Origin of the sequence: Bradyrhizobium sp. SZCCT0148 (assembly GCF_018129985.1) — a bacterium.
Taxonomy (GTDB): Bacteria; Pseudomonadota; Alphaproteobacteria; order Rhizobiales; family Xanthobacteraceae; genus Bradyrhizobium; species Bradyrhizobium japonicum_H.
In genome coordinates this window covers 1,010,232-1,125,574 of the sequence record NZ_JAFCKT010000001.1, presented here as the reverse complement: position 1 = coordinate 1,125,574, position 115,343 = coordinate 1,010,232, and the positions used below count along the sequence as shown (strand labels likewise).

Genomic DNA, 115,343 nt, shown 5'->3' with positions numbered 1-115,343 from the left:
GCCTCGGCTCGGCGGTTTTCGTGCGGGGGGATGATCACCGGCAGCGATCGAGGCGGCCTGAATGGACGCGTCTTGAAGCCGAAACCCGCAACGCGGTGCGACTGCTCGGCGGCGCGGCGTTGCCGGCGCACTTCCCACCCTTTGTCGGCAGCGCGACCTACTGGGCCCTCACGAAGCGGCGTGTCGCGGCGATCTTGCGCAACGGTCGAAGCACGGCGCGCTATTTTGCTGCAAGGCTCCCGGCGCTGTCGTCCGAACTCCATTTCGCCCATGGTCTCTACGTCACCTTGCGGGGCCGTCGCCCTCTCGACGAGGCGAGCGCGCGGCAGGCCGCCGAGGACATGAGTAACCAACTCCGCGCCGAGGGCTTCCCGATTCGCCATGCCGGCAGCTTCGGTTTCGACTTTGCCGCGACCGAATGGTTTCACGACGCGACAACGGACCAGTACAGCGTGCGGGTGGCGGTCTCCGACCTGCCGACGCAGGTGTGGGACGGTCTCACCGCGGCCATCGTGCGGTGGTGGCAGGTTCGTCAGGCGAGAGGTGGCGAAGGTTGATTATCGTGGCTTGCGCGGAAGAGACGCCTCGATCAGTCGATCGCCAGGCAATGCTCCAAGACCGGCTTTTCGTTGTTGTCACGGGTGGGACGCGCCCACTCCTGAACGGCGAAGGACAGTTGATGCTGGCCCATGGCGGCGCCGATGATCGATGCTTGAGCCACCTTGATGGGCCTCGTGATCACGCTGGGGTTCACAACGCCAGCGTCAATGGCCAGATATGACATCGCGACGATTGCCACCGCGAATGCAATGGCCATTCTCGTCCATTCGGCTGGAAGCATCGGAGTCCTTAACCGGGCGCAATTTGCCCGGCGCTTACATAGGACTGATCGGCGCCGTTCAAAGGCCGGCGTATGGTTACCCACGCGTTCGTGAAGGGCGGTGGATTCAGAATGAGGCTGGCGATCCCGGCAGGAATCGAACCTGCAACCCTCAGAGTAGAAATCTGATGCTCTATCCAGTTGAGCTACGGGACCGTCTTGAGCCGCCCCGGAGACGAGGCGGCTGTTCATCTACCATGCCAAATATGAAAAATATCGTCTTTCGCCAAGTCTGAACCGAACCGTTTTGCTCAGAGCCGCGACAAAGCGAGACGGTGGCATGTCAGGGTGCCGGGTTGAGCGGCAGCGGACTGGACGATGGATCACATCGCCGGAAACGCTGGTCAGCTTCCGGGATGTGGCCGCCGGTCGACGGGTCGGGTATTGCTGCGCCATCAGGACGGCGTGAGCGGCGGTATCTTGATCGGTCTCCTCTGGGCTTGCCTTTCCATGGCGAATGCGACGATTTGCACCTTTGGTTCCATCGCCTTGAGTCCGTCACCTTTCCGCGCATTTCATGCTGCCCACGGGCGGCTGGCCGCGATTTCCGGGAGTCCATCATGATCGGTCTTGTTCGCGCCGTCACAATCTGCGCCACGCTGGCACTCGGCCTCGGCGTAGCGCATGCCGCCGACAAGGCGTTCAAGCGCGACGACCTCGCCGATTCCGCGATCAAGCTCGAGGCCCAGATCAAAAGCGAGGCGGGGCCCGTCGCCAAGACCAACGCGACGCTGAAGACGGACGCCGACGCCGCCTTCCGGCGCAACGATTATCGCAGCGGCCTGTCGGTCCTCGGTCAGATCGCGGCGACCACGCCCGAGGACGCCGGCAATTGGCTGCGGCTCGCCAAGGTCATCTTCCAGATCTCGCCGAAGAGCTCGAGCGAGCAGACCTTCCTGCTGGAGCGCGCCTCGACCGCAGCCTATATCGCCTACCAGCGCGCCGGCAATCCGGGCGAGGAGGCCGACGCGCTCGCGGTGCTCGGCAAGTCGCTGTCGGAGCGCAAGCTGTGGAGGCCGGCGCTGGATTCGCTGCGGCTGTCCCTCGACATGCGCGAGGTAGCCGACGTCCGCGGCCAATACGAGAAGATGCGCGACGAGCACGGCTTCCGGCTGCTCGACTATACCGTGGACTCGGATTCGGCGAGCCCGCGGGCTTGCTTCCAGTTTTCCGAGGAGTTGGCCAAGCGCACCGACTTCGCGCCTTACCTGGCACTGGCGGGCCAGGACAAGCCGGCGCTCTCGGCCGAAGGCAAGCAGCTCTGCGTCGACGGCCTGAAGCATGGCGAGCGCTACAACATCAATCTGCGCGCCGGCCTGCCGTCCACGGTGAAGGAGGGTTTGCCGAAATCGGCCGAATTCAACGTCTATGTGCGCGACCGCAAGCCGTTTGTGCGCTTCACCAGCCGGGCCTATGTGCTGCCTCGAACCGGCCAGCGCGGCATTCCCGTGGTCAGCGTCAACACGCCAGCGGTCAACATCAGCGTCTTCCGGATCGGCGACCGCAACCTGATCAACACGGTGGTCGACAGCGATTTCCAGAAAACGCTGTCGAAATACCAGCTCAGCGATCTCGGCGACGAGCGCGGCGTCAAGGTCTGGACCGGCGAGCTCGCGACCGCGATGACCCTGAACCAGGATGTCACCACGGCATTCCCGGTCGACCAGGCGCTCGGCGAGCTCCAGCCCGGCGTCTACGTGATGACGGCCGCCGCCAAGGGCCCGGGCTCGGACGACGATTATCAGCTCGCCACGCAATGGTTCATCGTCTCCGATCTCGGCGTCGCCGCCTATTCCGGCAATGACGGCATCCACGTGTTCGTCAACTCGCTGGCCTCGACCGATCCGGTCGGCAAGGCCGAGGTGCGGCTGGTTGCCCGCAACAACGAGATCCTGGCGACCCGCAAGACCGATGACAGCGGCCATGTGTTGTTCGAGGCGGGCCTTGCGCGCGGCGAGGGCGGCCTGTCGCCGGCGATGCTGACGGTCACCGGCGAGAAGGCGGACTATGCCTTTCTCAGCTTGAAGTCTTCCGCCTTCGATCTGTCCGATCGCGGCGTCTCCGGCCGGGCAGTGCCGGCAGGCGCCGATGCTTTCGTCTATGCCGAGCGCGGCGTCTACCGCTCCAGCGAGACCGTCTATCTGACCGCACTCTTGCGCGACGGGCAGGGCAACGCCGTCAGCGGCGGGCCGCTGACCATGGTGATCGAGCGCCCCGACGGCGTGGAATACCGACGCGCCGTGCTTCCCGACCAGGGCGCGGGTGGCCGTACGCTGTCAGTGCCGCTCAACTCGGCCGTGCCGACCGGGACATGGCGGGCGCGCGCCTTCACCGATCCAAAGGGCTCCTCGGTCGGCGAGACCACTTTCATGGTCGAGGACTACGTTCCCGATCGGATCGAATTCGACTTGTCCGCCAAAGACAAGCTGATCAAAGCTAACGCTCCAGTGGAGCTTAAGGCGGACGGCCATTTCCTCTATGGCGCGCCGGCCTCGGGCCTGCAGCTCGAAGGCGACATGCTGGTGGCGCCCGCGGCCGAGCGTCCGGGCTTTGCCGGCTACCAGTTCGGCGTTGCCGACGAGGAAACCACCTCGAACGAGCGTACGCCGCTCGAGAACCTGCCTGAGGCCGACGCCAACGGCGTTGCGACCTTTCCGGTGACGCTGGACAAGCAGCCGGCCTCGACCCGTCCGCAGGAGGCGCAGATTTTCGTGCGCATGGTCGAGACCGGCGGCCGCGCCGTCGAGCGCAAGATCGTGCTGCCAGTGGCGCCCAGCACGGCGCAGATCGGCGTCAAGCCGCTGTTCGGCACCAAGAACGTCGCCGAGGGCGACAAGGCCGAGTTCGACGTTCTGTTCGTCTCACCCGAGGGCGAGAAGCTGCGCCGCGACGGCCTGCGCTACGAACTCCTGAAGATGGAGTCGCGCTACCAATGGTATCGCCAGAACAATTACTGGGAGTATGAGCCGGTCAAGTCGACCTCGCGCGTCGCCGACGGTGACGTGACCATTACGGCCGATAAGCCGGCGCGCATTTCGCTCAACCCGCAACCGGGCCGCTACCGGCTTGACGTGAAGTCGAACGATGCCGACGGCCCGGTGACCTCGGTGCAGTTCGACGTCGGCTGGTACTCCGACGGCAGCGCCGACACTCCGGACCTGCTGGAAACCTCGATCGACAAGCCGCAATATTCCTCCGGCGACACCATGACCGTGTCGGTCAACGTCCGCAGCGCCGGCAAGCTCACCATCAACGTGCTTGGCGACCGCCTGCTGACGACCCAGACCATCGACGTCAAGGAAGGCACTGCCCAGGTGAAGCTCCCGGTCGGCAAGGACTGGGGCACCGGCGCTTACGTGGTCGCGACGCTGCGCCGTCCACTCGACGCGGCGGCCCAGCGCATGCCGGGCAGGGCGATCGGCCTGAAATGGTTCGGCATCGACAAGCAGACCCGCACCTTGCAGGTGAAGCTGTCGCCGCCGGCGCTGATCCGGCCGAATGCGGCGTTGAAGATCCCGGTCAAGTTCGACGGACTCAATCCGGGCGAGGACGCCAAGATCGTCATCGCTGCCGTCGATGTCGGCATCCTCAACCTCACCAACTACAAGCCGCCGGCGCCGGACGATTATTATCTCGGCCAGCGCCGTTTGAGCGCCGAGATTCGCGACCTCTATGGGCAGCTGATCGACGGCATGTCCGGCACGCGCGGCCAGATCAAGTCGGGCGGTGACGCCGGAGCAGCCGAGCTGCAGGGCTCGCCGCCCACACAAAAGCCGCTCGCGCTCTACTCGGGCATCGTGACGGTCAGCGCTGACGGCAGCGCGGAAGTCAGCTTCGACATTCCGGAGTTTGCCGGTACCGCGCGGGTGATGGCGGTGGCGTGGACCGCGACGAAGCTTGGCCGCGCCAACACCGATGTCGTGATCCGCGACCCCGTGGTGCTGACCACGACCTTGCCGCGCTTCCTGCTCAACGGCGACCATGGCACGGTCAATCTCGAGATCGACAATGTCGAGGGCCAGGCTGGCGACTACGTCATCAACGTGAAGACGGGGGGGCCGGTAAAGACGACCGGCAACCCGGCGACCACGGTCAAGCTCGCCGCCAAGCAGCGCAATTCGTTCGCGCTCGCGATCGATGCGACCGCGGCGGGGCAGGCGACGCTCGACGTCGACATCAAGGGGCCGAACGGCCTGACGCTGGCGCGCCACTACGCGTTCGACGTCAAGGCGGCGACGCAGGTGTTGGCTCGGCGGTCGATCCGCACGCTGGCAAAGGGCGAGAGCCTGACGCTCACCTCGGACATGTTCTCCGACCTGGTGCCGGGCACCGGCAGCGTCTCGGTCTCGGCAAGCCTTTCGACCGCGCTCGACGCCGCGACGATCCTCAAAGCGCTCGATCGCTATCCCTATGGCTGCTCGGAGCAGATCACGAGCCGCGCCATGCCGCTGCTTTACGTCAACGACCTCGCGGCCGGTGCCCACCTCGCGATGGACACCGAAGTCGATCAGCGCATCCGCGATGCGATCGAGCGGCTGTTGGCCCGTCAGGGTTCGAACGGCTCGTTCGGCCTGTGGTCCGCCGGTGGCGACGATGCCTGGCTCGATGCCTACGTAACGGACTTCCTGACCCGCGCCCGCGAAAAGGGATTTGCGGTGCCGGACGTGCTGTTCAAGAACGCGCTCGACCGCGTTCGTAACTCCGTCGTCAACGGCAACGAGCCGGAGAAGGACGGCGGGCGCGATCTCGCTTACGGCCTCTACGTGCTCGCCCGTAACGGCGCGGCGCCGATCGGCGATCTCCGCTATCTCGCCGACACCAAGCTGAACAACCTCGCGACCCCGATCGCGAAGTCGCAGCTCGCGGCAGCGCTCGCTCTCGTCGGCGACCGCAATCGCGCCGAACGGGTCTATGGTGCCGCGCTCGACAGCCTCGCGCCGAAGCCCGTCCTGGAGTTCGGCCGTACCGATTACGGCTCGCAGCTTCGCGATGCCGCAGCTCTGGTGTCGCTGGCCAGCGAAGGCAACGCGCCGAAGGCGACGCTGACGCAGGCGGTCTCGCGCGTCGAGACCGCGCGCGGGCTTACGCCTTACACCTCGACGCAGGAAAATGCGTGGCTTGTGCTGGCGGCGCGCGCACTGGCCAAGGAGAACCTGTCCATGGAAGTGGACGGCCAGCCGGTCAAGACCGCGCTCTATCGCAGCTACAAGGCCGCGACGCTGGAGGGCAAGCCGTTGAAGATCACCAACACTGGCGACGCGCCCGTGCAGGCGGTGATCTCGGTGTCGGGCTCGCCGGTGACGCCGGAGCCGGCAGCGTCCAACGGTTTCAAGATCGAGCGCAACTTCTTCACGCTTGACGGCAAGCCGGCCGACATCAGCAAGGTCAAGCAGAACCAGCGCTTTGCGGTGGTGTTGAAGATCACCGAGGCCAAGCCGGAGTACGGCCACATCATGGTGTCCGACTATCTTCCGGCGGGTCTCGAGATCGACAACCCCAGGCTGGTGTCGTCGGGCGACAGCGGCACGCTGGACTGGATCGAGGACGGCGAGGAGCCTGAGGACACCGAGTTCCGTGACGACCGCTTCACCGCCGCGGTCGATCGCGCCTCGGATTCCAAGTCGGTCTTCACCGTCGCCTATATCGTGCGCGTGGTCTCTCCCGGCAAATACGTGCTGCCGCAGGCCTATGTTGAGGACATGTACAATCCCTCGCGCTACGGTCGGACGGGCACGGGGACGGTCGAGGTGCGACCGGCGAAGTGAGTGAGATGAGCGAGGTCGCGCCACATACTCCGCCGTCATGCCCGGGCAAAAGCGCGAAGCGCGTCTTCGCGCGGATGTCCCGGGCATCCACGGACTGCGGTGCCGCGGCGAAGAACGTGGATGGCCGGGACACGCCCGGCCATGACGAAGCAGGAGGCTGGGGGTTTCGCGCGCTCTCTGCTCTCGCGCTGACCCTCGTCCTCGCCATCGTCGGCTTCGTTGGCTGGGTCTATTCCCTCGGACCGCTCCCGCTCGACGAACCCCGGCACGTCTCCACCACCATCGTCGACCGCAACGGCAAGCTGCTGCGTGCCTATGCGATGCCGGACGGACGGTGGCGGTTGCCTGTCGATGCCAAATCCAACGTCGATCCGACCTATCTGAAACTGCTGTTCGCCTATGAGGACCAGCGCTTTTACGCGCATAACGGTCTCGACCCCCTGGCGCTCGGGCGTGCCGCGCTGCAGCTCGCGACCCGCGGCCACATCGTGTCGGGCGGCTCGACCATCAGCATGCAGCTGGCGCGGCTGATCGAGCCGCGGCGGCAACGCTCGCTCTACGCCAAGCTGCGGCAGATGGTTCGTGCGATCGAGATCGAGCGCACCATGAGCAAGGAGCAGATTCTCGATCTCTATCTTGCGCTGGCGCCCTACGGCGGCAATCTCGAAGGCATCCGCTCCGCGTCGATCGGCTATCTCGGCAAGGAGCCGAAGCGGCTGTCGCTGGCCGAAGCCGCACTGCTGGTCGCGCTGCCGCAATCGCCGGAGACGCGCCGCCTAGACCGCCATCCCGAGGCGGCGCGCAAGGCGCGCGACCGCGTGCTCGACCGCATGGTCGCGGAGCATGTGGTCAGCGCGGACGACGCCAGGCAAGCGAAGGCCGTGCCTGTTCCAAAACTGCGCAAGCCGATGCCGATCCTGGCGCCGCATGCCTCCGACACCGCGCTGTCGACGGCCAAGGACACGCCGGTCGTCAGGCTGACGCTGGATGCGAACCTGCAGAAGGTGCTGGAGCCGCTCGCACGCGATCGCGCGATTGCGCTGGGGCCCAACATCTCGGTCGGCATCATCGTGGTCGACAATGAGAGCGGCGACGTGCTGGCGCGCGTGGGGTCGGCCGATTATTTCGACGACAGCCGGGCAGGGCAGGTCGACATGACCCGCGCGATCCGCTCGCCGGGCTCGACGCTCAAACCTTTCATCTACGGGCTCGCCTTCGAGGACGGCTTCGTTCATCCTGAGAGCCTGATCGACGACCGGCCGGTTCGCTTCGGCTCCTACGCGCCGGAGAATTTCGACATGACCTTCCAGGGTACGGTGCCGGTGCGGAAGGCGCTGCAACTCTCGCTGAACGTGCCGGCGATCGTGCTGCTCGATCGCGTCGGCTCCAGCCGGCTGGCCTCGCGGCTGCGGCAGGCCGGCGGCAATCTGGTTCTTCCCAAGGACGAAGCGCCGGGGCTCGCCATGGGGCTCGGCGGCGTCGGTGTGACGCTGCAGGATCTTGCCCAGCTCTACACAGGCTTCGCCCGGCTCGGCACCACCAAGGCGCTGCGCGAGGTGATGGCTGACAAGGACGACCGGGAGCCACTTCGGCTGCTGGACCCCGTTGCCGCCTGGCAGGTCGGCAACGTTCTGCTGGGAACGCCGCCACCGGATAATGCCGCTCACAATCGCATCGCCTTCAAGACCGGCACCTCCTACGGCTATCGTGACGCCTGGTCGGTCGGATTCGACGGCCGGATGACCATCGGCGTCTGGGTCGGCCGTCCCGACGGCGCGCCGGTTCCGGGCCTGATCGGCCGCGTCGCCGCCGCACCGATCCTGTTCGATGCCTTTGCCCGCACCGGCAGGACGTTGGCCGCTTTGCCGAAGCCGCCAAGGGGAACCCTGGTTGCCAGCAATGCCAAGCTGCCGTTGCCGCTGAAGCGGTTCCGGCCGGTAGGAGAGCTGGTGCGAACGGGCCGCGATCAGCCGCTGCACATCCAATTTCCGCTCAACGGCTCGCGGATCGACGTGGATCGATCCGGGGGGCAGGAGAGCGCTGCGATGCCGGTCAAGGTTGCCGGCGGCGTGCTGCCCATGACCGTGATGGTTAACGGTACGGCGCTCGGCGAGATCGACGGCCGCCGCCAGCGCCTGATCGATCCACCCGGTCCCGGCTTTGCGCGGCTCACCGTGATCGATGCCGCGGGCGCCGCGGACACAGTCGTCATTCGAATTCAATGACCCCGCCTCAAGCGGTTGTGGCGATGGCGGTTTCAGCGTAAGCGGAACCAATGGTCGAGACCTATCCTAGCCCCCGTTTTGGAGCGCCCCGCGAGCCGAAATCGCCCGCGAATCCGGGCAGCCGGCTCGTGCGCCTGCTGGATGTCGTCACGGCCAGCCATGCCCGCGCCGTCGCCTTCCTGCTGCTGTGCGGACTTCTATTGTTCCTGCCAGGCTTCTTCACGATCCCGCCGATCGACCGCGATGAGGCGCGGTTCGCCCAGGCCACCAAGCAGATGGTCGAGAGCGGTGAATATGTCGATATCCGCTTCCAGGAGGACGTCCGCTACAAGAAGCCGGTCGGCATCTACTGGCTGCAATCGGCGGCAGTCGAGATCGCCTCGGCGTTGAAGCTGCCGAAGGCCGAATTGCGAATCTGGGTCTACCGGATTCCGTCGCTGATCGGCGCGGTCGGCGCGGTGCTCATGACCTATTGGACCGCGCTCGGATTCGTCACGCGGCGCGCCGCGGTGCTGGCGGCGCTGATGATGTGTGCATCCGTGCTGCTCGGCGTCGAGGCGCGTCTCGCCAAGACCGACGCGATGCTGCTGCTCTGCGTGGTCGCCGCGATGGGCGCGATGGCGCGGGCCTATCTGTCGTGGCAGCGCGCGGAGGAAGAGACACGTCCGCCCTGGAGCTGGCCCGCGATTTTCTGGACCGCGCTTGCGGTGGGCATCCTGATCAAGGGCCCGCTGATCCTGATGTTCGCAGGCCTGACCATCGTCGTGCTCGCGATCCAGGATCGCGATTCCTCCTGGCTGTGGCGGTTGCGCCCGGTCTGGGGCCTGATGTGGATGCTGGTGCTGGTGCTGCCCTGGTTCGTCGCGATCTTCTGGCGCGCGGGCGATGCCTTCTTTGCGGACTCCGTCGGCGGCGACATGTTGAGCAAGATCGGGGCCCAGGAATCCCACGGCGCGCCGCCCGGATTGTATCTCGCGCTGTTCTGGATCACGTTCTGGCCGGGCGCGCCGCTGGCGGCGCTGGCGGCGCCCGCGGTGTGGCGGGCCAGGCGCGAGCCCGGCGCGCAGTTTCTGCTGGCCTGGCTGATCCCGTCCTGGATCGTGTTCGAGGTGGTCCTGACCAAGCTGCCGCATTACGTGCTGCCGCTGTATCCGGCGATCGCCATCCTCACCGCCGGCGCGGTGGAGCGGCGCGTGCTGTCGCGCTCCTGGCTGATGCGCGGTTCGGCCTGGTGGTTCGCAATCCCCGCAGTCGCCTCGATCACCGCGGTGGTGGGTGCGGTGATGCTGACGCGGCAGCCCGCTTTCGTGGCCTGGCCATTCATTGCGGCGGCGCTCATCTTCGGCCTGTTCGCCTGGTGGCTCTACGACAACAACCGCGCCGAGCGCTCGCTGCTCAATGCGCTGGTCGCGGCCCTGATGCTGGCGGTGGTGGTCTACGGCATCGTGCTGCCGTCGCTGACGCCGCTGTTTCCGAGCATCGAAATCGCTCGCGCGCTCCGCAACGTCACCTGCGTCGGGCCGAAGGCGGCGGCGGCCGGCTATCACGAGCCGAGCCTTGTGTTCCTGACCGGCACGCAGACGCTGCTCACCGACGGCTCGGGCGCGGCGGATTTCCTCCGGCAGGGCAGCTGCCGCTTCGCGCTGGTCGAGCAGCGCTCGGAGCGCAGCTTCGTGCAACGCGCCGAGGCGATCGGGCTGCGCTACAAGGTCGGCACCCGCATCGACGGCTACAATTTCTCACAGGGACGTGCGATCTCGATCTCGATCTTCCGCTCGGAAGGCACCGAATAGGATGCCTGTCACGACGAGCCCCGCGCCGCGCGCTTCCTATCCTGCGCAGTTGCTGACCGTGTCGGGCCGCGCGCTGAAGCAGCTCGTTCGCACGCCCTCGCATTCGCGCCGGGCAGAGGCCGCGCGAAAGCTGGCGCGGCATTCGTTGTGGCTCAGCGCGGCGGGGGCAGCCCTCGTCATTGCGCTGATGGTCGCGTTCGACCAGACCGAGATCGAACTCATGCCGACGCGCGGCACGCCGAGCCTGTGGCCGATCCGCATCCTCACCGACTTCGGCAAGGACGAGTATCTGCTCTCGGTGCTCGGGGCTGCGCTGGTGGTGCTGGCGCTCGTTGCAGCAGCGCTTCACGGGACACGCCGCACACTGCTCCTTGGCCTCGGCACACGGTTGCAGTTCATGTTTCTGTCGATCGCCGTCTCGGCCTTCGTTGCCGAGATCCTGAAATATGTCATCGGCCGCGGACGTCCGTTCGTCGGCGGCAAGGCCAATCCGTTCAACTTCGTGCCGTTCGAGGGGACGGGGGCTTATGCCAGCCTGCCGTCGGGCCATGCCGTGGCGGCGTTCGCCCTGGCGTTCGCGGTCTCGGCGTTGTGGCCGCGGCTGCGCGTGTTCATGTTCACTTACGCAATAGTGATCCTGCTGACGCGGCTGGTGCTGGTTGCGCATCACCCGAGCGACGTCGTGGCCGGCGCCCTGATCGGCACGATCGGCGCCATGTCGGTCCGCTACTGGTTCGCGGCCAGGCGGCTCAGCTTTGCCATCCGCGCCGACGGCAGCATTGTGCCCCTTGCAGGGCCCGTCCCGGGCCGTCTCAAAAGGGTTGCCCGCGGGGCATCCGCCCCATAAAAGCGGCTGCCTGTCGGGGCCGCCGGTTCCCCGGCAAGGCCCATTCCAACCACGAGCCTCGATTTGTCGTCGTCCCAGCCTTCGGTGTCCCAGCCCTCGGTTTCCATCGTCGTTCCCGTGCGCAACGAAGCCGATAACATCGCGCCACTGATCGCGGAGATCGGCGCGGCGCTCGATGGCCGCTGGGCCTATGAGATCATCTACGTCAACGACGGCTCGACCGATGCGACCGGCGAACGCCTCGCAGCAATCATGGCGCAGCGGGACAATCTGCGTCAGCTTCGCCATGCCAGATCAGGCGGCCAATCCGCGGCGGTGCGCAGCGGCGTGCGCGCGGCGCGCGGCGCGATCGTGGCGACGCTCGATGGCGACGGCCAGAACAATCCGGCGTTCCTGCCCGACCTGATCTCGGCGGTCGAGAAGGGAGCAGGGCGCGTCGGCCTCGCCGCGGGACAGCGCGTCGGACGCAAGGATACCGGCTTCAAGAAATTCCAGTCGCGCGTGGCCAACGGCGTCCGCAACGCCATCCTGAAGGACGGCACGCGAGATACCGGCTGCGGGCTGAAGGCGTTTCGCCGCGAGGTCTTCCTGATGATGCCCTATTTCGACGGGCTGCATCGCTTCCTGCCCGCGCTGGTCCGCCGCGAAGGCTACGACATCGCCTATGTCGACGTGATCGACCGGCCGCGCCATTCCGGCGTATCGAACTACGGCTTCTTCGACCGGCTGTGGATCGGAATCATGGATCTCGCCGGGGTGTGGTGGCTGATCCGACGCAAGAAGCCGACTCCAGAAGTGACTGAGGTGACCGCATGATCATCCAATACGGTCAGGCGCTGAGCAACTATCTCTACGACGTCTTCGTCGCCAAGTTCGATTTCTGGCTGGCGTTCGGCCTTGTTGCGCAGCTGTTCTTCACCGCGCGCTTCCTGGTGCAGTGGATCGCGAGCGAGCGCGCAGGCAACAGCGTGGTGCCGATGGCGTTCTGGTTCTGCTCGATGGGCGGAGGGCTGATGACGCTGGTCTACGGCGTCGTGAAGCGCGAGCCGGTCATCATCCTCGGACAATCCCTCGCGACGGTGATCTATATCCGCAACATCATGCTGATCATCAAGAACCGCAGCAAGGCGTCGAAGACGCTGGAGCGCTAGCTTAAGCAGTCAGCGCGGCACTGCCGACGCCGTACCCGAGGCGGGCAGGGCGGCCGTCTCGACCTCGGTCCGGCGATAAGGCTCGCCGGCCGCATCCAGCACGGGATAGGCGACCGAGCAGATGTGCGAGTGGATACGCCTGAGGTCGCGCAGCACGTCGAGATGCAGCGAGGTCGTTTCGATGGTTTCGGGGCGGCCTTCGCGCAGGCGGTCGAGATGCCGCTCGACCGCGGCAAGCTCGGTGTTGCGCAGCGCGGTTTTCTCCACCAGCAGCTTGCGCGCCTCGTTGGCGTCGCCCGACATGAAGACGCCGAAGGCGATCCGCAGCGAGTCCATCGTGCGCTTGTGGAAGGCGGCGAGCTCGTCGGCCCCCTCCGCCGAGAACTGGAAGCGCCGCTTGATCTTCTTGGTGGCGAGCTCGCTCAGGCTCTTGTCGATGATGTCGCCGATATGTTCGAGGTTGATGGCGAAGGAGATGATCTCCATCGCGCGCCGTCCCTCGCTTTCGTCGAGGCTGCCCCGCATCAGCTTGGTCACGTAGAGCTTGATGGCCTCGTCGAGGCCATCGACGAGATTGTCCATCTTGGAGACCTGGTCGACCAGCGCGCGGTCGCCCGTCATCATCGCCGCCATCACCTTGCGCAGCATGACCTCGACGAAGTCGCCCATCCGCAGCGCCTCGCGAGAGGCGTCGGCGAGCGCCAGTGACGGCGTCTCCAGCGCGGTCTCGTCGAGATAGCGCGGGCGGGCCGGATCAGCCTCCTGCACGCGATCGGGCAAGAGGCGAATGAGCAGGCGCGACATGGAGTCGAGCAGGCCGATGAAGATCACGGCAGTACCGGCATTGAAGGCGATGTGGAACGCCGCCGTCATCCTGGCGAGATCGGGCTGCCAGGCGTGCATGTGTTCGGCGATCGTGCCGAGGAATGGCAGGACGAGGGCGATGCCGACCACGCGGTTGACGAGATTGCCGACCGGCAGACGATAGCTCGCGGGATCGTCCCGCCTGGCGCCCTCGAACACGGGATTGATGGCGCTGCCGAGATTGGCCCCGAGCACCAGTGCCAGCGCCGCCTCAGGCGTGATGAACTGCGAATAGGCCAGCGACATGATCAGCAACACGCTGGCGACGCTCGAATGCACGGCCCAGGTGACGAGGGCGGCAATGACGATGCACAGGATGGGATCGCCCGTGATGGCCGACATCACGATCCGGACGCCCGGTGCGTTCTCCGCCGGCGCCAGCGTGTCGAGCAGGATATGCAGCGAGAGCAACATCAGGCCGAGGCCGATGCAAACACGACCGATGTCCTTGATCCGGGATCGCGGGCCGGAGCGGAAGGCGACGAGGCCGAGCACGAACAGCACCGGCGCAACGGCTGCGATGTTGAACGACAGCACCTGCACGATCAGCGTCGTGCCGAGATTGGCCCCGAGCATGATGGCGAGCGCCGCGGCAAGGCTGACGAGGCCTTCGGCCGCAAACGAGCTCGTGATCAAGGCCGTCGCGGTGCTGCTCTGGAGCAGTGCGGTGAGGCCCAGGCCGGCAGCGAACGCACTGAGGCGGTTGCTCAGCGCCTTGCCGAGCAGACGCCTGAGGTCAGGACCGAAGGCGCGCAGGATCCCGCTGTGGACCATGTGAAGGCCCCACAGCAACAGCGCAACGCCGCCCATCAGATCGAGCAAAACCAACGTTCCCATGCTCCGTGTCCGGATTGGAGTCGATTGGTGAGGCTAGCGCCAAATGCCTGAGGTTCAAACCTTTTGTTGGCGCAACGACGTTAACGTTTGCGCCAGCTGCACGTTCCCGCGGCGCGCGTTGGCGCGTCCGCAGGCGTTGTGCCTTGTGAGCGAGCTCACATTGCTGCCTTGAAGGCAGCGAAGCCGCGATCGAGATCGGCCTTGAGATCATCGACGCTCTCGAGCCCGATGTGCAGACGCAGAGTCGGACCGCCGGGCGACCACTTGGTCGCGGTGCGATAGGCGTCGCAATCGAAGGGAATCGCAAGGCTCTCGAATCCGCCCCATGAAAAACCCATGCCGAATAGCTTGAGCGTGTTGAGCATGGCGTCGACGGCCTTCTGCGGCGCAGGCTTCAGCACGATGCTGAACAGGCCCGAAGCGCCAGTGAAGTCGCGCTTCCAGATCGCGTGACCGGGATCGGTCTCGAGCCCCGGGTGCAGCACGTGCGCGACCTCGGGTCTGGCAGCGAGCCATCGCGCCATGTCGAGGCCGGAGCGGTGATGCTGCGCCAGCCGCACCGACAGTGTGCGCAGGCCGCGCAGCGCGAGGAAGACATCGTCGGGACCGGCGCAGACGCCGAGCAGACGGATGCCTTCCGCAATCTGCGGCCAGGCCTTGGCGTTGGCCGAGATCGTGCCGAACATGATGTCGGAATGGCCGCCGATATATTTGGTCGCGGCCTGCATGCTGATGTCGACGCCCTGTTCCAGCGAGCGGTGATAGAGCGGCGTCGCCCAGGTGTTGTCGTCAATGACGAGCGCGCCGCGCCCATGCGCAACCTCGGCGATGGCGCGAATGTCCGGCATCTCGAACGACTGCGAGCCCGGCGCTTCGACCAGCACCGCGCGGGTGTTCGGCTTGAACAGCTTGTCGATGCCGGCGCCGATCATCGGATCGAAATAGGTGGTCTCGACGCCATACCGGCTCAGCATGCCGTTGCAGAAATTGCGCGAGGGCCGATAGACGTTGTCGCAGACCAGCAGATGGTCGCCGGCCTTGAGCACCGAGAGCAGGGTGGTGGAAATCGCCGATAGCCCCGACGGGACGATGCCGACGCCGGCACATTGCGGTCCCTCCAGCGCCATCAGCGTCTCCTGGAACGCCTTGGTGGTGGGGGAACCGTGGCGGCCATAGGTGAACTCGCCGCGATGGGCGTGCAGATCCTCGGCGGTCGGGTAGAGCACGGTCGAGCCGTGAAAGACCGGCGGATTGACGAACCCCTTCTGCGCCTTGGTGTCGCGGCCGGAGGTGACCAGCCGGGTCTCGGCCTGCTGCTGGGAGGGGTGCGAGGAATCCATGCGTCTGCCTTCAAAAGCGCGTTTCCGCCGGACGCGACGGGCGCCCTGCAGGCCGGCCGGTGGCCGCTGTCGTTAATAACAGAACACAGAAGACTCCCGTCAACCCCTTGACCCGGCACGCCAGCCGCCCTCCAATGCGCGGGTGCTATTCAGTCGCCGCATGTTGAGGGGCCTGCCGCGACCTTCGTCCATCGTCTGACCGGACCTTGCGCCACGGCCACATCGGCGGGCGCTACGGCGGGGATTAAGGTTTGGCCTCCCGGGATCGGCGGGTGTTCGGCAAGGTTTTCCAGCATGACTCTTGCAAGGCTGGCCTTGATACGACTGGCCCTGGCAGGGATGATCCTGAGACAACGATCCTTGAGACGACTTTGAAAGGCCCTAAGCCCATGAAACGCGTAACCCTGACTCTCACACTTGCTCTCGCCGCCGGCCTCTCCGCCAAAGCCGCCGATGCGCAAACGCTCAAGACCGTCAAGGACCGGGGCATGCTGTCCTGCGGCGTCAGTCAGGGCTTGCCGGGCTTTTCCTCGCCCGACGACAAGGGCAACTGGACCGGCCTCGACGTCGACGTTTGCCGCGCGATAGCCGGAGCGGTCTTCAACGACCCGACCAAGGTCAAATATGTGCCGCTGTCCGCGAAGGACCGCTTCACCGCGCTGCAATCCGGCGAAATCGACGTGCTCTCTCGGAACACCACCTGGACCATCTCGCGCGATACCTCGCTCGGTGCCAACTTTACCGGCGTGACCTATTATGACGGGCAGGGCTTCATGGTGAAGAAGTCGCTCAAGGTGAATTCGGCGCTTGAGCTCAACAGCGCCTCGGTCTGCGTGCAGACCGGCACCACCACCGAGCAGAATCTCGCCGACTACTTCAAGGCCAACAACATGAAGTATGAGGTGATCGCGTTCGGCACTAACGACGAAACGGTCAAGGCCTATGAAGCCGGGCGATGCGACGTCTTCACCACCGACCAGTCGGGCCTGTACGCCAACCGTCTCAAGCTTGCCAATCCCAATGACCACATGGTGCTTCCCGAGATCATTTCGAAGGAGCCGCTCGGCCCCATGGTGCGTCATGGCGACGACCAATGGTTCGACATCGTGAAGTGGACGCTGTTTGCGATGGTCACCGCCGAAGAGCTCGGCGTGACTTCGAAGAACATCGATGAGAAGGCGAAGCTGGAAAATCCCGAGTTGAAGCGCGTCCTCGGCACCGACGGCAATTTCGGCGAACAGCTCGGCCTGACCAAGGACTGGGTGGTGCGGATCGTGAAGGCGGTCGGCAATTACGGCGAAGTGTTCGATCGCAATGTCGGCGCGGGCTCGCCGCTCGCCATCAATCGAGGTCTCAACAATCTCTGGAACAAGGGCGGTCTTCAGTACGCGCCGCCGATCCGCTGATCGCCTCTGACCCGCCGGCAGCGGCATGAGCACCGAGGCCCGAAATCCGCCGCCGCAGATCGCCCTGAAGATCAGGCGCCTTCTGGGCGGCAAGGCAGGCTGGAACGGCGTTGCCATCCAGTTTGCTTTCGCGGCGATCCTGGGCTGGATCGGCTATGAGATCGTTTCCAATGCCCGCGCCAACCTGGAGAACCAGCATATTGCCGCCGGCTTCGGTTTCCTCAGGAACAATGCCGGCTTCGACGTCAACCAGACCCTGATCTCCTATACCGGCTCGGACACTTTCCTGCGCGTGTTCATGGTCGGGCTCCTGAACACGCTCGTGGTCTCCGTGGTGGGCATCATCTTCGCCACGCTGATCGGCTTCATCGTCGCGCTGTGCCGGCTATCGCCCAATTGGCTGTTGTCGCGCGTCGGTGAGATCTATATCGAGATCATCCGCAACCTGCCGGTGCTGTTCCAGATCCTGTTCTGGTATCTCGCGGTTCTCGCGGCCTTGCCCAATCCGCGCCAGAGCATCTCGCTGCTCGGCATCGCTTTCATCAGCAATCGTGGCCTCGTCATTCCGAGCCCGATCGGCGGGAGCGGCCTGCAGCCGTTCCTGGCGATGCTGGCGCTCGGCGTCGTCGCGTCACTCGCCCTTCGCTTCTATGCGCGGCGCGCGCTGTTTCAGGAAGGGCGAATGATCCGGATCTGGCCCACTGTGCTGGGCATGCTGGTCGGACTGCCGCTCGCCACCATGCTGGTGTTCGGCTTGCCGTTCACCTTCGAGCTGCCGCAGCTCAAGGGTTTCAACTTCGCCGGCGGTTCGCGTATCATCCCGGAATTCGTGGCGCTGACGCTGGCGCTGTCGACCTACACCGCTGCCTTCATCGCGGAGATCGTGCGTGCCGGAATCCTGTCCGTCCACAAAGGGCAGATGGAGGCGGGGGCCTCGCTCGGTCTCAGCCGCGGCGCCACGCTCCGGCTGGTCGTCGTGCCGCAGGCCATGCGCGTCATCGTGCCGCCGCTGACCAACCAGTACCTCAATCTCACCAAGAACTCGTCGCTGGCGGTCGCGATCGGCTATCCCGACCTCGTCTCGGTGTTCGCCGGGACGTCGCTGAGCCAGACCGGGCAGGCGATCGAGATCATCGCCATGACCATGGGCATCTATCTCCTGATCTCGCTGCTCACCAGCGCGATCATGAGCGTGTATGGGTGGCGCGTCAGCCGGAGTCTGGGCGCATGAGCGATATCGCCTCGAGCAGCTTCGTCCGGAAGGACCTGCTCACCGAACGTCCGGCGCCGGTGAAGACCACGGGCTTCGTCGGGCTGATGCGTACGCGGCTGTTCAACTCGCCGACCAACATCCTGCTCACGATCGTGGGTGTCTTGCTGTTGTGGTTCACCATCATCCCCTCGGTCCGGTTCCTGATGGTCGATGCGGTGTGGAGCGGCAAGGACCGCGCGGCATGCCTCACGGAGAATGCCGGGTTTGCGGTCGGCGCCTGCTGGCCCTACATCCAGGCGAAGCTGCCGCAACTGATCTACGGTTTTTATCCCGAGGCCGAGCGCTGGCGGGTCGACCTCACCTTCATCCTGGCGGTGGCTTTGCTGGTGCCGCTGCTCGTGCCGCGTCTGCCGGCGAAGGGCATCAACGCCAGCCTGTTCTTCTTCGCCTTTCCGGTTGTCGCGTTCTTTTTGTTGCACGGTGGCGGCATCAAGGGGTTCGGCCTGAGCTGGACTGCCGGCGTGCTGGAATTGTTCGACGACAGCATTATCGGCGCCGGGCAGGCCGTGCTCGGTGTCGGCAAGACGTCCGCCGTGGCGCCGTTGTTGTGGGTGGTCGGGAACCTTATCTTGCTGGTCGGCGTGGCGATCTCCTGGGTAATCCTTCCGCTGACCTGGCTGCGCGATCAGATCCAGGGGACGGGCCAGCCGGTCTGGGGGGATTTCGCCGTGACGACCGTCATCGTCTCGTTGATCGCCTTCAGCCTCGGCGGCGGGTTGCGCACCGGCTGGCGCGCTCTCGCCTCGAGCATCGCTGCCTTCATCGCCATCGCCATCGTGATCAAGCTGATGGGGCTCGATCGCGGTGGACTGCCGGTCGTAACCACGAATTTGTGGGGCGGCCTTCTGGTGACTCTGGTGGTCTCCGTCACCGGCATCGTCACGTCGCTGCCGATCGGCATCGCGCTGGCGCTCGGCCGCCGCTCCACCATTCCGCTGATCCGGATCTTCTCGATCGCCTTCATCGAATTCTGGCGCGGCGTGCCGCTGATCACCGTGCTGTTCTTCGCCACCTACATGCTGCCGCTGTTCTTCCCCGGAAATTTCACCGTCGATGGTCTCGTCCGTGCGCTGATCGGCATCGCGCTGTTCACCGGAGCCTACCAGGCCGAGAACGTCCGCGGCGGGCTCGCTGCGATCCCACGCGGGCAGGGCGAGGCGGCCGCAGCCTTGGGCCTCTCCTGGTGGAAGACGACCTCGCTGATCGTGCTGCCGCAGGCGCTGCGGCACGTCATTCCAAACCTCGTCAACAGCTTCATCTCGCTGTTCAAGGACACGTCGCTGGTCTCGATCGTAGCGCTGTTCGACCTGCTCGGTTCGCTCAGGGCCTCGTTCTCGGACCCGAAATGGTCGACGCCGTCGACCGCGTTCACCGGCTTCGCTTTCGCCGGAATCATCTATTTCATCTTCTGCTTTGGGATGTCGCGCTACTCGCTGTTCGTCGAGCATCGCCTCAACGCCCATCGTCGCAACTGATCGAGGTCACCATGTCCGACCCCATCGTCAAGATTTCCGGCCTCAACAAATGGTACGGCGATTTTCACGTGCTGCGTGACATCGACCTCGCGGTCGAGAAGGGCGAGCGCATCGTGATCTGCGGTCCCTCCGGCTCCGGCAAGTCGACCCTGATCCGCTGCATCAACGCGCTGGAGGAGTTCCAGGAGGGCGAAATCGTCGTCGATGGCATCGAGCTCGGTCCGAACCTCAAGCATGTCGATGCGGTGCGCCGCGAGGTCGGCATGGTGTTCCAGAGCTTCAACCTGTTCCCGCATCTCACCGTGCTCGACAATTGCACGCTGGCGCCGATCTGGGTCCGTAACATCCCGAAGAAGGACGCCGAGGCCGCGGCGATGAAGTTCCTGGAGCGCGTCAAGATCCCGCACCAGGCCAACAAGTTTCCGGGGCAGATGTCCGGCGGCCAGCAGCAGCGCGTCGCGATCGCGCGGGCACTGACCATGAACCCGAAGGTCATGCTGTTCGACGAGCCGACCTCGGCGCTCGATCCCGAGATGGTCAAGGAGGTGCTGGACACCATGGTGGACCTTGCCGAGGAGGGCATGACCATGCTGGTCGTCACCCATGAAATGGGCTTTGCCCGCGAGGTCGCCAACCGCGTGATTTTCATGGATGCCGGCCAGATCATCGAGGCCAACACGCCGAAGGAGTTCTTTGCGGCGCCCCAGCACGCCCGCACGAAACTGTTCCTGAGCCAGATCCTGCGCTGACCTGCCATCCACGCCGGCCCGACCGACCGTCAGCCTGGCACCAGCGAATCAGCTTTGCCTCTTTTCGGACTAACCTTCGGAGAGAGACCTTGCAGAGCAGTGTCGGCGCGCGCGCATACCAGAACGCGCGATTGCAGAAGAAGTTGAGGAAGCAGGCGGACGCCGTCATGTTCCTCGCGGTCGAGGCTCTCCGGCAGGGCCGATTTGCCGAGGCCGAGACGCTGTGCCGAGGGATCCTGGAGGAGGTTCCGGATCATTTCCACGCCACGCATTTGCTCGGCCTGCGCGCCTACGACGGTGGCCGGCTCGAGGAAGCGCAACAGCTGTTCGAGCGCGCGATTGCCCTTGATCCGCGCTCGCCCGATGCGCATGGCAATCTTGGCGCCGTGTATTTCGACCTCCAGAAGTTCCGGCATGCCCGCGCATGCCAGGAGAAGGCCCTTGCGCTGAAGCCGAATTGTCCGATCACCCTGACCAATCTCGGCAATACACTCCTGAATATTGGGCTAGGCGAACAGGCGATTGGACTCCACGAACGCGCGATCAGCCTGCGGCCCGACTATGCCGATGCGTTCTGCAACCGAGGCATGGCGGAGCTGATGATCGGCCGGTCCGACCGCGCCAAGGAGAGTTTCGATCGCGCCCTCTCGTTTCAACCGCGCCATGCGGAAGCGATCGCCGGCAAAGGCATGGTGTGCATTGCGCTCCGGCATTACGAGGAGGCGGAAGCCGCCCTCGCATCAGGGCTCGCAATCAAGCCGGGTTCACCGCGCATTCTGGCGCAGCGCGGACGGCTCAATTTCGATCTGCACCGGCTGGAACAGGCGGCGGCGGACTTCGATGCTGCGCTGGCGCAATCGCCGCGGCTCGAGCTCGCGCTGCGTGGCAAGGCTCAGGTCAACCTTCTGCTGGGGAATACGACGCAGGCGATCGCGGCCGTCAAGACCCTGCTCGAAGACAATCCACGGTCCGATTACGCCATCGTTCTGCTCGGCGCCTGCCATGCGAACCAGGGAGATGTCGCGACGGCGCTCGAGCACCTCGACGCGGCACTCGAGATCACGCCCGACTATGCGGATGCCATCGCACGCAAGATCTTCATCCTGGATTATTGGCCTGAGGCCGACTTCGCGGTCCAGCAGGCGGCGCGAAAATCCTGGTGGGATGCGATCGGCGCCAGACTGCCGCGCCGGACGCTGTCGCCCCGGCAGCTTGATCCTGACAGGCGCATCGTCGTGGGATATGTCGCCTCGGAATTCAGGAACCACTCGGCAGCGTTCGCGCTGTTGCCGGTGCTGCGCCATCACGATCATACCAGGTTCGAGATCGTCTGCTATTCCTGCTGGCCGCTGCAGGACGAGATCACCGAGAGATTCGAGCTTCTCGCGGATGTCTGGGTCGACGCGGCTCAGCTTTCGGACGATGAATTGGCCGATCGCATCCAGGCGGACAAGATCGACATCCTGATCGACGTGTCCGGGCATACGGCCGGCAACAGGCTCCCCGTATTTGCCCGCAAGCCGGCGCCGATCCAGGTCACGGGTTTCGGACACGCAACCGGCACGGGGCTTCAGACCATGGACTACGTGCTCGCCGATCCTGTCTTCATTCCGCAATCGGCGCGGCATTTGCTGGCCGAAAAGGTCCACGATCTACCGTGCCTGATCACGATCGATCCCATCCTGGACGTGCCGCCCTCGGAGCTTCCCATGCTCCGCAATGGCCACATCACCTTCGGCGTTTTCAACCGCATCTACAAAATATCGGATGACGCGATCCGGGTGTGGTCGCGCATCATGCGGGAGGTGCCGGGAGCGAGGATCATCATCAAGCACGGGCTGCTCGACGATCCCTTGCTGCGCGATGGCCTGATTGCAAGGATCGTGGCTCAGGGCATTGCCGAGGACAATATCACCTGCCTTGGCTCGACCACGCGCCACGAGCATCTGCTGGCCTTTGCGCAAGTCGACATCTCGCTCGACACATTCCCGCAAAACGGCGGTATCAGCACCTGGGAATCTCTCTATGCGGGCGTTCCGGTCGTCGCCAAGCTCGGCAACGGCTCCTCGGCGCGCGCCGGCGGTTCGATCGTGACGGCCGTCGGCCTCGGCGACTGGGTCGCCGAGGATGACGACGGCTACGCCGCGATCGCGCGCAAATATGCGACGCAGCCTGCGCATCTGGCCAAATTGCGAGCGGATCTGCCGGCTCGGATCGCAGCCTCGCCCGCCGGCAACGTCGAACTTTACGCGCGTGAGGTCGAGGCGGCCTATCGCCGCTTCTGGCATGACCACTGTGCCGGCGCCTCGGAATCTGGCGAGGAGGCGTAGCTCGACCTCACGCCACCCCCCGGGAAATCCCGGAGTCGCTGCAGGTCGGGTGACCGGCCGGCGGGCGCTGCGAATCAGTTAGACTCATTTAAGGGCATCCTCCGGAGAGACACCTTGCAGAACAGCGGCGGCGGCGCGCGCGCATTCCAGAATGCGCGATTGCAGAAGAAGTTGATGAAGCAGGCCGACGCCGTCATCGCCGCCGCGGCGAACGCCTATGGCCGGGGCCGTTATGCCGAGACCGAGGCGCTGTGCCGCGAGATCCTGAAAGCCCTTCCGGATCATGTCGACGCCCTGCACCTGCTCGGCATGTGCGCCCATGACGGCCGGCGCCTGGAGGAGGCACAACAGCTGCTGGAGCGCGTGATCGCGCTCGATCCGCGCCTGCACGATGCGCATAACAACCTCGCCACAGTGCATTTCGACCTCGGCAATTACGAGGAGGCGCGGCGGTGCCAGGAGAGGGCGATCGCGCTGAAGCCGAATTTCGCGGTGGCGTTGACCAATCTCGGCAACACGCTGATGCATCTTGGGTTTTACGAGCAGGCGCTCGAGATGCACGAGCGCGCCATCAAGTTCAAACCGGATTATGCGGATGCCCTCTGCAATCGCGGCATGGTCGAGATCGTGCTCGGGCAGATCATGCGCGCCAAGGAGAGTTTCGACCGCGCCCTGTTGTTTCAGCCGCGTCACGCGGAGGCCATCGTCGGCAGCGGCATGGTCAGCATGGAGTTGCGGCACCACGAGGAGGCGGCAGCCAAGTTTGCCACCGCGCTCGCGATCAAGCCCGGCGCGCCGAGGATCCTGGCGCAGCGCGGGCGTCTCAGTTACGAGCTGCAGCGCCTGGAGCCCGCGCTTGCGGATTTCGATGCGGCGCTCGCGATTTCACCCAAGCTCGAACTGGCCCTTCGGGGCAAGGCCCAGGTTTGCCTCGTCATGGGAAGGACCGCGCAGGCGATGGCGGCCGCGACGACCCTGATCGAGCGAAATCCGCGCTCCGAGATGGGGTTGGCGCTGATGGGCTTCGCTTATTCGAACCAGGGAGACATGGACTCCGCAATCCAATATCTCGATCGCGCGCTTGCGCTCCGACCGGACTACGGAGATGCGATCCGGGGCAAGATCTTCTTGCTGGACTACCTCGCGGACGCCGATTTTGCGGTCCAGCAGGCTGTGCGAAAGTCCTGGTGGGATGCGATCGGGTCGAAGATTCCGCAAAGAACGTTGCCCAAGCGGCCGCTCGATCCGGACAAGCGGATCGTGGTCGGCTATGTCGCCGCGGAATTCCGGCAGCACTCTGCGGGACTCACCCTGCTGCCCGTGCTGCGCAACCATGATCACACCAAGTTTGAGATCATCTGCTATTACTCCTGGCCGGGAGAGGACGAGTACACCGCCAAGTTCAAGGAGATGGCGGACGTCTGGGTGGACGCCTGGCAGATGTCGGATGACGAGCTCGCCGATCGCATCCAGGCGGACAATGTCGATATCCTGATCGACGTGTCCGGCCACACGACGGGCAACCGGCTGCAGTGTTTCGCGCGGAAGCCGGCGCCGATCCAGGCCACGGGCTTCGGACACGCGACTGGCACGGGCATGCAGACCATGGACTATGTGCTTGCCGATCCCATTTTCATTCCGCCATCGGCTCGGCATTTGTTTCCGGAAAAGATCCACGATCTGCCGTGCCTGATCACGATGGAACCCGTGACCAATCAGCAGCCTTCCGAGCTGCCGATGCTTCGCAACGGTTACGTCACCTTCGGTGTATTCAACCGCATCTACAAAATCTCGGATGATGCGATCCGCGTGTGGTCCCGCATCATGCGGGAGGTGCCAGGATCGAAGATCGTCCTTAAGCATAGTTTGCTCGATGATCCCTTGCTGCGCGACAGCCTGGTCGCCCGCTTCATCGCGCAGGGCATCGCCGAGGATAACATCACCTGCCTCGGCACCACCTCGCGCGACGATCATCTGAAGGCCTTCGATCAGATCGATATTTCGCTGGACACGTTCCCACAGAACGGCGGCATCAGCACCTGGGAATCCCTCTACAAGGGCGTTCCGGTCGTCGCCAAGCTCGGCATTGGAGCGTCCTCGCGTGCCGGTGGCTCGATCGTTGCCGCTGTCGGTCTCGGCGACTGGGTCGCCGAGGATGACGACGGCTATGTCGAGATCGCCCGCAGGTTTGCTTCGCAGCCCGCCGATCTGGCGAAGTTGCGCGCGGGCCTGCCGGCTCAGATCGCGGCCTCGCCCGCCGGCAATGTCGAAGTCTACACGCGCGAACTCGAAGCGGGGTACCGCAAGTTCTGGCGCGACTATTGTGCCGCGGCTGCGGATGGCGGCGATGCTGCGGCCGACAAGGCTGACGTACCCAGCGGTTCCTGAGCCGCTATCCTGCGGGAAGCCCCGTTACATTCCGGAAGGCATGTTCAGGCCAGCCGGCCAGACGAGCGAATCAGTTAGACTCGTCACCAGCCATCTTCCGGAGAAATACCTTGCAGAGCAGCGCCGGCGCCCGCGCATTCCAGAATGCGCGGTTGCAGAAGAAGTTGAAGAAGCAGGCCGAGGCGATCATCTCCGCTGCGGCGAGCGCCTATGGTCAGGGGAGATATGCCGAGACCGATGCGCTCTGCCGCCAGATACTGCAAGCGGTTCCGGATCATTTCGACGCCACGCATCTGCTCGGCGTGTGCGCGCAACAGGGCGGTCGCCTTGAAGAGGCGCGACAGCTGCTCGAACGTGCGATCGCGATCGATCCGCGTTCGCACGAGGCCCAGAGCAATCTCGCGACGGTCTATTTGGCGCTCCAGCAATTGGAGGCGGCGCGCGCCTGTCATGAGAAGGCGGTCGCGCTGAAGCCGAATTTTACGCCGGCCCTGGCCGGCCTCGGCAACACCTTGCTTCAGATGAACCTGCCCGAGCAGGCCATCGAGATATACGATCGCGCCATCAAGCTGAAGCCCGACTATGCCGACGCGCTTTGTAACCGTGGCGTGGCGGAACTGGCGCTGTGTCGGTTTGACCGCGCCAGGGAGAGCTTTGATCGCGCGCTGCTGTTTCAGCCGCGCCACGTCGAGTCGCTCATCGGCAAAGGTGTGGTCGGTATCGAGCTCAGGCGCTACGACGAGGCGGAGGCCGCGCTCGCAGCGGCGTTCGCGATCAAACCCGATTCCGCAAAGATTCTGGCCCAACGTGGCCGCCTCAACGCGGCACTGTCGCGGCTGGAGCAGGCGGCAGCGGACTTCGATGCGGCACTCGCAATCACACCCCGGTTCGAGGTGGCCTTGCGGGGAAAGGCAGAGGTCGCACTCAACATAGGAAACACCGCACAGGCAATCCTGGCCTGCACGACCTTGCTCGAGCAAAACCCACGCTCCACGATCGCATTGGCATTGCTGAGCTCCTGCTTTGCAAATCAGGGAGATATCGCCTCGGCAATCGAACATCTCGACGCGGCGCTGGCGATCGCGCCGGATCCGGACTTGATGGCGCGGAAGATCTACTTCCTGGACTTCCTTCCTGATGCCGATTTTGCGGTCCAGCAGGCCGCGCGAAAGTCCTGGGGCGAAGCTATCGGCGCTCGCGTTGCGCAGAGGAAGCTCGCGCCCCGTGAGCTTGATCCCGACAGGCGGATCGTGGTCGGGTATGTCGCGGCGGAGTTCTGGTACCACTCGGCGGCGTTCGGCCTGTTACCGGTGCTGCGCCACCATGACCACGCCAAGTTCGAAATCGTCTGCTATTCGTGCTCGCCGGTCCGAGATGAGATGACTGCCAGGTTCAAGTCGTCGGCGGACGTCTGGGTCGACGCCTGGCAGTTTTCGGACGATCAGCTGGCCGATCGTATCGAGGCCGACAAGGTCGATGTCCTGATCGACGTGTCAGGGCATTCGGCGGGCAACAGGCTCCAGGTCTTCGCCCGCAAGCCAGCCCCCATCCAGGTCACGGGCTTCGGACACGCGACGGGAACGGGCCTTCGGACCATGGACTACGTGCTCGCGGACCCCGTCTTCATTCCGCAGTCGGCGCGGCCTCTGCTGGTCGAAAAGGTCTTTGACCTGCCGTGCCTGATCACGACCGATCCGATCCCAGATGTGGCGCCTTCGGAGCTTCCCATGCTCCGCAACGGCCATGTGACGTTCGGCGTGTTCAACCGAATCAACAAGATCTCGGACGAGGCCATCCGCGTATGGTCGAAGGTGATGCGCGAGGTGACGGGATCGAAGATCATCATCAAGCATACGCTGCTCGACGATCCCCTGGTGCGCGACGGCCTCCTCGCACGGTTCGTGGCGCACGGGATTGCTGAGGAGAAGATCACCTGCCTCGGCTCGTCCGATCGCGCCGAGCATCTGCGGGCCTTCGCGCAGGTCGACATTTCGCTGGATCCATTCCCGCAAAACGGCGGCGTCAGCACCTGGGAATCCTTCTATGCGGGCGTTCCCGTCGTCGCCAAGCTCGGTATTGGTGCCTCATCGCGTGCCGGCGCCTCCATCGTGACCGCAGTCGGTCTCGGCGACTGGGTCGCCGAGGATGACGATGGCTATGTCGAGATCGCTCGCAAATTTGCCTCGCAGCCCGAGCATCTGGCGAAGTTGCGCACGGAATTGCCGGCCCTGATCGCAGCTTCGCCGGCCGGCAATGTCGAGATCTACACGCGCAGGGTCGAGGAGGGCTATCGCCAGTTCTGGCGCGACTATTGTGCGGCCGCCGCGAAACCCGGCGAGATCGCTTGAATCAACCGAACCGCGCAAGGCTTGTGGACGTGCGCCCCCGACCCGAGGAGCGCGTGATGATCACACGAATGGCAGCTTGATGTTGCTGCGCTTCTCCAGCCATTCCGGCACGGGCAGGTTCTTGGCGCGCATGAAATCCGCATTGAAGAGCTTCGACTGATAGCGGCTGCCGGAATCGCACAGCACGGTGACGATCGTCTTGCCGGGTCCGAGCTGCCTGGCGAGGCGCATCGCGCCCGCGACGTTGACACCGGTCGAGCCGCCGAGGCACAGGCCCTCGTGCTGCAGCAGTTCATAGATCACGCCGACGGCTTCGGCATCGGGAATGAGATAGGCATCATCGACCTTCGCAGTCTCGACGATCGCGGTGGCACGGTTGAGGCCGATGCCCTCGGTGATCGAGCCGCCCGGTGTGGCCTTGGCTTCGCCGGTCCTGAAGTATTCGAACATGCCGGCGCCGTGCGGGTCGGCACAGGCGATACGGATGTTCTTGTTCTTCTCCTTGAGGTAGCGGCTGGTGCCGGCGAGCGTGCCGCCGCTGCCGACCGAGCAGACGAAACCGTCGACCTTGCCGTCGGTCTGCTGCCAGATTTCGGGCCCCGTCGACTCGTAGTGCGCCTTGGCATTATCGAGATTGTTCCACTGGTCCGCGAACAGCACGCCATTGGGTTCGGTCTTGCGCAGCTCGTCGGCAAGGCGGCGGCCGACATGCTGGTAGTTGTTGGGATTTGAGTAGGGCAGGGCTGGCGATTCCAGCAGCTCGGCGCCGCACAGCTTCAGAAAGTCTTTCTTCTCCTGGCTCTGCGTCTCCGGGATCACGATCAGCGTGCGATAGCCGCGCGCGCTCGCGACGACCGCAAGCCCGATGCCGGTATTGCCGGCGGTCGATTCCACCACGAGACCGCCGGGCTTGAGCTCGCCGCGCTTCTCGGCCTCGAGGATCATCCATTTGCCGGCGCGATCCTTCACCGACTGGCCGGGATTCATGAACTCGGCCTTGCCGAGAATGGTGCAGCCGGTCAATTCCGAGGCGCGCTTCAGCTTGATGAGCGGGGTGTTGCCGATGGCTTCGACAACGTCGTTTCGAATGATCATGTGGGGGAAATCGCTACCAAGGGGGTTGATCGGGTTGGCCAGAACGTAGTGCTTGGGAGACCAAAGGGGAAGGCCTTTGCGCTGCGGCAAACCCAGCGAAACCTCTGCTCAAACAACGATATTTCTGAAAGACGCGTCCGACGACGATGCGCTCGGCCGCAAGCTGAGACATCGGTAGGAGGAAATGCCCGCGCTCCGTCCGGCCAGGGAAGATGACAGTCGTCATCGGCACCCTCGCGACCAATTTTTGCCAAGGGCAAGACTTTCCGCCATGGATGGCTGTAGATGGCGCCCGGACGGCCGAAATCAAATCTGTCCGAACAACGGCCCCCGCTCGGCGATTGGGGGGCGTGGGATGACCAGGCCGGGGGAGCGTGCTGGAGGCGGCGCGTGGCGTTCGGACCGAGAGGCCAACTATGGATGTGGCAGCAATATCACATGAAATGTTGGTAAGCTTGGTTATGCATCTCAATGTTTCAGAATGAGAGAAATCCCTGCAAGACAATCACCTTTTGAATTTGAGGCGGTTCGTTCCTCATCATCCGCGTGGGCCTTTCGCAACTGCGGGACTGTCCCGCAGTTCGGTGCCCGGCTAGTATGATTGAGGTTCCGCAGAAAGCATCGCCGCTGTGAATGAGTTGTCCAAAGGCCCCCGACTGTCCGGTCGCGAATCGGTTAATCCGGCTGCGCGGCGGTTCGATCTGCCCGGCGGGGGATGGATGTGACACAGGATGTTCCTGGGATCGCCGTGCAGCGGTCCGAAGGTTCTGCATCCCGGACGACGCTGCGCGCGGCGCGCTGGTTCGCGGTGGTGTGTCTTGCCGTCAGTTCCGGTGCTTGCGTGCTGACCCAGGATCTTCCCGATCCCGCGCTCGATATTCCCGCGCAGTACAAATATGCCGGGAAGGCGGATGCGCCGCCGTCGCTGGATTGGTGGCGCAGCTTCCGCTCGGCGGAGCTGACGCAGCTGATGGAGGAGGCGCAGACCGTCAATCTCGACATCGCCGCCGCAGTGGCGCGCATCGTCCAGGCTGACGCCCAGGCCCGGCAGGCGGGCGCGGCGCTGCTGCCGAGCTTGTCCGGAGCCGGACAGGAGGCCTACTCGCGCACCTCCGGCTCCTCGGCTTCAGGCCTCACCATCGGCGGCCGCGAGGTCGTCAACTACCAGGCATCGCTGAGCGCGAGCTACCAGCTCGACTTCTGGGGTCAGAACCGGGATGCGCTGCAGACGGCCGAGGAGACGGCGAACGCGAACCGCTTCGACCGCGACACCGTCGCGCTGACGACGCTCGCAGCCGTCGCCAACGCCTATTTCCAGGTGCTGGCCTCGCAGGACCGCATCCGCACTTCACAGCGCAACATCGCGAGTGCACAGCGGATCCTCGATGCCGTGAGGGAGCGGCGCAAGGCCGGCACCGGCACCGATCTCGACGTCGCCCAGCAGGAGAGCGTGCTTGCCAACCAGAAGGCTCTGGTGCCGCCGCTGCGCCAGACGCTGGACCAGAACGCCAACGCGCTCGCCGTGCTGGTTTCGCGCCCGCCCGAAAGCGTGCGCCTGCTCGGCGGCTCGCTGGACCGGATCGCGATCCCGCGCGTGACGCCCGGCCTGCCCTCGGAGCTCCTGACGCAGCGGCCCGACATTCGCCGCCAGGAAGCGCAGCTCGCCTCGGCGACGGCAAATGTCGGCAACGCCCGCGCGCAGTTCTTTCCGACCATTCAGCTCACCGGCAACGGCGGCTATCAGAGCTCGGCCCTGGTCTCGCTGTTCCAGCCGCATGCCGCCTTCTTCCAGCTTGTCGGCAGCGCTACGCAGCCGATCTTCGACGGCGGCAGAATCCTCGGCAATTTCGAGTTTGCCAAGGCGCGGCAGGACGAATTGCTCCAGACCTACCGCAAGACCATCATCCAGTCGTTTACCGACGTCGACACTGCGCTGTTCTCGATCAAGCAGACCACGATCAAGCTGCAATTGCAGCGGGACGTCGTTGCCGCCTCGCGCCGCGCCTTCGATCTGGCCGAGCAGCAATTGCGCGCCGGCACCTCCGACATCGTGACCGTGCTGAACACTCAACTGACCCTGTTCCAGGCGGAAGACGCGCTGTCACAGGCGCAACTGGCCCGCTTGCTCGCCATCGTCAGCCTGTATCAGGCGCTCGGTGGTGGCTGGGAGCCGCGAATGGAGAAACCGGTCAATGCTCTTTAAGCCGGACAGCAAGCAGGGCGTAGAGCAGGGGACGTCGAAGAAATCGCGCGGCCGCGGCGTCATCATGACCCTGATCACGCTCGCGATCCTCGGCGGACTCGGCTATTATGGCTGGACCGTCTGGCACCAGCAGCCGCAGCAGGCCAGCGGCCGCAACCAGCGGCCCGATCTGCCGGTCCCGGTGCTGGCGGCGACGCCGCGCATCCAGGACGTTCCGGTCTATCTCGACGGCGTCGGCGCGATCCGCGCGCTCAACACCGTGACCGTGCGCTCGCAGGTCGACGGCAAGCTCATCGCTGTGAATTTCACGGAAGGCCAGGACGTCAAGAAGGGCGACGTGCTCGGCGAGATCGATCCCGCGCTCTACCAGGCCACCTACGACCAGGCGGTCGCCAAGAAGGCGCAGGACCAGGCCCAGCTCGCCAACCAGCGGATCGACCTGGCACGCTATGAGCAGCTCGCAGCCTCCAATGCCGGCTCCAAGCAGCAGGCGGACACCCAGCGCGCGCTGGTGGCGCAGACCGAGGCGCTGGTGAAGGCGGACCAGGCCGCGATCGACAACGCGGCGGCCACGCTGAGCTATACCAAGATCGTAGCGCCGATCTCCGGGCGCGCCGGCCTGCGCCAGGTCGACCAGGGCAATATCGTCCACGCCTCCGACACCACGGGGCTCGTGGTGATCACGCAATTGCAGCCGATCGCGGTGTGGTTCAGCCTGCCTCAGCAACAGATCATGCGCGTCAACGCCGCTGCCGCCAAGGGTTCGCTCGCAGTCGATGTGTTCGGCAATGACGGCATCACCGTGATCGATACCGGCAAGCTCACCGGCATCGACAACCAGGTCGACCAGACCACCGGCACGCTCAGGCTCAAGGCGGAATTTCCCAACGCCGACTACCAGCTCTGGCCGGGCCAGTTCGTCAATGTCCGCCTCAAGGTCGAGACGCTGATGCAGGCGCTGGTGGTGCCGACCTCGGCCGTGCAGCGCGGCCCGATCGGGACATTCAGCTATGTCATCGGCGAGGACAATATCGTCTCGGCCAAGCCCGTGACGGTGACCCAGCAGAACGAGCACGACGCTGTGATTGCCAACGGCCTGTCGGCGACCGACAGGGTCGTGACCACGGGTTTCGCCAATCTATCCGACGGGTCCAAGGTGACCATCGGACGCGACGACCAGACCCCCTCGGCCGATCTCGCCCCGCGCAAGCGCTCGCGTGGGCCGGACGGCCAGAAGAAGGACGGCGCCAAGGAGGGTCAGAAGGACGGACAGGGCAACGACAGCGAGTTCCGCGCCAAGCGCAAGAGCAGCGAGGGCGACCAGAAGTGACAGACCGGGCCGGCACCAGGGCCTGGTGCATCGGGAAGTGGAGCCAAACAGCCATGATCCCGACAACAGCCGCTTGACGCGGCAGGCAGATCCCATGGGTGTTTCCGAACCCTTCATCCGCCGTCCCATCGCGACCTCGCTGCTCGGCATCGCGCTCCTGATCGGCGGGCTGCTGGGCTATTTCGCGCTGCCCGTCTCGGCGTTGCCGCAGGTTGATTTCCCGACCGTGCAGGTGACGACGCAGCTTCCGGGCGCGAGCCCCGACGTGATCGCTTCGCTGATCACGGCGCCGCTGGAGCGGCAGCTCGGCCAGATCCCGTCGCTGTCGGCGATGAATTCGATCAGCTCCTTCGGCGTCAGCCAGATCTCGCTGCAGTTCGACCTCAACCGCGACATCGACGGCGCGACACAGGACGTGCAGGCGGCGATCAATGCCGCGGCGGGCGTGCTGCCCAAGACGCTGCCGTATCCGCCGACCTACGCCAAGGTGAACCCGGCGGACGCTCCGGTGATGACGCTGGCGCTGCGCTCCGACACCATCTCGCTGCGGGCGATGAGCGACATCGCGGATACGCTGCTGGCGCAGCGGCTGAGCCAGATTTCCGGCGTCGGGCGCGTCTCGGTGCTGGGCGGGCTGAAGCCGGCCGTGCGCATCCAGGCGGACCTCGCGCGGCTCGCAGCCTACGGCATTGCCATGGAAGATCTGCGCAGCGCAATTGCCAGTGCCAATGTGTCCGGGCCGAAAGGCTCGCTCGACGGCGCGCAGCAATCCTACATCATCGCCGCCAACGACCAGATCGCAGCCGCCGACGCCTACAAGCCCGTCATCATCGCCTACCGCAACGGCTCGCCGGTCACCATCGCCGACGTCGCGCAGATCGTCGACGGCCTGGAGAACGACCGCACCGGCGGCTGGTACCAGGGCACGCCGGCCGTCATCATCGACATCCAGCGCCAGCCCGGCGCCAATGTCATCGATGTCGTCAGCCAGATCCGCGCCGAAATCCCCAAGGTGCAGCGCGCGATCCCGGCCGGCGTGAACCTCACCATCGTCTCCGACCGCACCGTGACCATCCGCGCTTCGGTCCACGACGTGCAGTTCACGCTTGTCCTCAGCGTCGTGCTGGTGACGCTGGTGGTGCTTCTGTTCCTGCGCTCGCTGCGGGCGACCCTGATCGCCGGCGTGGCGTTGCCGCTGTCGCTGATCACCAGTTTTGGCATCATGTATTTCGCCGGCTTCAGTCTCGACAATCTGTCGCTGATGGCGCTGACGATCGGGACCGGCTTCGTCGTCGACGACGCCATCGTGATGATCGAGAATATCGTCCGCCACATGGAGAACGGTGACGGGCCGATGGAGGCCTCCCTGAAGGGCGCCAGCGAGATCGGCTTCACTGTGATCTCGCTGACGGTGTCGCTGATCGCGGTGTTCATCCCGCTGCTGTTCATGTCGGGTCTCGTCGGGCGCATGTTCCGCGAATTCGCGTTGACCTTAACGATCGCGGTCGTGACCTCGGCCGTGGTCTCGCTGACGCTGACGCCGATGATGTGCTCGCGCCTGCTCAAGCACGCGCATGAGGAGCTGGCGGTGCCGGGCCTGGCCGCCGTCAGCCGCTTCATCGACCGCACCGTCGAGGCCTACCACCGTACGCTGCTGGTGGTGTTGCAGCACCAGCGAACGACGCTGGTTGTGACCTTCGCCACGCTGGTCGCAACCCTCGTCCTCTACGTCGTCGCGCCGAAAGGCTTCCTGCCGCTGCAGGATACCGCCTCGATCACGGCGGTGACGGAGGCCGGGCCCGATGTCTCGTTCGCGGAGATGCAGAAGCGGCAGGCCGAGGCGGCCTCCGCCATCAAGGCCGACCCCGATGTGGTCGGCGTCGTCTCGGTGATCGGTGCCGGTTCGGTCAATCCGACCACCAATGTCGGCCGTCTCGTCATGACCTTGAAGCCGCGCGGCGAACGGCGCGACGATGTCAGCGCGGTCATCGTCCGGCTGAAGGAGCGGGTCTCGGGCATTCCCGGCATGACCGTCTATTTCCAGCCCGTGCAGGACGTGCAGATCTCGACCCAGTCGAGCCGTTCGCAATATCAGTACACGCTGACCGGCACCGATGCGACGCTGGTGTCGGAATGGGCGCGCAAGCTGGTCGCGGAGATGCGGCGCGATCCGTTGTTCCGCGACGTCTCCTCGGAGGCGCAAGAGGGTGGATTGCGGGCGCAGCTCGACGTCGACCGCACCCGCGCCGGCCAGCTCGGCGTCAGCCTGCAAGGCATCACCGATACGCTGAACGACGCCTTTGCGCAGCGGCAGATTTCGACCATCTACGGCCAGGCCAACCAGTACCGCGTCGTGCTGGAGGCGCTGCCGATGTACCAGCGCGATCCCTCGATCCTGTCGAAGCTCTATCTGCCGGGGGCCGCAAGCGCCACCGCGGGCGCGCCCAACGCGCAGGTGCCGCTGTCGGCCGTGGCGACGCTGAAGCGCACCACCGCGCCGCTCGCGATCTCGCACCAAGCGCAATTCCCCTCGGTGTCGCTCAGTTTCAACCTCGCGCCCGGCGCCGCGCTCGGCGATGCCGTCAAGGCGGTCAAGACGATCGAGACACGGATCGGCATGCCCAACAATATTGCCGGCGTCTACGCCGGCGATGCCGCCGAATTCGCCAAGGCATTGGCAGGACAGCCATGGCTACTGCTCGCCGCCGTGATCACGATCTACATCGTGCTGGGCGTGCTCTACGAGAGCTACATCCATCCGATCACGATTCTGTCGACGCTGCCCTCAGCCGGCGTCGGCGCCATCCTGGCGCTGCTGCTGTGCGGTCAGGATCTCTCGGTGATCGGCCTGATCGGCATCATCCTGTTGATGGGTATCGTCAAGAAGAACGCGATCATGATGATCGACTTTGCGCTCGAGGCCGAGCGCGGGCAGGGCATGTCGCCGAACGAAGCCATCGTCCAGGCTTGCCTGTTGCGCTTCCGCCCGATCATGATGACCACGCTGGCGGCGTTGTTTGGCGCACTGCCGCTGGCGATCGAGAGCGGCACCGGCGCCGAGCTGCGCTTCCCGCTCGGCATATCGATCATCGGCGGCCTGCTGCTCAGCCAGCTCCTGACGCTCTACACGACGCCCGTCATCTATCTCGCGCTCGACCGCATCAACCGCCGCCTTGAGCAAGCGCTGCCGCCGGCCGAATCCGGCGGTCCGCCGGTCGCGGGCGCGACCGAGGGGGTGCAGTGATGGCATCGATCTCGGAGCCCTTCATCCGCCGCCCGGTCGCCACCACGCTGCTGTCGATCGGATTGTTCCTGCTGGGTGTGGTCGCCTACGAGTTCCTTCCCGTCGCCTCGGTCCCGAACGTCGATTTCCCCGCCATCTTCGTCTCGGCCAGCCGGCCCGGCGCCGACCCGTCCGTGATGGCGGCAACGGTGGCCTCGCCACTGGAGCGGCGGCTCGGCGAAATCTCAGGCATCAACCAGATCACATCGACCTCGACGCTCGGCACGACCAGCATCCAGCTCCAGTTCGACATCGGCCGCAACATCGACAAAGCCGCGCGCGACGTGCAGGCGGCCATCAACGCCGCGATGGTCGATCTGCCGAGCGACCTGCCGACGCTGCCGCGCTTTCGCAAGGCCAATACCGCCGGCGCGCCCGTCTTCGTGCTGGCGCTGACCTCGAAGACACTGTCCGCCAGTGCGATCTACGACGTCGCCGACACCGTGCTGGCGCAGCGTATCTCGCAGGTGCCTGGAGTTGGCGACGTTACGGTGTCAGGCGCCGACCAGCCGGCCGTGCGGGTCCAGCTCAATCCCGTCGCGCTGTCGAATGCCGGCATCTCCACCGACGACGTCAGGACCGCGATCGTCAACGCCAACCCGCTCGGTCCCGTCGGCATCTTCGAGGGCGAGCGCCAAAGCGAGACGCTGGGGCTCAATCGGCAGATGCGCACCGCGAAAGAGTTCCGGGACGTCATCGTCAAGAGCTCGAACGGCAATTTCGTGCGGCTGTCCGACGTCGCCGACATCGAGGATTCCGTCCGCAACGCCCGCTCGATCGCCTGGTTCAACAAGCAACCGGCGGTGCTGATTCAGATCACCAAGCAGGGCGACGCCAACGTCATCGACACAGTCGATCGGGTGAAAGATCTGATCCCCCAGTTGAAGCAGTGGATCCCCGCCGGCGTCGAGATTTCCATCCTGGTCGACCGCACCGGCACGATCCGTGCCAGCGTGCTCGACATGCAATGGACCCTGCTGGCGACCGCGATCCTGGTGATGGTCGTAGTGTTCGTGTTCCTGCGCAGGCTGACGCCGACCATCGCTGCCGGCATCTCGGTGCCGCTGGCGCTGGCCGGCACCTGCGCCGGCATGTGGGTGGCGGGCTTCTCGATCGATAATCTGTCACTGATGGCGCTCGCGATCTCGGTCGGCTTCGTGGTCGACGACGCCATCGTCATGATCGAGAACATGTACCGCAATCTCGAGCAGGGCATGCGTCCGTTCCGGGCAGCGCAGGAAGGTGCAAGGCAGATCGGCTTCACCGTGGTCTCGATCAGCCTGTCGCTGGTCGCGGCATTCACGCCGCTGATCTTCATGGATGGCATCGTCGGCCGCCTGCTGCGCGAATTCTCCCTGACGCTGACGTTCGCGATTTTGGTCTCGACGCTGGTGTCGCTCACGGTGACGCCGATGATCTGCGCCCACTACATCCGGCAGCCCACGTCGGGCACGGCGACGCTGTTCGATCGGATCATCGAGGGCTCGCTGTCGCGCATCGTCGCCTTCTACGCCCGGACCTTGCGCGCAGTGTTGGATTATCCATTGGCGACGCTGCTGGTGTTCTTCGCCACCATCGGCCTCACTGTGACGCTCTACATCAAGGTTCCCAAGGGCTATTTCCCGACCGACGATTCCGGCTTCGTGATCGGCGCGACGCGCGCCTCGGCCGACATCTCGTTCCAGTCGATGCTCGGCCTGCAGCAGCGTCTGGCGGACATCGTCATGAAGGATCCCGCCGTGGCCGGCATCGGCTCGACCGTCGGTGCCGGAGGAGGGCCGGGAGGAGCGACCTCGAACCGCGGCACCATGTTCATCAGCCTGAAACCGCCCAAGGAGCGCGATCATGTGTCGACGGAGGTCGTGATCGACCGTCTCAGGCGCGCGCTCTATCCCGTCCCGGGCATCCGTCTCTTCATGTTCGCCGCCCAGGACGTTCGCGCCGGCGGCCGGCAGAGCGATTCCAGCTATCAGTATACATTAAGCAGCACCGACCTCAGTCTGCTGCAGAAATGGGCGCCGATCGTCGCCAAGCGGATGGAAAGCGTCGAGGGCATCACCGACGTCTCCAGCGATCGCGATCCCGGCGGTCTGCAACTCACCCTGAGCATCGATCGCCAAAAGGCATCCGCGCTCGGCGTCAGGGTTCAGGACATCGACAATGCGCTGAACAACGCGTTCTCGCAGCGGCAAATCTCGATCATCTACACACAGCGCAACCAGTACATGACCGTGCTGGAGATCGATCCGAAATTCCAGGTCGATCCCTCCAACCTCGAGCGCATCTACGTTGCCGGCGCCGGCGATGCGCAGGTGCCGCTGTCGGCGGTGGTGCACGCGACGCGCGGGCTGGCTGCGCTTGCGGTCTATCACTCGCAGTCGTTCCCTTCGACCACGGTGTCGTTCAACCTGCTGCCGGACGTGCAGCTGCAGGCGGCGACGCAGAACATCCAGCGCGCGGTGGAAGAGCTGCACATGCCCGAAGGCATCCGCGGCAGCTTCGACGGCAATGCCGCCGACTTCGCCAGGACCAGCGGCCGCCAGCCGCTGCTGATCCTCGGCGCGCTGGTGGCGATGTATATCGTGCTCGGGGTGCTCTATGAGAGCCTCGCCCATCCGCTCACGATCATCTCGACCCTGCCGTCGGCCGGGTTGGGTGCGCTGCTCGCGCTGCAACTCACCAATACGCCGCTGACGGTGATCGCCTTCGTCGGCATCATCCTCTTGATCGGCATCGTCAAGAAGAACGGCATCATGATGGTGGATTTCGCGCTCGACGCCGAACGCCAGCGCGGCCTGTCCTCGGCGGAAGCGATCTTCGAGGCCTGCCAGGCGCGCTTCCGCCCGATCCTGATGACGACCATGGCGGCGCTCTTCGCCGGCATTCCGCTCGTGGTGGCGACCGGCCCCGGCACGGAGTTGCGCCGTCCGCTCGGCATCACCATCATCGGCGGCCTGTTCGTCTCGCAGATCCTGACGCTCTACACCACGCCCGTGATCTACCTGCTGATCGACCGCCTGCGGCGGCGGTCGGAGCTGCGTCCGGTGCCTGCGCCGGCGGAATAGGTTGTTGAAGCGCCGCATCAAGCGTATAGCGGCGCCCATGTCGAACCCAGCAGATACAGCCGCCGCCGAGCCGATCCCCGAGTGCCCGCACTGCCAGAAGCCGATGCCGCTGTGCATCGGCGACAGCGTCACGCCGATTGAAAATCGGCTCTCGCTCCTGATCCTCCAGCACCCCCAGGAACAGGACAGGGCGCTCGGCACCGCGCGCCTGCTGGCCAGGCATTTCGCCAAGGCGACGGTGCGGGTCGGCCTGTCCTGGCCGAGCCTGTCCAAGGCGCTGGGCCATCATGTCGAGAACGCCTCCCACTGGGCCGTGCTTTATCTCGGATCGGCCCGAGCCGCCGATCTCGAAGCGGAAGCCGAGATCGTTGCGCTCAATCGCAAGGGCGAGGTCGCTGACAACCAGCGCGCCATCCTCGGCAAGCTCGAAGGCATTGTGCTGCTCGACGGCACCTGGAGCCAGGCCAAGGCACTATGGTGGCGCAATCCCTGGATGCTCAAATGCCAGCGCGTGATCCTCAACCCGGCGCACCCCTCGCGCTATGGCCGTCTGCGCAAGGAGCCGCGCAAGGATGGGCTGTCCACCATCGAGGCCGCGGCGACGATTCTCGCCGGCCTCGAGCGGCGTCCCGATATCGCCGAGACGCTGAACGCCAGTTTTGAACGGCTGTTAACACGCTACCGCGAGGTCCAGGCCGAGATGCCGGAACTGGCGCCCAAACCTGCCCCAAAGGCCCGGCGCGACTTCAGGCGGCGCAAACGGGCCTGACTTCGGCCCAACTCATCTGTACGGTCGATTGCACCGCGAGGCGCGGGCGTCTAGAGACCGTCGGCCGGACTGGTCGCGATCTGCGGTCCTGTTGCGGCGCCAGAGAGCGGCAACCGAAGGGGCAGTCGAATTCAGCTCGCGGTGAAGGAAATCCTGGTACAGGCGGCGCGGCCCGATCGATGGGGCACGCTCGCGCTGATGGACATTTCGCTGCGCTACCGGCGGACCGTGATCGGCCCGCTCTGGATCACGCTGACGCTGGCCGCGACGATTGCAAGCGTCGGAATGGTCTATGCGGCCCTGTTCAAGCAGGACATCGCCGGCTTCCTGCCGTCCTTCGCGGTCGGGCTGATCGTTTGGACCCTGATGGCCACGACGCTGCAGGAGGGCTCCAACGTCTTCGTGGCGTCGGGCCATCTGATCAAGGCGGTGCCGGCGCCGCTGATCGTTCATGTCCTCCAGATGATCGCGCGCAACGTGATCATCTTCGCGCATCATCTGGTGATCGTCGCGCTACTCTACGTCGTGATGCCCTGGCCGCTGCACTGGCGCATGCTGCTCGCGCTGCCCGGCTTTGCGATCCTGTTCCTCGCGCTGCTCGGCGGCTCGGTCGCACTCGGCATGCTTTGCGCGCGTTTTCGCGACATTGGTTCGGCGATCGTCAGCGGCCTGCAGTTCGTCTTTTTTCTCACGCCGATCATCTGGACCGAGGAAAGCGCGCGCGGCACCGCGTTTCACTGGCTGACATGGGCCAATCCGTTCGCGACGCTGCTCGATCTAGTGCGCCGGCCGCTGTTGTCGCAGCCGACCGATGCGGAGCAATGGCTGTTGGGGGCCGTCTATGCGAGCGTCGTGGCCGTCATCGGCCTCGGCTGCTACGCAAAATACCGCCATCGCTTAGCGTATTGGCTGTGATGGGCGCATGACCACCACGGCACACATCGCGCTTCGGGACGTCTCGGTCGCGTTTCCCGTGCTGTCGTTTCGCGACCGTTCGCTGCGCAGCCGGTTCGTCAGCGCCGTGACGCTGCGGCGGAAGGCTGCGGTTTCGCATATCATCACGGCGTTGAGCGGGGTCAGCCTCGACATCCGCGCCGGCGACCGGCTCGCCATCATTGGCGCCAATGGCGCCGGCAAGACCACGCTGCTGCGGGTTCTCGCCGGCATCTATCATCCGACGGCGGGCACCATCGACATATCCGGCCGCTGCCTGTCGCTGTTCGATTTGCAGGCAGGCTTCGACGAGGAGGCGACCGGCTACGAGAACATCATGCGGCGCGGCCTCGTGATCGGCGCGCGGCGCGCCGAGATCGATGCGCGGCGGGCGGAGATTGCCGAGTTCACCGAGCTCGGCGACCGCCTCGACCTGCCGCTGCGCACCTACTCCAGCGGCATGATGCTGCGCCTGATCTTCGCGGTTGCAACCGCGGTCGAGGGCGAGATTGTGCTGCTCGACGAATGGATCGGCGTCGGTGACCAGCAATTCCGCAAAAAGGCGCGGCAGCGGCTCGATGAGATCGTCGCCCGCGCGGGCATCCTGGTGCTCGCCTCGCACGACATCGAGCTGATCCAGAGCACCTGCAACCGGGCGATCCTGCTGGAGCAGGGGCGGATCATCGGGGCCGGCGCAACCGATGCGATTCTCGCGCAATATCTGGCGGGGTCGGGCGCGAAGAAGGCGTAGCGGTTCGAAGGTCCCCGCCAAGGCATGATCCGGAAAAGTGTGAACCGGGTTTGCGAGAGATCATGAGCAACAGCAAGACAAACCGATGCGGTGCTCTTTAGGGGCGGCGGCCGGCCGAAATCGGCGAAGGCGGTTGCCTAACCCGTTGATCCCCTATATTGGTCCGACCTTACGGGGCCACGTGGCGGAGTGGTTACGCGCCGGTCTGCAAAACCGTTTACTCGGGTTCGAGTCCCGACGTGGCCTCCATCATAAGCATTTGATTTCGCAACGGAATTAGTTCTGAGGCGTAGCCCGGAGAGCGCGCGCGGCGCGATGCGTCATGCGATGTTCCCCGGGTTTGCCCGGGGCTCGCTGGAAACCCTGGATTCACGCCCGTTGGCACACACTTCGCATCTGCGAAGTAATGCGACTGACATCAACGAGCGCTGGAGCACCCGTGGGCGACATCGTCCGATTTGTCCCGAAATCCGAGCTGGAGCGGGCTCGTCTCATCCGTGAGGCCCGCGCGATCTATGACAGCATCTTTCCACCGACCGCACCCGACCGGGTGACGCACGATGGCGAGGAACGCGTCAAGACCTGATCGTCCCGGCGCCGGCTTCACGCGGCGCCCACGGCAAGATGCCGGCGAGGCGAGCGCCATTGCTCGCGGCGACACCCGCCTCAGCAGGCCGCGTACCAGCCGTCGGGGAACGGCAGAAGGGGCCAGGCACCCTCGTTGTCGTTGGCGGCCGTCGGAGTTGTCCTGGACATCGCGTCAAAACTCCACGAGCGGGGCACGAACTCCTCCTCCGGCGCGTGAGCAAAATCTTCAGTGACCATGGCGTCCCGGACGGCATCCAGCAGCAGATTGAATTCGGCTTCGCTTCTCATCGCACCCTCGCAGAACGCGGACTGCGCAGTGTCGCAAAGCCGGTTTGTTACCCGGTTGAACCGATCGTTCGCATTTTAGCGATCCGCCGATCGGGCCCCGATTGGTTAGCGATTTGTGAAGAAGTCCCGTCGGGAACCTACGTTCCGGGCGAGCATCCCCAGTGTGAAAGAGATCACATCCTGGGCGGTTTATTTCTCCTACCCCTTCCCACACCGGCCCAATGCAGGCCGGAGCGGGCAGGGCGGAACGGGAGACTGATCATGAAGGCGAGGTTCTTGCGGTCTGCGGGTGTGAAGAGCCGGGCGCGTCGCGCCTCCACGGTCGGGCTGTTCCTGACGCTGTTTGCTTCCGCCGCACACGGGCAGGGGACGGCCGACCAGCGCCGGGCCTGCACGCCCGATGTTTACCGGCTCTGCGCCGGCGAGATCCCCAATGTGCGCGCCATCACGGCTTGCCTGCGCCGCAACCGCTCAAGCTTGAGCGAGGCTTGCCGGAGCGTGTTCGAGCAAGCCGGCGGCTGACACGGCAGGCTCGGTGGATTTGTGCGCAGCAAGTGGCTGGCGAGATGTAGCGAATTCGGCATGGTCGGCCTGTGGATATGCTGCGGACAGGCTGTGGATAGCGCCGCGCCGGCGGGAAGATGCGGCCGCCGCACGTCATGTCTCGGTCAAGCGGCCTCACGAGTGAGGCTTCGATCGTGCAGATCCTCTGTCAAATCGAAACCAATTGATTTCCTCCGATCCAACAAAGTGCTCAACGCGCAATTCGCGACCCGAGCAGTTTTTGGGCAGCCGCCTGCCCAAATCGCAGGCCCGCTCCATCCAATTTTTTGTACGCCCGCGGACAAGCTTTCCCGTTGGCTCTCCTCCTAGGCTCGCTTCCGAGATCTGGAACATGGCCTTTGCCATGACAATTCGAAGGAGCGGGACATGGAGAGACGGGAATTGCCCCAGGCGCAACGGGGAACGGCGCGCGCAACGCTTTTGCGCAAGCTCGCGCTCGGCGCCAGCGTCGCCCTTGGCCTGGTCGCCGCAGCACCGCTGGGTGCACAGGCCGCGGCGCCCGCCGCCTGTGCGGCGCTGCAGGAGAAATATCCGGACTGGAAAGGCAAGACGCTCGTCAACGCCATCAATCCGCACACGCCGGGCTATGAGACGATCGATCCGAAGGATCCCAGCAAATATATCGGCTTCGACATCGACCTCGGCGAAGCCATCGGCGAATGCCTCGGCTTCAAGCTGACCTACAAGCCGGTGACGTTCGCGGCACTGCTGACCACTCTGGCCGCGGGCCAGGCCGACATCGTCATCTCCGACATCTACGCCACCAAGGAGCGAGCGAAGGCGGCCGACTTCATCACCTACTCGAAGGTGTTCGACGGTGTGCTGGTCGCCAAGGGCAACCCCAAGGGGATCAACGGCATCAACATGTCGATGTGCGGCACGGCGGCCGCCGAAAACACCGGCTATGTCGAGGTGCCCCTGATCCAGGCCCTGATTCCCGAGTGCAAGAAGGCCGGCAAGGCCGAGCCGACCATCCAGCTCTACGACAACAACGCCAACTGCATCCAGGCGATCCTCGCCGGCCGTGCCGACACCTATATCAATGACGTCAACACCGTCGACAGCGCGGTGAAGGCCTATCCGGAAAAGCTGGAGAAAGCGATCGCGGTGACGATCCCGTATTCGGTCGGCATCGCGGTCCCCAAGGACAAGCCGAAATTCCGCGACGCCGTGATGGCTGCCCTGATCGAGGTGCAGAAGGCCGGCACGCACATGGCGCTCCTGAAGAAGCATGGGCTCGATGTGAACAACTTCAAGGAGCCTGACATCCTGACGGCGGACTAGGGGGCTTACCTCTCCCCGACGGGGAGACGTCGGCGCGAAGCGCCGGGTGAGGGGGCGCAACAAACTCGTTGCAGCGTAACCCCTCACCCGGATGGCATCTGAGGATGCGGTCCGACCTATCCCTATGGGAGAGGTCGACCGAGCCCGCCTCACTCGCCTTCTGCCAACCTCATTTTGCTTTGAGCACTGTCGACTGATGTCGCTGTTTCTCCACTATCTGAGCATGCCGTATCTGCTCGAGGGCATCGAGCTCACTCTCGAGGTGACAGCCCTCGGTCTCGGCGGCGGATTGATCCTCGGATTGATCCTCGCAGGCATGCAGCTCTCGCGCTTCTGGCTCCTGGCGGCAATCGCCAGGGCCTATACCGTGATCTTCCGCGGCACGCCGCTGATCCTGCAGATGGTGTTCGCCTACGACGCGCTGCCCCATATCGGCATCAAGCTGCCCGCGGTGCTGGCAGCCGGACTGGCACTCGCCTGCAACGAGGCGCCATTCATCGCGGAGATGCTGCGCGCCGGCGTGCTCGGTGTCGATCGCGGGCAGGTGACGGCCGGGCAGGCGCTCGGCATGACACCGCGGATCCTGATGTGGCGCGTGATCGCGCCGCAGGCGATCCGCACCATGATCCCAGCCTTCGGCAACGAAGCCGTCAGCGCGCTGAAAAACTCATCGCTCGCGTCCGTCGTCGCGGTCCAGGAATTGACGCTGCGCTCGACCCAGCTGGCGTCCTCGACCTTCGATTTCTTCTCGATCTTCTTTGCGTCGGGCCTGCTCTATCTGGTGCTGACCTTTGCCATCAGCATCATCCAGCTCTTTATCGAATGGCTGCTCGATCTCGACCGGGCCAAGGGCCGACAGCGCCAATTGGCCGATTACCTGCCATGGCGTCGTGTCGACCTTACGACCAAGCTCGAGCTCGCCGCGGCCACAGCACGTGATCCCGAGCCTGTACAGGCCGAGCCGGCCGATACGCCGCCGCTGGCGCTGACCCGTGAGGAACGCATCCGCCGCGCCGCGACGATCACGCGCAACAACATCGCCGTCGAAACCAAGGACCTCACCAAGAGCTACGGCGCACAAAAAGTGCTCGACGGCCTCGACCTCACCGTGCGCGTTGGCGAGGTCGTTGCGCTACTTGGGCCCAGCGGCTCCGGCAAGAGCACGCTGCTTCGCTGCATCAACCATCTCGAAAACTGGGACGCCGGCACCGTGCGCGTCGGCGGCCGCCGCCTTGGCTTCGACGAAAACGGCAAGCGGCTGTCGCCGCGCGCCATCGCCAATGAGCGCGCCAGCGTTGGCGTCGGCATGGTGTTTCAGCAGTTCAATCTGTTCGCGCATCTGTCGGCGAAGGAGAACATCGCCGGCCCCCTGCGCTGGGTGCATGGAATGACCCGCATTGATGCCGACCGCCGCGCCACCGAGCTGCTCGACCGCGTCGGTCTCTCGCATCGGGCCGATGCGCTGCCGCGGCATCTCTCCGGCGGCCAGCAGCAGCGCGTCGCCATCGCCCGCGCGCTGGCACCGAATCCGAGTGTGCTGCTGCTCGACGAGCCGACCTCCGCGCTCGATCCCGAGCTCGTCAACGAAGTGCTGGAGGTGATCCGCCGCCTTGCGATCGACGACGGCCTCACCATGATCATTTCGACGCACCAGATCCGCTTCGCCGACGAGGTCGCCGACCGCGTCGCGTTCCTCAGCGGGGGCACGATCATCGAGGAGGGGCCGGCGCACGAGGTGCTCTCCAATCCCCGCAATCCGCTGACGGCGCGCTTCCTCAATGTGATGGAAGCCGACAAGACGCCGGAGACGGTGCGATGAGCGCCGCCGCGGCAAAATTCACGACACCCGAAGAGGCCAGGTCAGAAGAGTTGAAGTCATGAAGCATGTCACGCTGCCGGTTTCGCCGAAGACCGTTCACTGGGGCTATTTTTCCAAGGCGGTCGCCCCGGCCCTGACGCTGCGTTCCGGAGATCGCGCCACGATCGAGACGCTTACGCATCATGCGAATGACGATTACGAGCGCATGATCCAGGGCGATCCCGGCGCCGAGAGCGTGTTCCAGTGGACCCGGGAGCACAAGGCGGTGGCGCGCCGCGGCTCCGGTCCCGTCGAGGGTCCGTTCATCCGCGGCGCAGGCGAGGGGATCGGCGTGCATCTCCTCACCGGTCCGGTCGCGATCGAAGGCGCCGAGCCCGGCGATATTCTGGAGGTGCGCATTCTCGATGTCCGGCCGCGGCCGAGCTGCAGTGCCTGCCACGCCGGCCGTTGCTTCGGCTCCAACGTCGCCGCGAACTGGGGCTTTCACTACCACGACCTCATCGAGGAGCCGAAGCCGCGCGAGGTCATCACCATTTTCGAGCTCGACACCTCCGGCGAGCCCTACGCAAAGGCGGTCTACAACTACGTCTGGACGCCGCAGACCGACCCCGACGGAATCGTGCATCCGACCATCGACTATCCCGGCGTGCGCGTGGACCACGCCACCATCAGGAAGCGCGAGAACATCCTTTCCAGTGTAAAGGTGCCGGCGCGGCTGCACTTCGGCACGATGGGCCTTGCGCCCTCGGAGGCCGATTTCGTCAGCTCGATTCCGCCGAGCTATACCGGCGGGAACATCGACGACTGGCGCATCGGCAAGGGCGCGCGGATGTTCTATCCCGTCGCCGTTCCAGGCGCCTATTTCTCGGTCGGCGATCCCCATGCCGCGCAAGGCGACAGCGAGCTCGGCGGCACCGCGATCGAGACCTCGCTGACCGGCGATTTTGAGTTCATTCTGCACAAGAAGGCGGATCTGGCCGGCACCAGCCTCGAGGGCCTCGACCATCCCATGCTCGAGACCGATCAGGCCTGGTCGTTCTACGGCTTTACCTATCCGAACTATCTCGCCGCGCTGGGCGCCGATGCGCAAACCGAGATTGCCAATCACTCGAGTCTCGACCGTGCGATGCGCGATGCGTTCAGAAAACTCCGCCGGTTTCTGATGACGGTGCACGGTCTCAGCGAGGACGAGGCGATATCGCTTCTGTCGGTCGGCGCAGATTTCGGCGTCACCCAGGTCGTCGACGCCAATTGGGGCGTCCATGGCACGATCCGAAAGAACATTTTCCGATGCGACTAATGCATTGATGTGTATTCGATATTGGGAATAAGGCGTGAAGGAGAACCCGCATCTGCGGCCCGTCGCTGCGACCGATGACAGCGCACGTCTGGCACAGAGGTTGCTTCGATCCACTGCAATCTGGGTCGATCCGATGAGCTTCCGCCCGTTCACGAGCGAGTCCTACGCGCAAGACGACCGCCCCGAGGCCTGGCGGGACGTTCTGGCTGCGGTCGGCCTGCAACCGGCGGGCGGTCACGCGCTATTAGACGGACACGCAACCGCCTCGCACCGGCACGCCGCAGGCGTCGCATTGACGCGTATGGCTGCGGGCGCGCAGAGCGTCGGTCCGCTCTCGCGAGCGAACGAAGACCTGCCCATCGCGCTGATGCCGGTCGAGGACGGCGTGGTGCTGAAAAGCGCCGGCAGTCACCGGATCATTCCCGTCGGCCACCTCGTGCTGCTGCCGCGCAGCGGCGATTGGAGCATCGTGTTCCAGCGCGACATGCGCGCCATCGTGCTATCCGTGACGTCGGAGGCACTGCACGGGCGCCTGTCGGGCAAGCCGCGGCTCGGCGAGCCCAGGGTCGTGCCGACCACCGGCTTTGCCGACGTATTCTCGCGCCTGCTGGACGCGACCGCGCGCACGCTCGACACGCTGAGTGATGCCGAATGGAATTCGCTCGCGCAGTCGCTCGTCGATCTTCTCCTGACGCTCGCGCATCAGTTGGCCGCATCGACCACCGATGCTGGATCCAGCGCGGCGCAGTCTGCGCTGCTGCACCGGATCTGCCAGGTCATCGAGCGTCGCCTCGACGATCCCGATCTCGTGCCGGTCCGCGTCGCGCAAGCCGAGGGCATTTCCGAACGCTATTTGCAGAAGCTGTTCGAGACGGTCGGCGACAATTTCACCCACTACGTTCGCGAGCGAAGGCTTCAGCGTGCCTGGGCCGACCTGTCCAATCCGACCGAGGCGCATCGTTCGATCTCGGAGATCGCCTACGCTTATGGATTCGGTGACTCCGCGCATTTCAGCCGCGCCTTCCGCCATCGCTTCGGCCTGCCGCCGCGCGAGTTTCGCCAGCAGGAGGCGGAACGCGCGACGGCACAGCAGGGAAACATCGGTCAGCGCGGCTGGCCGCAGGACGCGCTGGCACAACTCCGCGCACATCAGACCGGTACGGAGACGCGCAGCAATGTCTGCCTCGCCGAGTTCGAGGAGCCGGGAATTTCGGGTCGCAAGCACCATCATCTCCCGATCGAAGCCGACCGTGTTCACTGGGGCTACTTCAGCCGTTCGTTGTGGCCGCAACTCGAGATCGCCTCGGGCGATACCATCACCATCGAGACGCTGACCCAGCATGCCTCCGACGACCCAGAACTGATGATCGCGGGCGATCCCGCCGCTGAAAGCGTGTTCGGCTGGACCAAGGCCAGGAAGAACGTGGATCGCCGCGGCGCAGGTCCCATGGATGCCAGCGTGTTCGGACGCGGCGCCGGAGAAGGCTTTGGCGTACACATCTGCACGGGTCCCGTGGCGGTGAAGGACGCCCAGCCCGGCGACGTGCTGGAGGTGCGGATCCTCGACATCGTGCCGCGCGCGAGCCGCCATCCCGAACATTCAGGACGCGTGTTCGGCTCCTCCGTCGCAGCCTGGTGGGGCTATCACTACAACGAGTTTCTCGCAGGTCCGAAGCCGCGCGAGGTCGTGACGATCTACGAGATCTTCGACGACACTGACGCGCCGCACGCCCGCGCGCTCTATTCCTACCGCTGGGAACCGCAGACCGATCCGTCCGGAGTCGTACATGCGGCCTATGACTATCCCGGGGTTCCCGTGGCGGCTGGCACGGTCAAGCGCCGGCATGCCGTGCTCGACGGCATCAAGATTCCCTTGCGGCCGCATTTCGGCGTGATCGCGGTGGCGCCGCGCGAGGTCGATTTCATCGACTCGGTGCCACCGTCCTATTTCGGCGGCAATCTGGACAATTGGCGGCTGGGGAAGGGGGCGACGGTCTATCTTCCCGTTTCGGTCCCCGGCGCGCTGTTGTCGGTCGGCGACCCCCATGCCGCCCAGGGCGATGGCGAACTCAGCGGCACCGCGATCGAATGCTCGATGACCGGCACCTTCGAGGTGATCCTGCACAAGAAAGCCGATCTCGCCGGACAGCCGTTCGCCGATCTCTCCTATCCCCTGATCGAGACTGCAACCGATTGGGTGCTGACCGGCTTCAGCCATCCGAACTACCTCGCGGAGTTCGGCGCCCAGGGGCAAAGCGAGGTCTACGCAAAGTCGTCGCTCGATCTCGCCATGAAAGACGCGTTTCGCAAGATGCGGCGCTTCCTGATGAACGTCAAAGGCCTCAGCGAGGACGAAGCGATCGCGCTGATGTCAGCCGCCGTTGATTTCGGCGTCACCCAAGTCGTCGACGGCAATTGGGGCGTCCACGCCATTCTCAGCAAGCGTCTGTTTCAGGACGCGCCCTAACAAGGACAGCTCAAGTGAAATTCCACATGATCAGCGGCGGCCCGAAGCCGGTCGCGCCGTTCAGCCACGCCGTCGAGACCGACGGCTTCGTCTTCGTCACCGGCCAAATGCCGGACACGCCGCAGACGCCGGGCGTGCTGCCCGACGGCATCGTTGCACAGACGCACGCGGTGATGGAGAACCTGAAAGTGGTCTTGGCCGGTCTCGATCTCGGCCTCGAGCACGTCGTGATGACGCGGATCTATCTGACGCGTTTCAAGGAAGACTACACGGCAATGAACGAGACTTACCGTACGTACTTTCCGCCGGACCGCCTGCCAGCCCGCACCTGCGTCGGTGTCACCGGCTTGGCGTATGACGCATTGATCGAGATCGATCTGGTCTGCCGGCGACCATGAGAGCAGCGTAGGGCGGATTAGCGAAGCTCATCCGCCGCTATTCGTCCCGGAGGTGAGATCGGCGGCTTAGGCCCTCGACCAATCGGCTTCACGTTTCTACGACTCCTGTTGGCCATCTTCGCCAAGCTCTCCAAAAAATTGCAACCAAAGCGTGCAATAAGTCTTGATCCGCGGTGATGGAGAGGTGATCGGACCCTTTGAACGCGGCCTCAGGCGACAGCGACTAATCCCTGCAGTGAATAAGGATCAGCGGAACGTGATGGCCCCATCCCTTCCTAAAGCACCAAGATGGTGCTTTAGTGCTTTCGATGAAAGAGCAGCCCCGAAACGCGCCCTCCGCGCTCCGTTACAGGCTTGCCCCTGACCCGGCCGCCAAGGCCGCGCTGGAGGCGACGTTCAGGGCGTATGACCGCATGATGGAAATCCTCGATGACGTCGCGCGAAGCCACAATGTCGGCTCCAATGTCGTGCTGCTCCATGCCCACGCCTATGACCCGATCCGAAAAGCGACTGCGCTGCCCTCGCGGCTGGTGACACTGGGCTTGCGGGACCGCACAGAGTATCGCGCGGCGCAGGGCCGCCGTCTGCCGCTCGACGACAAGCTCGCCAAGATTAAGGGCCCGGCCACCATTTCGATCGCGACCGTGCAAGGGCGCTTCACAGTGCCCTTCGATTATGCCGGCTATGCCGAGGGCTGGGGGCAGAGCGTGCCCGCGCGCCTCATCCGCACCGACGACGACGCTTTCGAAGTTCACTACGGCGTCACGCCGAACAATCCGCCAGAGGAGGAGAACGCCATGGAGACCATCGCTGCCGCTCCCGAAAACTTCCTGTCCCGGGTCGGGCGCCTGATCGCCGGGATCGCCTATGACGCGATCGAGCAGGCGGAAGGCAAGAACAAGCTGAAGGTGGTGGGGCAGGCTATCCGCGAGATCGAGCGCGCCGAGACCGAAGCGCGCGATGCGCTCGCCGCTGCGCGTGCCGAGGAATACCGCCTCAATGCACGCCGCAGCGAGATCGAGCGCGCGATGACCGATCTTGCCGCCAAGATCGAGGGGGCGATTGCGGACGGGCGCGACGATCTCGCGCGCGCCGGCATCGCGCGCCAGATGGATCTGGAGGCGCAGTTCGACGTGCTCTCCCGCGCCATCGACGAGAACAACGAGAAGATCGAGCAATGCATCACCTCGCTGCGTGCGGTGTTATCCGCGCTCCAGGATGCCGAGCAGCGCCGCTCCGATCTCGAAAAGAGCGAGGCTGCCAGCCATCAGGCCTCGACGCCGTCCCGGAAGCAGGGCGCCGGCTCTGCGGCCGCCAAGGCGCTGCGCGCGGGCAAGGCGGTGGCACGGGCCACCGGCGTGCCGCCGGGCATCCCTTATTCGAGCGACATCGACGAGCTCAGCACGTTGCATCGCGACAGGGAAATTGCAGCGCGGCTGGCCCGGTTGAAGTCGGGCTCCTGAGTGCCGTGTCATGAGCGCTTTGCTCGAACACGTCATGTCACCGGAGGTCAGGCCGTTCGCAGTCGCGGCGGCCATGATCGTCATCGTCGGCTCGATCGAAGTGGTCTCGATGCTGGTCGGGGCTTCCTTGAGCGAGATGCTCGGCACCAACATCGATTTTGGCCACCCCAGCGACAATGGCGTGATCAACGCCATTTCCTGGATCAATGTCGGCGGCGTGCCGCTGCTGATCTTTCTGCTGCTCTTGCTCGGGGCCTTCTCGATCGCCGGATTCCTGATCCAGGACGTCGCGCGAATGGTGGCAGGTCCCTTGCCGGCGACGCTCGCCTCGGTCGGGGCGGTCGCCGTCTCGATTCCGCTGGTCCGCGCTGCAAGCCGGGCTATCGCGCGCGTCATTCCGAAGGATGAAAGCTACGCCATCGGCCTCGGGGAGCTCGTCGGCCGCATCGGCGAGGTCGTCATCGGCCCGCTCGACCAGGGGCCGCCCGGCCGCGTCAGCGTCGCGGACGTCCACGGCAACCGCCATTTTGTCTCGGCAGTTGCAGCGCCCGATTCATCGCCGTTACCGCAGGGAACCATGGTCCTGCTGGTCGATCGCGACGGCACCCGCTTCGTCGCGGTCAAGGCTGACGATGAACTCAAACCGTCCAAGCCCACTCTAATCAGCTAGCAAGCCATTATCGGAGAAAGTCATGTTCGACATCGCTGTCCCGGCCATGATCGGCGTCGCGCTGATCGTCGTCCTGGGGGTCGTCTTCACGATCCTCTACAAGCGCGCCACCCGCGACGAGGCCTTCGTCCGCACCGGTCTCGGCGGCAAGAAGGTCGTGCTCGATGGCGGCGCCATGATCCTGCCGATCTTTCACTCCTATGCCAGCGTCAACCTGAAGACGCTGCGGCTCACCGTGGAGCGCAAGGAGCGGGAATCCCTCATCACCAAGGATCGCCTTCGCGTCGACATCGTCGCCGAGTTCTACGTGCGCGTCCGTCCGGACGACGAGAGTATCGCGCTTGCGAGCCAGACGCTGGGTGCGCTGACCAATGACGCCGAAGCGCTGCGTAACCAGGTCGAGGCGAAATTCGTCGACGGCCTGCGCTCAGTGGCGGCGACCATGAGCATCCTCGAGCTCCAGGAAAAGCGCTCGGACTTCGTCAAGCATGTGCAGGCGACGGTCGAGTCCGACGTGAAATCCAACGGCCTCGAGCTTGAATCCGTGTCGCTGACCAAACTCGATCAAACGGACGTCAAGTTCTTCAACCCGGAAAACTTCTTCGACGCCGAAGGTCTGACTCAGCTTAAGACCGTCACCGAGACGCGCCGGCGTGACCGCAACTCGATCGTGCGCGACAATGAGGTGGCGATCGCGCAGAAGGACCTCGAGGCGCGGCAGCAGACCCTGACCATCGAGCGGACCAAGAAGGAAGCCGAGCTGTCGCAGGAGCGCGACATCGCCAACAAGACCGCGAGCACCCGCGCCGAGGTGGCAACCGCGACGCAGACCGCGCGCCTGACCGAGGAAAACGCTCGCATCGATACGGACAGGGCCGTTGCCGAGAAGGAGGCCGGCGCCAAGCAGGTCAAGGAAACTGCGGTCATCGAGTCGGATCTGGCGATCAACAAGCGCAAGACTGACGCCCAGCGCGAGATCCAGATCGCGACGCAGGAGAACGAGATCCAGATCGCAGCCAAGAGCAAGCAGACCTCGGAAGCCGTCGCCGAGGCCAAGGCCGCCGAAGCGCTCGCCGTCTCCGCCGAGGAAAAGGTCGTGACCGCACGCGCAGTCGAGGTCGCCGATCGTGCGCGTCTCACCCAGGTGCTGGAAGCGCGGACCGAGGCCGAACGGAAGTCAACCGAACTGATCGTCGCGGCCGAAGCCGAGAAGAAGGCCTCGCTCGATCGCGCCGAGGCCGTCAAGACGCTGGCCACGGCCGAAGCCGAGTCCAACAAGATCAAGGCCGTCGGCGTGCGCAACATCGGTGAGGCGGAAGCCGCCGTCATCACCATGAAGAACGAGGCGCAGAACAAGCTCGGCAGCAACGTCATCGACTTCGAGATCGCCAAGAAGCGGATCGAGATCATGCCGTCGGCGCTGGCGGAGATGGTCAAGCCGATCGGAAACCTCAAGGACGTCCGCATCCTGCACACCGGCGGCGCGTTCGGCGGCAATGGTGCCGGCGGAGGCAATGTCGGTTTCGGCGAGGGGCTTGCCGGCGAGCTGCTCAAGGTGCACGCGCTGCGTCCGATGATCGACGAGATCCTGCGCCAGAGCGGCTTTGCGCCCGGCGACGATCCCGTGAAGGCGCTGGTCGGCGCCGTCACGGGGAAGAGCAACGGCGCTGCTGTTCCGGCGCCGGCGCCGGCGAAAACGAACACTGCCGATCTATGAACGCCGGTTCATTGCTGCGGAGAATTCGAAGCGATAAAACAGGCTGAGCGCGTCTCGCGTCGCGCTACGTCCCGGAGTGCCGATTGATCGTCTTGAACCGTTCGATCGCACTCCGGATGACTCTCGTGAGGCAACACCATTGGTTGCCGCGGCGCCTGCGCCGATCGACGCCAGGCGCTGAAGCCTGTTTCGATCGGAGAAATTTCATATGAAATATTTTCTGTCTGGACTGATCGCGATCGGCCTTTCCATCGCCGCCATGCCCTCGTTCGCCGCCGACGCCCGCAATGTCACTGTCGTCAACGAGACCGGCTATGCCATCAAATTCCTCGGCTTCAACGCGCCGGACGATGGCCTGGACGAATGGGACAACGAACTTGACAAGGTGTTGCAGAACCAGGCGAGCACCTATGTCGAGTTCGATGAGGACGATGAAGGATGCGTCTGGAACATCCGCGTCGACTGGAAGAGCTACGACGAAGCCGTGCTCTGGAAAAACGTCAACCTCTGCAAGATGACCGCGCTTCGGCTGCGCTACGATCCCGGCACCAAGACGACCTCGTTCCTCGCGGAGTAGTCCTCGGCGGACATGGTCCGGAGGAAGAGGCGTCCTAACCTCCTTCCGGCCTGTTGCGGATGATGACGAATTCGTCCTTTGCAAGCGCAAGCGGCTTTGTTATACGCAGCCGCGCGCGAACGACTGGTTCGCCTTTTCCTCGGTAGCTCAGCGGTAGAGCATCCGACTGTTAATCGGATGGTCGCTGGTTCGAATCCAGCCCGGGGAGCCAAATCCTACCGCAAAATCAGTGGTTTACGGTCGCGATCTCAAGCGACGCGCGATCTCGTTGTCACGCGTTCTGAACCACGTTTTGCGTGTTCCCGGCCGGGAATCGCATTCAAGCAGGCGTGTGTGGAGTGGCCCCGTCACGCCACGCGGACGGCGCCAAATCGACTTAATTGAAATCGACCTTCGCGACAGCCGGATCTTAGCGGAGCTGATTCCCATGCCAAACATCCAGGTCGACGACCATCTGGCCCCCTCGATTCTGCCGGCCGAGATTCCAGAGCTGAGCGACGACGAATGCCTCGCCTGCCTGGCGCGGGCGGTCGAGACGCCCGATTCGGCACGGCTGGACGAGGTTGCCGCCCTGATCGGTCGCCTGGCGATAGCGATCGAATAATCCCGCCCGGACCCTGATGCGGTAAGATGCGGAAGCGGCAGCCCCGCCGGCTAACAGCCGTGTTGCGTTTTGGACGTGCATGCTCCAAAGATGCCGCGAATTTCGTCCGCGGCATCGTCCGCCTTGCAGGGTCTGCAAATGTCCGGTTTCTCGACCGCGCGCCTCAAAATGGTCGATGGCCAGGTGCGCACCAATGACGTCACCGACCGTCGTGTTCTCGATGCCATGCTCACCGTCCCGCGCGAGGCCTTCGTGCCGGCCGACCGCCAGGCGCTGGCCTATCTCGATCTCGACCTCGATGTGAGCGAAGGCGGCGCCAAGCGCTTCCTGATCAAGCCGCAGCTGACCGGCAAGCTGCTCCAGGCCGGCGAAATCGGCGAGGGCGACAACGTGCTGGTGGTCGGCTGCGCCACCGGCTACCTCGCCGCACTGACCGCCAAGCTCGCGCGGCAGGTGACGGCGACCGAATGCGATTCGGCTTTGGCTGCAAAGGCCAAGGCCGCGCTGGGCGCGCTGAACCTTGCCAACGTTACCTGCAAGGCCGCGGCCTGCGCCGAAGGTGATCCAGCCGCCGCTCCCTACGACGTGATCGTCCTCAATGGCGCGACTGATGTGACGCCGGAAGCGATCCTCGGGCAGCTGAAGGAGGGCGGGCGTCTGGTAGGGGTATCGGCCGAATCCAGGCCGCCGCGGGCGATGATCGTGACCCGTACCCACGGTGAATACGGCCATCGGTCACTGTTCGACGCCGCCGCCCCGGTGCTTCCGGGGCTGGCACGGGCGCCCGCCTTCGTCTTCTGACGGCCAAAAGCCCGTTAAAATCCCGTTCTGAATCAGAAGTGTGGCTGGGATGCTGCACGTGAAGAGTTTCCACTGGGAACTGCGCTGAGGTAGTTCCGTCGCGCCGATCCGCAGCCTATGTTGCGGCGGGGCAACGACTCCACTCGGTTGATGGTAACCCAGCTCGCGGGCACGAGCCGGGCGCTAGAATGAACGGAAATTTTGGGATGCATGGGGTGAAGCTCTTCACCGGAGCTGCGGTTTCGGTCCTCTTGCTCGCGCTTGCCGGGCCGGCGCCTGCCTTGGCGGATACGATCGAGTCCGCGCTGGTGCGCGCCTATCAGAACAATCCTCAGCTCAACGCACAGCGCGCACAGGTGCGCTCGACGGACGAGAACGTGCCTCAGGCCCTGTCCGGCTATCGGCCCAAGGTCAATCTGACGGCGAGCGCCGGCTATCAATACCAGGACACGCTGAGCGCACCCGGCACCGTTCCGATTAACGGGACCACGGTTCCCCGCAGTGTTGGCCTGAACGTGTCGCAGACGCTCTATAACGGCAACCAGACGGCTAACAGGACCCGCGCCGCGGAGAGCCAGGTGTCCGGATCCCGCGAAGCGTTGCGCAGCCTTGATCAAAGCGTACTGCTCCAGGCCGCCACAACCTACATGGATTATTTGCGCGACTCGGCCACGCTCGAAGTCCAGCGCAGCAACGTGCGGGTGCTTGAGCAGACCCTCAAGCAGACTCGCGACCGCTTCAATGTCGGCGAAGTAACGCGCACCGACGTCGCGCAATCGGAAGCACAGCTGGCAGCCGGCAGGACGCAGGCGCTGACTGCTGAAGCGAATCTCAACACGACCCGTGCCACTTTCCGCCGCATCATCGGCAATGAGCCGACAAACCTTGCGCCAGGTTCGCCGGTCGATCGTTACCTGCCCCCGACGCTGTCCGCCGCGGTGGAGCTCGGCCTGATTGAGCATCCCAACGTCACGGCCGCGATGTTCGGCATCGATGTCAACTTTCTACAGGTCAAGGTCGCCGAGGGCGCTCTGTTGCCGACGGTGACGCTACAGGCCAACGCTACCCAAGCCAACGAACAGTCGCTTATCCAGTACCGGGCGTTCAATGCCGCTGCGACCGCTCAGCTCTCGGTGCCGATCTATCAGGGCGGCACAGAATATGCGCTGATCCGCCAGTCCAAGGAAAACCTGGCGCAGCAGCGTCTCAATCTCGAAAATACGCGCGACCAGACCCGTGCGACCGTGGTGCAGTGGTGGGGATCGTTGCAGGCCGGCAAGGCGCAGGTGCAGTCGGCGCAGGCGCAGGTGACGGCGTCCGAAATCGCGCTCAATGGCGTTCGTGAAGAGGCCAAGGCCGGTCAACGCACCACGCTCGACGTCCTCAACGCGCAGCAGGCGTTGGTCAATGCGCGCGTTGCGCTGGTGACCGCGCAGCATGACCGCGTCGTCGCATCCTATCAGGTGCTGGCTGCCGTAGGCCGTCTGTCGCCGCAGGTCCTGGGCCTTGCGACGACGATTTACGATCCGAGCGTTCACTACCATCAGGTCCGCGACAGCTGGGCCGGCGTGCGTACGCCTGACGGACGCTAACTCCGTAGTTGTCCGGTCGGCCTCGTGATTGAACGAGGCCGACCAGCGCTTTGCTTGCAATCGTCAAATTCCCTGACATAGCCTTGCCGAGATGATGCGTGTCGATTCGGCATCGCATCGATGCTGCGTGCGTAAAGCTTGAGTACCGGGGGCAGGGGCGCACCGCTGCACGTTGAGCCGTGATCTGGGGACAAGTCGGGCTGCCGCGACGAAAATGTCGGGCCACCCATCCGGAACCGGCCAATCCTGTTCGTGCTTGGTGTAAAACAACGCATGCGAGGGCGTTGATGATGTGGAGTCGGAGATGACGCAGCCTGCAAAGGTCACAGAACCCTCGATGGAGGAGATTCTGGCCTCGATCCGGCGCATCATTGCCGACGATGAAGCCAAGCCGCCGCCGGCCGAAGCCGCCAAGCCCGCGCCCGCCGCGGCTGCACCAAAGCCGCAGGCCATGAACGACATTCCGCCGTCCAAGGTCGCAGCCGCCAAGCCGGCCGCCGAGAAGCCCGCGCCACCGCCGGCTGCAAAGCCCGCTCCAGCACCGCCGCCACCTGCGGCGGATGCGTCAAACAACCAGGACGATATCGACGCGCTGCTGGCAGGGCTTGACGCGGCGACGCCTGCGCCCGAGGTCCGCGCGCCGGAACCTGAGCCGGAGCCGGAGCCCGAGCCCGACGTGCTCGAACTGACCGACGAGATGGCGGTGGACCCGACGCCGGCTCCGCCGCCACCAAGCTTCCGCAAGGTCGAGCCGCGCGACGATCTCGAATTCGCCGAATCGCCGCCGCGTCCGATGCCACCGCCGTCCTATGCGCCGGTGGACTTCGACGCGCCCCCGGTGCCGCCCCAGCAGCCGATCCTGGCGCAATCGACGGTCTCGGCAGTTGAATCCGCCTTCAATTCCCTGGCCCATACGGTGCTCAGCAGCAACGCGCGGACGCTGGAGGATCTGGTCAAGGAGATGCTGCGTCCGATGCTGAAATCCTGGCTCGACGACAATCTGCCGGGCATGGTTGAACGCATCGTGAAGGCCGAAATCGAGCGGGTCTCGCGCGGCGGCCGCTGATCCGGCGCAGCGGCCCCGATAAAGCCCTGCTCCTGCGGCATATTCGGCCTGCGGACGGGGCAGGAAAGCCGTTGCCGCCGAGCTTCCCGTTGACTTGCCCCGCACACGCGGCTTTCTAGCGCCCATGATCGAGAAAAATTACCAGCCCGCCGATATCGAAGCCCGCATGTCCGTGGTGTGGGAGGACAGCCTTGCGTTCAAGGCCGGCCGTCCCGACCGCCGCGACGCCGTGCCGTTTACCATCGTGATCCCGCCGCCGAACGTGACGGGCTCGCTGCACATGGGCCACGCCCTCAACAACACGCTGCAGGACATCCTGTGCCGCTTCGAGCGCATGCGCGGCCGCGACGTGCTGTGGCAGCCCGGCACCGACCATGCCGGCATCGCCACCCAGATGGTGGTCGAGCGGCAGCTGATGGAGCGCCAGCAGCCCGGCCGCCGCGAGATGGGCCGCGAGAAGTTTCTGGAGCGGGTCTGGCAGTGGAAAGCCGAGAGCGGCGACACCATCATCAACCAGCTCAAGCGCCTCGGCGCCTCCTGCGACTGGTCGCGCGAGCGCTTCACCATGGACGAGGGCCTCTCAAAGGCCGTCGTCAAGGTGTTCGTCGAACTGCACCGCGACGGGCTGATCTACAAGGACAAGCGGCTGGTGAATTGGGACACCAAGCTGCTCACCGCGATCTCGGATCTCGAGGTGCAGCAGACCGAGGTCAAGGGCCACCTCTGGTATCTGCGCTACCCGATCGAGGGCAGGACATTCAGCCCCGAGGATCCCTCGAGCTTCATCGTCGTCGCCACGACGCGCCCCGAGACCATGCTCGGCGATACCGGCGTTGCCGTGCATCCGGACGATGAGCGCTATCTGAACCTGGTCGGCAAAAACGTGGTCCTGCCGCTGGTCGGCCGCAAGATTGCGATCGTCGCGGACGACTATTCCGATCCGGAAAAGGGCTCGGGCGCGGTCAAGATCACGCCGGCGCACGACTTCAACGATTTCGAGGTGGGCAATCGCCACGGCCTTGCCCGCATCAGCGTGATCGACAGGGAAGGCTGTCTCGATCTCGTCGACAACGAGGATTATCTGCGGGACCTGCCGGAAGGCGCCGCGCAGTTCGCCGAGGAATTCCACAAGGTCGACCGCTTCGTCGCGCGCAAGCGCATCGTCGAGCGGCTGGAATCGTTCGGCTTCGTCGAGCGGATCGAGCCGCACACCCACATGGTGCCGCACGGCGACCGCTCGAACAGTGTGATCGAGCCGTATTTGACCGACCAATGGTACGTCGACGCCAAGACGCTGGCGAAGCCCGCGATTGCGGCGGTGCGTTCGGGCGCGACGACGTTCGTGCCGAAAAACTGGGAAAAGACCTATTTCGAGTGGATGGAGAACATCCAGCCCTGGTGCATCTCGCGCCAGCTGTGGTGGGGCCACCAGATTCCGGCCTGGTACGGCCCGGACGGCAAGGTGTTCGTCGCCGAGACCGAGGAGGAGGCCGTCAGCCACGCGCTCGGCTACTACGTCGAGCAGGAAGTCATCACGGCCGAGCAGGGCCGTGAGATGGCGCTCGACCGCAACAAGCGCGAGGGCTTCATCACCCGTGACGAGGACGTGCTCGACACCTGGTTCTCTTCGGCGTTGTGGCCGTTCTCGACTCTCGGTTGGCCCGCGGATGCGCCCGAAGTGCAGCGCTACTATCCGACCAATGCGCTGGTGACCGGCTTCGACATCATCTTCTTCTGGGTCGCCCGCATGATGATGATGGGCCTGCACTTCATGAAGGAGGTGCCGTTCTCGACCGTCTACATTCATGCCCTCGTCCGCGACGAGAAGGGCGCCAAGATGTCGAAGTCGAAGGGCAACGTCATCGATCCGCTCAATCTGATCGACGAATACGGCGCGGACGCGCTGCGCTTCACGCTGGCCGCGATGGCGGCACAGGGGCGCGACATCAAGCTCGCCACCAGCCGTGTCGAGGGCTACCGCAATTTCGCGACCAAGCTGTGGAATGCGTCGCGCTTCGCCGAGATGAACCATTGCGCCGTGCCCGACGGTTTCGAGCCGGCGAAGGCCAAGGAGACGCTGAACCGCTGGATTGCGCATGAGAGCGCGCACACCACGCGTGCGGTGACCGAGGCCATCGAAGCCTATCGCTTCAACGACGCCGCGGGTGCGATCTACCGCTTCGTCTGGAATGTCTATTGCGACTGGTACGTCGAGCTCGCAAAGCCCGTCCTGCTTGGACCGGACAGCCCGGCCAAGGACGAAACCCGCGCCATGGTCGCCTGGGCACGCGACGAGATCCTGAAGCTGCTGCACCCCTTCATGCCCTTCATCACCGAGGAGCTGTGGGAAGTGACGGCCAAGCGCGGCGGTCTGCTCGCATTGGCACCATGGCCGCTGAAGCCGGCCGAGCCGACGCCGGAGCAACTCGCAATGCTTGCCGCTGCGGCCGGACCGACCGATCCGCTGATGTCGCCGATGCTGGTCATGCCGATCTTCGATCATGCCGACTTCACCGATCCCAAGGCGGAAGCGGAGATCGGCTGGGTGATCGACCTGATCACGCAGATCCGTTCGATACGGGCCGAGATGAACATTCCGCCGGCAACGCTGACGGCGCTGGTTCTGGTCGGCGCGTCCGCCGAAACGAGAGAGCGCGCGCCGCGCTGGACCGAAATCATCAAGCGCATGGCGCGGCTGTCGGACATCTCCTTCGCCGACCGTGCACCCGACGGAGCGGTTCAGCTGCTCGTGCGCGGCGAGGTGGCCGCGCTGCCGCTCAAGGGCGTGATCGACGTCGCCGCCGAGCGCACGCGTCTCGACAAGGAGATCGGCAAGGCGGACGCCGATATCAAGCGCGCCGAGTCCAAGCTGGCGAACGAGAAATTCGTCGCCAACGCGGCCGAGGAGGTTGTCGAGGAGGAGCGCGAGAAGCGCGAGGCCGCGCTGGCCCGCAAGGCCAAGCTGCTCGAGGCGCTGGAGCGGCTGAAGCAGGCCTCGTAGAGCATGGTCCGGAAAAGTGTGCAGCGGTTTTCCGGAAAGATCATGCTCAAACAATAACCTTAGGCGCGACGATTTCATCGCGCTCGAGGCCTATTTCGGAAACGGCTTGCTCAGAAACTTCGAGCCCCCGACGCCATAGCGCCAGGGCAGCTCGACCGCCTTGGTGATGCCGATCCGGACGCCGGCCACCACCTCGACGTCTTCCGTCCGCGCATGCAGCGCGATCGGTGGCCGATCCAGCGGCAGGGTGTTGTGGGCGATGGTGATGCCGAGCGCCTCGGTGAGCTTGCCCGGGCCCGAGCACAGCGCGTGCACATCCTGGAGATGACGGCGGCGGCGCATCGCCGCCAAGCCATGTGTCGGCTCCAGCGCGCGGATCAGCACGGCGGCGGCGGAGCCGGCCTCCTCGCAAACGAAGTTGACGCACCAATGGATGCCGTAGGAGCGGTACACGTAGGCGTAGCCGGGCGGGCCGAACATCACCTGGTTCCGCGGCGTCGGCCCGTTGTAGGAATGCGCCGCAGCTTCGGTATGATGATAGGCCTCGACCTCGACGATGATGCCGCCGACGCCGTCCACCAGCATGGTCGCACCGATCAGGTCCGGCGCGACCTCGCGGACGTCGCGGTCGAAAAAGGCTCGCTTCAGGACCTTGCCGAGCCGCGGTGTGGAAGTCTTCGATACTGGAGCCATTCGAGGTGAGAATCGCCTGAGAACAGAGCAGGATATTGCCCATATCTGCCATGTTCCCTGAAGCGGCGCGAGCCGGGTTGCGGCAGGCAGGCAGACAGACTAGGTAGGACCTGAACAGACCGGACAGACCATGGTCGTTATTGTCGATACCATCACGAACCCGCTGCGCCCGCGTCACCCCGAAAAGGTGAATCGTCCCGACTCCGCTTCGCCGCCGAAGCCGGACTGGATTCGCGTGCGCGCGCCCAATACCCGCGGTTATGCCGACACCCGGAACATCGTGCGTGCCAACGGCCTGCACACGGTGTGCGAGGAGGCGGGCTGCCCGAATATCGGCGAGTGCTGGGACAAGAAGCACGCGACCTTCATGATCATGGGGGATACCTGCACCCGGGCCTGCGCCTTCTGCAACGTCAAGACGGGCCTGCCCAACGCGCTGGATGCGGCCGAGCCGCGGAACGTTGCGGAGGCCGTGGCCAAGCTCGGCCTCGCCCACGTCGTCATCACGTCCGTTGACCGCGACGATCTCGCCGACGGCGGCGCCGAGCATTTCGCCGAGACCATCCGGGCGATCCGGGCCGCGTGCCCCTCGACCACGATCGAGATCCTGACGCCCGACTTCCTGCGCAAGGAGGGGGCGCTCGAGCTGGTGGTTGCCGCCAAGCCTGACGTCTTCAACCACAATCTCGAGACCGTGCCGTCGCGCTATCTCACGGTGCGGCCGGGCGCGCGCTACTTCCATTCGATCCGGCTGTTGCAGCGGGTCAAGGAGCTCGACCCTGCTATCTTCACCAAGTCCGGCATCATGGTCGGCCTCGGCGAGGAGCGACACGAGGTGCAGCAGGTGATGGACGATCTGCGCTCTGCCGACGTCGATTTCCTCACCATCGGCCAGTATTTGCAACCAACCCGCAAGCACCACGCCGTGATGCGCTACGTGCCGCCGGATGAGTTCGCCTCCTACGAAAAGGTCGCCTACACCAAAGGATTCCTGATGGTGTCGGCGAGCCCGCTCACGCGCTCGTCGCATCATGCCGGCGAGGATTTTGCGAGACTGAAGGCCGCGCGGGCCGCAACCGTCCGCTGAACCGCCATCTGAGTCACCATGCCCAAATTTTCGAACAAGCGCCGTGTCAATCACAGCGCCTCCGAGATGTTCGATCTTGTCGCCGACGTCGAGCGCTATCCGGAGTTCGTGCCGCTGTGCAGCGCGCTGAAGGTGCGCCAGCGCATGGCCAAGCCCGATGGCACCGAGGTGCTGGTCGCCGACATGACGGTGTCGTTCAAGCTGGTCAGGGAATCCTTCACCAGCCGCGTCAGCCTCGACCGCGCCAACTTGAAGATCCTGGTCGAATATCTGCAGGGCCCTTTCAGCAATCTCGAGAACCGCTGGACGTTCGAGCCCAAAGGCCAAGAGGGGGCTGAGGGCGTCTGCGACGTCGGTTTCTACCTCTCCTACGAATTCAAGAGCCGCATGCTGGCGTTGCTGATGGGCTCGATGTTCGATGCCGCCTTCGCGCGGTTCTCGACCGCGTTCGAAAAGCGGGCGGACGCGATCTACGGGCGAAAGCTGGCGCCGTCGTAGGGAGTCATCTCTTCATCGTCATTGCGAGGAGCGTAGCGACGAAGCATACCGAAATCCCACCGCGGAGAGATTCTGGATTGCTTCGCTGCGCTCGCGATGACAGCCGGGCTCAATCCACCGCCTTCACCACGTCCGGCGGCTGCGAGGCGTAATACGCCGCGGCCGCCTCGATCTCCTGCGGCGTCATTGCGCGCGCAATATTGCGCATCTGCTGGCTGATGTCGTTGCGCCGCTCACCGGCGGCGAAGGCGTGGAGCTGCGCCTTCATGTAGGCCTCGGATTGTCCTTCCAGCCACGGGCTGCCAGTCTTGTTGTCGAGGCTGCCATGGCAGGCGCCGCAGGGCGCGATGCCGCGCATCGGCGCGCCGTAGATGACGATGTTGGGCTTCGGCAGTTGCGGCGTCGGATGATAGGCCGGAAGCCGCGGCAGATAGGCGTAATAGTTGGAGAGATCGGTGATTTCCTGGTCGGTCAGGTTGATCGCGAACGGCGACATCACGGCATTGGTGCGTGCGCCGGAGCGGAAATCGTGCAACTGCTTGTAGATCACGGCGGCATATTGGCCGGCGAGATTAGGCGAGTCCGCGCGGCTGACGCCGGTCGGGCCGTGACAGATCGCACAGCGCTGCGCCAGCGTCGCGCCGCGGCCGATCGCTTCCTGGCTCGGGCGCGCCAGCGTATTCGAGGTCAGCACGACCTCAGACAGGCGTTTTCCCTGTTCGGGCGCGGTCACGCCGGCCGCTCGCTGCGGCACGCCGGCGGCACTGCAGATCGCGTCCCAGACATCTGCGAATTTCACCCAGGGCTGTGCGAAGGGCAGCACGATGAAGCCCGCAATCGCCGTCACAATCAGGATCGCGGCGGTGATGCCGACGCCAATCCTGAAATGACTGTTGCGGAGGGTGAAGAGGTCGCGCGTGCTCATCACTGCGCTCCCACATAGACGGCCGGTACCGACGTGCCCGAACTCAGCGCCAGGTTCAGGATCGGATAGCCGTAATTGGTCAGTGTGAGACCGATCATCAGCGCGACCCACAGCGCGTGGGTGTTGAGCGCGACCGGCACGGTCGCCGGCTGGTGCACGGCCAGCGCAAAGCGGTAGGGGCCGGCGTCAATCTTGGGCGTACGCATGCCACGCGCCAGGATGACGATGAACATGATGCCCGACGCCAGCAGGATGAAGCCGCCGATCGCCGACAGGGTGACGGAGAGCGCCTGCGGCGCGATCGCGGGATCGCCGAAGTCGAAATACGCCATGCGGCGCGGCATGCCCAGGATGCCGACCCAGTGCCAGGGGAAGGTCGTGACGATCATGCCGATGAACCACAGCCAGAGCTGGGTGCGGATCAGCCTGACATCGATCAGCTCGCGTCCTGTCAGATGCGGCCACAGATCATAGGCGATGGCGAAGTACATGATCACGATGGCGCCGCCGAAGATCAGGTGGAAATGGCCGGTGATCCACTGCGTGTTGTGGATCGACGCATCGAGCTGGTAGCTCATGTTGATGAGCCCGCCGGCACCGCCGAAGCCGAGCATGATGAAGGAGAACGCCAGCGCCAGCATCATCGGATTGTCCCAGGGCAGGGCCCTGATCCAGCCGAACATGCCGCGGCCGCCGCGCAGCCGCGCCGCGATCTCGACCGAGGCGCAGATCGTGAACACGGTCAGCAGCGTCGGCAGCGCCACCAGTGCAGTGAAGGCGGAATGAATGAACTTGAATCCGGCGCCGACCTGCGGATCGGCAAAGGTGTGGTGCATGCCGATCGGCATCGCCACGACCAGGAACAGGATGAAGGAGATCCGCGCCATGCTGTCGGAGTAGATCCGGCCACCGATCGCGCGCGGCACGATGGTGTAGTAGGCGATGTAGGTCGGCATCAGCCAGAAATAGACGATGGCGTGCAGCGTCCAGGAGAAGAACACCCGGGCGAGGCCGGCATCGATGGTGCTTTTCAGGCCGGCCGCAACGGGAATGATCTGCAGCAGCAGTTCGAGCGCGGCGCCGACCGCGGTCCATGCCCAGAGATAGGAGCCGGCGACATTGGCGAACATGGCGAGCGGCACCGGGGCGCCGGGGTGGGCCCTGCGCCAGACGCGCAGATTGACCGACATCAGCGCGACCCAGATCCACGAGCCGACCACGACCAGGACGACGCCGAGGTAGTAGAAAACGTTGCCGATCAGCGGCGGGTAAAACGTGTAGAGCACCGAGGCGCGGCCGAGCGCGATCGGGATCACCGCCATGACGCTGCCGGCTACGATCAGCCAGAATCCGACCCAGGCCCAGCGCACCCCGACCAGGCGCTGCTGCAGCGCCGCTTCGCTGATGGCGTAGCCGAAGCCCATCGCGACCAGCGTCGGGAAGACGTAGCCCATCACCGTGCCGTGCGCGGTCAGCGATCGGTAGTAGAGCTCGGGATTGGACAGCCAGGTGCCGATCGGGCTGCGGATGAACATCTGCCACGCGCCCAGCGTGAGCGCGATGCCGAATACGGCAAAGGCCAGCCAGAAATGGGCGAGGATGAGCTTCCTATTGACCAACACAGCTCAGCCTCCCGCCACCCTTCGCGCGATCGGCGAATTCGGCCTTGTCGATCACCTTGACCTTGCCCCACATGCCCTCGTGGCCGAAGCTGCAAAACTCCTGGCAGGGCATCAGATAGTCGCCGATCCTGGTGAAGCGCATCAGCTGCTCGGAGATATAGCCGGGCACCAGCATGGTGTTGACGTTGGTGGCCTGGATCAGGATGCCATGCACGACGTCGGCGCTGGTGGCGCGCAGCGTGATCGGCGTGTCGGCGGGAACCACGATGCAGGCCGGCGTGAAGGAATATTGCTGGCCGATGGCGCGCACGGTCACGGTACCATTGGCCTCGAGCACGCTGCCGAGATTACCCTCGACGAACTCGCCCGAGAGATGAATTCGCGCGGGGTCGATGGTTTCGACGCGCGGCTGCGGCATGGTCGCGCGATGAATGCCGGCGAAAGCCGCCAGCAGCGCCATCATCACGACGATGATCACGGCAATGGTGGCCCAGCGCCGCTCGACCCGGGCCGCCACCTCGGCGCTGGCCTGATGCGTTTCCTCGGCGCTCATTGCAGCGACCCGCGCGGCAGGAACACGAACAGATAGAAGGCGAACCACATCGCGACCACGCAAGCGGTGGCGATGCCGGCCAGCACGATTGCGCCGGACGGGCCCTGTGCGACGACCTCCTCGACGGCCTGGTCGGCAGTCGCCGGGCTGGTCGGCGGATCGGAGTTGAACATGCGGCCTCTCAGTTCAGCGGTGCGGAGCGCAGCTCGTTGGCCTCGCGCGCCGAGACCGGCGTGCCGCGATTGCCCCAGGCGGTGCGGATATAGGAGACGACGGCGGCGATCTCGTTGTCCGACAACAGGCCCGCGAACGGCGGCATGCCGTAGGGCATCGGGTTGCCCTTGGTACCCGGCGGATAGCCGCCATTGAGCACCATGCGGATCGGGTTGACCGCCGACTGCATCTCGATCGACTGGTTGTTGGCGAGCGGCGGCCAGTGCGGCGGCTTGCCTTCGCCCTGCGTGCCGTGACAGCTCGCGCAATGCTTGTCGTAGACGGTCTTGCCGAGACTGATCAGCAGGCTGCTTTCGGTGGTCGGCAGAGCTGTAGCTGCCGGTGGCGGCGACGAGCCCTCGGCGATGCCCTTGAGGTACACCGCCATGGCGCGCGTGTCCTCGTCGTTGAGATATTGCAGGCTGTTGTGCACGACCTCGGCCATCGGGCCGTAGACCACGCCGCGCATGGACACGCCGGTCTGCAGCAGGTCGGTGATGTCCTTGATGCTCCAGTCGCCGAGGCCGGCCTCGCGGTTGGACGTGAGCGAGGGCGCGTACCAGTTCTGCATCGGGATCAGGCCGCCCTTGAAGGCATCCGATTGCGAGGTGCCGCCGAGCGCATTGATCGGCGAATGGCACATGCCGCAATGGCCGAGGCCTTCGACCAGATAGGCGCCGCGATTCCATTCCGCCGATTTCTTCGGATCGGGCTTGAACTCGCCCTCGCTGAAGAACAGCGTGCGCCATCCCAGGATGAGCTGGCGATTGTCGTACGGGAAGCGCAACTCGTGCGGCTTGTTCTTCTGGCTCACCGGGGCGATCGAGCGCAGATAGGCGTAGATCGCATCGCTGTCGGCACGCGTGACCTTGGTGTAGGACGCGAACGGCATCGCCGGATAGATCAGCCCGCCGTCCGGGAAGCGGCCGCTGTGCATGGTCTTGTAGAAATCGTCGGCGCTCCATTTGCCGATTCCCGTGTCCGGGTCCGGCGTGATGTTGGAGGTGTAGAGCGTGCCGAACGGCGTCGGCATGGCGCGGCCGCCGGCGAACAGACGGCCCTCCGGCGCGGTGTGGCACGCCGTGCAGTCGCCGGCCCGGGCCAGATATTCGCCGCGCGCGATGATGTCGTTGGCGTTGTTCGGAGACTTGTCCTGCGCCGGCGCTGCCGTCGTGAACGCGGCGAGAACGAGGAATGCGATCGACAGTTTCGAGCCCATCATCCGCCTCGTCAATTGGGCTGGCTGCCGCAGCCGAACGGCAGCGCGTAGGTGCCCTTCGGTACGGGGGCCGGGTTCGCGGGCGCCGGACGTGTCGCCAGCCAAGCAGAGACTGCTGTGACGTCGGCCTCGGTCAGATGGCCTGCGACCTGCTGCATGCAGTCGGGCGACTTCGCCGTGCGGGTGCCGTAGCGCCAGGCGCCGAGCTGGGCACTGATATAGGGAGCCCGCAGGCCAAGCAGGCCGGGGATGCCGGGTTGCATGCCGGCGAGTCCTGGGCCATGGCAGCTCACACAGGCCGGAATGTTGCGGCCGGCATCGCCGCTGGTGGCGAGCTGCTCACCCAGCGCCAGCACGTCCTTGCTGACCTCGCTCGGCGCCGGCTGCGGCAGCGGCGGATGTTGGCCGGCAAAGTACTCCGCCATCGCCTCGAGATAGGGATCAGGCAGAAACTCCAGCAGGTAGTTCATCGGCGGATATTTGCGGCGGCCGCTGCGGAAGGCGAGCAACTGGTTGTAGAGATAGCCGGCCGGCTTGCCGGCAAGCCGCGGGAAATAGACGTCGCTGGTGCCTTCGCCCTTGTTGCCGTGACAGGGCGTGCAGGCCTCGACCCGTGCCGCCATCGTATCGGGCGGCTGGCTCGCTGTTTGCGCGGCCGCACCATCAAAGGCGGCCAAGGTGATGATCACAGCGACTGGCGTCGCGGCGCGAGCGAACAATTTCGTCGCCCTCCACTGGGCTGGTCCGGTTGATTCCGGATCACAACGTAGATCGGCATTATTGCGCCAATATATCCTCGCGCAAGCTCGGACACGCGCGAAGGCATTTGGTTGCGCCGTCTACGTCGCGATTTCGATCGAATTAGACAAACTTGCGTGCTTTTTGGAAAACCGGACATGGCCATGCAGTCTCGCGACAGTCTCTGTCCGAGTCTTGCTTCATCTCGGCACCCTCTTTTGTCAGAGGGCGCAGGGAAGACCGGGTGCCGGCTGGCACCCGCGGTCCACTGTGCGAATCCTGCGTGTTAAAAGCTGCACAGCGGCATACAGGTGTAGCCAGGACAGCCCGGCCTTCCCTGCGCAGTGGGTTTACGGCTTATGCCGAGTTCTCCCCGGGGAGCGTTGCACTATTGCCCCCGTCGCCTTGCAGATCGCTGACATGCGCCCCCGGTCGGGCAACACACATCACCACAAGACTTGACGCACAGACCCCGGGCGTCAGGACGACACGGTTTTGCCGTACGCGGGTCACACCGGTCGTGCGCGCGGTAGGCTCTCACTCACGGTTGCCCGCCCTGCGATGCCTTCGCGCCGATGTGACAAACGTCCACCACGGCTCACCCCACGTTTCGTGACGATCGCGATACGCCCCTCTGACCGGGATGAGGTGGCGGGACAATGCGCTAAAGCCGAAATTCTGTAAAGGCGAATATTTTTTCATCGGGGTCTTGTCCTACCACTGGCTGTTTTGCCCGACAGGTAACACAAGAAATCGTGGGCCGAAGGGCGCGTTGGTCGAAGGCGCAATCCGCCACTGTTCCCCGCGACGAAATGCGGTCGATTGTGCTGCGCCGATACGGCTAACGGGTCCGGGTTCCATCGGATCATTTCGCGCCGCAGCGAGTTTGCAGGGAATTGTCCGGGTTGGAGCCGCCATGACCATCAATTTCGACACGCTGAAGGCCTCGCTCGTTCTTTACGGTCTGAATGCGATCTACGCGATCCTGCTGCTCGCCGTCGGCTGGTACCTCTCCGGCGCCATGCAACGCTTTGTCACGCGCCTGCTGAACGTCACGCACCGCGTCGACCCGCTTGTGACGCTGTTCGTCGGCAGCCTCGTCCGTTACGGCGTGCTGGCGGTGGTAGGCATCGCCGTGCTTCAGCTGTTCGGCATCCAGACCGCGAGCCTGGTCGCCGTGCTGGGCGCGACATCGCTCGCCATTGGTCTGGCGCTTCAGGGCACGCTCTCCAATCTCGCCGCCGGCGTGATGCTGCTGTTGTTCCGGCCTTTTCATATCGGCAATGACGTCGAGGTCGCGGGCAAGGCCGGCAGGGTGAAGTCGCTGTCGCTGTTCATGACCGAGCTGGTCGCGGCCGACAACACGCAGATCCTGCTGCCGAACGGACAGGTGTGGGGCGCGGCGATCGTCAATCACAGCGTTTATCCCGGCACGGGCGAGGTCAAGGTGGCGTTTCCAGTCCCGGCCGGCGCGGCCAATGCGCTCGCGGATCGCATTCTGAAGGAGCTGCGCAACGATGCCCGCATCGACGGCCATGCGCAACCGACCGTCTCCGTCACAAAGGTCCTCGATGTGGGCAATCCCGCGGCACCGATTTTGGAATTGACCGTCAGTGCGAAGGCGAAACCCTCGGAGGCCGCTGCAGTCAAGCAGTGCGTGCTCGATCACGCGAGCGCGCTGTTGGCGGCGGCCTGAAGCGTTCAGCCCCGCGGCGAGCGCGGGGGCCGTCGCTTGGCGACATGGCGGCGCGGCGAACGGGTGACGCGCGGGCGCAGGCGGGTGACTGCGGCGGCGCGTTTCGGCTTGGCCTGCGCCTGCGGGCCGCGGGCCAGATCCATCAACATGCGCAGCGCCTCGACCACCGAGCGGGCCCGTACGGCGCTGCGGCCGATCGCGCCAAACCGGTGCTCGCGGTGGATGATGCGGCCGTCGCGCGCCGCGGCGGCGAAGTGCACGAGACCGACCGGCTTGCCGGGCGTCGCACCGCCGGGACCGGCGATGCCGGTGATGGCAACGGCGAGATCGACATCGGCGCGCTCCAGCGCGCCGACCGCCATCGCGGTCGCGGTCTCCTTGCTGACGGCGCCGAAATTGGCGAGCGTGCCGGCCTCGACCCCCAGCATCGCGCGCTTGGCGTCGTTGGAATAGGTGACGAAGCCGCGGTCGATCACGTCGGACGAGCCGGGGATGTCGGTCAGCGCGGCCGCGACGAGGCCGCCGGTGCAGGATTCAGCCGTGGCGATCGTCAGCTTGCGCATTCGGCAGAGGTCGAGCAGCGAACGGGAGAGGGCGCGTGCGTCGCTGCCGGCCATGGCCTAGACACTCCAGGGGAGGCGGATGGTGGCGCTCGCGGTGGCCGCGATGCCTTCCTCGCGGCCGGTGAAGCCGAGCCGCTCGCTGGTGGTCGCCTTCACCGCGACGCGCGAGATGTCGACGCCGGAGATCTCGGCGATGCGCGCGCGCATGGTGTCGCGCAACGGGCCGATCTTCGGCCGCTCGCAGATCATCGTGACCTCGAGATTGGCGATGCGGCCGCCGCGCGCCGTGACGCGCTCGATGGCGTATTTCAGGAACTGGTCGGAGGAGGCGCCCTTCCATTTCGCATCGCTCGGCGGAAAGTGCGAACCGATGTCGCCGTCGGCAAGCGCGCCAAGAATGGCGTCGACCAGCGCATGGAGGCCGACATCGCCGTCGGAATGGGCGAGAAAACCCCTTGTGTGCGGCACGCGCACGCCACAGAGCATGAGATGGTCGCCTTCGCCGAAGGCGTGCACGTCGTAGCCCGTGCCGATCCTGATGTCGCCGAGCTGGGCGGTCAGGCGCGCTTCCTCGCGCACGAAATCCTCGGGAGTGGTGAGCTTCATGTTGGCAACATCGCCTTCAAAGGTTGCAACCGTCAATCCCGCCCATTCGGCAATCGCGGCATCGTCGGTGAAATCGCTGCGGCCATCCTTCGCGGCGCGACGATGCGCCTCGAGGATGACGTCGAAACGAAAGGATTGCGGCGTCTGCGCGATGCGCAAGGAAGCCCGCTCTGGCGTGCCCTCGACATCGCCGCCCGCGCCGGTGATCTTGATGGTGTCGGTGACGGCAACGACGGGGATCGCGGCACCGGTACGGCCTGCGGCCTCGATTGCGCGCGAGATCACGCCGGCTGAGACGAAGGGACGCGCGGCGTCGTGAATCAGGACGACGTCCGGCTTGTGCCGGGCGAGCGCTTCGAGACCTGCGAGCACCGAAGCCTGGCGGGTGGCGCCGCCACTGGTCGGCGCCTCGTGCTTCAATCCTGCGACCGCCGCCGTGAACATGGCGCTGTCATCGGGGTTCACCACCGGCTGTACCGCGAACACGTCGGGATGGCGGCTGAAGGCTTCCATCGCACGATAGATCACGGGCTGGCCGCCGATCGTCCGGTACTGCTTCGGCCCGCCGGCACCGGCGCGCAATCCGCGTCCGGCTGCGACGAGGACGACTGCGGTGCGTTGTGATTTCGCCATAGGACTCAAATACTCAGTCGGTGATGGAAAGAGTCGCGGAGTGGGGTGATTGCCGCATGCCTCTAGCACGGCAGGCCCGCAAAAAAAGGGGGTTTCCCCGGATTGTTCGCGACAGCATTTTGCTGCACTGCACTTGAAAGATTTGTAGAATTGTCTAAAGTGTAGGCATGACGCTTGACTGCACAAGAATTGTGCGCAAGATAGATCATGGCAGGCGCGATGAGGCCCTGCCCAGTCGAGAAGACCCCTGTGACCGGTTCGGCAGTATTCGGCTCTAAGCCGTTGAAAATAGGCGATATTGATGTCGCCACCCCGGTCATCCTGGCGCCGATGTCGGGAGTGACGGACTCGCCCGTCCGCCGGTTGGCCGCCGAGCTCGGGGCCGGTCTCGTCGTCTCCGAAATGACCGCCAGTGATGAATTGGTCAATGGCCACCGGATGTCCCGGTTGCGTTGCGAAGCCACCGGCATCGGGCCGCACGTGGTGCAGCTCGCCGGCTGCGAGGCTCACTGGATGGCCGAGGGCGCCCGGATCGCCGAGGCCGACGGCGCCGATATCATCGACATCAACATGGGCTGTCCTGCCCGCCACGTCACGGGCGGCCAGTCCGGCTCGGCCTTGATGCGCGATCTCGACCATGCCGTCAGCCTGATCGATGCGACCATCGCGGCGGTGAAAGTGCCGGTGACGCTGAAGATGCGGCTCGGCTGGGACGACCGCAGCCGCAACGCGCCGGAGCTGGCACGGCGCGCGGAAGCCGCCGGCGTCAAGCTCGTGACGGTCCACGGCCGCACCCGCAGCCAGTTCTACAAGGGCGAGGCCGATTGGGATGCGATCCGTGCCGTGCGCGAGGCGGTCTCAATTCCGCTCGTCGTCAATGGCGACATCACCACTTACGAGAAGGCGCTCGCGGCGCTCGAGGCATCCGGCGCCGACGCCGTGATGATCGGCCGCGGGGCCAATGGCCAGCCCTGGCTGCCGGGTCAGATCGGCCGCCGCCTGAAGGGCGGGGCCGAGGAGGCTGTGCCTTCGCTGGACACGCAGCTGCATTATGTCCGCACGCTCTATGAGGGCGTCTGCGCGCTCTATGGTCTGCGCGTCGGCCTCAGGCATGCCCGCAAGCATCTGGGCTGGGCCCTCGACGTCGCAGCGCAGGCGAGCCGCGCGCCCGCCGAGAAGCTGAAATCCTGGCGTCAGACCATCCTCACCTCGGAAGATCCGGGCCGCGTCCATCAATCACTGCAAGACGCCTTCGACGACTTCGCATGGAGCGCTGCTGCATGAGCTCAGCTGCTGAACATCGTCGGCCGGTTTCGTCCGACAGCGACGCGATCCTGGATGCCTTGCCCAATCCCGTGCTCATGATCGGGCCGGACGGCAAGATCGTCGCCGCCAACATCGCGACCGAGGCCTTCTTCGACATTTCGACGCAGTTTCTGAAGCGGCAGTCGCTGAAAGAGCTGGTGCCGTTCGGCAGTCCCTTGCTGGCGCTGATCGACCAGGTGCGCTCGTCGAACGCGCCGGTCAACGAATACAAGGTCGATCTCGGCACGCCGCGCATGGGCGGCGACCGCCAGGTCGATCTTCACGTCGCGCCGCTGACCGAGCGGCCCGGCCATATCGTGGTGATGCTGCAGGAGCGCTCCATCGCCGACAAGATGGACCGCCAGCTCACCCATCGCAGCGCGGCGCGCTCGGTCATCGCGCTGGCTGCGATGCTGGCGCACGAGATCAAGAATCCGCTCTCGGGCATCCGCGGCGCGGCGCAGCTGCTCGAACAGCAGGCCTCGTCCGAGGACCGCATGCTGACGCGCCTGATCTGCGACGAGGCCGACCGTATCGTGACGCTGGTCGACCGCATGGAGGTGTTCGGCGACGAGCGCCCCGTGTTGCGCGGCCCCGTCAACATCCATTCGGTGCTCGACCATGTGAAACGGCTGGCGCAGTCCGGCTTTGCCCGCAACATCCGCTTCATCGAGGACTACGATCCTTCGCTGCCGCCGGTGCTGGCGAACCAGGACCAGCTGATCCAGGTGTTCCTCAATCTCGTGAAGAACGCCGCCGAAGCGCTGATCGACGTTCCCGACGGCGAGATCCAGCTCACCACCGCGTTCCGCCCCGGCGTGCGCCTGTCAGTCCCCGGTCAAAAATCCCGGGTATCCCTGCCGCTCGAATTCTGCGTGAGGGACAATGGACCAGGCGTGCCGGACGATCTTCTGCCCAATCTGTTCGATCCCTTCGTGACCACCAAGCAGACCGGCTCGGGCCTGGGTCTCGCGCTGGTCGCCAAGATCATCGGCGATCACGGGGGCATCATCGAATGCGAATCTCAGCCGCGCAAAACAACCTTTCGCGTGCTGATGCCGATGTATTCCACATCGGTAAAACATGCCGATCACAGCAGTCGCGACGACTCTGCCGGGAAGTCGTCGGCTGCATCTCAGGGGGCAAAATGAGGATCAACGATGCCCGCAGGTAGCATTCTCGTAGCTGATGACGACACCGCCATCCGCACGGTTCTGAACCAGGCACTCTCCCGGGCCGGGTATGAAGTCAGGCTGACCGGCAATGCCGCGACGCTGTGGCGCTGGGTCAGCCAGGGGGAGGGCGATCTCGTCATCACCGACGTGGTGATGCCGGATGAAAACGCCTTCGACCTCCTGCCGCGGATCAAGAAGATGCGGCCGAATTTGCCCGTCATCGTCATGAGCGCGCAAAACACCTTCATGACGGCGATCCGCGCCTCCGAGCGCGGGGCTTACGAATATCTGCCGAAGCCGTTCGACCTCAAGGAACTGATCGCCATCGTCGGCCGTGCGCTTGCCGAGCCGAAGGAGCGCGTCTCGACGCCGGACGAGGACGCCGAGATGGAGGCGATCCCGCTGGTCGGCCGCTCGCCGGCGATGCAGGAAATCTACCGCGTGCTGGCGCGGCTGATGCAGACCGATCTCACCGTGATGATCACCGGCGAGTCCGGCACCGGCAAGGAGCTGGTGGCGCGCGCGCTGCATGATTACGGCAAGCGCCGCAACGGCCCGTTCGTCGCGGTCAACATGGCGGCGATCCCGCGCGACCTCATCGAATCCGAACTGTTCGGCCATGAGCGCGGCGCCTTCACCGGCGCCAATACCCGCGCCTCCGGCCGGTTCGAGCAGGCCGAGGGGGGCACGCTGTTCCTCGACGAAATCGGCGACATGCCGATGGAGGCGCAGACCCGCCTCTTACGCGTGCTGCAGCAGGGCGAATACACCACCGTCGGCGGCCGCACCCCGATCAAGACGGACGTGCGCATCGTCGCGGCCTCCAACAAGGATCTGCGCGTCCTGATCCAGCAGGGCCTGTTCCGGGAAGACCTGTTCTTCCGCCTCAACGTCGTGCCGCTGCGGCTGCCGCCGCTGCGCGAACGCATCGAGGATCTGCCCGATCTCATCCGTCACTTCTTCGCGCTGGCCGAGAAGGACGGCCTGCCGCCCAAGAAGCTCGACGTGCTGGCGCTGGAGCGGCTGAAGCAGCATCGCTGGCCGGGCAACGTGCGCGAACTGGAAAACCTCGCACGGCGCCTTGCCGCGCTCTATCCGCAGGACGTGATCACGGCCTCCGTCATCGACGGCGAGCTCGCGCCGCCCTCGGTCAGCCCCGGTGCCGCGGTCCAGCAGGGCGTCGACAATCTCGGCGGCGCCGTGGAGGCCTATCTCTCATCGCACTTCCAAGGCTTCCCGAACGGCGTGCCGCCGCCGGGCCTCTATCACCGCATCCTCAAGGAAATCGAGGTGCCGCTGCTCACGGCTGCGCTCGCGGCCACCCGCGGCAACCAGATCCGCGCCGCAGACCTGCTCGGCCTCAACCGCAATACGCTGCGCAAGAAGATCCGGGATCTCGACATCCAGGTGTATCGGAGCGGGGGCTAGCTCTGCCGCGACGAACGCTCATCACGGACGGTGACTCGGCTCCCCCTACCAGAGCGGAGCCGAGCCTGTCCGGATCGCGCGAGCCTTTTTGGCTGACGCGGTGAGCAAAAGTCGGGGCAGGGACGAATGTTCCGCGGTCACACAAGGGTGAGGCATTAGGCCACCTGCACCCGCGCCCGCTCACCTGACCAAGCGCTCGGTGGACGGCACCAGACGCGCGACGTTGGTCGGCTCCGACATCGCCGGACCATTGACCAGCAGATCGGAAGCCACGATCAGCAGCAGAACGGCAGACGCCATTATCGCGAGGAAGAACCTGTCCATGCGGGGTCAAGCCAGCACGGGCGGAAACCGTTCCCGCATATGAGGTCTCCACACTCCCGGCCATGATCCGCCTGTGGATGCGCCAGCCCGTCACGGCGGAGGCGCCGCGGAATTGTCGCAATTCGGCAACAATGTGGTACGAATACATCAGTATCCGCCCGTCGCGGGCCCGTTTTCAGCATCGCCATTGCCGGAATGACCAGCGCAGACACCTCGGCCGCACACTTTGACACGGCACCAGCGGAAGAGCCCCGGCGTTGGTCGGCGCGGCGCTGGCTCGCGCCCGTTGCCGTGGTGCTGGCGCTGCTCTCGGCCTTCCTGACCTTCCTGGTCCTGACCGGCCTGACCACGATCGACCCGACCCCTGCGGTGGTCCGCTCGATCTATCTGATCAACGCGGCCACGATCCTGCTGCTGGTCGGGATCATCGTCCGCGAGCTCTGGCAGCTGATCCTGGCCCGGCGGCGGGGGAGGGCGGCGGCGCGGCTCCATGTCCAGATCGTCAGCCTGTTCTCGATCGTGGCGGTGCTGCCGGCGGTGCTGGTCGCCGTGGTCGCCAACGTCACCATCGAACGCGGCCTCGACCGGTTGTTCTCCGGCCCGACCAAGGAGGTGATCCAGAATTCGCTGACGATCGCGCGGGCCTATATGCAGGACCATGCGCAGCTGATCCGCGGCGACATTCTCGGCATGGCCAACGATATCGCGCATGCCCGGCCGCTCTACGATCAGGATCGCCGCTCGTTCCGGGAGATGCTGAGCGCCAGCGCTGCTTCGCGCAATTTGCCGGGCGCGATGATCATCGACAAGAACACCAACATCCTGGAATCCGCCGATACCGGGATGCGGCTCGCCTATTCTCCGCCCGCGTCCGACTTCCTCAGCAACGTCAACGAATCCGAGCCCGAGATCGCAATCCTTCCCGATGCGAGCTACGTCGCCGCGGTGATCCGGTTGCGCGCCTTCAGCGACACCTTCCTCTACGTTGCCCGTCCCCTCGATCCGAATGTCGTCAATCAGCTCAAGCAGACCGAGGTCAGCGTCGCCGAATACGCCCAGATCGAGTCGCGCCGGCTCGGCATCCAGGTGGCCTTCGCGCTGATGTTCGCCGTGATCGCGCTGACCATCCTGATGGCTTCTGTGCTGATCGGCCTGAACTTCGCCAATTCACTGGTCTCGCCGATCCGGCGGCTGATGAACGCGGCGCACACGGTCTCGACCGGCGACCTGCACGTCCAGGTGCCCGTGCACCAGTCGGAAGGCGATCTCGCCCAGCTCGGTGAGACCTTCAACAAGATGACGCAGGAGTTGCGCAGCCAGCGCGATGAGCTCGTCAACGCCAGCGACCTGATCGACAGCCGCCGCCGTTTCATCGAAGCGGTGCTGTCTTCCGCAAGCGCGGGCATTATCGGCGTCGATACATCGGGCAGCGTCGGCATTTTGAACCGCTCGGCCGAGAAGCTGATCGGGCACTCCGAGGCGGAGACGCTCGGTCATCCGCTCTCCGACGTGCTGCCCGAGCTCGACGAGATGATGACGGCTGCGCGCGAAGGCAGCCAGCGTCTGGTGCAGGGCCAGATCACGATCACCCGCGACGGCACCGAGCGCAATCTCTCCGTCCGCGTCAGCGCCGAGAAGAACCAGCCGCACGACAGCTACATCATCACGCTCGACGACATCACCGAGCTGGTTTCGGCGCAGCGCACCTCGGCCTGGGGCGACGTGGCGCGGCGCATCGCCCACGAGATCAAGAACCCGCTGACGCCGATCCAGCTCTCGGCCGAGCGCATCCGCCGCAAGTTCGGCAAGGACATCACCGAGGCCAAGGACAAGCAGATCTTCGAGCAGTGCACCGACACCATCGTGCGCCAAGTCGACGACATCCGCCGCATGGTCGACGAGTTCTCGCGCTTTGCGCGAATGCCGAAACCGGTGATGGAAGGCGAGGACGTCGCGGACGCGGTGCGGCAGGCCGTGTTCCTGATGAAGGTCGCCCATCCCGAGATCGATATCGAAGCCGAGTTCAAAGACGATCCGCTCCGCGCCCAGTTCGACCGGCGGCTGATCTCGCAGGCGGTCACCAACATCGTCAAGAACGCCACCGAGGCGATCGAGCAGGTCCCGCCGGAGGAGCTCGGCAAAGGCCGCATCGACGTCGTGGTGTCGCGCCAGGGCGAGGACGTGCTGATCGACGTGATCGACAACGGCATCGGCCTGCCCAAGGTCGCGCGCTCGCGTCTGCTCGAGCCCTACGTGACGACGCGCGCCAAGGGCACCGGCCTCGGCCTTGCCATCGTCGGCCGTGTGTTGGAAGACCATGGCGGGCGCATCGAGTTGAAGGATGCTTCCGACTTTCGCGAGGGCCAGCGCGGCGCCTGGATGCGGATGCGCTTTGCGATCTCCGGCCAACCCGCGAAGTCGGAGGGAGCCGAACAGGCCCCGGCGGGAGCCGAACGGGCCCCGGCAGTCGCGGTCAAGGACGCAACCGGCGCGCAGGCCGGCGGTTCTGTCAAGGACCTGGCGCAGGAAACAAATAAGCCGGCGGCCGAAACCAAAGACGCCGCCGAAAAGACCAATGATTCAACGAAAATCGAAGCCTCAACAGGCAGCTGACAAGACAGGCGCGACCCATGGCTAGTGAAATTCTGATTGTCGATGACGAAGCCGATATTCGCGATCTCGTTGCGGGCATCCTCGAGGACGAGGGTTTCGTCACGCGGACCGCACGCGACAGCGACTCCGCGCTGGCTGAAATCGGCAATCGCCGGCCGCATCTGGTGTTCCTCGACATCTGGCTGCAGGGCTCGAAGCTCGACGGCTTGCAGTTGCTGGAGCAGGTCAAAAAGGACAATGCCGACCTGCCGGTCGTGATGATCTCCGGCCACGGCAACATCGAGACCGCGGTCGCCGCGATCAAGCGCGGCGCCTACGACTTCATCGAAAAGCCGTTCAAGGCCGACCGGCTGATCCTGGTCGCGAACAGAGCGCTGGAGAACTCGCGGCTCAAACGCGAGGTCAAGGAGCTGAAGCAGCTCGCGCCGAGCGCAAGCCAGCTCGTCGGCCGCTCGCCGAGCATGAACCAGTTGCGCCAGACCATCGAGCGCGCCGCGAAGGCCAACAGCCGCATCCTGATCGTCGGCCCCGCCGGCGCGGGCAAGGAACTGACGGCGCGCACGCTGCATACGGCCTCGGGCCGGGCCGACGGTCCCTTCGTCGTCATCAACGCAGCCGCGATCACCCCCGACCGCATGGAGCAGGAGCTGTTCGGCGTGGAGCACTCCAACGGCGAGCAGGCGCGCAAGCCCGGCGCGCTCGAGGAAGCCCACGGCGGCACGCTGTTCATCGACGAGATCGCGGACATGCCGCGCGAGACCCAGAACAAGATCCTGCGCGTGCTCGTGGAGCAGTCGTTCCAGCGCGTCGGCGGCACCGCCAAGATGCAGGTCGACGTCCGCATCATCTCCTCGACCGCGCGCAATCTTGAAGAGGAGATCGCGGCCGGCCATTTCCGCGAGGACCTCTATCATCGGCTCTCGGTGGTGCCGATCCGCGTGCCCGCGCTGTCGGAGCGGCGCGAGGACATCCCGGAATTGATCGACTATTTCATGGAGCAGATTTCGGCCGGCAGCGGCCTGCCCAAGCGGCAGATCGGGCAGGACGCGATGGCGGTGCTGCAATCGCATGTCTGGCCGGGCAATGTGCGCCAGCTCCGCAACAACGTTGAGCGGGTCATGATTCTCGCCGCCGGCGGACCGGAGGTCATCATCACGGCAGACATGTTGCCGCAGGACGTCGGCTCCATGGTGCCGGCGATGCCGACCAGCAACAATGGCGAGCACATCATGGGCCTGCCGCTGCGCGAGGCCCGCGAAGTGTTCGAACGCGACTATTTGATTGCTCAGATCAGCCGTTTCTCAGGAAATATTTCTCGCACGGCCGAGTTCGTTGGCATGGAACGGTCGGCGCTGCATCGAAAGTTGAAAGCACTCGGTGTCGGCTGACCGGTTTCCCGCCACGCGAGGGCACCGGTTCGCATTGGGAAAATGCCGTCAAAACAACGTGCTAACGCCGCGACGTCACCTTATGAATAAAGCGATGAATAGATCGCTTTCCGTAGTTTTTCGGGGCGATACGGCGCCCGCTGCCGCGTGAAGCGGCTTGCCTAATAAGTCCACCTGTCCTCTAATCGCACAGCTGTTCCTTCCGAGGGGGATCTCATGAGGAACGGCAACCGGAAGAGGCCCCAAACGCCACAATGAGGGCCGCAACCGGCGCAATAAAAAGAAACTCAAAGCGAGAAAAAAACAATGGCGGCAGACCGCGCACAAAACCTACAGGACACCTTCCTCAACCACGTTCGCAAAACAAAGACGCCACTGACGATCTTTCTGGTCAACGGAGTGAAGCTCCAGGGCATCGTGACCTGGTTCGACAATTTCTGTTTGCTGCTTCGGCGCGACGGTCATTCGCAGCTCGTCTACAAGCATGCGATCTCGACCATCATGCCGGGTGCGCCGATCCAGTTGTTCGAAGGTGGCGAGGATCAGCCGGCTTGAGAGTGATCTGATTGGAACCCCGGAATTTTGACGGGGATGCCGACCGTCCGCGGTCGTCAGGGGCTAAGCAGACGGGGCGGGTGCTTGTCATCGGCCCCTATTTGCGGGTGCGCGCAGGCGGTGCCGACGCGCAATCGGAGAGTCATATCCAGCGCAATGCCGAAGCCCGGCTCGATGAAGCCGCCGGCCTCGCGCGCGCGATCGATCTCGTCGTTGCCGATGCCATTATCGCGCCGATCAACCAGATCCGCCCTGCGACCTATATCGGCAAGGGCAAGGTCGAAGAGATCGCTGCGCTGGCCAAGAGCCTTGATGTCGAGCTCGTGGTGATGGATTGCGCGCTGGCACCGATCCAGCAGCGCAATCTCGAAAAGGAGTTGCAGGCCAAGGTGCTCGACCGCACCGGGCTGATTCTGGAAATCTTCGGCCGCCGCGCCAAGACCAAGGAAGGCTCGCTTCAGGTCGAACTGGCGCATCTCAACTATCAGCGCTCGCGCCTGGTGCGCTCATGGACCCATCTGGAACGCCAGCGCGGCGGTTTCGGCTTCATGGGCGGTCCCGGCGAGACGCAGATCGAAGCCGACCGACGCCTGATCCAGGAGCGCATCTCCAAGCTCGAAAGCGAACTGAAGAAGGTGCAGGCGACGCGGCGACTGCATCGTGCCGGCCGCCAGCGCGTGCCGTATCGTGTCGTCGCGCTGGTCGGCTACACCAATGCCGGCAAGTCGACGCTGTTCAACCGCCTGACCCGCGCCGACGTTCAGGCGGCGGATATGCTTTTCGCGACACTCGATCCGACCTTGCGCGCCCTCAACCTGCCTCATGGCGGCAAGGCGATGCTGTCGGACACCGTCGGCTTCATCTCCAATCTGCCGACCCAGCTCGTCGCCGCCTTCCGGGCCACGCTGGAGGAGGTGCTCGAAGCCGACGTCATCCTGCATGTGCGCGACATCTCCCATGAAGATGCCGAGGCCCAGCAGAGCGACGTCGACGCCGTGCTGCGTCAGCTCGGCATCAACCCTGATGACAGCGGCCGCATTATCGAGGTCTGGAACAAAATCGACCGTTACGACGCTGAGCAGCGCGAAGAGATCCTCAACATTGCCGCGCGCCGGCCGGAGGATCATCCCGCGATGCTGGTGTCGGCTGTGACGGGCGAGGGCGTCGACGCGCTGCTCGCCGCGATCGAGGAGCGGTTGGCGGCCAAGCGAACCACGCTCGACCTCTCGATCGACGCCGCCGATGGCGCCGGCATCAGCTGGCTGCATCGCAATGCCGAGGTGCTGGCGAAAGAGCTGCACGACGGCCGTTTTGATATGACCGTGAGAGTGGACGAGACCAAGCGGGATATCGTCGTATCGAGGTTCGACGCGGTGCCGCATCTGACGGCGTAGCAGTGGCGACGCGGTAACCGGTCCCGGCCTTCGCCGGGGCGACGATTGAGCTAGCTGCGCACTTTGTCGTGTCTCTCAGCCGGCGTAGCCGGTTTCTCGTCGCTCTTCGCCGCATTCCACAGGGCGTCCATCTCTGCCAACGACGCTTGCTCCAGCGTTCGCCCGTCCGCCTCCAGAGCGCGCTCGATGGACGCAAACCGCCGCTCGAACTTCGCGTTGGTCGCACGCAGCGCGGCTTCCGGATCGGCATCGACATGGCGGGCGAGATTGACCAGCGCGAACATGAGATCGCCGGTCTCTTCCGCGATCTCCTGCTTGTCGTTGCGATCGAGCGCGGCCTCGATCTCGTCGGCTTCCTCGCGGATCTTGGCCAGCACCGCGCGTGGGTCGTTCCAGTCGAAGCCGACGGTGGAGGCCTTGCGCTGCAGCTCCATGGCCCGTGTCAGCGCGGGCTGGCCGGCCTTCACGCCCGACAGCAGCGACTTATACGTCGGCACTTGCTCCGGCGGCCGCCGCGCAGCGCGCTCGGCCTTCTCCTCGGCCTTGATGCGGTCCCAGACTTCCTTGACATGGGAGGAGGCGAGATTGCCGTCCTTGTCGGCGAAGACGTGGGGATGGCGGCGGATCATTTTTCGCGTGATGGCTTCGACGACATCGCCGAAGGCGAAAGCGTTCTGCTCGGACGCCATCTGGGCGTGAAACACGACCTGGAGCAGGAGGTCGCCGAGCTCCTCCTTGAGATCATCGAGATCGCCGCGGTCGATGGCATCGACCACCTCATAGGCCTCCTCGATCGTGTAGGGCGCAATCGTCGCAAAGTCCTGTTCGAGGTCCCAGGGGCAGCCGGTCACCGGCGTGCGCAGCGCCGCCATGATCTCGATCAGGCGGGAAATGTCGCGGGAAGGGGTCATTGCGGGGCGCTCTCCTGGCTCCATAACCTTATGCCAAAAGCGGTCCGCCGTTCCCAGCGCGGCGGGGCGGAACAGGCCGATTTCCACCGATTGGCGAGCCGCGTCCGCGGTGCTAAAGCGCGGGCCATGAGCGACACATTCTCATCACAAACCGCGCTGGTGCTGTTTTCCGGCGGCCAGGATTCCACCACCTGTCTCGCCTGGGCGCTCAGCCGCTTCGCGCGCGTGGAGACGCTGGGGTTCGAGTACGGTCAGCGGCATGCGGTTGAGCTCGACTGCCGCGAGCGGCTGTTCGACGGCGTCAAAGCGCTGCGTGCGGACTGGGCCGCAAAGCTTGGCGAGAGCCATACGCTGTCGATTCCGACGCTGGCGGCGGTGTCCGAGACCGCGCTGACGCGCGACGTCGCGATCGCAATGGGCGCCGACGGGTTGCCGAACACGTTCGTGCCCGGCCGCAATCTGGTGTTTCTGACGTTCGCCGCGGCGCTGGCCTACCGGCGCGGCATCACGCACATCGTCGGCGGCATGTGCGAGACCGACTATTCCGGCTATCCCGATTGCCGCGACGAGACCATTCGCGCCATGCAGGCCGCGCTCTCGCTCGGCATGGCGCGCAAGTTCGAGCTGTACACGCCCCTGATGTGGATCGATAAGGCCGCGACGTGGCAGCTCGCGCAGGATCTCGGCGGCGACGGGCTGGTCGACCTGATCCGCGAGCACTCCCACACCTGCTATCTCGGCGAACGCGGCGCGCAACACGAGTGGGGCTATGGCTGCGGCGAGTGTCCGGCCTGCAGCTTGCGGGCGAAGGGGTGGCGGGAGTACGCGGCGGGGCGTTAGGAGGTCTGGCTTCGCTGCCACCCTCGCCGCAACTCGTCGCTCGCGAAGGCGGGCGATCCAGTATCCCAGAGACCGTGCTTGAGCCGAGAAGCTGCAGCGTACGGATTCCCCGCCTTCGCGTGGAATGACAGCCCAGGGCCTGGCACAAGTGTGCCAATCACCGAGCTACCGAAAATCTTCCGGCCGCAGCTCGATCGGCTTGCCGTGCGGGGTGCGATCCGCCGCATGGTCCCAGGCATCGCGATAGCGATGCAGCGTCTCCATCGACGCGACGCCCTTGCGTGCGACGAGGCCCTCAAGCGTCGCGAGCCAGTGCAGATAATAGGTCTCGCCCGTATCAGGATCGCCGGCGGCCTGCGCGCGCTTGATCTCGTCCGCGAGGCTGGCCGCCCATTCCGGCCAGGTGAACACGCCTCGTTCGTGCAGCGTCAGCGCCATCGCGAAAGCATGCGCCTCCCAGGGCGCGCGGAACACCGGGCCGCCGTCTTCATCGCGGGGAATGCCTGGTATGGCTGCCGTGGCGACCGCTGCTGCCGCGCTGCTCATCACGCCGGGTCCAAATAGGGCTCGAAGGCGTCGATCGAGACCTTCAGGGTGGGATCACCATCCTCGCCCCAGAGATCGCGGCCCTCGAATACGACCGTGTAGAGCCATTGCGGATGTTCGCCGCGCTCCATCGCCGCCGTATCAGGAAAGACGTGGCAGCCATGGTTCAGTTCGATCACGCCGACATGGCCGCGGACATAGCGCGGCAGCCGCGTGTGCGTGGCCGGATGGATATTCCTGGCGCGCACGCGATCGCCGATGTTGAACTTGGCGGGCGCAGGCGGTGTGCGCCCGAACTTGCCGCGGACCATCACGCGCTCGACCTGGGTGAGATCGAACTTGCCGTGCTTGAGCGTCTTGGCAGGTTGCAGCGCATGGCCGGCAGCGACCTCTTCACGGGAGAGGTAGCCTTTCTCGATCAGCATCTCCTCGAGCCCGAGAAACCATTTCTTGTAATAGGAGCTCGAGAGATAGACCTCCGGCGGGAGCGTTTCGCGGTAGAAGCGCGAGGTGTCGATGTTGAAGGCACCGGCCGCGCCCATCGCGCGCACCATCGCCAGCACACGCTCTTCCCAATGCGCGTGAAACATCGGCTCGTTCGGCTCCGGCTCGACCTTGCCGAAGCCGTCCATGCCGCCCATGTCGTGCACGCCGTTCATGACGGCGCTCCCGGCTGTCGCGGGAATCCGGTGCCGATCATGGAATCGCGCGTGACGAGTTCGGCGAGCTGCTCCTCGCTCCAGCCCTCGGTGCCCGCTGGGCGCATCGGCAGCACCAGGAAGCGCGTCTCGGCGGTGGAATCCCACACCCGGATCTCCACGTCCTTCGGCAGGCTGACGTCGAAATCGGCGAGCACGCCGCGCGGGTCCTTCACCGCGCGCGAGCGGTAGGGCGCCGCCTTGTACCAGACCGGAGGCAGCCCGAGCATTTCCCAAGGGTAGCAGGAGCACAGCGTGCACACGACCATGTTGTGACGCGTGGGCGTGTTCTCGACCACGACGAGATGGTCGCCGACGCGGCTGACATGGCCGAGCGTGCCGATCGCCTTGGAGCCATCCTCCAGCAGCGCCTGCTTGAACGCCGGATCGGTCCAGGCCTTGGCAACGACGCGGGCGCCGTTGTGCGGGCCGATTTTGGTCTCATAGGCCTGGATGATGGCGTCGAGCGCGGCCGGCTCGACATAGCCCTTTTCGGTCAGGATCGTCTCGAGCGCGCGCACGCGCAGCTCGGTCTCCGACAACTCGGAGTGGTCGTGATCGTGGTGGTGATGCTCGCTCATGGGTAAGAAGATAGTCCCAGAATCCGGGCGTTGTCGAGGCGAAGACTCTGCTAACATCGCGCCATGGGATGGGCTGCACACACCGGAAGGACCGCCGCAATCGCGACACTTGTCGCACTCGCGGCCCAGGATGCGCGTGCCGCGAATGGCGCTTATGCGGTAGATGCCGCCGATATCTCCGAAGTCGGCTCCTGCAAGGTCGAGAGCTGGATGTCGGCTGCGTCCAACACGGATTTTTCCGCGGTCGCCAATCCCTCCTGCGTCGTCGACCCCTTCAGGCCGATCGAGCTGAGCCTTCAAACCATCCGGGCCCGCAGCGACGGCGACTGGAGCACGACATTGGCTCCGAAAGCCAAGACCAATTTCATCCCGACCGGGATCGGCCGCTGGGGATTGTCGGCCTATGGCGGTGGATCGTTCGACGCGGCGACCGGCGAGACGCTGACCGCCTTTGCCGTCATCCCCGCAACCTTTCGCCTGTCCGAGACCATGCGCATCAATCTCAACGGCGGCTGGCTCTGGGATCGTACCGTCGACCGGCACTATCTGACCTACGGCGTCGGCTTCGACTGGAAGTTCACCGACACATTGCAGTGGACGATCGAGGCGTACGGGCAGGCTGGCGCGTCCGAGATCGCGAGTGTCGTGCAGCCGCGCCTCCAGACCGGCGTGCGCTACCGTCCGAATGAGATATTCTCCGTCGATGTGATCTATGGCCACAACATCACCGGCGAGAACGCCAACTGGATCACGCTCGGCACCACGATCCGGTTTCCGGTCCCGGGCGCGCAGCCCGAGCATCACCGTACCGGTCATCTCTAGCGTCAAGACCAACAAGACCAGGGAGTTTGCGTTGACGGACTATGTCAAGATCGAGAAGGGCCTGGGGCCGGACGGGCGGATCGCGATCGTGCGGTTCGACCGAGGCGACGGCATCAATGCGCTGTCACCGGAAGCTCTGCGCCAACTGACCGCGGCCGCGCGCAGCTTCGAAGACGATTCCGCCACCTCCGTCGTGGTGCTGACGGGCAGCACCAGCGCGTTCAGCGCCGGCTTCGACCTCAAGGATGCCGAAGGGCGTTCGCGCAAGGACATGGACCTCGGCACGCTCAGGCGGCACCTCAAGCTCGGGCCGCGCCTGACCCACGCCTGGCAGGAGATGGAGCAGATCACGATCGGGGCGATCGAGGGCTTCTGTGTCGGCGGCGGCGTGGCTCTGGCCGTGGCGCTCGACTTCCGCGTCATGGGGCGCGACGCGCATCTGCGCGTGCCCGAAATCGGGCTCGGCATGAACATGAGCTGGCAGAGCATCCCGCGCATGCTGCATCTGATGGGACCTGCCCGCACCAAGCAGGCGGTCATCCTGGCCGACCAGCGCATCTCGGCGGACGAGGCCCGTGAATGGCGCTTGGTGGAGGAGGTGGTCGATCCCGGCCATGCCTTCGAGGCCGCCATGGATCTCGCCCGCAAAGTCGCGGCGCAGCCGCCGCTTTCGGTCGCGATGACGAAGCTCACCGTCAACCGGCTCGCGCATGCGCTCGACGACCTCGCCAGTCACATGGATGTCGACCAGTTCGCGCTGGCGAGCTTCAGCGAGGATCACAAGGAGGGCGTCGAGGCATTCCTGGGTCGCCGCAAGCCACGCTTCAAGGGGCGGTAAAGCGCGGCCGGTTGCTGATGCGATGGTTCCCTACGGGACGATGATGCGCCCGGTGGAGGAATATTCTTCTCCGGAGAGGAACTGGAAAATCTTCATCCATCTCCTCGCAGATATCTGAAATTGCAGGAAAGACCGGAAAAGGCGATGGTGCGTGCGGCGGTGCAGCGCGCTCCACTTTGAGGCGTGTGCCTGCTGTTCCATCTCACGTCGCCGATGCGACCTGGCTCTCAGTTGCCTTTTCGGGCAGGCGAGAGAACTATTGTGCATGAAGGCCGTCTCCATGAACGCCCACCAATCGTTTGCCGTTGGACAGCCGATTGCGCCGCCTGAAGCGATGGCCCATGCCGCAGCTGAGCCGGACGCAATGGTCCGCTTCGACAGCATCTCGAAGACCTATCCGGCCTATCGCGGCAAGCCCGGCGTCAACGCGCTGCAGGACATCGATTTCGTGATTCCCCGCGGCTCCATCACCGGCGTGATCGGCCGCTCCGGCGCCGGTAAATCGAGCCTGGTTCGGCTCATCAACGGGCTGGAGAAGCCGACCACGGGCCGCGTGATCGTCGACGGCAACGATATCTCGTCGCTGGCGGGGCGTGAGCTGCGCCTGGCGCAGCGCTCGATCGGCATGATCTTCCAGCACTTCAACCTGCTGTCCTCGCGCACCGCGGCCGACAACATCGCGCTGCCGCTCGAGATCGCGGGCTGGGCCAAGGTCGACATCAAAGCCCGCGTCACCGAGTTGCTCGCGCTGGTCGGCATTGGCGACAAGCATGACCGCTATCCATCGGAATTGTCCGGCGGCCAGAAGCAACGCGTCGGCATCGCCCGCGCGTTGGCGACGCGGCCGAGCGTGCTGCTGTCGGACGAGGCGACGTCCGCGCTCGATCCGCAGACGACGCGCGCGATCCTCGATCTGCTCGCCAGCATCAACCGCGAGCTCGGCGTCACCATCGTCCTGATTACCCACGAAATGTCAGTGGTGCGTCAGCTCGCCAGGGACGTGGTGGTGCTCGATGCCGGCCGTGTCGTCGAGAGCGGCCATGTCGCTGATATCTTCACCCGCCCACAACATCCAATCACGCAGTCCTTCCTCGCGGAGGTCATCGGCGACAGCCTGCCGGTGTCGCTGGCGAGCCGGATCGTGGCAGAGCCTTCTGCTGGCGGGCAGGCCGTGATCCGCATCCAGGTGCGCGGGGCAGGGGCCGGCGACACCGTGGTGGCGCGGCTCGCCCGCGAACTCGGTCTCGACGTCGCGCTGCTGTCGGCACGTATCGACGAGATCGGCGGCCAGCATGTCGGCTCGCTCGTGCTCGGCATTCCCGGCCGCGAGGACGTGCACGCGCGGGTCCTCGCCTGGTTGTCTCAATATCAATTCCCGGCGGAGCATCTCGGCTATGTCGCCTGAACTCATCAATCTCATCATCCAGGCGACCTTCGAGAGCCTGTACATGGTCGGCATCGCAGCACTGCTCGGCACCGCCTTCGGTCTCCCGCTCGGCGTCTTCCTCGCGACCAGCCGGAAAGGGGAGCTGTTTGCCGCTCCGATCGTCAATCGCGTGCTCGGCATCGTCGTCAATGCGGCGCGGTCGACGCCCTTCATCATCCTGGTCGTGGCCATTATCCCGTTCACCCGGCTCGTCGCCGGCACCTCGATCGGCTCGACCGCGGCGATCGTGCCGCTGACGATCGCATCGGCGCCGTTCATCGCGCGCCTGGTCGAAGCTGCCATCCGCGAGGTCGATGGCGGCCTGATCGAGACCGCATCCTCGTTCGGCGCCTCGCCGCTCCAGATCGTGTTCAAGGTGCTGATCCCCGAGGCGCTGCCGGGTCTGTTGCTGGCGCTGACGCTCGCCGTGGTCAGTCTGCTCGGCTATTCCGCCATGGTCGGTGCGGTCGGCGGCGGCGGCCTTGGTGATCTCGGCATCCGCTACGGCTATCAGCGTTTCATGCCGGAGATGATGCTGGCCGTCGTCGTCGTACTGATTGCGCTGGTGCAGCTCGTCCAGAGCGTGGGCGATTATCTGGCGCGGCGGGTCAATCGCCGGCTCCGGCATCACTGATCCCCAGACTGGAAATATTCCAATTCTAAAAGGCCGACATCGCAGTGCGCGTGAGCGCATTCGTCGCACGCGCTGCGCACACGTCTGGAGAAATTCTAACGGCGTTCCTATCGCACTCGTACATCGCCTGAGTTAGGGCGGGGCATCAAAAACGATACCGGCAAAGCCGGCAGTGCGTGGGGCCTCGCAAGACGTGACCGACTTCCAATTTTCTTCGCGTGGGGACACGCGCCATCGACAGATCCAGATGCTCCTGCTTGGGGCGGTCAGTACATTCTCCTTCGTGACGCCCTGGGGCTCCGTGAAGGCGCAGACGCAGATTCCCGCCGTCACCGTCGACGCGCCGGCTCAGCGCGTCCGACCTGCGACGGTGGCTTCGTCGAGGAGGGCGGCAACACAGACCTCCCGTGCCAATCGTCGCTCTCCCGCGCAACCGGCCACGCCGACCCAGTCGGCGTCATCGAACGGCGCGACCGGCGAACGGGCCAATGGGCCGGTGCGCGGCTTCGTTGCCACGCGAAGCGGCACGGCGACCAAGACCGATACGCCGTTGATCGAAACGCCGCAGTCGGTCTCCGTCGTCACCACCGACCAGGTCAGGAACCAGGGGGCGGTCTCGATCGGCGAGGCGCTCCGCTATACCGCCGGTGTCAGCGGCGACGTCAACGGCGGCTCCGACACCCGCTTCGGCGCTCTGCAGATCCGCGGCTTCGACACCACCATGACCGGCCTCTATGTCGACGGCCTGCGAATTCCATCCAGCAACTACGTGCACTTCAACGGCCTCGATCCTTACGGTGCCGAACGCCTGGAGGTGCTCAAGGGGCCGTCATCGGCGATGTATGGCGGCAGCGGCACCGGCGGCATCCTCAACTACGTGTCGAAGCTGCCGACGGCGCAGCAGTTCGGCGAGGTCTCGATCTCCGGCGGCAGCTTCAACCGCTATCAGGGCCAGTTCGACATGGGCGGCGCCGCCAACAAGGAGGGCACGGTGCTGTGGCGCCTCACCGGCGTCGTCCGCGACGGCGAGACCCAGGTCGACTTCACCAAGGACAACCGCGTCTTCATCGCGCCCGCCGTCACGTTCAAGCCGAACGAGGACACCACCATCACCTTGCTGGCCAACTACCAGCGCGACCGGGCAGGGTGGGGCCTGCAGTTCCTGCCGGCCTCGGGCACGGTGTGGCCGAACAACGGCCGCACCATCCCGGTCTCGTTCTTCGCGGGGGTGCCGAGCTTCAACGCGTTCAACACCGAGATCGCAACCGCAGGGTACCAGCTCTCGCACAATTTCACCGACAACATCACGTTCCGGCAGAACCTGCGCTACGCCTATCAGCACAACGAGGAGAAGGTGTTTTACGGCGGCGGCTACACCGACGAGGCCGCGGGCCAGCTCGCGCGCTTCGGCAGCTACAGCAACTCCTACATCAATTCCTTCGCCGTGGACAACCAGCTCCAGGGCAAGTTTACCACGGGCATTCTCAGCCACACCACGCTGGTCGGCGTCGACTATCGCAACACCTCATTCCGGGACACCGCTTTCTCCGTCACGACGTCGGCGCCCGAGATCAACGTCTTCAACCCGGTCTACAACTATGACTGGACCGTCGGCGCCATGAGCGACAACACCGGCGTCAAGCAGTCGCAGGTGGGCCTCTATGCGCAGGACCAGATCAAGCTCGGCCGGCTGTCATTCCAGCTCGGCGGCCGCCAGGACTTCGTGACGACGCAGGTCGACAGCAATCTGCCTGCAGCCGACAGGTCGGTCTCGAGAGATGCGTCGGCCTTCACCGGCCGGGCCGCGCTGATGTACAATTTCGACAACGGCATCGCGCCCTATTTCAGCTACTCGGAATCGTTCCTGCCGGTGCTCGCGACCGGTGCGTCCGGACAGATGCTCAATCCCGAGACCGGCGTGCAGTACGAGGTCGGCGTCAAGTACCAGCCGCTTGGCTGGAATGCGCTGTTCACCTTCGCGGCCTTCGACCTGACGCGCGATAACGTCGTCACCTACGCACCGCCGCTCTACGTCGCCGAGCAGACCGGGCAGGTGAAGTCGCGCGGCGTCGAACTCGAGGGCTCGATGTCGCTCGCCGACGGCTGGAACTTACGCGCGGCCTATGCCTATGTCGATGCGATGGTCACGCAGGATCCGGTGAATGTCGGCAAGGCCCCGGTCACCGTGCCGCTCAACCGCGCTTCGCTGTGGAGCGACTACACGCTCCAGAGCGGGCTGCTCGCGGGCCTGCAGTTCGGCGGCGGCATTCGCTATGTCGGCGCGACCTGGGGCGATGATGCCAACACCTTCAAGGTGGGATCGGCAACCGTGCTCGACGCGCTGCTCGCTTACACCCGTGACAATTGGCGCTTGTCGCTGAACGTCACCAACCTTGCCGACACCCGCTATGTCGCCGCCTGCTACAGCCTGTCGGGCTGCTTCTACGCGGAGGGACGCAAGGCGATCGGCAAGCTGACATACCGCTGGTGAGTGCACAGGGTGATCGATTGCCGGAGCAGGCAGTGTGGTCCTCCACAAGAGGTCGTCATGTCGGGGCTTGTCCCGCGCATGACGGCGTCGAAGCTTTGTGAAAGACAACGATGAGAGCGATATTCGGCAGGCTGCATCGCTGGGCGGGACTGCTCACGGCCGGATTCCTGTTCTTCTCCGGCATCACCGGAGCGATCATCTCCTGGGATCACGAACTCGACGAGGTCCTGAACAGCCATCTGTTCGACGTCAGCAGCAAAGGTCCGGCGATCCCCTCGATCGAGCTCGCCAGGATGATCGAGCAGCGCGATCCCCGTGCGCGCGTCGTCTACGTCTTCATGACGCCGGAGCAGGGTCATTCGCTGTGGTTCTTCGTGACGCCGCGGATCGATCCGGCGACCGGCAAGCGCTATGCGCTCGACTACAATCAGGTCTTCCTCGATCCCAATACCGGCGCGGAGCTGGGCCGGCGCTATTGGGGAGCGGTCTGGCCGGTCACGCGGGAGAACTTCGTCTCCTTTCTCTACAAGCTGCACTACACCATGCACATCCCGGAATTCTGGGGCAGCGATCGCTGGGGCATGCGCCTGCTCGGCGTCATCGCGATCATCTGGACCATCGATTGCTTCGTGGGGTTCTATCTGACACTGCCGTCGCGGCGGCGCTCCAAGGCGGCGCGGGCACCTGCCGTCACGCGCCAGCTCGAGCGCGGCTTCTGGGCACGCTGGGCGCCGGCCTGGAGCATCAAGACCTCCGGCAGCGCCTACAGGATCAATTTCGATATCCACCGCGCCTTCAGTCTCTGGACCTGGAGCGTCTTGTTCGTCATCGCCTTCACGGCGTTCTCGCTGAACCTCTATTTCGAGGTGTTCTCGCCGCTGATGAAGATGGTGTCGAACTACACGCCGACGCCCTATGAGCAGCGACCATACCGCGATCTCGACGATCCCATCGAGCCCAAGGTCAGCTTCGCCGACATCGCTGTACGCGCGGCGGCCGACGGCAAGGGGCGAGGGTGGTCCACCCCGGTCGGCGCGCTCAGCTATGGCCCGGCCCATGGCGTCTACGCCGCCGCCTTCTTCCATCCCGGCGACGATCACGGCGCCGGCGGCGTTGGTCCGGCGCAGCTCTATTACGACAGCGAGGACGGCCGCCCGATCGGCGAACGTCTGCCTTGGGTCGGTACTGCCGCCGATATCTTCGTCCAGGCGCAGTTCCCGCTTCATTCGGGCCGTATCGTCGGCCTGTTCGGCCGCATCCTGATCTCGATCATGGGGCTGGTGGTGGCAGCGCTCTCCGTCACCGGCGTGGTGATCTGGTGGCGCAAACGCCGCGCCCGTGTCCGCGTGCGCGAAGCGGCGGCGATACGCCTGAGCCGGCAGCTCACGCCCGCAGAGTAGGGCGACCAGGTCGGCTCAGCAGCGTTCGATTAGTGCATGTCGATCGCGGCGGCACGATCCGCTGCCATGCTACCGCAATTGGCGGGCGTTTGGCGCGACCAACGTGCCTTGATTGACATGCATCAAGGTGTCCGCGGATATTTTGGGAATGTTGAAGTCGGTTCGGGAGTGCCCCGATGAGCCGTGTGACGTTCTTGATTTTGATTCATTCGATCAAGCAGCTGCCGCAAGATCGGCGAGTCCTCAATCGGAAGGACGCGTCCTTCGGATTCAGGCGAATGATCGAATGACCAGAATGATCCGCGGTCCGCAAGCGCGCCAGCTCTTCAATGTGCCGTTGTCGGGGATTGAAGAGACCCGGAAGAGTGTCCCTGCAAAGAGGGTGGAACGGGATTCATTTCAGGCGCCGCTGGTGCTTCTTCTGATCTCCCTGTTTGTGATCGGTGTGGTTTGGCGCTGGCTGGGGATGCCCGCAGATCTGGTGCGCGCACCGATCGACCCGAACGACAAGGTACAGTGTGTATCGTACGCCCCCTTCCGCAATCATCAGACGTCCCTTTCGTCGGCGACGCGGGTGTCGCGGGAGCAGATCGCGGAAGATCTCGCCGAGCTCGCGAAGATATCCGGCTGCATCCGGACCTATGCGACCGATCTCGGTCTTGATCAAATTCCCGAGCTTGCGGCCAAGGTTGGGCTGAAGGTCATGCAGGGCATTTTCCTCGACAGGGACCGGGAGAAAAATCGTCATCAGATTTCGACCGGCATCCGGCTCGCCCGCGAATATCCCGATACGATCATCGCGCTCGTGGTCGGCAGCGAGGTCTTGCTGCGGCATGGCATGTCAACATCCGAACTCGCCTCCACCATACGTTCGGTCAAGGCGCAGGCCGCGGTGCCCGTCACTTATGCGGACGTCTGGGAGTTCTGGCTGAGCAATCGAGAACTTTACGACGTCGTGGATTTCGTCACCATTCACATCCTGCCGTATTGGGAAAATATCCCGATCCGCGCGGAGCGCGCGGCCGCGCATGCGGACGCCATCCGACGGCGGGTCGCGTCGGCTTTTCCCGGTAAGGAAATCCTCATTGGAGAAATCGGCTGGCCGAGCGAGGGGCGGATGCGCGAGTCGGCGCTGCCATCGCGCGTCAACCAGGCCCGCGTGGTCTCGGAAGTCCTCGACCTCGCCCGGCGTGAGAACTTCCGGGTCAACCTGTTCGAAGCCTATGATGAATCATGGAAGCAGGAGATCGAGGGCACTGTCGGTGGGTCCTGGGGCCTGTTCGACTCCGAACAACGCACGCTGAAATACCCGCCCGGCGTTCCCATCAGCAACTTTCCGTTCTGGAAGCTGCAGATGGTGAGCGGAATGGCGCTGGCAATCCTGGTCTTCGGCGTGGCAGGGCTGACCTTGCGTCGGATGCCCAAAGATCCCCGGCCTGTCTCGTGGCTTGCGGTTGCGGTCTCGGCAACCACGTGCGGAATCCTGTTGGGAGTGGCCGCCCAACGGATGCTCCACGAAAGTTACGGAGGCAGCTGGTTTCTCTGGGGCGCACTTCTGATCGCAGCAACCGCGTCACCGGTCCTTGGTGCCAACGCTCTCATGTCGGGGCGCGCGACACCTGTCTGTCTGGAGTTGCTCGGTCCGGAGCGCGAACGGACCAGATCGACGCTGGCGATTATGCATGGATTGGTCTGGATCGTGACGATCGTGATCGGCACTGCCACCGCGATCGGCCTTGTGTTCGACCCGCGCAACATTGATTTTCCGTTTGCGGCTCTGACCATGGCAGCGGTGCCTTTTGCGGCGATGACGCTGCTTGATCCAGCCGCGAAGGGAACTCGCCCGTTGGCAGAATCGATGTTTGCCGGCGTCTATCTGGTCGCGGCAATCTATGTCGCGTTCAACGAAGGGCCGTCGAACTGGCAGGCCCTGTGGACCTGCGCGGCTTATGTCTTGCTGGCGGTGACGCTCTGGCGGGTGCGTACCCGGGAGTGACCGGTTTGGTTGCCTAGCGAGGCGTTGCGGCCCGTAACGTTTCGAGATACGCCACGATCGCCTCGATCTGGAATTCGGCGAGCCTCGGATTCGGCATGGCCTGGGCGGGGCCGAGGCGGCGGTGGCTCGACAGCAGGAATTGCCTGACGTCGTCGGCGGAGAATGACGGCCGGCTTGTGATGTCCGGAAAGCTCGGTGCCGGGAAGCGCGACGTCGGCGTTTCCTTTGCTGGGTCGGACACGACGTGGCAGGCTCCGCACGACCCGCGTGCAAGCGCTTGCCCCTCGCGAACCTGATCGAGGAACAGCTGATTGGGCACTGGCGGGACGGTCGGCACCTGAATGGTGACGGCGGCATAGCCGCTGCCGCGATGGCAGGCGTTGCACTCGTTCGTGAGGGCCGAATACGCCTTGGTGAAAGCTGCGGCGTCTTTGATCTGCACGGCCCGGCGCAACGCCTCCAGTTGATTCCTGGCGCGACCCACTTGCCCCCGGTCGGGCAGCAGCTTGCTCGTCGCTTCGAGGCCGCCGTCGATTTTCTGAATCTCGTATCTCGCCAGCTCCCAGTTGCTGAACTTGCCCGCGAACCACAATTTGGCGTGCTGAAGCTGAAGCCGAGTCATCATATCGGAAACGGCCATCGCGTTGTCGGCCTCGGCTGATGCCGCCGGCGATCCATCGCAAAGGGCAGGGAGCACTGCAAACGTCGCCGCCACCACCACGTCTCGCAGGCGCATGCCGTCAGTCTCCGATCGGTTCGGGACCAAGCATGGCGCGGCGGGGCGGGCTCGTGTTGATTTCGGTCAAGCTGCGGTCCGATGCCGGGTCTATCCATGAGTGCTCTGGAGTCAAAGACATGCAAGCACACCAGATAATGTCCCGGCGGGTGATAACGATCCGCCCTGAATCCTCGATCGCAGACGCGATCCGGGTGATGCTTGCGCATCATATCAGCGGCTTGCCGGTCACGGATTCGACCGGAAGGCTGGTCGGCATCGTATGCGAGAGCGATTTTCTGCGGCGAAGCGAAATCGGTACGGAGCATAAGCGCAAGCGGCTGCTTTCGATCCTGCTCGGGGCAGACCGAATTGCGCGTGAGTTCGTCAAGGAACACGGGCGTACGGTCGAGCAGGTGATGACGCCAGTCCCGGAAACGGTCATCGAGCAGACGCCGCTCCAGGAGATCGCCGCCCTGATGGAGCGTCGAAATCTGAACCACGTGCCCGTCATGCGCGCCGATCGGGTCGTCGGGATCATTACACGGTCCGACTTCTTGTCCGCGGTCGCTGGCCCGCTGACGAGCGCCCCGGCGGGTCTGGAGGACGACTATCAGATACGTCGCTCGGTCCTTGCCGCGATGGCGGGGGCGGCGTGGCAGCCGATCGGATTGAACGTGAGCGTCAGGGGCGGCGTCGTCACCTTGCGGGGCGTCGTCAGGAGCGAGACGTCCCGCCGGGCGGCACTGGTGGCTTGCGAGACCGTCCCGGGTGTTCGGGAGGTCGAGGATCGCCTGTGCCTTCAACCAGTTCGTCCCGATCCGGAGGACGATTATGGCGGCGGAGATATCGTGTCGCTCCAGGCCGAGCCGTCCACCATCGACGACGAGCCGTTGTGACGCGATCCCCGCCGCGATCGCTCGGCTTGTCAGCTCAGTTCTTTGCTGGAGAACGCCGAGGTTCGGCAGCCGGGGAGCGAGGCGCCTTCATCGTCAGCGCTGCCTTGAGCTCGCGAAATGACGAAAAGCACAGGATGACTTCCAGAATTACGTAGAGCCCGAAGATCAGCAGCACCTTGATTGCCTCGTTGGTCATCACGCAATCCTCCTCCTGACAGGTCAATTCTCTAGACCGCACAGCGGCGCCGTCATTGAGCACGATCAAGGTGGAAGCCGGGCGACGCGTCCATGCGTGCCGGTGGAGCAGGGCGGGACGACGGCCCGCCGCCCGTCGCTGATGAACCTTCCCTCGAACCAAAGGCACAAAGCTTGAAGCCGTTGTTGCCTCGTGAGATCGTTATGAAGTGCCTCGCCATACTCTGCCTGCTTGCCTTGGCCACGAGCGCAGAGGCGGCCACGCCCGAGCAGCACTATCTCGACCTGCGGGATCGCTACATCGCGAAATTCTCCAAAGCCAAGGAGAATGACGCGACCTACAAGCAGCACGATGCGGCGTTGAACGAGCTGACCGGCGTACTGCGCGGTCTGATCGGTCCCGTGACGATCAAGGGGCTGGCTGCGGACGGCAAGTCAAACGCCGACACGCTGTTCAAGGGCGACTCCGGCTTCGGCCATCTCGACGGCCTCGGTTTTGCCTCCGAAGGCGACAAGATGCAGGCCGTGGTGACGACGACCGGGTTGCTCAGGCACTGGTTGCGCGAGCGCCGCGAGGACGGCCTGCCGCAGGAGATCGGTTCCGCGCTCAAGTCGGACCGCTTCTATTATTACGCCATCCAGGACGCTGCCTTTGCCAAATATGCCGAGCTGCCGGTCACCAAGCCCGCATCCGCGAGCGTCGCGGTCGCCGTGCTGGGCGTGCGCGGCAACGGCGATCTGAAGGGGCCGCCGAGCGAGATCGGCGTGGTCGCGATCCAGGGTGACAAGGTCTTCTTCCTTGCCGCAACCAACGCCGCGAAGACGGCCGAAATCCCGGCCTGCGAGAAGGTCTGGAAACAGATGATGGCCAGGAAAACGCCGCAGGATGCCATGGCCAAGGAAGACCAGGCGATGGACGCCTATACCAAATGCTTTGCCAAGGAAGCGCCCAGTCAGAGCTGGTACGCCGCAGCCGTGAAGAAGGCACAGAGCCAGCTCGATCTGCTGCCGCTGCGCTGAAGCGCCAGACGTCACGAGCAGCTCTCCGGCATGCCGGGCCTCCCAAACCGGCGACGGAGTAGACTGCCTGTGGTGGCTAGCTGGAGCACCCGAGGCAACCGTCGAGGTCGCAAGCCGGCCCGGACTTTTCACCACGAGCGGGTCACCAGGAGCGGGAGATCGGGAGGGTGAAGCTTTGCCTATGACAGCATGCCCATATCCATGATTCGCATAAGGTATATTATGGAATATATTTATGTACAATCAGATCAGTTATTTAGACGAAACTCCTGTCATCGCACCTTCGCGCCAACAAGATTCCCGGTCCGGGCATCCACGCCCGCCTCGATGCTTGACGGCTACTGTGCATGGGGTTGTTTTTCAAATTTTGCATCCGGCCCATCTCGCCGAAAGCCGATATTGCCGTGACCTTGTCCGGCTGCAATAAGCGAGGCCTCGCGAGATCGCAGATGACCTTCAGGGCTTCCGTCCGTATAGGTTTGCGACTCAGAACAACAACAAACTTCCGAGGAAGCAGACCCATGGTCTTTTCAACGCGCTATTCCCGACGCACGCTTCTCAAGGCCTCCGCCGCATCCGCGGTCTTGGGCGGCATCGGTGCGCCCCATGTGGCCCGCGCCGAGAGCGCCGAGTTCACCTACAAATATGCCAACAACCTGCCGGACACCCATCCGCTGAACGTCCGCGCCAAGGAGATGGCGGCGGCGATCAAGACCGAGACCAATGGCAAGTTCGACCTCCAGATCTTCCCGAACAACCAGCTCGGCTCCGACACCGACATGCTGAGCCAGATCCGCTCCGGCGGCGTCGAGTTCTTCACGCTGTCCGGCCTGATCCTGTCGACTCTGGTGCCGGCGGCGTCCATCAACGGTATCGGCTTCGCGTTCCCGGACTATGACACGGTCTGGAAGGCCATGGACGGCGACCTCGGCGCCCATGTCCGCGGCGAGATCAAGAAGGCCGGCCTCGAGGTCATGGACAAGATCTGGGACAACGGCTTCCGCCAGACCACCTCGTCGAGCAAGCCGATCACCGGTCCCGACGACTTCAAGGGCTTCAAAATCCGCGTGCCGGTGTCGCCGCTGTGGACCTCGATGTTCAAGGCGTTCGACGCGGCGCCCGCCTCGATCAATTTCAGCGAGGTCTATTCGGCGCTGCAGACCAAGATCGTCGAGGGCCAGGAGAACCCGCTGGCGATCATCTCGACCGCCAAGCTCTACGAGGTGCAGAAGTACTGCTCGCTGACCAACCACATGTGGGACGGCTTCTGGTTCCTGGCCAACCGCCGCGCCTGGGAAAAGCTGCCGCAGGACGTGCGCACGATCGTCGCCAAGAACATCAATGCCGCCGCCGTCAAGGAGCGTGAGGATACCGCCAAGCTCAATGCCAGTCTGCAGCAGGAGCTCGCGACCAAGGGCCTGACCTTCAATCAGCCCACGGTGGCACCGTTCCGCGACAAGCTGCGGACCGCCGGCTTCTATGCCGAGTGGAAGGGCAAGTATGGCGACCAGGCCTGGGACCTCCTGGAAAAGGCGGTCGGCAAGCTGTCGTAACCCGTTGGGGCCGTCATGGCTCATGTCGAGGTCGAGGTGACCACAGTGGCGGGCGAGGTGGCGTTTCAGTCCCCTCGCCGACCTTCCGTGCTGGCTTCGCTCGAGCGCGTGCTCGGTCTCGCCGTCGAAATCCCGGCGGCGTCCCTGGTCGTCGCCGAGATCGTGATCCTGTTTGCCGGCGTGGTGGCCCGCTACGGCCTGCACCGGCCGTTGATCTGGTCGGACGAGCTCGCCTCGATCCTGTTCCTGTGGCTCGCGATGCTGGGGGCGGCGGTTGCGTTCCGTCGCTCCGAGCACATGCGCATGACCGCGATCGTCGCCAGCGCCAGGCCATCCGTGAGGGCCTATCTCGACCTGGTCGCGACCTCTGCGGCGCTGGCATTCCTGATCCTGATCGTCTGGCCGGCCTGCGACTATGCCTATGAAGAAAGCTACATCACCACGCCGGCGCTGCAGATCTCGAACATGTGGCGCGCCGCCGCGCTGCCGGTCGGCATCGGCCTCATGGCGGCCTTTGCCTTGCTGCGGCTGCTGCGCGCGGCGGATTGGCGGATGGTTGCGGCGGCCATCGTCACCGTCGCTGCCGTCATCGGCCTGTTCTGGCTGGCGGAGCCGTCGCTGCGGCCGCTCGGCAATCTCAACCTCGTCATCTTCTTCGTCGGCGTCGCCGGCTTCTGCGTCTTCGCCGGCGTTCCCATTGCGTTCGGGTTTGGCCTTGCGATCTTCGGCTATCTCGCGCTGACGACGCGGACGCCCGTGATGGTGCTGGTCGGGCGGATGGACGAGGGCATGAGCCACCTCATTTTGCTCTCGGTGCCGCTGTTCGTGTTTTTGGGGCTCTTGATCGAGATGACCGGCATGGCGCGGGCCATGGTGGCTTTTCTCGCGAGCCTGCTCGGCCATGTCCGCGGCGGCCTGCATTACGTGCTGGTCGGCGCCATGTACCTGGTCTCGGGCATATCGGGCGCCAAGGCCGCCGACATGGCAGCCGTCGCACCCGTGCTGTTTCCGGAGATGAAACAGCGCGGCGCCAAGCCCGGCGATCTCGTCGCGCTTCTGGCGGCGACCGGAGCTCAGACCGAAACCATTCCGCCGAGCCTCGTGCTGATCACGATCGGCTCGGTCACCGGCGTCTCGATCGCCGCCCTGTTCACCGGCGGCCTCCTCCCCGGCGTCGTGCTCGCGATCACGCTGTGCATGCTGGTGTGGTGGCGTTACCGCCACGAGGACATGAGCCACGTCCGCCGCGCCACGGGCGGCGAGATCGGCAAGACCTTCGTCATCGCCCTGCCCGCGCTCGCGCTGCCCTTCGTGATCCGCTACGCCGTGGTCGAGGGCATCGCCACCGCGACCGAGGTCTCCACCATCGGCATCGTCTACGGCGCCCTGGTCGGCCTCCTCGTCTACCGCCGCTTCGACTGGTCGCGGCTGTTTCCGATGCTGGTCGAGACCGCGGCACTCTCCGGCGCCATCCTGCTGATCATCGGCACGGCGACCGGCATGGCCTGGGGCCTGACCCAATCAGGCTTCTCGCGCGCGCTGGCAGCGGCGATGACCGGATTGCCGGGGGGCGCTGCGACCTTCATCGCGGTCTCGATCCTGGCTTTCACCATCCTCGGCAGCGTGCTGGAGGGCATCCCGGCGATCGTGCTGTTCGGGCCGCTGCTGTTTCCGATCGCCCGGGCCGTCGGCGTGCACGAGGTGCACTACGCCATGGTGATCATTCTCGCGATGGGTATTGGGCTATTCGCCCCGCCGTTCGGCGTCGGCTATTATGCGGCCTGCGCCATCGGACGCGTCGATCCGGCCGAAGGCATCCGGCCCATCTGGGGCTATCTGCTGGCGCTGCTGGCGGGATTGATCATCGTCGCGATCTTCCCCTGGATCTCGATCGGATTTCTTTGAGGCGTTTGACGGAGGCTGTCGATGAGTGAGCGGCAAAACCAGTACCAGATCGGTCTCGACAAGACGCCCGCCAATTACGTTCCGCTCAGTCCCTTGAGCTTCCTCGCGCGCAGCGCCGCCGTCTATCCCGATCATGTCAGCACGGTCTATGAGGGCCGCAGCTTCACATGGGCGCAGACCCATGAGCGCTGCAAGCGCTTTGCGTCCTGGCTCGCGCGCAAGGGCATCGGCGTCGGCGACACCGTCGCGGCGATGCTGCCGAACATCCCGGCGATGAACGAGGCGCATTTCGCCGTGCCCATGACCGGCGCCGTGCTCAACGCGCTCAACATCCGCCTCGATGCGCCCTCGATCGCGTTCCAGCTCGATCACGGCGGCGCGAAGATCATCCTGGTCGATCCCGAGTTTTCGGGCGTGATCACCGATGCGCTGGCGCAGATGAAGGGCGCGAAGCCTTTGGTGGTCGATGTTGACGATGCGTCGTTCAAGGGTGGCTGCCGCATCGGAGAGATCGAATATGAGGCAGCGGTTGCGCAAGGCGATCCGGATTTCGCGGCGATCACGCCGAGCGACGAATGGGACGCGATCGCGCTGAGCTACACCTCGGGCACGACCGGAAATCCCAAGGGCGTCGTCACCCATCATCGCGGCGCCTATCTCAACGCGGTCAGCAACATCCTCGCAGGCCAACTCGGCCAGCATCCGGTCTATCTCTGGACGCTGCCGATGTTCCATTGCAACGGCTGGTGCTTCCCTTGGACCATCGCGGCTGCGGCCGGCATCAATGTCTGCCTGCGCAAGGTCGAGCCGACCAAGATCTTCGAACTGATCAAGCAACACGGCGTCACCCACATGTGCGGCGCGCCGATCGTGTACAACGTGCTGATCAACGCCCCCGATGCGCCAAAAGGCAACGCTGCGCGCCGCGTCGTCGGCCTGATCGCCGGCGCCGCGCCGCCGGTCGCCGTGCTCGAGGGCGCCGAGAGCATCGGCATCAAGCTGACCCACGTGTATGGCCTGACCGAGGTCTACGGCCCCGCCTCCGTCTGCGCCGAGCAGCCCGGCTGGGACGAGCTTCCGCCGGCCGAACGCGCGCGCATGAAGCGCCGGCAGGGCGTGCCCTACCCGCTGCAGGAAGGCGTCACCGTCATCGATCCGCAGACCATGCGACAGGTGCCGCGCGACGGCGAGACCATCGGCGAGGTCATGTTCCGCGGCAACATCGTGATGAAAGGCTATCTCAAGAACGAGAAAGCGACGAAGGAAGCTTTCGAAGGCGGCTGGTTTCACACGGGCGACCTCGGCGTGCTCGACGAGCACGGCTACGTCATCATCAAGGACCGATCCAAGGACATCATCATCTCCGGCGGCGAGAACATCTCCTCCGTCGAGGTCGAGGACATTCTCTACAAGCATCCGGCCGTGCTGTTCGCCGCCGTGGTGGCAAAGCCCGATCCGAAATGGGGTGAAGTGCCCTGCGCCTTCGTCGAACTGAAGGACGGCGCGACCGCCAGCGAAGCCGACATCATCGCGTTCTGCCGCAGCCACATGTCGGGCTTCAAGACGCCGAAGGCCGTCGTGTTCGGGCCCATCCCGAAAACGTCCACGGGCAAGATTCAAAAATTTCTGCTGCGGAACGAGGTCGGATCAGCCAAAGCGATCACGGCCTGAACATCGTCCGAGAGTCTCCCGCCCGCACGAGCATGGCGGGCGGAAGACGCTGAGTTTCACATCTTCTTGTAGGCGTCGACGACGGCCTGCCCGTCGGACCCCGCCTTCTTGAGCCAATCGGTCGTGAGCTGTTCGCCGATCTTCTGGAAGCCGGCCTTCAACGCCGGGCTCGGCGGCTCGACGGTCATGCCTTTGGCCTTGAGCTGATCGATGTACCAGGTGCTCTTGTCCTGCCAGGCCTTCCAGCCGCGGGTTTCCGCCGTTGCAGCCGCCTTGAGAATGGCCTCCTGGGTCGGCTTGTCGAGCGCGTCGAACGCGGCCTTGTTCACGAAGGTGTAGTCCTTGGGAATCCAGGCCTGCACGTCATAGAAATACTTCAGCGACTCCCACGCCTTCGCGTCGTAGCCCGTACCGCCCGACGACATGAACGAATTCACCACGCCGGTCGCGAGCGCCTGCGGCAGTTCCGCGGCCTGGATCGTGACCGACTGCGCGCCGACCAACTCGCCGATACGCGCGGTACCGACATTGTAGGCGCGCCATTTCAGGCCCTTCATGTCCTCGATCGTGGCGAGCGGTTTGTTGACGTAGACCCCCTGCGGCGCCCACGGCACCACGAACAGCAGCTTGAGACCCTGCGCGTCGAGCTTCTTGGCGATTGCGGGCTTGGAGGCCTGATACAGCTTCATCGCATCCGGGAAGCTGGTCGCCAGGAACGGCACGACGTCGATGCCGAACATCGGATCCTCGTTCTCGTGGATCGATAGCAGCACCTCGCCCATCTGCGCCTGCCCGGTCATCACCGCACGCTTGATGTCCGGTGCCTTGAACAGCGAAGCGCCGGGATGAACCGTGATCTGGAGCTTGCCGGACGTGGCGGCATCGACATCCTTGGCGAAGGCGACGAGATTTTCGGAGTGCGGATTGTCCGCCGGATATGCCGCCGGCAGATTCCATTTGGTTTGGGCCAAGGCGGGGGTCGCAATCGCCATAACGCCCGCGATCAAGGACGCGCGCAACAAACGAGACATCATCGGACTTCTCCTCACATTCGATTTGATTACGCTCAGTCTGGGAAAGCGAGCTTGGGCAGGAACATCACGATCTGCGGATACTCCGTGATGATGAATACCGCGGCGAGCAGCAGGACGAAGAACGGAAACGCCGCGCGCGCAACCGTGAACGTGTCGCGTCCGCTCATGTTCTGCAGCACGAACAGATTGAATCCGACCGGCGGCGTGATCTGCGCCATCTCGACGTGGATGATGAGGTAGACGCCGAACCAGACCAGGTCGAGACCGGCCTGCCTGACCATCGGCAGCACGATGACGGCGGTCAGGACGATCATCGAGATGCCGTCGATCAGGCAGCCCAGGATGATGTACATGATGCTCAGATACAGCGCGAGCATGCCCGGCGTGAGCTGCTGCCCCTGGACCCAGGTGGCGAGTGCGGCCGGAATGCCGGTATAGGCCATCGCAGCCGTGGTGTACGCCGCGCCTGCCAGGATCAGCATGATCATGCAGGTCAGGCGCGTCGCGCTCATGATGCTTTCGAGGAAGTTTTTGCGCGTGAGCGTGCCGCTCCACCACGCCAGCAGCAGCGCGCCCGTCACACCCCACGCGGCGCATTCCGTGGCGGTCGCAAAGCCGAGCACGAGCGAGAGGAACACCGCCAGGATCAGCAGTAGGCAGGGAGCAAGCCGCGCCGACTCGCGCAGCTTCTGCCGGAACGGCATCGGCGGATCGCGCGGCGGAACCTTGTTGGGATTGAGCAGCGACCAGAGGATGATGTAGCCCGAATAGAGCACCATCACGAGCACGCCGGGCAGGAAGCCGCCAAGGAATACCTGAAGCACGGAGACGTTCGCCGTGACCGCGTAGACCACCATCGGAATCGAGGGCGGGATCAGGAGGCCGAGCGTGCCTGAGCCGGCAAGCGATCCGAGGCTCAGGCCCTTGTCGTAGCCGCGCTTGTCGAGCTCGGGCAGCGCGATCTTGCCGATCGTCGCACAGGTCGCGGCCGACGAGCCGGATACCGCGGCGAAGATGCCGCAACCGATCACGTTCACATGGGTCAGGCGCCCTGGCAGCCATTGAACCCAGGGCGACAGGCCCCGAAACATTTCCTCCGACAGTTTGGTGCGGAAGAGGATCTCGCCCATCCAGATGAACAGGGGCAGCGCCGCCAACGTCCATGACGAACTGGCGCTCCAGGTCGTCGTCGCGAGCACGGCGCCGAGCGGCAGGCTGGTCGTCAGCGCCATCGCCACGAAGCCGACGAGGCCCAGCGAGACCGCGATCCAAACGCCGCTTCCCAGCAGCAGGATCATGACGCCGAGCAGGACGAACGACAGCTCGATCATGCCGAGATTGGCCATGGTCAACCTCCGCCGCCCTGCGAGATACGCTCGACGAACTCTTCCGGGGTTTCGTCCGGCGATCCCTTCTCGTAGGTCGGCCGCTTGCCGCCGACGACCCCGACCATTTCATCGATGAGGGCGATCGACAGGATCGCAAGACCGCCGGCGAAGCCGAGCTGCGGGATCCAGAGCGGAAGCGGGACGACGCCCTGCGCCACATCATTGAAGCGCCAGGAATCGTAGGTCATCTGCACCGCGTAGCGGGTGAAATAGAGAATGAAGGCGGTGGCGATTCCGAGCGCCACGATCTCCGCGATCTGCTTGGTTCGCCCGTGCAAACGCTCCAGCAGCAGGCCGACGCGGATCATCTCTCCGCGCTTGAAGGTGTGCGCGAGGCCGAGGAAAGCCATCGCGGCCATGCACCATGACGCGAAATCATCGCCGGCGGGAATGTTGATCGCGAATTGGCGCCCGACCGACATCGCCATCATGATTGCAAAGATCGCAACCATGAAGGCGCCGGCGGCGTAGCCCGCCCAGAGATAGAGAAGATCCAGCGCACGGCGCAGCGGCCCCCCCGTCGTTACGTCGTCCCCTGCCACGCAATCCCCATCCTCATACGAGGCGATCAGCCGGCCGGGCGATCAATATCGCGCGTCACCGATCCTGCCTACCGCCCTTGCCCAACGACTGTCTTTCAGACGTTAGATCAACATGATGCAGCGGATGCAAGCAAGGACTATGCCTGCCGGGGTGGAATTTCTACCGCAGGTTCAATGCGTCTCCAGCCGCAGCCCGTCAAAAGCGGGCACGACGCCTGCGGGCAGCGATTGCCGGATGACCTCGTAGTCGACGTCGGCCGTCATGTTGGTGATAACGGCGCGCTTCGGCTTGAACCGCTCGATCCAGGACAGCGCGTCGTTGATGCTGAAATGGCTGACATGACTGGTGTAGCGCAGGCCGTCGACGATCCAGAGATCGAGGTTTTCCAGCGCACCCCAGCTCTCGCGCGGGATGTCGTTCAGATCGGGCGTGTAGGCCGCATCGCCGATGCGGTAGCCGAGCGCGGGGATGTTGCCGTGCTGCACCAGAAAGGCCGTCATCGTGACGGCGCCGCCTTTCCCCAGAACGGTCTGGCTTTCGCCCGCCTCGATCGAATGCCGGGTCAGGATGGGCGGATAGTCGCTGCCCTCCGGCGAGATGAAGCAATAGGAGAACCGCGACAGGATGTCCTTGGCCGTCGACTGGTTGAAATAGGTCGGGATGCGGCGGCGCATGTGCATCACGACCGAACGCAGATCATCCATGCCGTGGGTCTGGTCGGCGTGCTCATGGGTCAGAAACACGGCGTCGATGTGATCGACATTGGTCGCGAGCAATTGCTCGCGAAGGTCCGGCGAGGTGTCGATCACGATGCGCGTGGTGCCGTGCTCTGAGGTCCGTTCGACCAGCAGCGAGCAGCGGCGACGGCGGTTCTTGGGATTGCTGGGGTCGCAGGCACCCCAGCCCAGTGCCGGGCGTGGCACGCCGGCGGAGGAGCCGCAGCCCAGGATCGTCAACGTCAGCGTCATGCGGCTCCCAGTCCTATGCCTTCACCTTGGAAAACAGGCGAAAGAAGTTTTCGGTGGTCTGGCGCGAGATCTCGTCAAACGATACGCCGCGCGTTTCTGCCAGCACTTTCGCCACCTCGACCACATAAGCGGGCTCGTTGCGTTTGCCCCGGAATTTGCCGGGCGCAAGATAAGGCGAGTCCGTTTCGACCAGGATGCGATCGGATGGCAGTTCGGCTGCCAGCGCGCGCAAGGTCTCCGATTTCTTGAAGGTCAGGATGCCCGTGAAGCCGATATAAAGGCCGAGCGACACAGCCTTCAACGCCAATTCGCGCCCGCCGGTGTAGCAATGCAGCACGGCGCGAAACGGTCCCCTGGCCACCTCCTCCTCCAGGATGCGCGCGCAGTCCGCGTCGGCTTCGCGGGTGTGGATCACCAACGGCAGGCCGGTGGCGCGCGCGGCGGCGATGTGGGCGCGAAAGCCCCTCGCCTGTGCATCGGGCGAGCCGTTGTCGTAAAAATAATCGAGCCCGGCTTCGCCGAGCGCGACGACCTTGGGATGGTCCGTGAACGCAACCAGTTCGTCCGGCGAAATGCCGTCCTCCTCATCCGCATTGTGCGGATGAGTGCCGACCGAGCAGTAGACGTCGTCGTAGCGCCCGGCGATGGCCAGAAGCTGATCGAGCTTTCGCACCCGGGTAGAGATCGTGACCATGCGACCGATGCCGGCCGCGCGCGCTCGCGACACGATCCCGTCGAGATCCTCCGCAAAGTCGGGGAAATCCAGATGGCAGTGGCTGTCGACAAGCATTATCGAGCGTCGCTTTCAAAAACCGGAGGTCGGTCGTCCGCGGTCCCGACCTTCGACGCTGCTCAATCGCTGTCGACGGGGGCCTCAACTCACAGGTAGGGGTAGTGCGAGGAGACGTCAACCGGACCGCCGATCTCGCGCCCCGGCCGGTTCCTGCGGGCCAAGCGCGCCGTCGGTGATCAGGATCAGAGATCCAGGACCTCGCGCACCTTCCGCGCCAGCTTGTCGCTCCTGTAGGGCTTTTGCAGCAGATGCACCCCGGCATCGAGCCGACCGTGATGGACGATCGAGTTCTCAGTATAGCCCGAGGTGAACAGAACCCGAATGCCTGGGACGCTCTGTCTGATCCGCGCCGCGAGTTCACGTCCGGTCATGCCGCCAGGCATCACGACGTCCGTGAACAACAGATCGGGCGCACCGGAACGCGAAACTTCCAGGAGCGCTGACGGTCCGTCGCCGGCCTCCGTCACCCGATAACCCAGGCGGCGCAATTGCTGGACGGCAAACATCCGCACATGAGGGTCGTCCTCGACGACAAGAATGGATTCAGCGCCGGTCGCGGCGGCTTCCGGAGCCTGTGACGACGGGACACCGGTCGTCGTGCCAACGTGGGCGCGCGGCAAATAGATCTTGAGACACGTGCCGTGCCCGACTTCGCTGTAGACCTGGATGTGTCCTCCCGTCTGCTTGACGAAGCCGTACACCATGCTGAGTCCGAGCCCTGTCCCCTTGCCGACCGGCTTGGTCGTAAAGAACGGCTCGAAGATGCGATCACGCATCTCCGGGGCAATGCCGCTGCCCGTGTCGGACAAGGCCATCATGACGTATTGGCCTGCATCGACCTCCAGGTTGTGCGCGGCATAATCGTCCGAGAGATCGACATTGGCCGTCTCGATCGTCAGCTTGCCACCCTGCGGCATCGCATCGCGCGCATTGAGGACGATATTGAGAATGGCAGTCTCTGTCTGGCGGATATCGGCGGTCACGCTCCACAACGGCTTCGCAAGTCGAAGTTCGACTTCGACGTTCTCGCCGATGGTACGCCGCAGCAGCGCGTACATGTGCGTCACGACCTCATTCAGATCGAACGTGCTGGGCTCGAGCGCCTGACGGCGCGCATAGGCGAGCATCAGTTGCGTCAGGCTCGCGCCGCGCTCGGCGGCGGCGATGATCGGCTCGACCAGCTTGCGAAGTTCGTCGTTCTTGATCTCCTCCTTGAGGACCTCTGCGTTGCCGAGGACGACAGTCAGCAGATTGTTGAAGTCGTGGGCAATGCCGCCAGTCAACTGGCCGATCGCTTCCATCTTCTGCGCCTGTGCGAGTTGCGCTTCGATCCGCTTGCGGTCCGTGATGTCTTCCGTCAGGAAGGCGACCCCGCCGATGTTGCCGAGCGCATCGAACCAGGGGCGTACCTCCCAGCGCAGCCATTGCAGCCGTCCGTCGGGTCTTGTGAACGAATCCTCGTCGGCATGAAGTGTCTCGCCCGCAAGGGCGCGGCGGTGGATTGCGCGCCAGCGTTCCGGAATTTCGGGAAACACCTCATAATGTGACAGCCCGCGCAGATCGCGTCCAAGGAGACCGTAGTCGACCAGCCAGCGGTCGCTGTAGACGATGTAACACAGATTATTATCGAGCATCGCGATCGCGGCGGGCGAGTATTTGATGAAATATCTCAGGCGCTCCTCGCTATCACGCAAGGCTTCCGCCGCTCCTTGCTGGAGCGCTTCGAGGGTTCTGCGGCTGGAAACGTCCCTCACTGCAGCGATCGCGGCATTCCGGTCGGCCACAACGATTGGACTAATGCTGATCTCGGCCGGGAATTCCGTCGCGTTCTTACGACGCCCATACAGTACCAATCCACCACCCATCATTCGGGAGGTCGGCTTGCGGAAATAAGCCTTGAGCTGATTGGCGTGTTCGCCGCGAAATCGTTCGGGGATCAGCACCTCGATCGAGCTGCCGACAAGCTCGTCGGGCGCGTATCCGAAGATGGCGGTGACGCGGTCACTGGCGAATTCGATCACGCCAGCGGCGTTGATCATGATAACGGCGTCCGGACTGGCCGCCAGGACCCCTCTGAACCTCGCTTCGCTTTCGCGTAAATCGGCGGCCGCGCGGTCTCGATGGGCGAACCCCTGCCCCGATCTCAGATTACGCAGTCGCTGCCGAAGTCCCGGTCTGCGCGACCTCCCAGGCTTTCTTGGGGACTTGCCGTCGTCCGTGATATCCGGTGGACCCAATTCTCACCTATCCTGCCCAGGTGCGAAAAGCAGAGTCCGGCGCTCAAGTTGCATTGATCTGGATCAATGACACGAATCAAATTGCGTGGGCGGCGTCAGTCGTGCGGTTAGCCGCCCATCTGAATACCTGTCGGCAAGGGGCTGCACACGTCCCGGCATCCCGCGTAAGCCCCCCGAGGCAAGCGTAAGGCCGGGACCCGGGGGCGCCGAGTCGGTGAGGAGTGTTTAAGCCGCGGGCTCGATATAGCGCGGGAATGCCGGCGTCGGCGCCGGCAGCGTCGAGCCCGGCGCGATCCGCTTGGCCCCACCGAGCATGGCGAAGGTGCGCTCGGCTTCGGGAACGCCGAGGCTGTCGAGCAGCTTGCCCGAGGCGGTCGGCATCGCGGGCTGCGCCAGGATCGCGATCTGGCGTACGACCTCGGCGGTGACATAGAGCACCGTCTTCTGCCTGACAGGATCGGTCTTGGCGAGCGCCCACGGCGCCTCGCCCGCGAAATAGCGGTTAGCCTCCGCGACCACGGCCCACACGGCGTTGAGCCAGTGATGGATCTGCTGCGTCGCCATGGCCGCGCGGGACGCGGCGATCATACCGTCGGCCATCGCCAAAATCGCCTTGTCGTTGTCGCTGAACTCGCCTGGCTCAGGCAGCACGCCGCCGAGCTGTTTTGCGATCATCGACAGCGAACGCTGCGCGAGGTTACCGAGATCGTTGGCGAGGTCGGCGTTGATGCGCGCCACGATGGCTTCGTGGTTGTAATTGCCGTCTTGTCCGAACGGCACCTCGCGCAGGAAGAAATAGCGCACCTGGTCGACGCCGTACTGGTCGGCGAGGTTGAAGGGGTCGACGACATTGCCGACCGACTTCGACATCTTCTCGCCCCGGCTGAACAGGAAGCCGTGGGCATAGACCCGTTTCGGCAGCGGAATCCCTGCCGACAGCAGGAATGCCGGCCAGTACACCGCGTGGAAACGGATGATGTCCTTGCCGATGATGTGCACATCGGCCGGCCAATAGCGCCAGTTCTTGTCACTCTCGTCGGGGAAGCCGACGCCGGTGATGTAGTTGGTCAGCGCGTCGACCCAGACATACATCACGTGCTCTTCGTCGCCGGGGACCTTGACGCCCCAATCAAACGTGGTGCGCGAGATCGAGAGATCACGCAAGCCGCCTTTGACGAAGCTTACCACCTCGTTCTTGCGGGAATCCGGCCCGATGAAGTCGGGCTGGTCCGCGTAGAGCTGCAAAAGCTTGTCCTGATAGGCCGACAGGCGGAAGAAATAGCTTTTCTCCTCGACCCATTCGACCGGCGTGCCCTGCGGGCCGAGCCGGACGCCGTCGTCGTTCAAGCGCGTCTCGTCCTCGGCGTAATAGGCCTCGTCCCGCACGGAATACCAGCCGGCATAGGTGTCGGCATAGATGTCGCCATTCGCTTCCATGCGCCGCCAGATCTCCTGGCTCGAGCGATGATGCTGCTCCTCGGTGGTGCGGATGAAACGGTCGAACGATACGTTCAGACGCTCGTCCATCTCCTTGAAGCGACCGGCATTGCGGGTGGCGAGGTCGGCTGCAGACATCCCCTCGCCGGCCGCCGTCTGCACCATCTTCTGACCGTGCTCGTCGGTGCCGGTCAGGAAGAACACGTCCTTGCCGTCGAGCCGCGCGAAACGCGCCAGCACGTCGGTCGCGATGGCCTCGTAGGCGTGGCCGATATGTGGGACACCGTTGGGATAGGCGATAGCTGTCGTGATGTAGAAGACGTTGTCGCGCGCGTGGGCGGCAACGGGGGCGCGGACTTGCGGGGCAGCAGCAACCTTCGGCGCAGGCGGCACCTCGGCCTTCGACACATTGGGATTCGACACTTTGCGCTTCACGGTGTTCGGCGGCGTGGCGACGGGTGCCGGTGCAGCGATCACGGCAGGCGCAGTCGCCGTTTTCGCGATCGTCTTCGCCGGAGCATTGTTTTTCGCTGGAGGCTTGGTCTTGGCTGAAGCCTTAGCTGGCTTCTTGGCGATAGCTGTCGCGGAGACTTTCTTGGCGACGACGCGCTTCTTCGCAACCTTCCTGCCGGCCTTCTTTGACGCCTTCGCCGCGCTCTTCTTCACGCTCTTCTTGGCTGCAGCCTTCTTCGTCTTTTTGAGGGCCTTGGACGCGCGCGCCTTTGCTGCCTTCTTCGCGGCCTTCTTCACGGTCTTCTTGGCAGCCTTCTTGTTCCTGCTGCTCTTGCCCTTGGCGGTTTTCTTAGCTCGCGTTGCCACGACGAATTCCTTTTGTCGGCTTCTCAAAAATCTGGAAACGAACCTGCGTCAGGTCGCCGTTTTGCGCATGATCGTTTCGGAAAACCGCTCCGCACTTTCCCGGATCATGCTTCAGCGGGTTGCGTCCGCCAGCCAGCCGAACACCGAGAAAACCAAGGGCTTGCGCTCCAGATTGTAGGTTTCGGTGTCGCGCGCGGCGCGGACGATCTTTTCCCATACCTCGGCTAGGCGCGCAAGGCGCGGCAGATTCTGGTTGGCATTGGCATCGTCCGCATGCAGGCGCTCCGCGATCCAGCGGTCGATGCCGTCGATGAAGGCGCCGAGCGCGACACGATCGTTGGTGGGAAGCGAATCGCCGAGCGTGTGCAGTTCGCGCGGATCGACCTGCGGCAGTCGCGCCAGCATCGCCGCCGTGCGCTGCTGCAGCTTCAGAGCATCGCCGCCGAGCAGCGTCAGCGCCCGTGCAACACTGCCTTCGGAGGCCTCTGCGGCCTCGCGCAGCGCGGGATCGTTCGTATCGAGCTCGGCCGCCGCCGCCGCCGCGCCGATCACATCGTCGGTGGCAAGCGGCCGCAGCCGCAGCTTGCGGCAGCGCGACTGGATGGTGGCGAGCACGCGCGCGGGAGCGTGGCTCACCAGAAGGAAAAGCGATTGCTGCGGCGGCTCCTCGAGGATTTTCAGAAGCGCGTTGGCCGCGTTCGGATTCAGCTCGTCGACGGTGTCGACGATGCAGACGCGCCAGCCTTCGGCCGCGGCCGTTGAGCCGAAGAAGCCGATGGTCTCGCGCGTCTCGTCCACGGTGATCACGGTGCGCATCACGCCGCGATCGTTGGCGGTCCGCTCCAGCGTCAACAGGCCGCCATGCGAGCCGGCTGCCACCTGCCGCGCCACGGCGTCATCAGGATCGATCGCGAGATTTTCGGCGCGCTGCACGGCTTCCGCCAGAGGCTGCCCGTGGGCGAGCACGAAGCGCGCCATCCGATAGGCCAGCGTCGCCTTGCCGATGCCTTGCGGCCCGCCAATCAGCCAGGCGTGCGGAATCCGCCCGCTGCGATAGGCCGCCAGCAGCGCCGTCTCGGCGTCGCGATGGCCGAACAGCTTAGATGTCTCGCGCGGATGCGGAATGGCGCTTTCACGCTCGGTCTGGCGCGGGCTCATGCGGAGACCACCGAGGCTGGTGTGGGAAGGAGACGATCGCGCAGCACCGCCCAGACTCGGCCTGCGACCGTGTCAGGGTCGGAATTGGCGTCGATCAGCACGCAGCGCGCCGGATCGTCCGCCGCGATCTTTCGGTAGGCCTCGCGCAGGCCCTGGTGAAAATCGAGCCTCTCGCCCTCGAACCGGTCGGGCGTGGCGCTGCCGCGGCGCGCGGCGGCGCGCTGCAGGCCGATCTCGACCGGCAGATCGAGGATGATGGTGAGGTCCGGCTTGAGATCGCCGATCGTGACCCGCTGCATCGCGTTGATCAGGCCCTCGGGCACTTGGCCGAGGCTGCCCTGATAGGCCCGTGTCGAGTCGGCGAAGCGGTCGCACAGCACCCAAGTGCCCTGGCTGAGCGCGGGCAGGATCACGGTGCGCACATGGTCGTCGCGCGCGGCGGCAAACAGCAGCGTCTCCGCCTCGGGGCCCAGCAGCCTGCCCATGCCTGACAGCACCAGATGACGCATGATCTCCGCGCCCGGCGAGCCGCCCGGCTCCCGCGTGACGCGTATCCGCAGCTTTGCCGCCTTGAGGCGGTCGGCAAGTTTCTTGATCTGGGTCGACTTGCCCGTGCCCTCGCCGCCTTCAAAAGTGATGAAGCGTCCGCGTCCGGACGGCCGCTGTCCTGCGTGCTCACTCATGATCAGAGCTTCTCGGCGCCTGCGCGGAACATCCCGATCACGAGCTCGCTGGCGCCGTCGATCGCGCGTCGCACGGTCGAGCCGGTGCCGATGGCTTCGGCGGCATAAACCGGCGTCTCCACCGCGATGTTGCCGCTGCGCCAGACCCGGACCACACCGACCTGCTGGCCGGCCTCGACCGGCGCCCGCACCGGGCCGCTATAGACCACGCGCGCGATCAGCTTGTCGCTGCCGTTCTTGTGCACCATCACCTTCACCGGAGTCTTGGCGACGAGCCTGACCGAGCGGCTCTCGCCGCCGAACACCTTGGCGTAACCGACGGGCTGCTCGGCCGCGATCAGCGTGCGGGTTTCGAAGTTGCGGAAACCCCATTCCAGCATCTTCTTGGCTTCCGTGGCGCGATCTTCGGGATCTTCCAGCCCGTTGATCACGACGATCAGCCGCGTGCCGTTCTGCACCGCCGAACCGACCATGCCGTAGCCGCCTTCCTTGGTGTAGCCTGTCTTCAGCCCGTCGGCGCCCTCCATCGAATTGAGCAGCGGATTTCGGTTGGGCTGACGGATCTTGTTCCAGGTGTACTCCTTCTCGCCGAAAAGTTTGTAGAACTCCGGAAAG

92 protein-coding genes and 3 tRNA genes (2 of these 95 cut by a window edge) are annotated in these 115,343 nt (G+C 64.7%); 63 read left to right on the top strand and 32 right to left on the bottom strand.

From position 1 onward, the window contains the following. A protein-coding gene (locus tag JQ580_RS05375) for a hypothetical protein (protein ID WP_212278641.1) crosses the window boundary here: on the top strand, positions 1 to 557 show its 3' portion. The gene continues 727 nt to the left of window position 1, outside the view; only the last 557 of its 1,284 coding nucleotides appear in the window; its start codon lies beyond the left edge, outside the window; the stop codon is at positions 555 to 557. A gap of 32 nt (positions 558 to 589) precedes the next feature. Here the strand turns inward: JQ580_RS05375 and JQ580_RS05370 are convergent, their stop codons facing one another. Both JQ580_RS05370 and JQ580_RS05365 read right to left on the bottom strand, forming a co-directional pair. Then, on the bottom strand, positions 590 to 817 hold the full coding sequence (locus tag JQ580_RS05370) for a hypothetical protein (RefSeq protein WP_212278640.1): 228 nt from the start codon (positions 815 to 817) through the stop codon (positions 590 to 592). 142 nt (positions 818 to 959) lie between these two features. Next, positions 960 to 1,036 (bottom strand) — tRNA-Arg (locus tag JQ580_RS05365). Positions 1,037 to 1,440: 404 nt separating this feature from the next. On the opposite strand from JQ580_RS05365, the gene JQ580_RS05360 reads away from it, so the two are divergent. The 6 genes from JQ580_RS05360 (at position 1,441) to JQ580_RS05335 (ending at position 12,661) form a co-directional block, all read left to right on the top strand. After that, complete coding sequence (locus tag JQ580_RS05360) at positions 1,441 to 6,645, top strand: alpha-2-macroglobulin family protein (protein ID WP_212278639.1); 5,205 nt, start codon at positions 1,441 to 1,443, stop codon at positions 6,643 to 6,645. 116 nt (positions 6,646 to 6,761) lie between these two features. After that, positions 6,762 to 8,870: a penicillin-binding protein 1C gene (gene pbpC / locus JQ580_RS05355; RefSeq protein ID WP_212278638.1), complete on the top strand. Its 2,109-nt coding sequence runs from the start codon at positions 6,762 to 6,764 to the stop codon at positions 8,868 to 8,870. A gap of 50 nt (positions 8,871 to 8,920) precedes the next feature. Beyond that, positions 8,921 to 10,663 carry an ArnT family glycosyltransferase gene (locus JQ580_RS05350; protein WP_212278637.1) on the top strand — a complete coding sequence of 581 codons (1,743 nt, stop codon included), beginning with the start codon at positions 8,921 to 8,923 and terminating at the stop codon, positions 10,661 to 10,663. 1 nt (position 10,664) lies between these two features. Next, a complete protein-coding gene (locus JQ580_RS05345) occupies positions 10,665 to 11,510 on the top strand; it encodes a phosphatase PAP2 family protein (protein WP_212278636.1) in 846 nt (281 codons plus the stop codon). A 63-nt stretch (positions 11,511 to 11,573) separates the two neighbouring features. Further along, the gene (locus JQ580_RS05340; protein WP_212278635.1) at positions 11,574 to 12,326 is read left to right on the top strand and encodes a glycosyltransferase family 2 protein; all 753 of its coding nucleotides are present in this window, start codon (positions 11,574 to 11,576) and stop codon (positions 12,324 to 12,326) included. Next, positions 12,323 to 12,661, top strand: a complete 339-nt coding sequence (locus JQ580_RS05335) for a lipid-A-disaccharide synthase N-terminal domain-containing protein (RefSeq protein WP_212278634.1) — start codon at positions 12,323 to 12,325, stop codon at positions 12,659 to 12,661. The genes JQ580_RS05340 and JQ580_RS05335 overlap by 4 nt, the downstream gene beginning before the upstream one ends. A 9-nt stretch (positions 12,662 to 12,670) precedes the next feature. Here JQ580_RS05335 and JQ580_RS05330 read toward each other — a convergent pair whose 3' ends face one another. Further along, positions 12,671 to 14,362, bottom strand: coding sequence for a Na/Pi cotransporter family protein (locus JQ580_RS05330; RefSeq protein ID WP_212278633.1), 1,692 nt, complete (start codon positions 14,360 to 14,362; stop codon positions 12,671 to 12,673). Between the two features lie 155 nt (positions 14,363 to 14,517). After that, positions 14,518 to 15,702, bottom strand: coding sequence for a cystathionine beta-lyase (metC, locus tag JQ580_RS05325; RefSeq protein WP_212278632.1), 1,185 nt, complete (start codon positions 15,700 to 15,702; stop codon positions 14,518 to 14,520). A 389-nt stretch (positions 15,703 to 16,091) separates the two neighbouring features. Between metC and JQ580_RS05320 the strand changes: the two genes are divergently transcribed. From JQ580_RS05320 to JQ580_RS05290, 7 genes are all read left to right on the top strand, one after another. Next, a complete protein-coding gene (locus JQ580_RS05320) occupies positions 16,092 to 17,108 on the top strand; it encodes an amino acid ABC transporter substrate-binding protein (RefSeq protein WP_212278631.1) in 1,017 nt (338 codons plus the stop codon). A gap of 25 nt (positions 17,109 to 17,133) precedes the next feature. Next, a complete protein-coding gene (locus JQ580_RS05315; RefSeq protein WP_212278630.1) occupies positions 17,134 to 18,339 on the top strand; it encodes an amino acid ABC transporter permease in 1,206 nt (401 codons plus the stop codon). Further along, positions 18,336 to 19,856, top strand: coding sequence for an amino acid ABC transporter permease (locus JQ580_RS05310; RefSeq protein ID WP_212278629.1), 1,521 nt, complete (start codon positions 18,336 to 18,338; stop codon positions 19,854 to 19,856). Before JQ580_RS05315 ends, JQ580_RS05310 begins: the two co-directional genes overlap by 4 nt. Before the next feature lie 11 nt (positions 19,857 to 19,867). Continuing rightward, positions 19,868 to 20,605: an amino acid ABC transporter ATP-binding protein gene (locus tag JQ580_RS05305; protein WP_249133932.1), complete on the top strand. Its 738-nt coding sequence runs from the start codon at positions 19,868 to 19,870 to the stop codon at positions 20,603 to 20,605. 89 nt (positions 20,606 to 20,694) lie between these two features. Next, positions 20,695 to 22,935, top strand: a complete 2,241-nt coding sequence (locus JQ580_RS05300) for a tetratricopeptide repeat protein (protein ID WP_212278628.1) — start codon at positions 20,695 to 20,697, stop codon at positions 22,933 to 22,935. A 114-nt stretch (positions 22,936 to 23,049) separates the two neighbouring features. Then, complete coding sequence (locus JQ580_RS05295; RefSeq protein WP_212278627.1) at positions 23,050 to 25,323, top strand: O-linked N-acetylglucosamine transferase, SPINDLY family protein; 2,274 nt, start codon at positions 23,050 to 23,052, stop codon at positions 25,321 to 25,323. 110 nt (positions 25,324 to 25,433) lie between these two features. Next, a complete protein-coding gene (locus tag JQ580_RS05290) occupies positions 25,434 to 27,671 on the top strand; it encodes an O-linked N-acetylglucosamine transferase family protein (RefSeq protein ID WP_212278626.1) in 2,238 nt (745 codons plus the stop codon). A gap of 60 nt (positions 27,672 to 27,731) precedes the next feature. Here the strand turns inward: JQ580_RS05290 and JQ580_RS05285 are convergent, their stop codons facing one another. Then, complete coding sequence (locus JQ580_RS05285; protein ID WP_212278625.1) at positions 27,732 to 28,766, bottom strand: cysteine synthase A; 1,035 nt, start codon at positions 28,764 to 28,766, stop codon at positions 27,732 to 27,734. Positions 28,767 to 29,481: 715 nt separating this feature from the next. Between JQ580_RS05285 and JQ580_RS05280 the strand changes: the two genes are divergently transcribed. The 9 genes from JQ580_RS05280 to JQ580_RS05240 all read left to right on the top strand — a co-directional run bounded on the left by JQ580_RS05280 (position 29,482) and on the right by JQ580_RS05240 (position 41,686). Beyond that, positions 29,482 to 30,969 (top strand): efflux transporter outer membrane subunit, encoded by a 1,488-nt coding sequence (locus JQ580_RS05280; RefSeq protein ID WP_212278624.1) that lies wholly within the window; start codon positions 29,482 to 29,484, stop codon positions 30,967 to 30,969. After that, positions 30,959 to 32,299 carry an efflux RND transporter periplasmic adaptor subunit gene (locus JQ580_RS05275; protein ID WP_212278623.1) on the top strand — a complete coding sequence of 447 codons (1,341 nt, stop codon included), beginning with the start codon at positions 30,959 to 30,961 and terminating at the stop codon, positions 32,297 to 32,299. Before JQ580_RS05280 ends, JQ580_RS05275 begins: the two co-directional genes overlap by 11 nt. Positions 32,300 to 32,393: 94 nt before the next feature. Beyond that, positions 32,394 to 35,543 carry an efflux RND transporter permease subunit gene (locus JQ580_RS05270; protein WP_212278622.1) on the top strand — a complete coding sequence of 1,050 codons (3,150 nt, stop codon included), beginning with the start codon at positions 32,394 to 32,396 and terminating at the stop codon, positions 35,541 to 35,543. Then, positions 35,543 to 38,647 (top strand): efflux RND transporter permease subunit, encoded by a 3,105-nt coding sequence (locus JQ580_RS05265; protein ID WP_212278621.1) that lies wholly within the window; start codon positions 35,543 to 35,545, stop codon positions 38,645 to 38,647. The genes JQ580_RS05270 and JQ580_RS05265 overlap by 1 nt, the downstream gene beginning before the upstream one ends. A 37-nt stretch (positions 38,648 to 38,684) precedes the next feature. Beyond that, positions 38,685 to 39,416, top strand: coding sequence for a tRNA-uridine aminocarboxypropyltransferase (locus JQ580_RS05260; RefSeq protein ID WP_212278620.1), 732 nt, complete (start codon positions 38,685 to 38,687; stop codon positions 39,414 to 39,416). 141 nt (positions 39,417 to 39,557) lie between these two features. Then, positions 39,558 to 40,331 carry an ABC transporter permease gene (locus tag JQ580_RS05255; RefSeq protein WP_311982129.1) on the top strand — a complete coding sequence of 258 codons (774 nt, stop codon included), beginning with the start codon at positions 39,558 to 39,560 and terminating at the stop codon, positions 40,329 to 40,331. 7 nt (positions 40,332 to 40,338) lie between these two features. Beyond that, entirely contained in the window at positions 40,339 to 41,100 is a 762-nt protein-coding gene (locus JQ580_RS05250; protein WP_212278619.1) for an ABC transporter ATP-binding protein, read from the top strand. 175 nt (positions 41,101 to 41,275) lie between these two features. Then, a tRNA-Cys gene (locus JQ580_RS05245) sits at positions 41,276 to 41,349 on the top strand. A gap of 190 nt (positions 41,350 to 41,539) precedes the next feature. Then, a complete protein-coding gene (locus tag JQ580_RS05240) occupies positions 41,540 to 41,686 on the top strand; it encodes a hypothetical protein (protein WP_212278618.1) in 147 nt (48 codons plus the stop codon). 80 nt (positions 41,687 to 41,766) lie between these two features. Here JQ580_RS05240 and JQ580_RS05235 read toward each other — a convergent pair whose 3' ends face one another. Further along, positions 41,767 to 41,976, bottom strand: coding sequence for a hypothetical protein (locus JQ580_RS05235; protein ID WP_212278617.1), 210 nt, complete (start codon positions 41,974 to 41,976; stop codon positions 41,767 to 41,769). A 261-nt stretch (positions 41,977 to 42,237) separates the two neighbouring features. On the opposite strand from JQ580_RS05235, the gene JQ580_RS05230 reads away from it, so the two are divergent. The 16 genes from JQ580_RS05230 (at position 42,238) to JQ580_RS05155 (ending at position 61,299) form a co-directional block, all read left to right on the top strand. Then, the gene (locus JQ580_RS05230; RefSeq protein WP_212278616.1) at positions 42,238 to 42,498 is read left to right on the top strand and encodes a hypothetical protein; all 261 of its coding nucleotides are present in this window, start codon (positions 42,238 to 42,240) and stop codon (positions 42,496 to 42,498) included. A 408-nt stretch (positions 42,499 to 42,906) separates the two neighbouring features. Then, positions 42,907 to 43,824: an ABC transporter substrate-binding protein gene (locus JQ580_RS05225; protein ID WP_212278615.1), complete on the top strand. Its 918-nt coding sequence runs from the start codon at positions 42,907 to 42,909 to the stop codon at positions 43,822 to 43,824. Positions 43,825 to 44,020: 196 nt separating this feature from the next. Next, positions 44,021 to 45,643 carry an amino acid ABC transporter permease/ATP-binding protein gene (locus tag JQ580_RS05220; protein ID WP_212278614.1) on the top strand — a complete coding sequence of 541 codons (1,623 nt, stop codon included), beginning with the start codon at positions 44,021 to 44,023 and terminating at the stop codon, positions 45,641 to 45,643. 58 nt (positions 45,644 to 45,701) lie between these two features. Further along, positions 45,702 to 46,943, top strand: a complete 1,242-nt coding sequence (locus JQ580_RS05215; RefSeq protein ID WP_212278613.1) for an acetamidase/formamidase family protein — start codon at positions 45,702 to 45,704, stop codon at positions 46,941 to 46,943. Between the two features lie 133 nt (positions 46,944 to 47,076). Continuing rightward, positions 47,077 to 49,410: an acetamidase/formamidase family protein gene (locus tag JQ580_RS05210; RefSeq protein ID WP_212279213.1), complete on the top strand. Its 2,334-nt coding sequence runs from the start codon at positions 47,077 to 47,079 to the stop codon at positions 49,408 to 49,410. Between the two features lie 14 nt (positions 49,411 to 49,424). Further along, positions 49,425 to 49,808 (top strand): RidA family protein, encoded by a 384-nt coding sequence (locus tag JQ580_RS05205; RefSeq protein WP_212278612.1) that lies wholly within the window; start codon positions 49,425 to 49,427, stop codon positions 49,806 to 49,808. Between the two features lie 299 nt (positions 49,809 to 50,107). Next, positions 50,108 to 51,271, top strand: a complete 1,164-nt coding sequence (locus JQ580_RS05200) for a PspA/IM30 family protein (protein WP_212278611.1) — start codon at positions 50,108 to 50,110, stop codon at positions 51,269 to 51,271. A gap of 10 nt (positions 51,272 to 51,281) precedes the next feature. Further along, positions 51,282 to 51,941, top strand: a complete 660-nt coding sequence (locus JQ580_RS05195; RefSeq protein ID WP_212278610.1) for an OB-fold-containig protein — start codon at positions 51,282 to 51,284, stop codon at positions 51,939 to 51,941. Positions 51,942 to 51,963: 22 nt separating this feature from the next. Beyond that, positions 51,964 to 53,658 carry a flotillin family protein gene (locus JQ580_RS05190; RefSeq protein WP_212278609.1) on the top strand — a complete coding sequence of 565 codons (1,695 nt, stop codon included), beginning with the start codon at positions 51,964 to 51,966 and terminating at the stop codon, positions 53,656 to 53,658. Between the two features lie 208 nt (positions 53,659 to 53,866). Next, positions 53,867 to 54,235 (top strand): hypothetical protein, encoded by a 369-nt coding sequence (locus JQ580_RS05185; RefSeq protein WP_212278608.1) that lies wholly within the window; start codon positions 53,867 to 53,869, stop codon positions 54,233 to 54,235. Positions 54,236 to 54,371: 136 nt separating this feature from the next. After that, positions 54,372 to 54,446 (top strand) — tRNA-Asn (locus JQ580_RS05180). Between the two features lie 216 nt (positions 54,447 to 54,662). Beyond that, positions 54,663 to 54,839 carry a hypothetical protein gene (locus tag JQ580_RS05175; protein WP_212278607.1) on the top strand — a complete coding sequence of 59 codons (177 nt, stop codon included), beginning with the start codon at positions 54,663 to 54,665 and terminating at the stop codon, positions 54,837 to 54,839. A gap of 138 nt (positions 54,840 to 54,977) precedes the next feature. Then, positions 54,978 to 55,640, top strand: a complete 663-nt coding sequence (locus tag JQ580_RS05170; RefSeq protein ID WP_212278606.1) for a protein-L-isoaspartate O-methyltransferase family protein — start codon at positions 54,978 to 54,980, stop codon at positions 55,638 to 55,640. A gap of 206 nt (positions 55,641 to 55,846) precedes the next feature. Continuing rightward, positions 55,847 to 57,232 (top strand): TolC family outer membrane protein, encoded by a 1,386-nt coding sequence (locus tag JQ580_RS05165; RefSeq protein WP_212278605.1) that lies wholly within the window; start codon positions 55,847 to 55,849, stop codon positions 57,230 to 57,232. Between the two features lie 304 nt (positions 57,233 to 57,536). Continuing rightward, the gene (locus JQ580_RS05160) at positions 57,537 to 58,298 is read left to right on the top strand and encodes a PopZ family protein (RefSeq protein WP_212278604.1); all 762 of its coding nucleotides are present in this window, start codon (positions 57,537 to 57,539) and stop codon (positions 58,296 to 58,298) included. 124 nt (positions 58,299 to 58,422) lie between these two features. Then, entirely contained in the window at positions 58,423 to 61,299 is a 2,877-nt protein-coding gene (locus JQ580_RS05155) for a valine--tRNA ligase (RefSeq protein ID WP_212278603.1), read from the top strand. 90 nt (positions 61,300 to 61,389) lie between these two features. Here the strand turns inward: JQ580_RS05155 and JQ580_RS05150 are convergent, their stop codons facing one another. After that, a complete protein-coding gene (locus JQ580_RS05150) occupies positions 61,390 to 61,992 on the bottom strand; it encodes a DNA-3-methyladenine glycosylase (protein WP_212278602.1) in 603 nt (200 codons plus the stop codon). 130 nt (positions 61,993 to 62,122) lie between these two features. On the opposite strand from JQ580_RS05150, the gene lipA reads away from it, so the two are divergent. Further along, on the top strand, positions 62,123 to 63,079 hold the full coding sequence (lipA, locus tag JQ580_RS05145) for a lipoyl synthase (RefSeq protein WP_212278601.1): 957 nt from the start codon (positions 62,123 to 62,125) through the stop codon (positions 63,077 to 63,079). Positions 63,080 to 63,097: 18 nt separating this feature from the next. Next, on the top strand, positions 63,098 to 63,577 hold the full coding sequence (locus JQ580_RS05140) for a type II toxin-antitoxin system RatA family toxin (RefSeq protein WP_212278600.1): 480 nt from the start codon (positions 63,098 to 63,100) through the stop codon (positions 63,575 to 63,577). Positions 63,578 to 63,686: 109 nt separating this feature from the next. Here JQ580_RS05140 and JQ580_RS05135 read toward each other — a convergent pair whose 3' ends face one another. Genes JQ580_RS05135 through JQ580_RS05110 form a run of 6 tightly spaced genes read right to left on the bottom strand, consistent with a single transcriptional unit; the run spans position 63,687 to position 68,828 of the window. Next, the gene (locus JQ580_RS05135) at positions 63,687 to 64,502 is read right to left on the bottom strand and encodes a c-type cytochrome (RefSeq protein WP_212278599.1); all 816 of its coding nucleotides are present in this window, start codon (positions 64,500 to 64,502) and stop codon (positions 63,687 to 63,689) included. Continuing rightward, complete coding sequence (locus tag JQ580_RS05130) at positions 64,502 to 66,124, bottom strand: b(o/a)3-type cytochrome-c oxidase subunit 1 (protein ID WP_212278598.1); 1,623 nt, start codon at positions 66,122 to 66,124, stop codon at positions 64,502 to 64,504. The genes JQ580_RS05135 and JQ580_RS05130 overlap by 1 nt, the downstream gene beginning before the upstream one ends. After that, positions 66,111 to 66,677 (bottom strand): cupredoxin domain-containing protein, encoded by a 567-nt coding sequence (locus tag JQ580_RS05125; RefSeq protein ID WP_212278597.1) that lies wholly within the window; start codon positions 66,675 to 66,677, stop codon positions 66,111 to 66,113. Before JQ580_RS05125 ends, JQ580_RS05130 begins: the two co-directional genes overlap by 14 nt. Continuing rightward, positions 66,674 to 66,850, bottom strand: a complete 177-nt coding sequence (locus tag JQ580_RS05120; RefSeq protein ID WP_162848654.1) for a hypothetical protein — start codon at positions 66,848 to 66,850, stop codon at positions 66,674 to 66,676. Before JQ580_RS05120 ends, JQ580_RS05125 begins: the two co-directional genes overlap by 4 nt. Positions 66,851 to 66,858: 8 nt before the next feature. Further along, positions 66,859 to 68,109: a c-type cytochrome gene (locus JQ580_RS05115; protein ID WP_212279211.1), complete on the bottom strand. Its 1,251-nt coding sequence runs from the start codon at positions 68,107 to 68,109 to the stop codon at positions 66,859 to 66,861. Positions 68,110 to 68,120: 11 nt separating this feature from the next. After that, positions 68,121 to 68,828 carry a c-type cytochrome gene (locus JQ580_RS05110; RefSeq protein WP_212278596.1) on the bottom strand — a complete coding sequence of 236 codons (708 nt, stop codon included), beginning with the start codon at positions 68,826 to 68,828 and terminating at the stop codon, positions 68,121 to 68,123. 935 nt (positions 68,829 to 69,763) lie between these two features. On the opposite strand from JQ580_RS05110, the gene JQ580_RS05105 reads away from it, so the two are divergent. Next, on the top strand, positions 69,764 to 70,543 hold the full coding sequence (locus tag JQ580_RS05105; RefSeq protein ID WP_212278595.1) for a mechanosensitive ion channel family protein: 780 nt from the start codon (positions 69,764 to 69,766) through the stop codon (positions 70,541 to 70,543). A 5-nt stretch (positions 70,544 to 70,548) separates the two neighbouring features. Here the strand turns inward: JQ580_RS05105 and JQ580_RS05100 are convergent, their stop codons facing one another. Both JQ580_RS05100 and JQ580_RS05095 read right to left on the bottom strand, forming a co-directional pair. Beyond that, on the bottom strand, positions 70,549 to 71,160 hold the full coding sequence (locus tag JQ580_RS05100) for a CinA family protein (RefSeq protein ID WP_212278594.1): 612 nt from the start codon (positions 71,158 to 71,160) through the stop codon (positions 70,549 to 70,551). A 3-nt stretch (positions 71,161 to 71,163) separates the two neighbouring features. Then, positions 71,164 to 72,345 carry a bifunctional 2-C-methyl-D-erythritol 4-phosphate cytidylyltransferase/2-C-methyl-D-erythritol 2,4-cyclodiphosphate synthase gene (locus JQ580_RS05095; RefSeq protein WP_212278593.1) on the bottom strand — a complete coding sequence of 394 codons (1,182 nt, stop codon included), beginning with the start codon at positions 72,343 to 72,345 and terminating at the stop codon, positions 71,164 to 71,166. Between the two features lie 282 nt (positions 72,346 to 72,627). On the opposite strand from JQ580_RS05095, the gene dusB reads away from it, so the two are divergent. Genes dusB through ntrC form a run of 3 tightly spaced genes read left to right on the top strand, consistent with a single transcriptional unit; the run spans position 72,628 to position 76,253 of the window. After that, positions 72,628 to 73,629 (top strand): tRNA dihydrouridine synthase DusB, encoded by a 1,002-nt coding sequence (dusB, locus tag JQ580_RS05090; RefSeq protein WP_212279209.1) that lies wholly within the window; start codon positions 72,628 to 72,630, stop codon positions 73,627 to 73,629. Next, positions 73,626 to 74,801: a two-component system sensor histidine kinase NtrB gene (locus JQ580_RS05085; protein ID WP_212278592.1), complete on the top strand. Its 1,176-nt coding sequence runs from the start codon at positions 73,626 to 73,628 to the stop codon at positions 74,799 to 74,801. The genes dusB and JQ580_RS05085 overlap by 4 nt, the downstream gene beginning before the upstream one ends. 9 nt (positions 74,802 to 74,810) lie before the next feature. Further along, positions 74,811 to 76,253, top strand: a complete 1,443-nt coding sequence (gene ntrC, locus JQ580_RS05080; RefSeq protein WP_028144677.1) for a nitrogen regulation protein NR(I) — start codon at positions 74,811 to 74,813, stop codon at positions 76,251 to 76,253. 180 nt (positions 76,254 to 76,433) lie between these two features. Here the strand turns inward: ntrC and JQ580_RS05075 are convergent, their stop codons facing one another. Further along, complete coding sequence (locus JQ580_RS05075) at positions 76,434 to 76,577, bottom strand: hypothetical protein (protein ID WP_212278591.1); 144 nt, start codon at positions 76,575 to 76,577, stop codon at positions 76,434 to 76,436. Positions 76,578 to 76,772: 195 nt separating this feature from the next. Between JQ580_RS05075 and JQ580_RS05070 the strand changes: the two genes are divergently transcribed. From JQ580_RS05070 to hflX, 4 genes are all read left to right on the top strand, one after another. Continuing rightward, a complete protein-coding gene (locus tag JQ580_RS05070) occupies positions 76,773 to 79,190 on the top strand; it encodes a sensor histidine kinase (protein WP_212278590.1) in 2,418 nt (805 codons plus the stop codon). A gap of 17 nt (positions 79,191 to 79,207) precedes the next feature. Next, the gene (gene ntrX / locus JQ580_RS05065) at positions 79,208 to 80,578 is read left to right on the top strand and encodes a nitrogen assimilation response regulator NtrX (RefSeq protein ID WP_212278589.1); all 1,371 of its coding nucleotides are present in this window, start codon (positions 79,208 to 79,210) and stop codon (positions 80,576 to 80,578) included. Between the two features lie 306 nt (positions 80,579 to 80,884). Beyond that, on the top strand, positions 80,885 to 81,133 hold the full coding sequence (hfq, locus tag JQ580_RS05060) for an RNA chaperone Hfq (RefSeq protein ID WP_007591126.1): 249 nt from the start codon (positions 80,885 to 80,887) through the stop codon (positions 81,131 to 81,133). Positions 81,134 to 81,144: 11 nt separating this feature from the next. Next, on the top strand, positions 81,145 to 82,527 hold the full coding sequence (gene hflX / locus JQ580_RS05055) for a GTPase HflX (protein WP_212278588.1): 1,383 nt from the start codon (positions 81,145 to 81,147) through the stop codon (positions 82,525 to 82,527). Positions 82,528 to 82,577: 50 nt separating this feature from the next. Here the strand turns inward: hflX and mazG are convergent, their stop codons facing one another. Then, positions 82,578 to 83,438 carry a nucleoside triphosphate pyrophosphohydrolase gene (mazG, locus tag JQ580_RS05050; protein ID WP_212278587.1) on the bottom strand — a complete coding sequence of 287 codons (861 nt, stop codon included), beginning with the start codon at positions 83,436 to 83,438 and terminating at the stop codon, positions 82,578 to 82,580. Positions 83,439 to 83,564: 126 nt separating this feature from the next. Between mazG and queC the strand changes: the two genes are divergently transcribed. Beyond that, positions 83,565 to 84,278, top strand: a complete 714-nt coding sequence (gene queC, locus JQ580_RS05045) for a 7-cyano-7-deazaguanine synthase QueC (protein ID WP_212278586.1) — start codon at positions 83,565 to 83,567, stop codon at positions 84,276 to 84,278. Between the two features lie 165 nt (positions 84,279 to 84,443). Here queC and JQ580_RS05040 read toward each other — a convergent pair whose 3' ends face one another. The 3 genes from JQ580_RS05040 to nthA are packed head-to-tail and all read right to left on the bottom strand — an operon-like array spanning position 84,444 to position 86,103. Next, positions 84,444 to 84,824 carry a nitrile hydratase accessory protein gene (locus JQ580_RS05040; protein ID WP_212278585.1) on the bottom strand — a complete coding sequence of 127 codons (381 nt, stop codon included), beginning with the start codon at positions 84,822 to 84,824 and terminating at the stop codon, positions 84,444 to 84,446. Further along, positions 84,824 to 85,483: a nitrile hydratase subunit beta gene (gene nthB / locus JQ580_RS05035; RefSeq protein ID WP_212278584.1), complete on the bottom strand. Its 660-nt coding sequence runs from the start codon at positions 85,481 to 85,483 to the stop codon at positions 84,824 to 84,826. The genes JQ580_RS05040 and nthB overlap by 1 nt, the downstream gene beginning before the upstream one ends. Then, the gene (gene nthA / locus JQ580_RS05030; protein ID WP_212278583.1) at positions 85,480 to 86,103 is read right to left on the bottom strand and encodes a nitrile hydratase subunit alpha; all 624 of its coding nucleotides are present in this window, start codon (positions 86,101 to 86,103) and stop codon (positions 85,480 to 85,482) included. Before nthA ends, nthB begins: the two co-directional genes overlap by 4 nt. A gap of 63 nt (positions 86,104 to 86,166) precedes the next feature. Between nthA and JQ580_RS05025 the strand changes: the two genes are divergently transcribed. The 7 genes from JQ580_RS05025 (at position 86,167) to JQ580_RS04995 (ending at position 95,710) form a co-directional block, all read left to right on the top strand. Then, on the top strand, positions 86,167 to 86,925 hold the full coding sequence (locus tag JQ580_RS05025; RefSeq protein ID WP_212278582.1) for a hypothetical protein: 759 nt from the start codon (positions 86,167 to 86,169) through the stop codon (positions 86,923 to 86,925). Between the two features lie 31 nt (positions 86,926 to 86,956). Further along, positions 86,957 to 87,763, top strand: a complete 807-nt coding sequence (locus JQ580_RS05020; RefSeq protein ID WP_212278581.1) for an enoyl-CoA hydratase/isomerase family protein — start codon at positions 86,957 to 86,959, stop codon at positions 87,761 to 87,763. Between the two features lie 265 nt (positions 87,764 to 88,028). Next, entirely contained in the window at positions 88,029 to 89,168 is a 1,140-nt protein-coding gene (locus tag JQ580_RS05015; protein ID WP_212278580.1) for a methionine ABC transporter ATP-binding protein, read from the top strand. Further along, on the top strand, positions 89,158 to 89,823 hold the full coding sequence (locus tag JQ580_RS05010) for a methionine ABC transporter permease (protein WP_212278579.1): 666 nt from the start codon (positions 89,158 to 89,160) through the stop codon (positions 89,821 to 89,823). The genes JQ580_RS05015 and JQ580_RS05010 overlap by 11 nt, the downstream gene beginning before the upstream one ends. A gap of 496 nt (positions 89,824 to 90,319) precedes the next feature. Beyond that, positions 90,320 to 92,314, top strand: a complete 1,995-nt coding sequence (locus JQ580_RS05005) for a TonB-dependent siderophore receptor (RefSeq protein WP_212279207.1) — start codon at positions 90,320 to 90,322, stop codon at positions 92,312 to 92,314. Between the two features lie 110 nt (positions 92,315 to 92,424). After that, positions 92,425 to 93,714 carry a siderophore utilization protein FsrB gene (gene fsrB / locus JQ580_RS05000; RefSeq protein WP_212278578.1) on the top strand — a complete coding sequence of 430 codons (1,290 nt, stop codon included), beginning with the start codon at positions 92,425 to 92,427 and terminating at the stop codon, positions 93,712 to 93,714. A gap of 286 nt (positions 93,715 to 94,000) precedes the next feature. Continuing rightward, positions 94,001 to 95,710 carry a glycoside hydrolase family 17 protein gene (locus JQ580_RS04995; protein ID WP_249133929.1) on the top strand — a complete coding sequence of 570 codons (1,710 nt, stop codon included), beginning with the start codon at positions 94,001 to 94,003 and terminating at the stop codon, positions 95,708 to 95,710. Between the two features lie 13 nt (positions 95,711 to 95,723). On the opposite strand, the gene JQ580_RS04990 is transcribed toward JQ580_RS04995, so the two are convergent. Continuing rightward, positions 95,724 to 96,425, bottom strand: coding sequence for a c-type cytochrome (locus tag JQ580_RS04990; RefSeq protein ID WP_311982113.1), 702 nt, complete (start codon positions 96,423 to 96,425; stop codon positions 95,724 to 95,726). 140 nt (positions 96,426 to 96,565) lie between these two features. On the opposite strand from JQ580_RS04990, the gene JQ580_RS04985 reads away from it, so the two are divergent. After that, the gene (locus tag JQ580_RS04985) at positions 96,566 to 97,324 is read left to right on the top strand and encodes a CBS domain-containing protein (RefSeq protein ID WP_212278576.1); all 759 of its coding nucleotides are present in this window, start codon (positions 96,566 to 96,568) and stop codon (positions 97,322 to 97,324) included. A 34-nt stretch (positions 97,325 to 97,358) separates the two neighbouring features. On the opposite strand, the gene JQ580_RS04980 is transcribed toward JQ580_RS04985, so the two are convergent. After that, a complete protein-coding gene (locus tag JQ580_RS04980) occupies positions 97,359 to 97,520 on the bottom strand; it encodes a hypothetical protein (RefSeq protein ID WP_212278575.1) in 162 nt (53 codons plus the stop codon). Positions 97,521 to 97,723: 203 nt separating this feature from the next. On the opposite strand from JQ580_RS04980, the gene JQ580_RS04975 reads away from it, so the two are divergent. The 4 genes from JQ580_RS04975 to JQ580_RS04960 all read left to right on the top strand — a co-directional run bounded on the left by JQ580_RS04975 (position 97,724) and on the right by JQ580_RS04960 (position 103,668). Then, a complete protein-coding gene (locus tag JQ580_RS04975; protein WP_212278574.1) occupies positions 97,724 to 98,539 on the top strand; it encodes a hypothetical protein in 816 nt (271 codons plus the stop codon). Between the two features lie 521 nt (positions 98,540 to 99,060). Further along, positions 99,061 to 100,092, top strand: coding sequence for a TRAP transporter substrate-binding protein (locus JQ580_RS04970; RefSeq protein WP_212278573.1), 1,032 nt, complete (start codon positions 99,061 to 99,063; stop codon positions 100,090 to 100,092). Between the two features lie 15 nt (positions 100,093 to 100,107). Then, positions 100,108 to 101,997 (top strand): TRAP transporter large permease, encoded by a 1,890-nt coding sequence (locus tag JQ580_RS04965; RefSeq protein WP_212278572.1) that lies wholly within the window; start codon positions 100,108 to 100,110, stop codon positions 101,995 to 101,997. Between the two features lie 21 nt (positions 101,998 to 102,018). Continuing rightward, the gene (locus JQ580_RS04960; protein WP_212278571.1) at positions 102,019 to 103,668 is read left to right on the top strand and encodes an acyl-CoA synthetase; all 1,650 of its coding nucleotides are present in this window, start codon (positions 102,019 to 102,021) and stop codon (positions 103,666 to 103,668) included. 56 nt (positions 103,669 to 103,724) lie between these two features. On the opposite strand, the gene JQ580_RS04955 is transcribed toward JQ580_RS04960, so the two are convergent. The 7 genes from JQ580_RS04955 to metG form a co-directional block, all read right to left on the bottom strand. Then, the gene (locus JQ580_RS04955) at positions 103,725 to 104,702 is read right to left on the bottom strand and encodes a TRAP transporter substrate-binding protein (protein WP_212278570.1); all 978 of its coding nucleotides are present in this window, start codon (positions 104,700 to 104,702) and stop codon (positions 103,725 to 103,727) included. Positions 104,703 to 104,734: 32 nt separating this feature from the next. Continuing rightward, the gene (locus JQ580_RS04950; protein WP_212278569.1) at positions 104,735 to 106,048 is read right to left on the bottom strand and encodes a TRAP transporter large permease; all 1,314 of its coding nucleotides are present in this window, start codon (positions 106,046 to 106,048) and stop codon (positions 104,735 to 104,737) included. Positions 106,049 to 106,050: 2 nt separating this feature from the next. Next, positions 106,051 to 106,599 (bottom strand): TRAP transporter small permease, encoded by a 549-nt coding sequence (locus JQ580_RS04945; protein ID WP_212279204.1) that lies wholly within the window; start codon positions 106,597 to 106,599, stop codon positions 106,051 to 106,053. 204 nt (positions 106,600 to 106,803) lie between these two features. After that, the gene (locus tag JQ580_RS04940) at positions 106,804 to 107,601 is read right to left on the bottom strand and encodes an MBL fold metallo-hydrolase (protein WP_212278568.1); all 798 of its coding nucleotides are present in this window, start codon (positions 107,599 to 107,601) and stop codon (positions 106,804 to 106,806) included. A 13-nt stretch (positions 107,602 to 107,614) separates the two neighbouring features. Further along, complete coding sequence (locus JQ580_RS04935) at positions 107,615 to 108,391, bottom strand: TatD family hydrolase (protein ID WP_212278567.1); 777 nt, start codon at positions 108,389 to 108,391, stop codon at positions 107,615 to 107,617. A gap of 185 nt (positions 108,392 to 108,576) precedes the next feature. Continuing rightward, complete coding sequence (locus tag JQ580_RS04930; RefSeq protein WP_212278566.1) at positions 108,577 to 110,631, bottom strand: hybrid sensor histidine kinase/response regulator; 2,055 nt, start codon at positions 110,629 to 110,631, stop codon at positions 108,577 to 108,579. Between the two features lie 225 nt (positions 110,632 to 110,856). Next, the gene (gene metG, locus JQ580_RS04925; protein WP_311982107.1) at positions 110,857 to 112,491 is read right to left on the bottom strand and encodes a methionine--tRNA ligase; all 1,635 of its coding nucleotides are present in this window, start codon (positions 112,489 to 112,491) and stop codon (positions 110,857 to 110,859) included. A 1-nt stretch (position 112,492) separates the two neighbouring features. Here metG and JQ580_RS34195 point away from each other — a divergent pair, with 1 nt between their 5' ends. Next, entirely contained in the window at positions 112,493 to 113,065 is a 573-nt protein-coding gene (locus JQ580_RS34195) for a hypothetical protein (protein WP_311982106.1), read from the top strand. Here JQ580_RS34195 and JQ580_RS04920 read toward each other — a convergent pair. The 3 genes in view from JQ580_RS04920 to JQ580_RS04910 are tightly spaced (at most 2 nt apart) and all read right to left on the bottom strand, a layout consistent with a single transcriptional unit that may run on beyond the window. Further along, on the bottom strand, positions 112,999 to 114,045 hold the full coding sequence (locus JQ580_RS04920) for a DNA polymerase III subunit delta' (RefSeq protein ID WP_212278564.1): 1,047 nt from the start codon (positions 114,043 to 114,045) through the stop codon (positions 112,999 to 113,001). The genes JQ580_RS34195 and JQ580_RS04920 overlap by 67 nt on opposite strands. Beyond that, positions 114,042 to 114,728, bottom strand: coding sequence for a dTMP kinase (gene tmk, locus JQ580_RS04915; protein WP_212278563.1), 687 nt, complete (start codon positions 114,726 to 114,728; stop codon positions 114,042 to 114,044). The genes JQ580_RS04920 and tmk overlap by 4 nt, the downstream gene beginning before the upstream one ends. 2 nt (positions 114,729 to 114,730) lie before the next feature. Continuing rightward, positions 114,731 to 115,343, bottom strand: the 3' portion of a protein-coding gene (locus tag JQ580_RS04910; RefSeq protein ID WP_212278562.1) for a D-alanyl-D-alanine carboxypeptidase family protein. It continues 650 nt past the right edge of the window; the window shows 613 of its 1,263 coding nt (coding positions 651–1,263); the start codon falls outside the window, past its right edge; its stop codon occupies positions 114,731 to 114,733.

Excerpts from the sequence above, each read along its gene's own strand:
- ntrC (WP_028144677.1), top strand. The coding sequence starts at position 74,811 with ATGCCCGCAGGTAGCATTCTCGTAGCTGATGACGACACCGCCATCCGC.
- JQ580_RS05100 (WP_212278594.1), bottom strand. The coding sequence starts at position 71,160 with ATGGCCGGCAGCGACGCACGCGCCCTCTCCCGTTCGCTGCTCGACCTC.
- JQ580_RS05105 (WP_212278595.1), top strand. The coding sequence starts at position 69,764 with ATGACCATCAATTTCGACACGCTGAAGGCCTCGCTCGTTCTTTACGGT.
- JQ580_RS05190 (WP_212278609.1), top strand. The coding sequence starts at position 51,964 with ATGTTCGACATCGCTGTCCCGGCCATGATCGGCGTCGCGCTGATCGTC.
- JQ580_RS05085 (WP_212278592.1), top strand. The coding sequence starts at position 73,626 with ATGAGCTCAGCTGCTGAACATCGTCGGCCGGTTTCGTCCGACAGCGAC.
- JQ580_RS04985 (WP_212278576.1), top strand. The coding sequence starts at position 96,566 with ATGCAAGCACACCAGATAATGTCCCGGCGGGTGATAACGATCCGCCCT.
- JQ580_RS04920 (WP_212278564.1), bottom strand. The coding sequence starts at position 114,045 with ATGAGCCCGCGCCAGACCGAGCGTGAAAGCGCCATTCCGCATCCGCGC.
- JQ580_RS04940 (WP_212278568.1), bottom strand. The coding sequence starts at position 107,601 with ATGACGCTGACGTTGACGATCCTGGGCTGCGGCTCCTCCGCCGGCGTG.
- JQ580_RS05155 (WP_212278603.1), top strand. The coding sequence starts at position 58,423 with ATGATCGAGAAAAATTACCAGCCCGCCGATATCGAAGCCCGCATGTCC.
- lipA (WP_212278601.1), top strand. The coding sequence starts at position 62,123 with ATGGTCGTTATTGTCGATACCATCACGAACCCGCTGCGCCCGCGTCAC.
- JQ580_RS05285 (WP_212278625.1), bottom strand. The coding sequence starts at position 28,766 with ATGATCATTCGAAACGACGTTGTCGAAGCCATCGGCAACACCCCGCTC.
- JQ580_RS05220 (WP_212278614.1), top strand. The coding sequence starts at position 44,021 with ATGTCGCTGTTTCTCCACTATCTGAGCATGCCGTATCTGCTCGAGGGC.
- JQ580_RS05140 (WP_212278600.1), top strand. The coding sequence starts at position 63,098 with ATGCCCAAATTTTCGAACAAGCGCCGTGTCAATCACAGCGCCTCCGAG.
- metC (WP_212278632.1), bottom strand. The coding sequence starts at position 15,702 with ATGGATTCCTCGCACCCCTCCCAGCAGCAGGCCGAGACCCGGCTGGTC.
- JQ580_RS04935 (WP_212278567.1), bottom strand. The coding sequence starts at position 108,391 with ATGCTTGTCGACAGCCACTGCCATCTGGATTTCCCCGACTTTGCGGAG.
- JQ580_RS05350 (WP_212278637.1), top strand. The coding sequence starts at position 8,921 with ATGGTCGAGACCTATCCTAGCCCCCGTTTTGGAGCGCCCCGCGAGCCG.
- nthA (WP_212278583.1), bottom strand. The coding sequence starts at position 86,103 with ATGAGCGAGCATCACCACCACGATCACGACCACTCCGAGTTGTCGGAG.
- hfq (WP_007591126.1), top strand. The coding sequence starts at position 80,885 with ATGGCGGCAGACCGCGCACAAAACCTACAGGACACCTTCCTCAACCAC.
- JQ580_RS05315 (WP_212278630.1), top strand. The coding sequence starts at position 17,134 with ATGAGCACCGAGGCCCGAAATCCGCCGCCGCAGATCGCCCTGAAGATC.
- JQ580_RS05335 (WP_212278634.1), top strand. The coding sequence starts at position 12,323 with ATGATCATCCAATACGGTCAGGCGCTGAGCAACTATCTCTACGACGTC.
- JQ580_RS05270 (WP_212278622.1), top strand. The coding sequence starts at position 32,394 with ATGGGTGTTTCCGAACCCTTCATCCGCCGTCCCATCGCGACCTCGCTG.
- mazG (WP_212278587.1), bottom strand. The coding sequence starts at position 83,438 with ATGACCCCTTCCCGCGACATTTCCCGCCTGATCGAGATCATGGCGGCG.
- fsrB (WP_212278578.1), top strand. The coding sequence starts at position 92,425 with ATGAGAGCGATATTCGGCAGGCTGCATCGCTGGGCGGGACTGCTCACG.
- JQ580_RS05230 (WP_212278616.1), top strand. The coding sequence starts at position 42,238 with ATGAAGGCGAGGTTCTTGCGGTCTGCGGGTGTGAAGAGCCGGGCGCGT.
- JQ580_RS05210 (WP_212279213.1), top strand. The coding sequence starts at position 47,077 with ATGAGCTTCCGCCCGTTCACGAGCGAGTCCTACGCGCAAGACGACCGC.
- JQ580_RS05170 (WP_212278606.1), top strand. The coding sequence starts at position 54,978 with ATGTCCGGTTTCTCGACCGCGCGCCTCAAAATGGTCGATGGCCAGGTG.
- JQ580_RS05120 (WP_162848654.1), bottom strand. The coding sequence starts at position 66,850 with ATGTTCAACTCCGATCCGCCGACCAGCCCGGCGACTGCCGACCAGGCC.
- JQ580_RS05010 (WP_212278579.1), top strand. The coding sequence starts at position 89,158 with ATGTCGCCTGAACTCATCAATCTCATCATCCAGGCGACCTTCGAGAGC.
- JQ580_RS05345 (WP_212278636.1), top strand. The coding sequence starts at position 10,665 with ATGCCTGTCACGACGAGCCCCGCGCCGCGCGCTTCCTATCCTGCGCAG.
- nthB (WP_212278584.1), bottom strand. The coding sequence starts at position 85,483 with ATGAACGGCGTGCACGACATGGGCGGCATGGACGGCTTCGGCAAGGTC.
- JQ580_RS05040 (WP_212278585.1), bottom strand. The coding sequence starts at position 84,824 with ATGAGCAGCGCGGCAGCAGCGGTCGCCACGGCAGCCATACCAGGCATT.
- JQ580_RS05265 (WP_212278621.1), top strand. The coding sequence starts at position 35,543 with ATGGCATCGATCTCGGAGCCCTTCATCCGCCGCCCGGTCGCCACCACG.
- JQ580_RS05320 (WP_212278631.1), top strand. The coding sequence starts at position 16,092 with ATGAAACGCGTAACCCTGACTCTCACACTTGCTCTCGCCGCCGGCCTC.
- JQ580_RS04980 (WP_212278575.1), bottom strand. The coding sequence starts at position 97,520 with ATGACCAACGAGGCAATCAAGGTGCTGCTGATCTTCGGGCTCTACGTA.
- JQ580_RS05165 (WP_212278605.1), top strand. The coding sequence starts at position 55,847 with ATGCATGGGGTGAAGCTCTTCACCGGAGCTGCGGTTTCGGTCCTCTTG.
- JQ580_RS05175 (WP_212278607.1), top strand. The coding sequence starts at position 54,663 with ATGCCAAACATCCAGGTCGACGACCATCTGGCCCCCTCGATTCTGCCG.
- JQ580_RS05025 (WP_212278582.1), top strand. The coding sequence starts at position 86,167 with ATGGGATGGGCTGCACACACCGGAAGGACCGCCGCAATCGCGACACTT.
- JQ580_RS05225 (WP_212278615.1), top strand. The coding sequence starts at position 42,907 with ATGGAGAGACGGGAATTGCCCCAGGCGCAACGGGGAACGGCGCGCGCA.
- JQ580_RS05250 (WP_212278619.1), top strand. The coding sequence starts at position 40,339 with ATGACCACCACGGCACACATCGCGCTTCGGGACGTCTCGGTCGCGTTT.
- JQ580_RS05150 (WP_212278602.1), bottom strand. The coding sequence starts at position 61,992 with ATGGCTCCAGTATCGAAGACTTCCACACCGCGGCTCGGCAAGGTCCTG.
- JQ580_RS05135 (WP_212278599.1), bottom strand. The coding sequence starts at position 64,502 with ATGAGCACGCGCGACCTCTTCACCCTCCGCAACAGTCATTTCAGGATT.
- JQ580_RS04965 (WP_212278572.1), top strand. The coding sequence starts at position 100,108 with ATGGCTCATGTCGAGGTCGAGGTGACCACAGTGGCGGGCGAGGTGGCG.
- JQ580_RS05075 (WP_212278591.1), bottom strand. The coding sequence starts at position 76,577 with ATGGACAGGTTCTTCCTCGCGATAATGGCGTCTGCCGTTCTGCTGCTG.
- tmk (WP_212278563.1), bottom strand. The coding sequence starts at position 114,728 with ATGAGTGAGCACGCAGGACAGCGGCCGTCCGGACGCGGACGCTTCATC.
- JQ580_RS05095 (WP_212278593.1), bottom strand. The coding sequence starts at position 72,345 with ATGGCGAAATCACAACGCACCGCAGTCGTCCTCGTCGCAGCCGGACGC.
- JQ580_RS05370 (WP_212278640.1), bottom strand. The coding sequence starts at position 817 with ATGGCCATTGCATTCGCGGTGGCAATCGTCGCGATGTCATATCTGGCC.
- JQ580_RS05360 (WP_212278639.1), top strand. The coding sequence starts at position 1,441 with ATGATCGGTCTTGTTCGCGCCGTCACAATCTGCGCCACGCTGGCACTC.
- JQ580_RS04970 (WP_212278573.1), top strand. The coding sequence starts at position 99,061 with ATGGTCTTTTCAACGCGCTATTCCCGACGCACGCTTCTCAAGGCCTCC.
- JQ580_RS04960 (WP_212278571.1), top strand. The coding sequence starts at position 102,019 with ATGAGTGAGCGGCAAAACCAGTACCAGATCGGTCTCGACAAGACGCCC.
- JQ580_RS05215 (WP_212278613.1), top strand. The coding sequence starts at position 45,702 with ATGAAGCATGTCACGCTGCCGGTTTCGCCGAAGACCGTTCACTGGGGC.
- JQ580_RS04955 (WP_212278570.1), bottom strand. The coding sequence starts at position 104,702 with ATGATGTCTCGTTTGTTGCGCGCGTCCTTGATCGCGGGCGTTATGGCG.
- JQ580_RS05310 (WP_212278629.1), top strand. The coding sequence starts at position 18,336 with ATGAGCGATATCGCCTCGAGCAGCTTCGTCCGGAAGGACCTGCTCACC.
- JQ580_RS04950 (WP_212278569.1), bottom strand. The coding sequence starts at position 106,048 with ATGGCCAATCTCGGCATGATCGAGCTGTCGTTCGTCCTGCTCGGCGTC.
- queC (WP_212278586.1), top strand. The coding sequence starts at position 83,565 with ATGAGCGACACATTCTCATCACAAACCGCGCTGGTGCTGTTTTCCGGC.
- JQ580_RS04975 (WP_212278574.1), top strand. The coding sequence starts at position 97,724 with ATGAAGTGCCTCGCCATACTCTGCCTGCTTGCCTTGGCCACGAGCGCA.
- JQ580_RS05280 (WP_212278624.1), top strand. The coding sequence starts at position 29,482 with ATGGATGTGACACAGGATGTTCCTGGGATCGCCGTGCAGCGGTCCGAA.
- JQ580_RS04995 (WP_249133929.1), top strand. The coding sequence starts at position 94,001 with ATGACCAGAATGATCCGCGGTCCGCAAGCGCGCCAGCTCTTCAATGTG.
- JQ580_RS05015 (WP_212278580.1), top strand. The coding sequence starts at position 88,029 with ATGAAGGCCGTCTCCATGAACGCCCACCAATCGTTTGCCGTTGGACAG.
- JQ580_RS05160 (WP_212278604.1), top strand. The coding sequence starts at position 57,537 with ATGACGCAGCCTGCAAAGGTCACAGAACCCTCGATGGAGGAGATTCTG.
- JQ580_RS05195 (WP_212278610.1), top strand. The coding sequence starts at position 51,282 with ATGAGCGCTTTGCTCGAACACGTCATGTCACCGGAGGTCAGGCCGTTC.
- JQ580_RS05115 (WP_212279211.1), bottom strand. The coding sequence starts at position 68,109 with ATGGGCTCGAAACTGTCGATCGCATTCCTCGTTCTCGCCGCGTTCACG.
- JQ580_RS05235 (WP_212278617.1), bottom strand. The coding sequence starts at position 41,976 with ATGAGAAGCGAAGCCGAATTCAATCTGCTGCTGGATGCCGTCCGGGAC.
- JQ580_RS05275 (WP_212278623.1), top strand. The coding sequence starts at position 30,959 with ATGCTCTTTAAGCCGGACAGCAAGCAGGGCGTAGAGCAGGGGACGTCG.
- JQ580_RS05185 (WP_212278608.1), top strand. The coding sequence starts at position 53,867 with ATGAAATATTTTCTGTCTGGACTGATCGCGATCGGCCTTTCCATCGCC.
- JQ580_RS05305 (WP_249133932.1), top strand. The coding sequence starts at position 19,868 with ATGTCCGACCCCATCGTCAAGATTTCCGGCCTCAACAAATGGTACGGC.
- JQ580_RS05070 (WP_212278590.1), top strand. The coding sequence starts at position 76,773 with ATGACCAGCGCAGACACCTCGGCCGCACACTTTGACACGGCACCAGCG.
- ntrX (WP_212278589.1), top strand. The coding sequence starts at position 79,208 with ATGGCTAGTGAAATTCTGATTGTCGATGACGAAGCCGATATTCGCGAT.
- JQ580_RS05330 (WP_212278633.1), bottom strand. The coding sequence starts at position 14,362 with ATGGGAACGTTGGTTTTGCTCGATCTGATGGGCGGCGTTGCGCTGTTG.
- JQ580_RS05260 (WP_212278620.1), top strand. The coding sequence starts at position 38,685 with ATGTCGAACCCAGCAGATACAGCCGCCGCCGAGCCGATCCCCGAGTGC.
- JQ580_RS05125 (WP_212278597.1), bottom strand. The coding sequence starts at position 66,677 with ATGAGCGCCGAGGAAACGCATCAGGCCAGCGCCGAGGTGGCGGCCCGG.